Here is an 81,191-nt window from a genome sequence, read left to right on the forward strand (position 1 = left end):
GGCCAGCGATCCCTGCACCGCCAGCATCCCGAGCCGCCCGACCACCACCAGCACCGCCGCGCCGAACAGGAACATCAGCATCATCAGGCGCGTGTGCGCCGTCGCCACCAGCGCATGACGCTGGTTGGCGCTACGCTGCTGCGAGACAGGCCGGGCGACCAAGGCGGTCACCGCCGCTTACGGCTCTCGGAACGGGCGCCGCTCATGATGTCACCCAGCGTCGTATCGGACAGGAGCTTCCGGTCGAGCATCGCCACCGCCTGCGGGCGAACCTTGGCAACGGCTGCCAGACGCTCGGTCTTGGCGGCGCGAACCAACGCAGCCTCGGCGGACCGCGGCGCCGACACCGACGCGCGGATCACGACCGGCTTGAGCGCGGTCGTCGACGCGGCCTGGATCGCGACGTTCATCGCGCGCGGTGCGGTCGCCTGCGCCATCTGCACCGGCGCGAGCTTCACGACGGCAAGCGCGGCGGTCACCGGGACGGTCGGCACGGAGACGGCGGCCCCTGCCCCCGACGGCACCAGCAACGCAGCGGTCTGGACCCCGCCGGTGCCGAGGCTGTTGACGTCGAGCGACGCAAGCGCGGCCTCGCTCATGACGAACTGGCCGGCGGTCGGCGCCGACAGCGCCAGCGTATCGCCGTTCCACCGCTCGAGCTGCGCCAGATTGCCGCGCGTGTCGAACTCGGTTTCCAGCGCGCGGATGTCGCGCTCGGCGGTGCGGATCTGGCCGTTGACCGCCTCCAGCTTCTTGCGCTCGGCGGCGACCTGCAGCGACACGAGGTAGAAACCGAGCACGACGGCCACGCAGCCCCCGAACCAGCCCACACCCTTCATCCGATACGCCGCCGTCATGTCGTCACCTCTTCCGTCCAGGGTTGCGCGGAGGTCCGCCGCGCCGTCCGTAATGTCGCCGAGCGCGCGCGCGGGTTGCGTGCGATCTCGGCCTCGCCGGCGCGAACACCGCGGCCGACATGAGAAAAACTAGGGTCTACCGGGGCTTTCACCTGCGGAAGATGACGGGAACCTGAAGGCGCCCCGCCGGAACGGGTACGAAGGAAGCGCTTCACCATCCGGTCCTCCAGGCTGTGGAACGTCACGATCGCGAGCCGCCCGCCCGGCTTCAGCACACGCTCGGCCGCCAGCAATCCGTCGGCCAGTTCGCCCAGCTCGCGGTTCACATGGATGCGGATCGCCTGGAACGCGCGCGTCGCGGGGTCCTTCTTGTCGTGTGCCTTGTAGCCCAGCGCGCGGCGGACGATGTGCGCCAGCTCGCCGGTCCGCGTCAGCGGGCGCGCCGCGACGATCGCGCGTGCGACGCGGCGCGACTTGGGCTCGTCGCCATATTGATACAGCACGTCGGCGATCTCGTTCTCGTCCGCCTCGTTGACGAAGTCCGCCGCCGACATGCCGGCCTGCGCCATCCGCATGTCGAGCGGCCCGTCCGACTGGAACGAGAATCCGCGCTCGGCCTGGTCGAGCTGCATCGACGACACGCCGATATCCAGCGTCACGCCGTCGACCGGCGCGAGCCCGCGTGCTTCGAGTTCGGACGCCATGGCGGAGAAGTCGGCTGCGATCAGCGTCAGCCCTTCCTCGGCCTCCTCCATCGAGCGCCCGGCGGCGATCGCATCCGGATCGCGGTCGAATGCCACGATCCGAGCACCCGACTTCAACAGCGCCAGCGTATAGCCGCCCGCGCCGAACGTACCGTCGACCATCGTCTCGCCGGGCTCAGGGGAAAGCGCGGCCAGGACTTCGTCGAGCAGGACGGGGATATGCGGCGCGTCGGGCGAACTCATAGCGCCACGCCCTTCTCGGCCATGTAGAAGCGCGCCATCTCCTTGACGACGGGGGGCATGCCGTCGGTGGCGATCAGCGTCGCGGGGTCCCAGATCTCGATATAATCGAGCACGCCATAGAAGAACGCGTGCCCCTTGATGCCCGCATAGAAGCGCGGGAACGCGGGCATGATGAAGCGCCCGGAGCCATCGAACGGCACCGCTTCGCCCGACGCGGCGGCGCGCTTGATGTTGTAATCATATTCGCCGTTCTCGGAGGTGTTCTCGATCTCGCGGCGATCGAGGCGCTCGGCGAGGATGTCGACGTAACCCGGATCATAGGCGACGAGGCAGCGGTTCTTCTGGTGTGCGCCGATGATGATAGTGCCGCCGTCCTTGCCGTTCGCCTTGGGCGCGTTTGCGGAAAGCGTCGTACGGAGCGCCGAAGGGATGGCTACCCGGCCCTTGTCGTCGACAAGGCCGATACCGTCTCCTTGATAGCGACCACGTACCGACACGCCAAAACCCTTCGAAATGGCGCACACGCTTCACCATCTCGGAAAGCGACCATCGTCGCGTCCCGACCGCGCTCTCAAGCTAACGGTGAACGTGCCCCTATTAACTTCTGTCTATCATAGCGACACGGGGACGCAACGGGATTTTTGGGGATTGAACGGATTTCACGCGGGTTTCGACGCTCACTCCGGGGGAATTTACCCCCAGAACGCCCGCAGTGTCGACGTGAAACGCGGCCGGGGGCCGTCCCGGCTGGGGAAATTCGGGGACGCGCGTGAAAATCGCGATCGGCGAATCCGGGCGGTCCGCAAACCTCGATACGGATTCGGGAGCGGTCGGGCTCGGAGTTTGCCGGGGACGTAGGGTACAGCGCGGCAGCTAGAACCGGAGACGCCCCAGTATTGGCAACGTCGGTACCTTATTCTGCAGGCGCCTGTGCGTTGGCACTCGGCGCGACGCCCAGTTCGGCGAGCGGCTCGCCCGCGCCCGCCGCCGCAGTGCTGTTCGTAACGGCCATGTTCGCCACCACGTCGGCCTGCGCGGTACCCGCGGTCGCGACCGGTCGCTCGCGATTCGTCGAACCGATGATCGCGCTCGCCAGACCGATCAGCAGCACGACCGCAGCCAGCCCGATCATCCCGACCTTGATGCGCTGCATGGTCTGCGAGGGTTCGTGTGGTACCTTCATCTTGCCGTGCCCCGATACCCGACCACCGCCCGGCTGTCGATGCCGGGGCGGTTTATCGGGTGGCTGGACGCTCAAGCGAGGCCCTTCGCCTCGCGCCACGCCGGATCGTACAGCGTCGAAAGATAGCGAAATCCGGTGTCGCACAGGATGGTGGCGATCCGCTTGCCCGGTCCCAGATGCCTTGCCAGCGCCACCGCGCCCGCGACGTTGATCCCCGACGACAATCCGAGGCACAGCCCTTCTTCATCGAGCAGGCTGCGGACCCAGGCATACCCCTCCTGGTCCGAAATCCGGAACTGCGTGTCGATCGGCGCGCCCTCCAGATTGGCGGTGATCCGCCCCTGCCCGATCCCTTCGGCGACCGACGATCCCTCGGACTTCAGCTCGCCATGGGCATAGTAATTGTACAGCGCCGCGCCGTGCGGATCGGTGAGCGCGATGCAGACGGTCTCGTCCTTGGCCTTCAGGCCGAGGCCGACGCCGGCGATCGTCCCGCCGGTCCCTGCCGCGCAGGTGAACCCGTCGACCTGCCCGTCCATCTGCGCCCAGATCTCTTCGGCCGTACCGACGATGTGCGCGCGCCGGTTGGCGATATTGTCGAACTGGTTCGCCCAGATCGCCCCCGGCGTCTCCTCGGCGATCCGCCGCGACGTGTGGACGAAATGGCAGGGCGACGAGAAGGCCGCGGCGGGGACCAGTACCAATTCGGCACCTAGCGCGCGCAACGTGTCCATCTTCTCGCGACTCTGCGTCTCGGGCATGACGATGATCGTCTTGTAGCCCTTCGCGTTGGCGACCAGGGCGAGCCCGATCCCGGTGTTGCCAGCGGTCCCTTCGACGATCGTACCGCCGGGCTGGAGCAACCCGCGCTGCTCGGCATCCTCGACGATGAACAGCGCCGCGCGATCCTTCACCGACGCACCGGGGTTGGTGTATTCGCACTTGCCGAAGATATCGCAGCCAGTGGCGTCGCTGGGCCCCTTCAGCCGGACCAGGGGAGTATTGCCGATAAGGGCGAGCGTGTCGGGTGTCGTTTGCATCGTCGATATGTGGCGCCGCGACCCGCTCTGAGCAAGCGAGGGAAAGTTTGCGCCGTTAAACGCGCCGAGCCACCATCCCGGTTCACGCCGAATTTTTTCGATTTCTCTGTACGCATTTGCCGTGATGACATTCTCGACGCGCAAATATACCAGTGGCACTGTCGTAAAACAGCGTGGAACCAGACCTAACCCATGTTAATTTGACAGACTTGATCTTGCTGGTTCGCGTTATGCGAAGCGGCTTTTGTTTGCAGGGAATTTGATGGTGGAAACCTATCTCGAGGCCTTGACGCTGTTGAGGGAAGCGCTGGCGATGATGGAGTCGGTCGGCGATACATTGATCGCCGCGCACATCGCGACTCCGCTGGCCCTGCTCGAGGACCGGGTGGCGGCGCGAAGTGATACTACCGAGCGGGATGGCACGGCCTGATCGCTTCGCTCGCGCCTCGCATGCCCTCAATACCAATCCGGCGCTCGATACCGGTCCGGCCCTCGATACCGATCCGGCCCCTCGACACCGATCCGGTTCGTCATCGGCAGGCACCGGTTCGTCGCTTGAGCATCGCTGGCCGTGGGTGGCGGCGACCATAATCCTTGACGCTCCATGCTGCATGCGCGAAGCGAGGTTCCGTTATGAAGATCCTCCCCATCTCCGCCGTTGCCGCGCTGCTTGCGCTGGCCGCCTGCAACTCCCAGCCCGCCGCGCCCGAGGTGGTGGATACCAATCCCGACCCGATGGCGAACACGCTGGCGAACGCCGCGCCGGTCGAGCTGCCGCCCGCCATCAAGTCCGAGGTGACGCTGCGTTGCAAGGACAACAGCCTGCTCTACGTGACGTTCTTCCAGGGCGACAAGCAGGCCCGGGTCCGCACCAAGAAGGACGGTACCGCAACCACGCTGAAGTCGGACGTGGCCGGCGCGCCGAAGACCGCCGAGGGCGGCTGGTCGATGACCGGTGACGACACCAACGTCACGCTGACCGCGCCCGGCAAGTCGGCACAGACCTGCCACGCATGATTTACGTTTGATCCAGGCGCGATATCGAAAGTTTTGACGGCCGGCGGATCATCCGCCGGCCGTTTTTCTTTGTACCGCACGCTCTTGCCCTCGCCGCCGCGGACCGGCACCGTAGCGGCATGGCAACAGTCGCGATCTACAGCCTCAAGGGCGGCGTCGGAAAGACGACGCTTTCGGTGAACCTGGCCTGGTGCGCCGCAACCCTGTCCGCCCGCCGCACCCTGCTCTGGGACCTCGACCCCCAGGCCGCCTCGACCTGGGTGCTCGGCAGTCCGGGCAAAGTGGACCAGGCGCAGGCGATGTTCTCGAAGGACGTCGCGGTCGCCAGGCAGGCGCGGCCGACCGCCTACCCGCATCTCGACCTGATCGCCGCCGACGCGTCGCTGCGCGGCCTCGATCAGCTGTTCCACGATCTCGACAAGAAAAAGCGCCTCGCCAAGCTGCTGGGCGACCTGAAGACCTATGACCGCGTCATCCTCGATTGCCCGCCCGGCCTGACCGAGACCGCGGACCAGGTCATGCGCGCCGCCGACCTGATCGTCGTTCCCGTCATCCCCTCCCCGCTCTCGACCCGCGCGTACGACGCGGTCGTCCAGCATCTCGGCGGCCGCACGCCGCTCCTCCCCGTCCATGTCATGGTCGACCGGCGCCGCGCGCTCCATGCCGAGGCACTCGCGCGGCACCCCGACTGGCCGGTCATCCCGATGGCCAGCGGGATCGAGTCGATGGCGGTCAGGCGCGCGCCGGTCGGCGTGTTCGCGCCCCGGTCGGCCGCCGCGCAGGCGTTCGCCGATCTGTGGCGCCGGATCGAACACACGCTCGCCGCATGAGCGACATCCTCGATCCACAACTCGTGCTCGGCGCCTATTCGGTCGGCGTGTTCCCGATGGCGGACAGCCGCGACGCCGCCAGCGTCTATTGGGTCGAACCACGCCGCCGCGCCATCCTCCCGCTCGACGGCTTCCAGCTCTCGCGCTCGCTCAGGAAGACGATCGTCGCCGACCGTTTTCAGGTCACCGTCGACACCGCCTTCGAACGAGTCGTGCAATTATGTGCCGAAAGCGTCGAGGGCCGGCCCGAGACATGGATCAACGACGGCATCGAACGCGTCTTCCAGACCCTCCACGCGATGGGCTTCGCGCATTCGGTCGAATGCTGGGACGGCGGCAAGCTGGTCGGCGGGCTCTACGGCCTGTCGCTCGGCCGCGCCTTCTTCGGCGAAAGCATGGTCAGCCGCGCCACCGACGCCTCGAAGGTCGCGCTCGCGCACCTCGTTGCTCGCCTGCGCACCGGCGGTTTCACCCTGCTCGACTGCCAGTTCCAGACCTCGCATCTCGCCTCGCTCGGCGCGATCGAGATCGACCGCGCGGATTACGTGGCGTTGCTGGGTGCCGCGCTCGACGGCGCGCTCGGTCCCGCATCGTCCGACGTCGGCGCAGCCTCGGCCGGCGATTTCCGCGCGCTCGACCGCTTGGCGGGCAAGGCGTCGGCGACCGGTGCGGTATCCGGCCCGGTCGCCGGGAAGGTCATCGCACAGCTCTTGGTCCAGACGTCGTAGATCGGATGCTGCACCGCGTTTAGCGCGGGGCGTTCCTTGTAGAGCCAGCCCGAAAACGTCCGCCGCCAATGCGTGTCGACGCCGCGCACCAGCACCTGGACGAACGCGCCGGTCAGCTGCTCCTGCTCCCACGGCGCGGTCTGTTCGCACGCCCGCAGGCGCAGCACGACATCGCCCATCCGCGTCGCCTGGCCGGGCTTCAGCGTCACCTCACGCGTTTCGCCGTTACGCTTGTTGAGCAGGCCGAGCACCGCCACGCGCTGCGCCATCGGGGTGCCGCCATTGGCAATCGCCGCGGTACCGGTCTCGATCGTCTCGATCGAGGAATTGCCCGACTCGTCCGCGCCCGGCAGGTCCTGCTGGACCGCGACCACCGGCGTCGCCGGCGTGGTGAGCGCGCGGTATCCGAACCAGCCGCCCACCGCCAACGCCACGACCAACACGGCCGCAGCGAGCCAGCGCATGATCACCCTTCGGGCGTCCAGGCTTCGTAGTCGCCCGTCGCGGCGGCGCGCCTGCCGCCCTTTTCGAGCGCCCCCGACGGCCGATAGGCGAGCGCGGTACCGGTCATGTTCGGCACGGCCGGCTTCTGCCAGGTGCGGACCGGCGGCAGCGCGCGATCGGGCACGTCGTCGACCTGGTGATGCAGCCAGCTGAACCACGCCGGCGGCACCCGGCTGGCGTCGGTCGCGCCCTGATAGATCACCCAGCGGCGCGGGTTGCCGGCGGTGTCCTTGCCGCCCTGGTAATAGACGTTGCCGAGCGCGTCCTCACCCATCTTCGCCATGCTGCGCAAGCCGAATTTGGTACCGAGGGTGGCGCCGTTCCACCACGTGAAAGTCGATGCGAGAAAGCCCATGCGCCGCGCTTAACCCGAGTGGGGGCAGGCTTCAACCATGATCATCGGAAGCGGGTCGCGGAGTCCTTAGAAGATCCCCCCGCAAGGGAGCGCGAAGACCCTCCCCCGCCAGGGGGAGGGTCGTGAAATCCGCCGTGGAAACAGCAATCCCGGCGCCAATACCCCCGCTTGGTCTCCCGCGAAGGTGGGAGCCCAGTCTGGGTCGCCGCCGTCACGGGGAAACAATCCTGCTTGCTGGGGACAGCCGACCGGGCCCGTCCTAGAATCTCACAGGTCCGCCAACCGCAACCCGTCTGACAGGACCCTATCACTCCCCCCAACCACCCCGGCGAAGGCCGCGGCCCAATTGGCAAGGTTGCAGTAACAGCGCGCAGCGTCAGCCAGCAACGTCACCCAATCGGGCCGCGGCCTTCGCCGGGGTGGTAGGCTTGCTCGCTAGGCATCCCCGCAGTCTCATCCCCGCAGTTTCATCCCCGCGAGCCGCCGCAAAAAGGAAAGCCCCGCAGTCAGCCCCGCCTATTTCGCGCCCTTGTCCCACGTCACCAGATCACCCTCGGCAATCCCCAGTTCCGCAGCCCTGCCGCCCATCAATTCCAGCACCGCCCCGACCGGCTCCCCCGACGGGATCGGCGTTTCCGAAAACGGCACCGTATTCTCGGCGATCCGCGCGATCGTCCCGTCCGCGCGGATATACAGGATATCCAGCGAACTCGGCGTGTTCTTCATCCAGAAGCTCGCCGCCACCGGCGCGCCACCCGTCGGCGGATAGGGCCAGAACAGCATGCCCCCGTCGGGCGTCAGGTCGGTGCGAAACATCAGCCCGCGCGCCTGCTCGTCCTGCGTCTTGGCGCTCTCGACCCTGAACGTGTGCGTCCCGTTCGTGCTCTTGATCACCAGCGGCACCGTGGCGACGGTCGCCACATCCGCTTTAGTGTCGCTGTTCATGTACGCGACACCCCCGGCGCCGGCGCCCAGCGCCAGCACCCCTGCCAACACGGCCTTGGTAACAAAACTCATCCCGGATCCTCTTCGACCGCAACGGCCAGCGGCCCCTTGCGCCCGTCGACGACGCGCACGCGCAGCGGCTGATCGGGTTCGACCGATTCGATTCCGGCGCGGCGCAGCGTTTCCATATGCACGAAGATGTCGCTGCCATCGGCGGCCCGTATCAGGAAACCATAGCCCTTCAAACGGTTGAACCATTTGACCGACGCCGCTTCATACGGCCCGGCGGCATCGATCATCGCGATCGGATCGATCCGGTCGGGCGATGTCGGCGCGCGAACCGGTTCCTCGACCGCGTTGGTCATGTCGATCGAGACGATCTCCCGCGCCTGGAATCCGCGACCGCGCTGCACCGACAGCGTCTCGACCCGCGCGCCCTCGGGCAGGCTGCGGCGGCCATGCGGTTGCAGGACGGAGAAATGCACGAGGATATCGCCGACGGTCGCGTCGTCCGCGACCGCGAAGCCGAAGCCGCGCGTGACGTCGAACCATTTGATCACGCCGCCGATCGCACGCGCGTCGACGACGGCCGCAGCCGTCCCGGAAACCGGTCGTTCCGCAGCATCCGAAACCGGCCCCGAAACCAGTCCCGCGACCGATCCCGAGATCGACCCCGGAATCCCGAGCATCGCCGATCCGGCCGGTGCCGTCATATCCGCATCCTGCTGCGTCTCATTACGCATTGTTACACCCCTGACCCCCTTGCTAGCACGCTTCGTCGCAACCGCAATGAATCCGATGCGGTCCTTAGTCGAAATCCACCGATTCGGGTGCATCGGACGGCGGTGCAGCAACAATTTTGCGCGCAAGATCGAACCGGTGCCCGGCCCGCATCATCGCCGCGAGCTGTTTTTCCTGCAGCTTCCGGTCCCCGTCGCCATTGCCATACGGCCCGATTCGCTTGCGCCTGGCAAAGGCGAGCGCGGATTCGACGGCGCGATCCGCGATCGCCGGCGCCACCGATTCCGCGTCGCCCTCGTCGATCCCCGCCTCGCGAAACGCCCCCGCGACGCGGCGCGCACCAAGTCCGCGTCGTTGCATCGCAGCAGCCCGCTGTTCGGCGAAGGCGCGGTCGTCGACATAGCCGAGCTCGGCCATCCGCTGCGCCAGTTCGGCGGGCTCGGCCAGCGCCGCGTCGCCCCCCCCGTCCCAGCCGCGCTCGCGGAGCTTGCGCATCAGATAGTCGGTCAACCGCCCCCGGGTCGTCGCGAACCGCTCGACATAGCGAAGCGCCATCCGCTCCAGCGCCGCGGCATCAAGCGGCTTGGGTGGTGCGCGTTCGGTTTTCCGCCCGCTCCCCCGCCCGTCCCCCCGCCCGCCCGCTCGCGTGCTTCCGCGCCCGCCCCCGAGCCCCGACGCGCCCGTCTTGCCACGGCTTTTGGGGCGCTCTGCCGCGCGATCGGGATCGTCATCGTCGGACACGCCATCATTGTGCCACACTGACACCCGAAGTTGAACGGCTAGACTAGAAATAGGTGAGATGCGTTCAGCCGCCATGCCGGGCACGACGCCAGAGACAGGAACTGCGATGACGACCGAGACGCTTCAAAAGGACGGCCAGACCGCGGCGACGATCGTCGCGACGCCGACCGAGGACGCCCTGCCGCGCCGTTTCGCCGATTTCGGCACGCTGGGTGAAGCACTCGATTACGCCGCCAGCGGTAACCGCGGCCTTAACTTTCACGACGCCCGCGGAACGCTGTCGCAGCCCTATCCCTATTCACAGCTCCGCACCGACGCCCGCGCGATGGCCGATCGCCTGATCGCCGCCGGTGTCGGCCCGGCCGACCGCATCGCGCTGGTCGCCGAGACCGGCCCCGAATTCGCGGCGCTGTTCTTCGGCGTCGTCTATGCAGGTGCGTGGCCCGTGCCGCTGCCGCTGCCGACCTCGTTCGGCGGCCGCGATTCGTACATCGAACAGCTCCGCGTCCAGCTTGCGAGCTGCGATCCGAAGATGCTGATCTTCCCGCCCGAACTCGCGCAGATGGCCGGTGAAGCGGCGCGGCTGTCCGGCACGATCGGCATCGACTGGTCGGACTTCGCCGCCAAGGATGCGCCGGTCGCGACGCTGCCCGAGGCGAAGCCCGACGATATCGCGTATCTGCAATACTCCAGCGGCTCGACGCGTTTCCCGCACGGCGTCGTCATCACGCACGCGGCGCTGCTCAACAATCTCGCCGCGCACAGCCACGGCATGGAAGTCTGCGACACCGATCGCTGCGTCTCGTGGCTGCCCTGGTATCACGACATGGGTCTGGTCGGCTGCTTCCTGTCGCCGATCGCCAACCAGGTCTCGACCGATTATCTCAAGACCGAGGATTTCGCGCGCCGGCCGCTCGCGTGGCTCGATCTCATCAGCCGCAATACGGGCACGACGCTCAGCTATTCGCCGACCTTCGGCTACGATATCTGCGCGCGCCGCATGTCGTCGCAAACCAAGGCAAGCGACCGCTTCGACCTGTCGCGCTGGCGGGTCGCCGGCAACGGCGCCGACATGATCCGCCCGGACGTGATGCAGTCGTTCGTCGACGCGTTCGCCGATGCGGGCTTCAAGGCCAGCGCTTTCCTGCCGAGCTATGGCCTCGCCGAAGCCACGCTCGCCGTCTCGCTGATGCCACCGGGCGAAGGCATCAGGGTCGAACTGGTCGAGGAAACCCAGCTCTCGGGCGGCTCGCGCGGCGGTGACCGCCCGCAGCGCTACCGCGCGATCGTCAATTGCGGCAAGCCGGTCCGCGACATGCGGATCGAGATTCGCGAAGAGGACGGCACCCCCCTCCCCGAGCGTGCGATCGGCAAGGTCTGGTGCAAGGGCAAGTCGGTGATGGTCGGCTATTTCCGCGACGACGCCGCGACTGACGCGTGCATGGCGGACGGTTGGCTCGATACCGGCGACATGGGCTATATGTCCGACGGCTATATCTACATCGTCGGCCGCGCCAAGGACATGATCATCGTCAACGGCAAGAACCACTGGCCGCAGGACATCGAGTGGGCGGTGGAACAGCTGCCCGGCTTCAAGGCCGGCGATATCGCCGCATTCGCGATCACGACGCCGGGCGGCGAGGAAACGCCCGCCGTGCTGGTCCAGTGCCGCAGCTCGGACGAAGCCGAACGCCTGCGCCTGCGCGACGAGATTCGCGAGCGCGTCCGCTCGGTGACGGGCATGAACTGCCTGATCGAACTGATCCCGCCGCGCACCCTGCCGCGCACCTCGTCGGGCAAGCTGAGCCGGGCCAAGGCGCGCAATCTTTACCTCAGCGGCGACATCAAACCCTACGACATCGCGGCGTAACATCGCCGTCCCATAAATAAATTTCTGCCGAGAAAGGCCGACCGGGCCGTCACTTAGCCCCGATCTGGCCAGCGATTGCATCCATTATGGTGCCATGCAAACTTTCCGCTAACCACCGTGTCTTAAAACCGACGTCGTGAGTTCCAAATCGCCTTTCCTATCGCGCCGGACCAGCGTCGATGTTCCCACCTTGCTGGGCTTGCGCGATGGCGCGGATCCGGCCGAATGGAGCCGCATTCGCGCTGCGCAGATGTTCGCGGGGCGGCAGATGGCGATGTTCCTGCTGACCGCGAACGTCTTTGCGGCGATGGCGACCGCGGCGTTGCTCGATGGCCTCTCGCCGTTCTGGCAGATCGCGACCTGGTTCGCGTCGGTCGTCGCGATTGCCCTCGCCGTCGCGTTGCGTCGTCTGGCGACGCACCGCCGCGGCGATGGCTATGCGAGCGTCCGCGACGTGCGCAACACCGGCTGGGACGGGTTGGCACTCGCCTTGGCCTGGTCCACGGTGCCGGTGCTGTTCTGTACGCACGCCCCGGCGGGGACGACCGCCGGACTGGGGATCACGCTGGCCGTGCTCATGACGGCGGCGGCGTTCGCGATGGCGCCGCTGGTGCTCGCGACGCTGATTTTCCTCGGCTATCTCGGCGCGGCGATGGTCATCCAGCTCGCGATGGCGGGGTCGGGTGCGGCCGCGGTGGGGATATTCGCCTTCACGGCGATCCTGATGATCGTCTGCGTCAGCCGCGCGCGGGCGCTGGTGCTGATCCGCGCCGGCGAGATCGCGCTGGGCGAACGCGACGAGACCGTCAGCCTGCTGCTTCGCGAATTCGAGGAGACCGATGCCGACTGGCTCTGGGAAACCGATACCGCGCGCCGGGTCGTGCGGGCCTCGGCGCGCTTCGTCCATGCCTGCCGGCTCGATGCGGGCGACGTCGAGGGGATGCCGATCCTCCGGATCCTGGCGGGGCCGACCTGGGAGACGGGGAATTTCTCTGCGGGGCTGCGCACGCTCGCCGAAAAGCTGAAGGCGCGCGAGGGCTTTCGGGATCTGCGCCTGCCGGTACAGATTGACGGGCAGGATCGCTGGTGGGAACTCGCCGCCTCGCCGCGGTTCGGCGACCTCGGCGAATTTATCGGTTTCCTTGGTGTCGCCTCCGACATAACCGAACAACGCGCCTCGGCTGATCGGATAAACCGCATGGCACGGTTCGATACGCTCACCGGACTGCCCAACCGGCTGATGGTCAACGAGACGTTGGTGAAGACAATCGCCGAGGCCGATCGGTCCGGCGGCCGTTACGCCTTCATGATGCTCGATCTCGACCGTTTCAAGGCGGTCAACGATACACTCGGCCACCCGATCGGTGATCGCCTGCTCGGCCGAGTCTCCGAGCGTCTCGATCAACTGATGGGTGAAGCCTATCTGTGCGGTCGTTTGGGTGGCGACGAATTTGCCGTTGTCGTCCGGGATGCCAGCGATACCGTCGCGATTGAACGGCTCGCGCAGCGCATCATCGAGTCGCTCTCGCTTCCGTACGAAATCGATGCCCACACGCTCTACATCGGGGCGAGCATTGGCTTGGCAATTGGCCCTCGCGACGGACGTACCGCCGAAATGCTGGTGCGCTCTGCCGACCTCGCACTTTACCGCGCCAAAGACGCGGGTCGTGGTGTGTTTCGTACCTACGAACCTGAATTGCACGCCCAGGCCGAGGAACGCCGCGTGCTGGAGGCGTCGCTGCGAACCGCAGTCGAAAATGGCGAAATGCATCTCGAATATCAGCCTGTCGTCGATGCAAAAGCGGGACAAATCAGGGGTTTCGAAGCGCTACTGCGGTGGAAAAGTCCGGAATTCGGAACGATTTCGCCGAATAAGTTCATCCCGCTCGCCGAGGACGCGCGACTGATCGCGCCGATTGGCGCCTGGGTCGTGCGCACCGCCTGCGCGGAGGCGGCGAAATGGCCGTCCGATATCCGCGTCGCGGTCAATATATCGGCAAACCAACTCCAGAATCCTGGCTTCCTCACTACCATTGCATCGGCACTGTCGAACGCCGGGCTTGCTCCCGAGCGCCTCGAACTGGAGGTGACCGAAAGCGTGTTCCTTCACGAAGAGCTTGGCGTCGCCCGGGTGCTGGGGCGACTGCTCGATCTTGGCGTGCGTCTGAGCCTCGACGATTTCGGCACCGGCTATTCTTCGCTCGGTTATCTCAGCCGCACGCGGTTCTCTTCGATCAAGATCGATCGCAGTTTCATTCACGACGCGGCCAAGGGCGTTCGCGAAGCCGTCGCGATCGTGCGGGCAGTGATTGCGTTGGCCGAGAGCCTCGACATGGCAACGACGGCGGAGGGCGTCGAAACCTACGTGGAGCACAAGATGGTCCAGCAGTTTGGCTGCACCATGGCCCAAGGCTATTATTTCGGGCGCCCCATGTCGGTCACGGACGCGCGCGCCCTCGTCAATCGCCGGTGGAAAGCCTCGGCTGCTGCCTGACCACGCTTACCTTCGGATCAGGCGGGCAGTTGTCTCTAGGGCGCTCTTACCGCCGTCGCTCCCGTCCTCCGAAACTCACTACGCTTTCGGCGCCATTCGCCGACAGTGCCGAGACTCCGACGAAGTTGTCGTCCACTGGCACCTGCACGAGCAGCGTTTCCGTGCCCTTCACGTCCTGAGTCTCTGCCCAGTCCTGCGCGTCGTTGTGACGCCAGCGTACTCGATATTCTACGGCGCCCGGTACCGCTCTCCACTTGACCGTCGTGTCGCGCGACAGCGCCCCGGCGATCGTCACGTCCTCCGGCGCGGCGGGCGCGTCGGCGATCTGGGTGAGGGTGGCGACGTTTATGGCGGTCACCTGTGAAAGATACACAAAATCCATGCCTTCGATCGTGTCGCCGTAGACGACGCCTTTCTCGGTGCGGAGGTCCTGGTGCTGGCGGTCCCAGTTCTCCGCGGCGACCGAGAAGCGCACGGCGGGATAGCCCAATTTGAGGAAAGGCTCATGATCGCCGCCGCGGCCGAACCGGTCCGGCCGCCGATCGAGCATCACGTCGAGCCCACCGGGGATGTCGCCCGCGATCCCGTCGATCGCCTTGGCCAGCGCACGGCTGGGGCCATCGTCCTCGCCGCCCTCGGCCCGGCGGCCCTGCTGCGCGACCATATCCTCGGAGGCGCGGATGCCTTCCGAGAACACCCGGACCTTATCGGCGACACGCACCCCGCCCTGCCCGACCGTATTGCCGACGATGTCGTTGTTGAGCATCGCCGACACCTTCCAGCCCCGCGCCTTGGCGGTATCGGCGAGCAATTCCGCGCCCCACAGGCCCTGCTCCTCGCCCGAGAACACCGCGTAGACGATGGTCGCATCGAAGCGGCGCTGCGACAGCAACCGCGCCGCCTCGAGCACCAGCGCGACGCCGGACGCGTTGTCGTTCGCGCCCGGCGCGTCGGAGGTGATGTTCATCACGTCGGTCACCCGGCTGTCGATATGCGCGCCGACGATCACCACGCGGTTGGGGTCGCGGCCCTTCTGGATGCCGAGCACGTCCTCGACGACGACCCCGGTGGGCGCACGCGGCCCGGTGAAGGTCCGGGCGATCCGTTCGACCGTGATGCAGCCGCCGCACGTCGCGCCGATCGCGGTGAAGCGCTGCGCCGCCCAGGTTCGCGCAGCACCGATGCCACGCCTGGGATCGGTGGTGGTCGACGCCGTATGACGTGTGCCGAAGCCGACCATCGCGGTGACGTCCGCCTTGAGCCGGGTCGCGGACGGCGCGGGAAGCGGGGCTGGCGCAGGTACCCTGGCAGGCGCAGGTACCCGGGCAGGGGGGGTGGAAATCGGGGCGGCGGCTGCGAGAAGCAGCGGGACTGCAAATATGGGCATGGCCAATCGTGCCCGCATCGGACGCGCGGCTCAAGCCAGGAAATGCAACGCGCCCGACCTGCATCCGCCAAGCACCGTGGATCGTAGCTCCGCACGCAGATCAATATAAGTTCACTTTATAGTTATGCTTTATGTTTCAGATAGCTAAGGCAGAGTAACAAACGCGGCATCGGGTTTTCGGGGAGCCAAGATGATACTGGGTCATTCGGTTTCGACTGCTGCGGGGGTTATCCAAACAATCGACGAATCCGTCGCGACGATATTGCAGCGCACGCAGAAGCAGCTTGTCGGCCTGTCGTATATGTCGATCACGCATCCGGGGGACATCGCCCGCAATCTTGCACAGGTCGCGGCGCTCCAACCCAGCGGGAACTCGGCACGAATACGAAAACGCTATATCGGCGGCGATGGCGCGGTCATCACGCTCGAAGTCCAGGTTTCGCGAATCGGCAGCTGCAGCGACGGACACCTATTCGGCACGTTGTCGACCGTGCCGCCAGCCCTACCCGCGATTGCCGGACTCGCGGCCGAGGACACCAAACCCTATCGGTTGTGGCGTCGGGCAAAGGATCTGCTCGCCGTCATGCGGTCGCGCGATAGCATATTGGGCGGCGAGCTGTTTTCGGACCACGCCTGGGCGAGTTTGCTGATCGTCTACGTCGCAGAGGCCGAGAGCCGGATCGCGACGGTGGAATCGATCGTCGCGCAGCTCAGCCTATCGCGTCCCATGCTTGTGCGCTGGCTCCGCGTGCTCCAGGCGAAATCGCTGATCGAACAGATCGACCACCACCTCGATGCGGTGCAACTCACCCAGACCGGGATCGAGCGTATCGAGCGGTTGCTCACGACCAGGACGCCCGTCCCGGCTGGCTGACGCGGCTCAACTCAGCCGGTCGATCGCCTCGCGAGTCAGCGATCCGGGGATGATCATCACCGGCACCGGCAGCGCTCCCGCATCGGCACCGGTGAAATGCGCGATCAGTTCGCCCGGTGCACCGGTCGCTGCGGCCCCCAGCACCAGCGCCGCGATCTCGGGGTTCGCCTCGATCATCTCGCGGATGATCTTCGGCCCCTCGCCTTCGCGCACCGTGATCGACGGACGCAGCCCGGATTCCTCCAGCAACGTGCCCGCTGCCCCGGCGACAAGCCCCTCGGCGTGGAGGTGCGCCTCCTCCTCGATCGTCGCCTGGACGCCGCCGAACGCGATGAACTCCTGTGGCGGGATCACGGTGAGGATCTCGACGCCGCCGCCGGTCTTCACCGCACGCCGCGCGGCGAAGCGCAGCGCGATGCCGGCTTCGGGACTGTCGTCGATAACCACCAGATAAATGCGCATTTTGGCCCCCGTTATGCGACGTAGGTGGCCCGAAGCCGCGCACGACGCAAGACCGTCCACTTGTGCCGACGGGGTTGACCCGAGCGGGCGAGGGCGCGAGTAGGCATGCCGTTACGTCACGCCCTGGGGAAATCCATGTCGATCGAGATCAAGATGCCTGCCCTGTCCCCGACCATGGAGGAGGGTACCCTCGCCAAATGGTTGATCAAGGAGGGCGACGTCGTGAAATCCGGCGACCTGATGGCCGAGATCGAGACCGACAAGGCGACGATGGAATTCGAAGCGGTCGACGAAGGCACGGTGGTCAAGATCCTCGTCGCCGAGGGTACCGACAATGTGAAGGTCGGCACGGTCATCGCGATCATCGCCGAAGAGGGCGAGGACGCATCGTCGGTCTCGTCGACGCCTGCCAAGAGCGAGACGCCCGAGCCGGCCGCCAAGGAATCCGAAGCCAAGCCCGATCCCAAGGATCCCAACGACACCGGCAGCGAGGCCAAGCCGGTCGAGCGGACCGAAGCGTCGGCCGAGGATCATGGCCGTCCCGACGACGCCGGTGCGGCCAAGCCCGCCGCCAGCGGTGAGCGCGTCAAGGCGAGCCCGCTCGCGCGCCGCCTCGCCGCCGACAAGGGCATCGATCTCGGCGCCGTGTCGGGTTCGGGGCCGAAGGGTCGCATCGTCAAGGCCGACATCGACAGCGCGAAGCCGGGTGCGGCGCCTGCCGCGAAGACCGAAACCGCTGCTCCGACGGCTGCGGCCCCTGCTCCCGCCGCCAAGCCCGCCGCCGTGCCGGACATCCCGCACGAGGCGACCAAGCTCAGCAACGTCCGGAAGACGATCGCGCGTCGCCTGACCGAGTCGAAGCAGACCGTTCCGCACATCTACCTGACCGTGAACATCCGCCTCGATGCGCTGCTCAAGCTGCGCGGCGAGCTGAACAAGAGCCTCGAATCGCGCGGCGTGAAGCTGTCGGTCAACGACCTGCTGATCAAGGCGCAGGCCGTCGCGCTGATGCAGGTTCCGACCTGCAACGTGATGTTCACGCCCGACCAGCTGATCACCTTCCAGCGTGCCGACATCTCGGTCGCGGTGAGCACGCCGTCGGGGCTGATCACGCCGATCATCGTCGGCGCGGACACCGCCTCGCTGTCGTCGATCTCGACGCAGATGAAGGACCTCGCCGCCCGCGCGCGCGACGGCAAGCTCAAGCCCGAGGAATATCAGGGCGGCACCGCCTCGATCAGCAACATGGGCATGTTCGGCATCACGCAGTTCGACGCGGTCATCAACCCGCCCCAGGCGATGATCCTCGCGGTCGGTGCGGGCGAGAAGCGTCCGTACGTCGTCGGCGACGAACTGACCGTGGCGACCGTGATGTCGGCAACCGGCAGCTTCGATCACCGCGCGATCGACGGGGCCGACGGCGCGCAGTTCATGAAGGCGTTCAAGCACCTCGTCGAGAACCCGCTGGGCATGCTGGCGTAATCTGGCCGACATGAACACCGCCTCCCCAGCCCCGTTCGTCCTGAGCGCAGTAGAAGGGCATGAGACTCATGTACCTCGACTTCGCCCGGCACGAACGGTTTAGGGGGGTGTTGGACATGAAGCAGACGAGGATCGAGATCCTGCACATCCTTGCAGGGCTCGTCGTCGCAGTCGCGATAACCTGGGCGGCGGCGTGGTCCTATCCGCTCGGGCAGGACGTGATCTGGGCGTGCGGGGCCGCGGCGATGGTCGCGACCGTGGTGATGGGCATGGGGCCGCTGCGCCGCGCCCGCCGTCTCGACCAACATCCCGCAGGAGTACAGCATGACCGTCCTGCCCCCTAATACAGCACCGACGATTCGCGTCACCGCGATGCCCGCCGATGCCAATCCGTATGGCGACATCTTCGGCGGCTGGCTGATGGGCCAGATGGATCTCGCGGCCGGCTCGGTTGCCTCGCGACGGAGCGGCGGGCGCGCCGTCACGATCGCTGCCGACGCGATGAAGTTTCACATGCCCGTCGTCGTCGGCGACGAAGTGTCGGTCTATGCCGAGCTGAGCGCGGTTGGCCGCACCTCGATGACGATCGAGGTCGAGGCCTGGCGCCGCGCGCGCCACAGCAACGACAGCTGCAAGGTGACCCAGGCGCGCTTCATCTTCGTGGCGGTCGGCGACGACCGCAAACCGCGGCCCGTGCCGCCCGAAACCAACTGATTTTTCAAAGGACGTCTACGTGGCTGACACATACGATCTCGTCATCCTTGGTTCGGGCCCCGGCGGCTATGTCGCCGCGATCCGTGCCTCGCAGCTCGGCCTCAAGGTCGCGATCGTCGAGCGCGAGCGGCTCGGCGGCATCTGCCTCAACTGGGGCTGCATTCCGACCAAGGCGCTGCTGCGCACCTCGGAAATCTATCACTATATGCAGAATGCCGAGAGCTACGGCCTGAAGGCGGACAATGTCGGCTTCGACCTCGCCAAGGTCGTCGACCGCTCGCGCAAGGTTGCCGGCCAGTTGAACGCGGGCGTGAAGGGCCTGATGAAGAAGAACAAGGTGACCGTCGTCGAGGGCGTCGGCACGGTAACGGCCAAGGGCAAGCTGTCGGTCAAGCAGGGCGACAAGACGGTCGATCTCGAAGCCAAGAACATCATCGTCGCGACCGGCGCGCGCGCGCGCGACCTGCCGTTCGCCAAGGCCGACGGGAAGACGATCTGGACCTACCGCCACGCTATGGTGCCGACCGAGATGCCAACCAAGCTGCTGGTCATCGGTTCGGGCGCGATCGGCGTCGAGTTCGCCAGCTTCTACAATGACATGGGCGCCGACGTGACGATCGTCGAGATGCTCCCGCGGATCCTGCCGGTCGAGGACGAGGAGGTGTCTGCGTTCATGGACAAGGCGCTGACCAAGCAGGGTATCAAGCTACTGACCCAGACCGGTCTCGAGGCGCTGGCGCCATCGGCAAACGGCGTCACTGCGAAGATCAAGGGCAAGGACGGCAAGGTCACCGAGGAGACGTTCAGCCACGCGATCGTCGCGATCGGCATCGTCCCGAACACCGAGAATATCGGCCTGGAGGCGCTCGGCGTCGAGACCGACCGCGGGCACATCAAGACCGACGGCTATGGCCGCACCAATGTCGACGGCATCTGGGCGATCGGCGACGTCACCGGCGCGCCGTGGCTCGCGCACAAGGCAAGCCATGAGGGCATCATCGCGGTCGAGAAGATCGCGGGCGGTTCGCCGCACCAGATGGACAAGGCCAACATCCCCGGCTGCACCTATTCGCGGCCGCAGGTGGCGTCGGTCGGCATGACCGAGGCCAAGGCCAAGGAAGCCGGCTACGAGCTGAAGGTCGGCAAATTCCCCTTCATCGGCAACGGCAAGGCGATCGCGCTGGGCGAGGCGGAAGGCTTCGTAAAGACCGTGTTCGACGCGAAGACCGGCGAGCTGCTGGGTGCGCACATGGTCGGCGCGGAAGTGACCGAGCTGATCCAGGGCTATGTGGTGGCGCGCCAGCTCGAGACGACCGAGGCCGAGCTGATGGAAACGGTGTTCGCGCACCCGACGCTCAGCGAGATGATGCACGAGAGCGTCCTCGCCGCTTACGGCCGCGCGATCCACTATTAAGGCGACCTCTCCATCCTCCCCCGCCAGGGGGAGGTGTCAGGCGCTTGCCTGACGGAGGGGGAGGTAAGCGACTCCTTCGGTTGCGTGTCCTCCCCCTCCCCCTCCGTCACCTTCGGTGCCACCTCCCCCTGGCGGGGGAGGATCAGAGCCCGAGCCTCGCCCCCCTTCCCGTCATCCCCCCTTGCCGTCATCCCCCCTTGCCGTCATCCCGACGAACGTCGGGACCCATGGTGCCACCCGCGACGCTTCTGGCGCCGAATCCCGACAATCGTCGGAATCACGTTGAGTGATACGCATCCCATCACCCAGCCCATCGCCCCCGGGTAGCGAACCGTCTCGTTTCGGCCCTACTTCACTTGACCCGCCGCCCGCGCCTCCCGAAAGGCCGCACCAGCCAAACCGGGTACGGGAACTGCCAATGCCGATCGACACTGGGGCGCGCCGTATTTCCTCCCGCAGCATCGGCATCACGGCCGCCGCATTGTGCCTGGCCTCGCTCGCGCTCTTCTGGCCGGGCATCGCGATGTACGACACCGTCGCGCAATATACGCAGGTGCTGTCGCGGGTGTACGACGACTGGCACCCGCCCGCGATGGTCCGGCTGTGGGTCTTGCTCGCCCCGCTCGGCGGCGGCGCCAAGCCGATGCTCGTCCTGCAACTCGCCACCTACTGGCTCGGTCTCGGTCTGATCGCGGCCGCGCTGGCGCGAACCGGGCGGGGCCGCAGCGCCGTCGCGATCCTCGCGGTCGGCCTGTTGCCACCGTTTCTCGGCTGGCAGGGCGTCGTGCTGAAGGACGCGCAACTGACCGGTGCGTTGCTCGCGGCGCTCGGCATCGTCGGCTGGTACAGACTTGCCGGTCGCCCGGTCTCGCGCGCGGCGTTGATCCCGGTCACGCTGCTGCTCGCCTATGCGGTGCTGGTGCGCGCGAACGCCGTGTTCATCGTCGTGCCGCTGGTGGTGGCGCTCGCGCCGCGCCCCGCCGGTCTCGTCGCCAAGACCGTTACCGGCCTGATCGCGGTGGTCGCCGTGCTCGGCATCGCGCCGATCATCAACCACCAGGTCCTCGGCGCGCAACGCAGCGGCGTGGAGTCGACGCAGGCGCTGTTCGACCTGGCCGGGATCGCCGCGCGCGTGCCCGACGGCGACGCGATCGGTCTGACGCCGGCCGAAGCCGCCACCGTGATCGCCCGCCGCTGCGCGAAACCGTTCTTCTGGGATCCGCTCGGCGACGACGCGCATTGCGGGACGACGATGGCGCGGCTGAGAGCGTTGCCGACCGCGACGCTCTACGTCACGCTCGCGTCCGCGGCGCTGCATCACCCGATCGCCTACGCGACGCACCGCTTCGCGCATCTGAACGCGACCGATCGCTGGCTCGTGCCGTTCCACTGGCCGAGCGCCGCGCCGCCGACCGCGTCCGAACCCAATACGCTCGGCCTCGCCGACCCCAACGCCGCCGCCCGCGCCTGGGAAGGCCTGACCGCCGCGGTCGTCGAGACGCCGCTGGGCTGGCCGATCGCGTGGATCGTCGTCGCGATCACCGCGCTGGCGACATGCCTGTCGCGCCGACGCGACGCCACGCGCGACTTCGTCACGGCGCTGCTCGTGTCCGCGCTGGCGCTCGAAGCGAGTTTCGCGGTGCTCAGCATCGCCTCGGACCTGCGCTATCACCTGTGGTCGATGATCGCGACCGCGGTGGCGGTGGTCCTGCTTGCCGATCGGCCTCCGCCGCTGCGGACGCTGAGCGTCGGCGCGGCGGCGCTCGCGATCGTGATCTGCGGCGGGCTAGCTGCGCGCGTTATGCTGCCCCTGCCACCGCAGAGTTACGTCGGCATGCTCGGCTGAACCGGCCTTATCGCCGCCTGACCTTCCGCCGCGGATAGGAGTCGTAATATTCGGTGGTGGTCGTCGTCGTGGTCGTCACCGGCACCGACTGCACGATCACCGTCGTCGAACCTGCCGGATATGCACCGCCGCTGGTCGTCGTGACCGTCGTCGCACCATCGGGCGAAACCCATGTGCCACCGGGCGCCACCGCATAGCCGCGTGGCTGGGCATAGTCTGCGCCGTACGGCGGGGGCGCATAGTCGTCCGCGTAGGCGGGGGCCGGCGATTCATAGTCGCCGGCATAGGCCGGCGGCGGTGCGTAGCCCGCTCCATAGCCCGCCCCCCGTGGCGGTGGGGGTGGAGGCGGCGCAGGACGGCCCCGGTCCTCGGTCTTGTCGATCGCATAGCCTGCCGCCGCGCCGACGCCCGCGCCGATCAGCGTACCGCCCAGGCGATTGCCGCGACCCGCGATGACGTTGCCGGCCACGCCGCCGGCAACCGCGCCGATCGCGGCGCCGCCGAGCCCGGTGTCGCGCCGCGGCGCACCGCGGTCGCCTGGCCCGGCATAAACGGAGTCGTTGGCGGCATAGTCGCGCGGGCTGATCGCGACGTACCCGTTGGAGCCCCCATTGGAATCGTAGCGATCCCAGTCGATGTCGCTCGCCGTGTCGTAGACCGATCCGCGCGCGTCGATCAGCACCGCGTCGTCATAATAGCGCGCCCAGTTATAGCCCTGCGGCGGCTGCGGAAGGCCGTAGGTCGACCAGTCGCCGATATAGAAGCGCGGTGCGTTCCAATAGGTCGGCACGGCCCAGCCGCGGTGCGGGCGACGATATCCGGCCCAGCCGCCGGGCGCGTTGGCGCCACCCCACCAGCGCCCGCCGATCTTGCTGCCCCAGCGCGGCTGGCGGCGCGAGGCGACCGGCGGCGATCCGACCGGTCGCGAGGACGTCTGAACGATCGGCGGACGCGCGGCCATCGGTCCCGGCCGACGGGGGTTGGCCATCGGTGCCTGCATCGTCGCGCCCGGCACGCCGTAGCTGGCGCCGGGGCGTTGCTGCGCCTCCGCTGCACCGCCACCGGCGAGGACAAGCCCTGCGCTCGCGATCAAAAGGCTCCGCATGTCCGTCTCCCTGGTTCCGCCACCCCATCCCGCGCAAACGCCGGATGTCTTAACGGGTTGCTTACCAAAGCCGCAGGCAAGTCACCAGCGAGCGTACCGTCCCGAAACGGATCAGGTGCTCAGAGCCGTTCGCCGAGCAACGCGGCCAACGCTTCGCATCCCGCGGCGTCTTCGGCATCGAACCGCGCGGGTTCGGGGCTGTCGAGATCGAGCACCGCAACCAGCATACCGTCCTTCGTCACCGGCACGACCAGTTCGGAGCGGCTCGCGGCGTCGCAGGCAATGTGGCCGGGGAACGCGTGGACGTCCTCGACCAGCTGCGTCGTCAGCGTCGCGGCGGCGGCACCGCAGACGCCCTTGCCGACCGGGATGCGGATGCACGCGACCTTGCCCTGGAACGGGCCGAGCACGAGTTCGCCGCCCTGTGCTTCGGGCACCAGCCGGTAGAAGCCCGCCCAGTTCAGGTCGGGCAGATATTCCCACACCAGCGCCGCGGCGTTCGCCATGTTGGCGATCGGATCGCGCTCGTCCGCGGTCAGCGCGTCGAGGGCGGCGAGGAGGTCGCGGTAGAGATCGGCCTTGCTGCCGGCTGAGATGTCGAACTGGTACATGGCGTCTTCCTTGGTCGGCTTCGCGCCGGATGATCGCGGAGATAGGGGTTGGGGAACTGGAAAACAGGGCTTGGGGTAATGGAGAGTGTTTTGAGATCGAACACGACGCCTCCGACATCCAACCCACAATACCCAACGGTCACCCGCCCGTGACCATCCTCAACCACCTCCGTCACCCCAGCGAACGCTGGGGTATCATCGAGGCGCGGGCGGCGCACACCACGGGGATACCCCAGCTTTCGCTGGGGTGACGGACTTGGTGGGGGGGGTGACGAAACCGGCGGGGTGACGACCTTGGCGATCTGACGAACTTGGCCGGGATGAGGAGCGTGGCTGAGAACAGCCCGCCCCCCCCCCTCAATCGTCGCGGACCTTGCCGCGCCCGGCTTTCACTCCGCTGCGCACCTTCTTCGTATCGACGCGCCGTGCCTTCGCGGCCTTGGACGGCTTGGTCGCGCGCCGTGCCTTCGGGACGATCGTCGCCTCCTTGATCAGCGCCACCAGCCGTTCGCGGACTTCCTGCCGATTGAGCAGCTGCGACCGCGATCCTTCGCTGCGCAGCACCAGCACGCCGTCGCGCGTCAGGCGCGAGCCCGCCAGCACCGCGATGCGGTTCTTCACCGCCAGCGGCAGCCCCGGCGACAGGCCTACGTCGAACCGCAGGATCACCGCGCTGTCGGTGGTGTTGACGTGCTGGCCGCCCGGGCCGCCCGAGCGGGTCGTGCTTTCGATCAGCTCGCTGTCGTCGATCGAGATCGATCGGGTAATCGGGATCGCGACCATGAGCCCCCTCCCCTCAGCGCTCAGCAGTCGGTGGAGTCGGGCGTCGTCACCGCGTCGGCGATCGGTGCGCCATCGGCGACCGGAGCGGCCTCGTCCGCGAACCCGGCCTTGGCGAAACGCTCGGGCAACGGCGCCTCGGCGAGCACGTCGGGCTTGCCCGGACGCGGTACGATCAGCCGCTGCGCATGGAGCATCATGCCGAGCCCATCCGCCTTGCCGTAGACGCCGTCGCCGACCACCGGCGCGCCGAGGCCACTGGCGGCATGCACGCGGATCTGATGCGTGCGGCCGGTTTCGGGCAGGAACTCGACCAGCGAGCGGCCGTCTTTGATCTCCAGCACGCGCCAATTGGTCCGTGACTTCTTGCCGTCCGGGTCCTCGACCATCCGCCAACCGGTCTCGGCGGTGCTCACCTTGCCGAGCGCCATCTCGATCAGACCCGACGTGCCCTCGACCACGCCGTCGAGCAGCGCGACATAGCGCTTCGAGACGAGACCCTGTTCGAATGCCTGCTGTAACCGGGCATGCGCCTTCGGATTACGCGACAGGAGCAAGCAACCGCTCGTATCCCGGTCCAACCGGTGGACCGCTTTGGGCCAGCGCTGGAAGCCGAACTTCAGGCTTTCGAGATGATTTTCGAGGCTCAGCGAGCCATCGCGGGGCGGATCGACCGGCAACCCTGCGGGTTTGTCGATTACCAGGGCCTCGCCGTCGAGGAAGAGTACGCGTTCACCATGCATGCCGCCGCCCTTGCCATCATTAGCGCCTGCGTGCCAGAGCCGTCGCGATGTTGCACCGTATAGTTGCCCTTGTGCTGGTCCTGGCACCGACCGTCGCCGAGGCACAAATGTGCGAAGGCCAGAGCGCCGCGATCAGCGCCGATGGCCGTGCGTTCGGACATCTTCCCTACGGTGATGCCGCGGAAACCGAACTCGTCACGCTGCCGTCATACTATTCGGTGGGCAACCCGTGCGTCGTCCGCGCGGACATGCTGCCCGACCTGTTGCGCCTGTTCGCGGCGGCGCAGGGCGATCCGTCGGTCATGGGGCAGTTGAAAGCGCTGTCGTGCCAGCGCTCGATCGCCCGGCAGCGCGCGGTATTCTGCCGCGGCGGCGGCAGCGATCCTGCCGACCGCGCAATCTCGGTCGCGCCCCCTGGCTATAGCGAGCACTCGACCGGTTACGCGCTCGACTTCGCGGTCCGCCCGGCGAACGGGTGTCCCGATGCGGAAGCGTGCATGGCGGCAACCCCTGCCGCGCGCTGGCTGCGCAAGAATGCGCCGCGCTTCGGGTTCGAACAGAGCTTCCCGGGTGGTAACAAGCAGCACGTCAAATGGGAGCCGTGGCACTGGCGCTGGGTAGGCGCGACCGCGGATGCGCCGGGCGCGGCCAAGGCGCGCTTCGTGTTCGCGCGGGCCCGATCGCTCTATCCGGCGAACCCAGCGGTGCAGCCGCTCGTCTTGAAGATCATAGCGCAGCCACCGCTACCGACGCCGACCGCGCCCCCGGCCACCACGAAGAAGAAGCGGCGACGCTAGCCGCGATCGGCGAAGTTCTCCCCGATCAGTGCAGCACCAAGCTACCGGCCGGCATCACGCCGTCCTGCAACGCATGATCGTACAGCAGCTTCGTCTCCAGCTTTACCTGCTCCTGCAGCCGGTTCATCATCGACTCGGCCTGGATCCCGAACAGCTTCCAGTCGCCCGGCCCGATCACCGGCAGCCAGCGACCGATGAACGCCTTCCAGTCCGAACGGAGGATATCGAGATCCTCTTCCATCATCGCAATCGTGTCGGACGAGCAGCGCGCCTCCATCGCGACCGCGGTGCGATCGATCACTTCGTCCTCGACCTTGAGGTGGTCGGCCACCGAAACGGCCAGCTCGATAAGCTTGCGCGATGCTAAACCACTCTCGGCGCTAGACTTTTGTGAAAGTGCTGCGAGTATCGCGCATTGATCCGCGATGCGTTCATGGTCGTCGATCAACCGCACCCAGTTTGCCCGATCCTGGTCCGATACTGGTTTCATATCGTTCATTCCGCCCTCAACTGTACCGAACATACGATCGAACTCTCGTGAAGGATGCGCCTAGTGCTATCGACAGTCTCTGATCTATAGTATTTTCGACAGCCTGGATGAGGGATATCGACCCCTTGCGCGGTTTCGATCGGCGCTCGATCGGGACCGGATCGGCGCTCGGCCTACGGGAGCTCCCGTTGACAAGACGCCGCCGCGCACCTAAATCCCCCTCTCACCACAGCATCCGGGAAATGACAGGCCGTCGCGCAGCGTGTCGATCGTATTGGATACCGAGGTTTCATACGCTGGAAGCCGCCGCACCTGATGCGCGCGGCCTTTTTGCGTTAGCGTGCGTCTCGTTTGGGGGTTCCCAGACACGAATTTACGGCCGACGCGTCAGTTTTGTGCTGACCCGTCAGTTTTATAGGGCGAATTAAACCTATGGCTTCCAAGGCGATCAACGAGGGCGCTCCCAAGCAGCGCGGCGAGAGCGGTACGGCAAAGCGCCGCATCCGCAAGGTTTTCGGCAACATCCACGAAGTCGTGCAGATGCCGAACCTGATCGAGGTCCAGCGCGAGAGCTACGAGCAGTTCCTGCGCTCCGACAAGTCGATCGGCCATGTATCGGGTCTCGAGAAGACGCTGCGCAGCGTGTTCCCGATCCAGGATTTCGCCGGCACCGCCTATCTCGATTTCGACGATTACGTCCTTGAGCCGCCGAAGTTCGACGTCGAGGAATGCCGCCAGCGCGGGATCACCTATGCAGCCCCGATGCGCGTCACGCTGCGTCTGACCGCGTTCGAGGTCGATCCCGATACCGAGGCCAAGTCGGTCATCGATATCAAGGAGCAGGACGTGTACATGGGCGACATGCCGCTCATGACCGAGAACGGCACGTTCTTCATCAACGGCACCGAGCGCGTCATCGTCAGCCAGATGCACCGTTCGCCGGGCGTCCTGTTCGATCACGATCGCGGCAAGACGCACGCTTCGGGCAAGTATCTGTTCGCCGCGCGCGTCATTCCGTATCGCGGTTCGTGGCTCGATTTCGAGTTCGACGCCAAGGACATCGTCAACGTCCGCATCGATCGCAAGCGCAAGCTGCCCGTCACGGCGCTGCTCTACGCGCTCGGCATGACGTCGGAAGAGATCCTCAACTATTTCTACAACCGCGTGACGTTCGTCCGCGGCCAGGGTGGCTGGATCGTTCCGTTCCAGGTCGAGAACTGGCGTGGCCAGAAGCCGATGTTCGACATCGTCGATGCGAAGACCGGCGAAGTCGTGTTCCCGAACGGCCAGAAGATCTCCCCACGCGCTGCGAACAAGGCGTTCAAGGACGGTCTCACCGACCTGCTGATCCCGACCGAGGAAATCTTCGGCCGCTATTCGGCATACGACCTGATCGACGAGTCGACCGGCCGCATCTACATCGAAGCCGGTGACGAAGTGACCGCCGAGAACCTCGAACTGCTCGATCAGGCAGGCATCGAGCGTCTCGACCTGCTCGACATCGATCACGTCGCGACCGGACCGTGGATCCGCAACACGCTTAAGGTCGACAAGGCCGAAGAGCGCGAGCAGGCGCTGTCCGACATTTACCGCGTGATGCGCCCTGGTGAGCCGCCGACGCTGGAGACGGCCGAGGCGCTGTTCTCGGGTCTGTTCTTCGATCCGGATCGCTACGACCTGTCGGCCGTCGGTCGCGTGAAGCTGAACATGCGTCTCGACCTCGACGTCGAGGATACCGTGACGACGCTGCGTACCGAGGACATTCTCGAGGTCATCAAGACGCTCGTGAACCTCAAGGACGGCAAGGGCGAGATCGACGATATCGACAACCTTGGTAACCGTCGTGTCCGCTCGGTCGGCGAGCTGCTCGAGAACCAGTACCGTGTCGGTCTGCTCCGCATGGAGCGCGCCGTGAAGGAGCGCATGTCGTCGGTCGACGTCTCGACCGTCATGCCGAACGACCTGATCAACGCGAAGCCTGCGGTTGCCGCGGTCCGCGAATTCTTCGGCTCGTCGCAGCTGTCGCAGTTCATGGATCAGACCAACCCGCTGTCGGAAGTCACCCACAAGCGTCGCGTGTCGGCACTTGGACCAGGTGGTCTGACGCGTGAGCGCGCCGGCTTCGAAGTCCGCGACGTTCACCCGACGCATTACGGCCGCATCTGCCCGATCGAGACGCCGGAAGGCCCGAACATCGGTCTGATCAACTCACTCGCCAGCTTCTCGCGGGTGAACAAGTACGGCTTCATCGAGACTCCGTACCGCAAGGTCGTCGACCACAAGGTGACCGACGACGTCGTGTACCTGTCGGCGATGGAAGAGGCCAAGCACACGATCGCGCAGGCCAACGCCGAGCTCGATTCGTCGAACGGCTTCGTCGAGGAGCTGGTGTCGTCGCGTCAGGCTGGCGAATTCCTGATGGCGCTGCCCGACAACATCACGCTGATGGACGTCAGCCCCAAGCAGCTCGTCTCGGTCGCCGCATCGCTCATTCCGTTCCTGGAAAACGATGACGCCAACCGAGCCCTGATGGGCTCGAACATGCAGCGTCAGGCCGTGCCGCTCGTCCAGGCCGAGGCGCCGTTCGTCGGCACCGGCATGGAAGAGACCGTGGCACGGGATTCCGGCGCTGCGATTTCGGCCAAGCGTGCGGGCATCGTCGACCAGGTCGACGCGGCACGTATCGTGATCCGTGCAACGGGCGAGATCGATGCCGGCAAGTCGGGCGTCGACATCTACACGCTGATGAAGTTCCAGCGCTCGAACCAGTCGACCTGCATCAACCAGCGTCCGCTGGTGAAGGTGGGCGATGCGGTCCGTGCCGGCGACGTGCTCGCCGACGGCCCGTCGACCGAGTTCGGCGAGCTGGCGCTGGGTCGCAACAGCCTCGTCGCGTTCATGCCGTGGAACGGCTACAACTACGAGGATTCGATCCTGATCTCCGAGCGGATCGTGAAGGACGACGTGTTCACGTCGATCCATATCGACGAGTTCGAGGTGATGGCCCGCGACACGAAGCTTGGGCCTGAGGACATCACGCGCGACATCCCGAACGTCGGCGAGGAAGCGCTTCGCAACCTCGACGAAGCGGGCATCGTGTACATCGGTGCAGAGGTCGAGCCGGGCGATATTCTCGCCGGCAAGATCACGCCGAAGGGTGAATCGCCGATGACGCCGGAGGAGAAGCTTCTCCGTGCGATCTTCGGTGAGAAGGCCAGCGACGTGCGCGATACGTCGCTTCGCCTGCCGCCGGGCGTGTCGGGTACGGTCGTCGACGTTCGCGTCTTCAACCGTCACGGCATCGACAAGGACGAGCGCGCGATGGCGATCGAGCGCGAGGAGATCGAGCGCCTGAAGAAGGATTCGGACGACGAGCGTTCGATCCTGAACCGTGCGACCTGGTCGCGTCTCCGCGAGATGCTGCTCGACCAGACGGCCACCTCGGCGCCCAAGGGCGTCAAGAAGGGCGTCGTGATCGACATGGATCTGCTCGACAGCGTCGACCGCCACGAGTGGTGGAAGTTCGCGGTCGCCGAGGACAAGGTCCAGAGCGATCTCGAAGCGGTCAAGATCCAGTATGACGATGCCGCCAAGCTGATCACGGACAAGTTCCACGATCGTCGCGAGAAGCTGGAGCGTGGTGACGAGCTGTCGCCGGGCGTGCTGAAGATGGTCAAGGTGTTCGTCGCGGTGAAGCGCAAGCTGCAGCCGGGCGACAAGATGGCCGGCCGTCACGGGAACAAGGGCGTCATCAGCCGCATCCTGCCGGCGGAGGACATGCCGTTCCTCGCCGACGGTACGCCGGTCGATATCGTGCTCAACCCGCTGGGCGTGCCGTCGCGCATGAACGTCGGACAGATCTTCGAGACGCATCTGGGCTGGGCCGCACGCGGTCTGGGTCAGTCGATCACCGCGGCGCTCGAGACGTGGCGCGAAGAGAACCCCGAGGCCAAGCCCGGCGCGATGCCGGAGGCGGTCCGCGATCGTCTCAAGACGGTATATGGCGAGCAGTATCACGCCGAGATCGACGCCCGTTCGGGTGACGAGATTGTCGAGCTGGCCAAGAACCTGAAGGGCGGCGTGCCGATGGCGACGCCGGTGTTCGACGGTGCCCGCGAAGCCGATGTGTCGGCGATGCTGGCGCTGGCGGGTCTCGACACGTCGGGTCAGTCGGATCTGTTCGACGGTCGCACCGGCGACCAGTTCGATCGCAAGGTGACGGTTGGGTATATCTACATGCTCAAGCTCCACCATCTGGTCGACGACAAGATCCACGCACGGTCGATCGGGCCGTACTCGTTGGTCACGCAGCAGCCGCTGGGTGGTAAGGCGCAGTTCGGTGGCCAGCGCTTCGGCGAGATGGAGGTCTGGGCACTCCAGGCCTACGGCGCGGCGTATACCTTGCAGGAAATGCTGACGGTGAAGTCGGACGACGTGGTCGGACGCACCAAGGTCTACGAGGCGATCGTCAAGGGCGACGACACGTTCGAGGCCGGCATCCCGGAGAGCTTCAACGTGCTCGTCAAGGAAATGCGCTCGCTCGGCCTGAATGTGGACCTGAAGCAGTCGGAGCCCGGCTACGACAGCGACGGCATCCAGATCGCGGCGGAGTAAATTTACGGCTAGTGTGGCGGAAATGGTAGACGCACGACGGAGTGGTCGAGGATGCAGGTTCGAAACCTGCCGCTAGCCAACGTAAATTTCGCAGGAAATTTTCTCCCAAACGGGAACTGAAATATGAACGAAATGACCCCCTTCGCCAATCCGGTCGCCAAGACCGAGACGTTCGACCAGATCCAGATCGGCATCGCGTCCCCGGACAAGATCCGCAGCTGGTCGTTCGGCGAGATCAAGAAGCCCGAGACCATCAACTATCGCACGTTCAAGCCCGAGCGTGACGGCCTGTTCTGCGCGCGCATCTTCGGTCCGATCAAGGATTACGAGTGCCTGTGCGGCAAGTACAAGCGCATGAAGTACAAGGGCATCGTTTGCGAGAAGTGCGGCGTCGAGGTTACCGTCTCGAAGGTCCGCCGTGAGCGGATGGGCCATATCGAGCTCGCCGCCCCGGTCGCGCACATCTGGTTCCTGAAGTCGCTGCCGTCGCGCATCGGCCTGCTGCTCGACATGCAGTTGAAGCAGCTCGAGCGCGTTCTGTACTTCGAGGCGTACATCGTGATCGAGCCGGGCCTGACCCCGCTCGAAAAGTACCAGCTGATGACCGAGGACGAGCTCCTCGACGCGCAGGACCAGTATGGCGAGGACGCGTTCTCGGCCGGTATCGGTGCCGAAGCGGTCCGCATCATGCTCGAATCGCTCGATCTCGTCGGTGAGCGCACCACGCTGCTCGAAGAGCTCGCGGTCACCAAGTCCGAGCTGAAGCCCAAGAAGATCATCAAGCGCCTGAAGGTCGTCGAGAGCTTCATCGATTCGGGCAACCGCCCCGAGTGGATGATCCTCGAGGTCGTGCCGGTCATCCCGCCCGAGCTGCGCCCGCTGGTGCCGCTGGACGGTGGTCGTTTCGCGACATCGGATCTGAACGATCTGTATCGCCGCGTGATCAACCGCAACAACCGCCTGAAGCGCCTGATGGAGCTTCGCGCGCCGGACATCATCGTCCGCAACGAGAAGCGCATGCTGCAGGAGGCCGTCGACGCATTGTTCGATAACGGTCGCCGCGGTCGCACGATCACGGGCGCCAACAAGCGTCCGCTCAAGTCGCTGTCCGACATGCTCAAGGGCAAGCAGGGCCGCTTCCGCCAGAACCTTCTGGGCAAGCGCGTCGACTATTCGGGTCGTTCGGTCATCGTGACCGGGCCTGAGCTGAAGCTGCACCAGTGCGGCCTGCCGAAGAAGATGGCGCTCGAGCTGTTCAAGCCGTTCATCTACGCACGTCTCGATGCCAAGGGTCTGTCGATGACCCTGAAGCAGGCGAAGAAGTGGGTCGAGAAGGAGCGCAAGGAAGTCTGGGATATCCTGGACGAGGTGATCCGCGAGCATCCGGTCATGCTGAACCGTGCGCCGACGCTTCACCGTCTTGGCATCCAGGCGTTCGAGCCGGTACTGATCGAGGGCAAGGCGATCCAGCTTCACCCGCTGGTCTGCTCCGCGTTCAACGCCGATTTCGACGGCGATCAGATGGCCGTGCACGTTCCGCTGAGCCTCGAGGCCCAGCTCGAAGCGCGCGTCCTGATGATGTCGACGAACAACATCCTGTCGCCCGCCAACGGCAAGCCGATCATCGTCCCGTCGCAGGACATGGTCCTGGGTCTCTATTATCTGTCGATGATGAAGGAGAACGAGCCGGGCCAGGGGATGCTGCTCGGTGACATGGCCGAAGTGCACCAGGCGCTGAACGCGCAGGCGGTCACGCTGCACACCAAGGTCATCAGCCGCGTTCCGCAGACCGACGAGAAGGGCAAGCAGTACCTCAAGCGGTACGAGACGACCCCGGGCCGCATGCTGCTGGGCGAGTGCCTGCCGCACAGCCACAAGGTGCCGTTCGACACCGTCAACCGTCTGCTCACGAAGAAGGACGTGGGCGACGTGATCGACGAGGTCTATCGTCACACCGGCCAGAAGGAGACCGTGCTGTTCGCCGATGCGATCATGACGCTCGGCTTCCGCCACGCATTCCGCGCCGGCATCTCGTTCGGCAAGGACGACATGATCATTCCGGACGCCAAGGTGGGTCTGGTCGACGACACCAAGGCACTCGTGAAGGACTTCGAGCAGCAGTATCAGGACGGCCTGATCACGCAGCAGGAGAAGTACAACAAGGTGATCGACGCCTGGAGCCGTTGCGGCGACCAGGTCGCGAACGCCATGATGGACGAGATCCGTGCGGTGAAGGTCGACGAGGACACCGGCCGTGAAAAGCCGATCAACTCGATCTACATGATGGCCCACTCGGGTGCTCGTGGTTCGCAGGCACAGATCAAGCAGCTTGCGGGCATGCGCGGCCTGATGGCCAAGCCGTCGGGCGAGATCATCGAAACGCCGATCATCTCGAACTTCAAGGAAGGCCTGACCGTCCTCGAATACTTCAACTCCACCCACGGTGCTCGTAAGGGCCTCGCGGATACGGCGTTGAAGACCGCGAACTCGGGGTATCTCACGCGTCGTCTGGTCGACGTGTCGCAGGATTGCGTCATCATCGAGCCCGATTGCGGTACCACGCGCGCGCTCGAAATGAAGGCGATCCTTCAGGGTGGTTCGACGATCGCAAGCCTCGGCGAGCGCATCCTCGGTCGTACGACCGCGGAGGACATCATCGATCCGAAGACCGAAAAGGTCGTCATCCCATCGGGCACGCTGCTCGACGAGGCGATGATCACGACGATCGAGGCGCTCGGCACGCAGTCGTGCAAGATCCGCAGCCCGCTGGTCTGCGAATCCAAGATCGGCGTGTGCGGCAAGTGCTACGGGCGCGATCTCGCCCGCGGTACGCCGGTCAACATCGGTGAAGCTGTCGGCGTCATCGCCGCGCAGTCGATCGGTGAGCCGGGCACGCAGCTGACCATGCGTACGTTCCACATCGGTGGTGCAGCGCAGCTCAACGAGACGTCGAACCTCGAGGCGCATGCCGACGGTACGGTGCAGTTCCGCGATCTGCGTATCATCGTCGACCAGCGTGGCCGTCGCGTGGTGCTCAGCCGCTCGGGCGAAATCGCGATCGTCGACATGGACGGCCGCGAGCTCTCGGTCGATCGCATCCCTTACGGTGCGTACGTGCTGTTCGACGATGGCCACATCGTGTCGCGCGGCGACCGGATGGCCGAGTGGGATCCGTTCACCATGCCGGTGATCACGGAGAACCCGGGCACGATCAAGTATGTCGACCTGATCGAGGGCAAGACGCTCACCGAGCAGACCGATGAAGCCACGGGCATCGCCCAGCGCGTCGTGATCGAATATCGTGCGGCGACCAAGTCGAAGGAGGATCTGCGTCCGCGCATGACCCTACTCGACGAGACGTCGGGCGAGACCGGCCGCTACATGCTGGCGATCGGTGCGACCTTGTCGGTCGAGGATGGCGCACAGGTGTTCGGCGGCGACGTCGTGGCCCGCGTCAGCCGCGAGAGCGCCAAGACGCGCGACATCACCGGTGGTCTGCCGCGCGTTGCCGAGCTGTTCGAGGCGCGTATCCCCAAGGACTCGGCGATCATCGCCAAGATCTCGGGCCGCGTGGTATTCGGCAAGGACTACAAGGCGAAGCGCAAGATCGGCATTCAGCCCGAGGATGGCGGCGACGTCGTCGAGTATCTGGTGCCGAAGTCGAAGGTCATCGACGTGCAGGAAGGCGATTACGTCAAGCGCGGCGACAACCTGATCGGCGGTTCGCCCGATCCGCACGACATCCTCGAGACGATGGGTATCGAACCCCTCGCCGAGTATCTCGTGTCGGAAATCCAGGAGGTCTATCGTCTCCAGGGCGTGAAGATCAACGACAAGCACATCGAGACGATCGTTCGTCAGATGCTGCAGAAGGTCGAGATCACCGACGGCGGCGACACCACGCTGCTGAAGGGCGAGCAGGTCGATCGCGAGGAAATGGACGCGACCAACGAGAAGCTGGAGAAGAAGCAGACCCGCGCACAGGGTAAGCCGATTCTGCTCGGTATCACCAAGGCGTCGCTGCAGACCCGCAGCTTCATCTCGGCGGCATCGTTCCAGGAGACCACCCGCGTCCTCACCGAGGCGGCTGTCCAGGGTAAGCAGGACATGCTGATGGGCCTGAAGGAAAACGTCATCGTCGGCCGGCTCATTCCGGCAGGCACCGGCGCAGGCCTCAACCGTCTGCGGGTCGTGGCGAACAGCCGCGATGCGTCGATGCGCGTCGCCCAGCGCAAGATGGCCGAAGCCTCGATCATCGCGCCCAAGGATGCGAAGGAAGAGCATGACGCCGAGCTGGCCCGCTCGGCACGCGACGCAGGCGGCACGGGTGAAGACCCGCTCGCCACGGTCGTGACCTCGGGCACCGGCACCGATGCGGATGCCGGCGAGTATCTGAACACGCCCGAGTAATCGGGCCGGGGGCATCGCACCCTTCAGGTATTGGCGCTGAAAGGCCGCCGTCCGGGATACCGGGCGGCGGCCTTTTCTTTTGCGATGTCGCCGGGCGAACCAGCCCCCCCCACCCCTCCCGGCAGATGAACTCTTGGTCATCAGGTCGCTGGCGTGTTGCGGGGCGGGCGCGGGGAGGCTAGGCGAACGGCCGATGCGGTCGGCGTACCATCCTTCGTCGAGCGAGACGCGCGCTTCCACGCGACGCCGCGGTGCCGCGTTCGTGCTGACGGTGATCGCGCACATCCTGATCATCCTGCTGCTGTTGCGGCTGGCCCCCTCGGCGGTCGTCAAGCCGGAGGAACCGCGCGATCCTGTGACGTTCCAGATGGCGCCCGATCAGAGCACGCCGACCCCGGCCAAGCGGACGCCGTCGCCGACCAAGCAGAAGCGCGCCAGCGGTGGCTCGCCGCAGCGGGCCGCGCCGCGCGCCGCCTCCGCGCAGGCACCCCCTGCCCCGCCGAAGTCTCCGCCCCCGCTGCCGATCAAGATGCTGGGCGGGATGGAGATGTTCGACGCCGCCGATATCTCCAAGATGCCCGCGCATCCCGAAGACCAGCTCGCCGGGGGAGATGGCGGGAGCGGGTCGGGGAAGGGTCAGGACAGCGGTTCGGCCTATGGTCCCGGCGAAGGGCCGGGCGGTCAGCGGCTGTACAATGCCGAATGGTACCGCGAGCCCACCCATGCCGAACTCGCCGAATTCCTGCCCAACGGCGCGCCACCGGGTGGCTGGGCGTTGATCGCCTGCAAGACGATCCCGAACTATCAGGTCGAGAATTGCCGGTCGCTCGGTGAATCCCCGATCGGGTCCGGACTGTCGCGGGCGATGCGGCAGAGCGCGTGGCAGTTCCGCATCCGCCCGCCCCGCGTCGGCGGCAAGCCGATGATCGGCGCCTGGGTCAAGATCCGGATCGACTTCACGCAGGGCGGCGACAAGAAATAAGGGCCCGACACGGACCATTCCGCAGAAATATCGGCGCAACCATGGATATCCGCACCGACTCTGGGCATTTTCATCCCATGACGATCGATCCGAGCGACAAACCGCCCTCGCTTGCCCGTGCAACGCGGACGAGCGTGATGTTGAATGCGGACGTGTTTCGCGTCGACCGCGACGGGGCCAGCCAGCACCGCGTCACCAACATATCGGAAAGCGGCCTCTGCATCGCGCAGGCGGGAGACTTTGCAGCGGGCACCGTCGTGGTCGTCGCCGTGGGATCGATCGCGCCGACCGCCGCCAACGTGGTCTGGGTCAGGAGCGGGCTGGCGGGGCTGGCATTCCGGACGGCGATCGACGTCGCCGTGGCGCGGCGCCGCAGGGCCGCCAGCGACACGCTGCGCCCGCCCGCCGCCGGCTGGCTCGCCGAACTCAACAGCCCCTATAAAAGCTGACCTACCGGGTCCGCGGTATCGTCTCGAACCGCCCGTCCTTGACGCGGATTTCGTTGAACGCCGGCGGACTGCCCCGCGTACGCTTCGACAAGGTGCCCGCGCCGATCATCCGGATCGTCCGCCCTTCGCGTTCGATGGGAATGTCGAACGGATCGTGGACGTGCCCCGACAGCACCGCGTGCGCGCCGGCCTCGGCGAGTGCCGACAGGGCCGCATCGCCGTGACGAGTCTTCGCGGTGCCCGTCGTGCCCCCCTCGATGAGGGGATGATGCGCGCCGATGAAGATCAGATTGTCTTTCGGCGTGTCCGCGATGATCGCCAGCGCGCGCTTGAGCGAACCGGGACTCACCCGCCCCTTCGACCAGTTCCACCGCCATTGCGCCCGCGCGGTCGTCTTCAGCGGCACCACCGTCAGGCCGGGAAGCTCCAAGGGCCGCTCGATCATCTGCTCGACGGCGGCATAGCGTTGATAGGGTGAGAACAACCGCCGGAACGGGTCCCAGTAATAGGGAATGTCGTGGTTGCCGACTTCCAGCGTCACCGGCACGCCGAGCGACCGCAACCAGTCGCCGCCCTGCTGGAACTCGGTCTTGGTCGCGCGCATCGTCAGGTCGCCGGTCATGATGACCGCGTCGGGTTTTTCCTCCGCGACGCGCTCGGAGAACCACGCGATCGCAGCCGGGTCCTCCGCGCCGAAATGGACGTCGCTGACGTGGAACAGCTTCAGTGTATGGGCCCCCGTCGCCATGTCAGGCGAGCTCGGACAGCTTGGTCGGCTGGTGCATCGGGCAGCCGTTGAAATTACCGCGGAAGCTTGCCGACTGCTTGTAGGTATCCTTGCGCACGCGGTTCACCCCGCCGAGCGGCTGGTGCGCGGTGATCCCGTGCCAGATGCTGTACGACAGTGCGTCGTCGGTATGATCGGTGACGCCCTGCTCCCATGAAAGCTGTGTCGGCACGTCGAGCGTGGCGACCGTCACGAACGGGCTCTCCGCCTCGTCCCAGACCACCGACGCGTCCTCGATCGGCATCGTTTCGAGATCGGTGTTCAGCTGCACGCGGAACTCCCATTTGCCGCCATGCTCGACCAGCTCCTCGCGGACGACTTCGCGCAGCGCGTCCGGGCGCGCGGTGATGTCGACCAGATCGCCGGTCAGCCGCGTCAGTTCCGGCGATACCGGGAACAGCGCGACCTTCGCGATATAGTCGCCGAAACGGAACGGCGTCTGCGAATAATAGGTCTCGCCGAGCGGATGGACGGGCTTGGCGCCACCGAGCGTGGTCAGCGTCGCCGACTTGCCGCCGACCGCTTCGAGCGCGGACTCGACGACACGGAAGGTGGCCGACATCGCCTTCTTCACGCCCTCGAACCGATCGGTCGTCTTCGCCAGCAGCTTCAGGTTCTTGGCAAAGGCCTTGGGGTCCGCCGCGGAGAAGGCCGGGCCGTTGACCATGATGAAGTCCTGCGTCGTGTCGCCCTCGGATCCCGGCAGGCGAGCGCCCTCGACGTCGAGAATCTTCAGCGCGAGGCCGCGCGGCAGGCTGATGCTGTCGTCAAGGATATCGCCGGCGTTGGTCGAGATCCGGATGATCGCTTCATGCTGGCCCGGCGTTGCGAAGATACCCTGCGCGAGTTCGGGCGGCAGGCCATCGGCGACGGTGAAAGTGCCGCGCGCGATGCCGTGCGCCTTGGCGTGGACCGACCGGACCGCATGGCCGTAATCCTCCGAGGTGGTCTCCAGTATCTCCTGGAACGAGTCCTTCATGCTCTGCAGCGTCTCCTGCTCGTCGGGTGCGATCGTTTCGACCGACGGATCGAACCGCACGGGGTTGGTGCTGGGCATTGGGGTATCTCCGGTTAGTGCCTAGCCGTAACCCGTCGACCCGACAGACGTTCCGGGTCGGTTGCCTCGGCCGATCGTTGCAATGCCGGCGTCCCACGTCGATGTAGTCGGGCAAAGGAGCCACCATGCACATTCCCACGATCACCGCCCCGACCGTCGCCATCGCCGGCTCGACCGATCGCTTCCCGGTCCGCCGGATTTTCTGCGTCGGCCAGAATTATGCCGATCACGCGCGCGAGATGGGCTCCGACCCCGACCGGCAGGAACCGTTCTTCTTCTCGAAGCCTGCCGACGCGGTCGTGGAGAATGGCAGCGCCCTGCCCTTCCCGCCGCAGACCGAAGACCTGCATCACGAAGTCGAACTGGTCGTCGCGCTCGGCAACGGCGGCAAGGACGTCGCGGTCGAGGATGCGGCGGCGATGATCTTCGGCGCGGGCGTCGGCATCGACCTGACCCGGCGCGACCTCCAGGCGGCGGCGAAGAAGGCCGGGCGGCCGTGGGACATGGCGAAGGGCTTCGATCGCTCCGCGCCGGTCGCCGCGCTGACGCCGGGCGTCCCCGCCGCCGCCGGCAGCATCGCGCTCGCGATCGACGGCGAGACGCGCCAGTCGGGCGACCTGTCGATGATGATCTGGAGCGTGCCCGAAATCATCGCGACGCTGTCGACCTTCGTCGAGCTGGCCCCCGGCGATCTGATCTTCACCGGCACCCCTGCCGGCGTCGGGCCGATCCGGCGCGGACAAGCCGTGCGGGCGACGGTCGACGGGTTCGAACCGCTCGAGGTGACATTCACCGCCTGATCGGCCATCGTCCCCGAATATAAGCGGATAAACGGGGACGGCATGGCTGACACGGGCGAGTATGGTGAACGGGACGCGGGCGCGGACGGCTTTCTCAGCCGGGCGCGCACGGTTGCCGGACCGGGTTTCAACCGCTGGCTGGTGCCGCCCTGCGCGCTCGCGATCCACCTGTGCATCGGCATGGCGTACGGGTTCAGCGTGTTCTGGCTGCCCTTGTCGCGCGCGATCGGGATTTCCGATCCGGTCGTCTGCGCCAATCTCTCGCTCGTCGGCGCACTGACCACGACGACCTGCGACTGGCGGGTGAGCGATCTCGTCTGGACGTACACGCTGTTCTTCGTCGTGCTCGGCGCAGCCGCCGCGATCTGGGGCGGCTGGCTAGAACGCGCGGGGCCCCGGAAAGCCGGCGTCGTCGCCGCGTTCTGCTGGTGCGGCGGCATGGGTATCGCCGCGATCGGCGTGTCGATGCACCAGCTCTGGCTGATCTGGATCGGCTCGGGCGTGATCGGCGGGATCGGGCTGGGGCTCGGCTACATCTCGCCCGTCTCGACGCTGATCAAATGGTTTCCCGATCGACGCGGCATGGCGACCGGCATGGCGATCATGGGCTTTGGCGGCGGCGCGATGATCGGCGGACCGCTTGCCGACCTGCTGATGAAGCATTTCGCCAGCCCCACCGGCGTCGGCGTGTGGCAGACGTTCCTGGTCCTCGCGAGCGTCTATTTCGTATTTATGATGGCCGGCGCGATCGGCTACCGCGTGCCTGCCGAAGGTTGGGCACCGGCGGGCTGGACCCCACCGACATCGGCCAAGGCGTCGATCAGCCGCTTCAACGTCGCCTTGTCGAACGCGCACCGCACGCCGCAATTCTGGCTGGTGTGGCTGGTGCTGTTCTTCAACGTCTCCGCCTCGATCGGGATCATCGGCATCGCCTCGCCGATGTTGCAGGAGCTGTTCGGCGGCCGCCTGATCGACGCGCCCGGCGTGTTGTTCACCGCGTTCGACGACGACCAGAAAAAGGCGGCAGCGGCGGTCGGCGCAGGGTTCGTCGGCGCGATCAGCCTGTTCAACATCGGCGGACGGTTCTTCTGGGCATGGCTGTCCGACCGGATCGGGCGCAAGCCGATGTTCGCGACCATCCTCGTCGCGGGCGCACTGCTCTACGGTCTCGCGGCACCGGCACTGGCGGGCACGACGCTCGGCCTGTTCATCCTCGTCTTCTGCATCCTCGCCTCGATGTACGGCGGCGGGTTCGCGACCGCGCCGGCATATCTCGCCGACCTTTTCGGGACGAAATATGTCGGCGCGATCCATGGCCGGTTGCTGACCGCGTGGTCGACCGCGGGCGTGGTCGGGCCGTTGCTCGTCGCGAACATGCGGGACCGCGCGATCGCGGCGGGCGTGCCGCGTGGCGATATCTATCCGCCGATCTTCTGGGTGCTGGCGGCGATGCTGGTCGCCGGGTTCGTCGCGAACCTGTTCGTCCGGCCGGTCGCGGCGAAATTCCACATGCCCGCGGACGACAGGCCGGTCGCGGTCGAGACAGTGGCGGGCGGTGGGACGGTCGCGGCGGAAGGCAGCACCTCGCCGGTGGTCGTGTTCGCTTGGCTCGCGGTCGGGCTGCCGATCCTCTGGGGGATCTACATGACGCTGTCGAAGGCGTTGATCCTGCTCAAGTAACGCGCAACCGGGTCGGTCGGCCATCGGTTGCCCCTGCTTACCCCAGACAGGAGCACCCCATGGCCGACCGGCTCACGATGCAGGATCCGCGCACGCAATATCCGCAGCCCCCCTTTCCGCAACAGCCGCAGGAAGCACCGGGGATCGCGTCGAAGATGGACCCGAAGCCCGATCACGGCGAGACGAGCTACACCGGCTCGGGCAAACTGGGCGGGCGCAAGGCGCTCATCACCGGCGGCGACAGCGGCATCGGTCGCGCCGCCGCGATCGCCTATGCCCGCGAAGGCGCCGACGTCGCCATCGTCTATCTTCCCGCCGAGGAAGCCGATGCGAAGGAAGTCGTCGCGCTGATCGAGGCGGAAGGGCGCAAGGCGCTCGCGCTGCCCGGCGATGTGAAGGACGAATCATTCTGTCGTGCGGCCGTGCAGCAGACGGTCGACGCGTTCGGCGGGCTCGACGTGCTGGTGGTCAATGCCGGCCGCCAGCAGACCCGGCCGACCGTCGCCGATATCTCGACCGACGATTTCGACCAGACGATGAAGACCAACGTCTATGCGCTGCACTGGTTCGTGAAGGCCGCCGCGCCGCATCTGCCGGCGGGCGCGGCGGTGATCACGACCGCGTCGGTGCAAGGCTATGATCCGTCGGACAATCTGCTCGACTATGCGACCACCAAGGCGGCGATCGTCGCGTACACCAAGGGTCTCGCCAAGCAGCTGATCGAGAAGGGTATCCGGGCGAACGTCGTCGCGCCGGGACCGTTCTGGACGGTGCTCCAGCCGAGCGGTGGCCAGCCGCAGGACATGGTCGAGACGTTCGGGTCGAAGAGCCATTTCGGGCGTCCCGGCCAGCCGGTCGAGATCGCCCCGGTGTATGTGCTGCTCGCGTCGCAGGAGGGGAGTTATATCACCGGTGAGGTCTACGGCGTGACGGGCGGCGCGGGCGTAGCCTGACCTCGTATCCTCCCCCGCAGGGGGGAGGTGGCACCGCAGGTGACGGAGGGGGAGGACACGCGACAGAGATTACCCTTCCCTCCCCCTCCGTCTGGCAAGCGCCAGCCACCTCCCCCTGGCGGGGGAGGATCGGTTGAACGAACACCAGCTCCACATCGCTATTGCACATCGTTATCAAATCTGTACCTGTGTCCCGGTGACCCGCACGCAGCGCCTTTCCCCTGATCTGCCCGTGTCCCGCGCATGACCCGCGGCACGATCAAGACCTGGTACCTCGTCCACAAATGGACGAGCCTGATCTGCACCGCGTTCCTGCTGATGCTCTGCGTGACCGGCCTGCCGCTGATCTTCGAGGAGGAGATCGACGGCTGGATCAACCCGCCCGCGCCGATGGCGACGTTGCCCGCCGGCACGCCGTCGCTCTCGCTCGACACCATTCTCGCCCGCGCGGCGACGGTATCCCCCGGCGAAGTCCCGCTCTACGTCAGCTTCGACGAAGAACGCCCGATCGTCTACGTCACCACCGGCCCGACCCCCGACGCGGCCCCCGCGGCGATGCATTTCCATGCCTTCGACGCGCGCACCGGTGCCAAGATGCCGCCCTATGTGCCGGGCGTGATGGCGTTCATCCTCGAACTCCACACCGACATGCTGCTCGGGTTCTGGGCGGAGATATTCCTCGGCGTGATGGGCCTGCTCTTCTTCGCGGCGATCGTCTCGGGCGTGGTGCTCTACGCGCCGTTCATGGCGAAGCTCGACTTCGGCACGTTGCGACGCGGACGCAGCAAGCGGCTCGGCTGGCTCGATCGTCACAATCTGCTCGGCATCGTCACGCTGGTGTGGGCGAGCGTCGTCGGCGTGACGGGCACGATCAACACCTTCGTCGTGCCGATCACCGCCATCTGGAAGGCGAACGGCCTTGCCGAGATCATCGCTAGCGAGACGCGCACGCCGCTCGGGCCCCAGCGCGCCTCGGTGCAGGCCGCGCTCGACGCGGTGCAGCGCCAGGCACCCGAGATGGAACCGCAGTTCATCGCCTTCCCCGGCGTCGTCTTCAGCAGCCAGCATCACTACGCCGTGTTCCTGAAGGGCGCGACGCCGCTGACGTCGAAGCTGCTGCTCCCCGGCTTCGTCGATGCGGCGACCGGGCGGCTCGACGCGGTCGTGCCGATGCCCTGGTACATGCAGGCTATGCTGCTCGCGCAGCCGCTGCATTTCGGGAATTACGGCGGCTTGGCGATGAAGATCGTCTGGGCGATCTTCGACATATTGACGATCATCGTGCTCGGCAGCGGACTGTATCTTTGGCTGCGGCGTCGCGGCGGTCCGAGCGACCAGCGCGTCCGCGAAGTCGTGATGGCGGGAGAAATCGCATGACCCACAAGACCAACCGCCAGATCTTCGCGCTGCCGATCCTGCTGGGCGCGTCGACCGTCGCGGGATTGGGTGCGGGATTGATCGGCGACGGGGTCTGGGACGTCGGCGCGGGCCTTCTGCTGGCGTTGCCGCTGGCCGTCACCGCCCGCTACTGGGTCCGCCAACCCGCCACGCAGGCCCGCCAGGCCGCCGCCCCGCGAGTCGCGTCGATCGCCCGCTAAATTATTCCTCCCCCGCCAGGGGGAGGTGGCAGGCGTCAGCCTGACGGAGGGGGAGGCAAGGAACAACCGCTGTTCCGTGTCCTCCCCCTCCGTCACCTTCGGCGCCACCTCCCCCCGCCAGGGGGAGGATCGGACGTTCGGCGCGGGGATAAGCGCGGTTCCAATGCTGTCCCGAACGAAGGATGGAGCCGGCGTCACCGGCTCCATCCTGGTCACGTCGCTGGCGTAGCCTGCGGGGTTGGCACACTCGTCGGAGCACCCGGTGCTGGCGCCGCACCCGCAGTCATCGGCGGCGGTGGAGGCGCCATGCCGGCTGGGGGCGGAGGCGCACCCGGGCCGCCGGGGCCACCAGGACCATCACGCCCCGGTCCACCCGGTCCACCCGGTCCACCCGGTCCACCCGGTCCGCCCGGTCCACCCGGTCCACCCGGTCCGCCCGGTCCGCCCGGACCACGCGGCGGGCCGCCGATGGGGCCGAGCGCAGTCACCTTGCCGCCGGCGCCGACCAGGAACGAGGCATGGACGAAGCCATTCTCGAACCGGCCCTGGATCGTCACCGGCTGGCCGGCGGTGACCAGCGTCCCGTCCTCGCCTTCGCGACCCAGGTCGACCAGCGCGCGGCCGGTCGGGTCGGCCATCACGAACTTGTTGCCGTAGATTTCGGCGACGGTGCCGCGGATCGTGACGATGCCGTCCGACCGGCCGTCCGACTGGAGCGAGCGGATCGCGACCGGCGTGGCGGGCGCCATCGTCACGCTGGGGCGGGTGGCGGCGACCGTGACGGCACCGGCGGCGCCACCGACGGCGAGCAATCCGGCGGCGGCGAGCGCCAGGCGGTTGCCGCGGAAATTGAAGCCCTTCTTCGGGGCGCTGTAGGAATGTTCGGTCACTTGCGTCTTTCCTCTCGGTGCTTGACGACTCACCGTCTAGGCGCGCGCGGCCGACGCCCGCTGAACCAAGCCGTTCAGATTCCGTTGGGGTCTCGGACATAGGGACGATCGCATGCGGGTATTATTGGTCGAGGACGATGCGGCGATCGCCGACGGGCTGGCGCGGGCGCTGCGCGCGGAGCATTTCGCGGTCGACGTCGCGAGCAATGGCGAGGACGGCGGCCATCTCGGCGCGACCGAACTGTACGACGCGGCAGTGCTCGACCTCGGCCTCCCCAAGCGCGACGGGCTGTCGGTGCTCCGCGACTGGCGTGCAGCCGGTCGCGACCTCCCCGTGCTGATCCTCACCGCGCGCGACGGCTGGTCGGAAAAGGTCGAGGGGTTCAAGGCTGGCGCCGACGATTATGTCGTGAAGCCGTTCCGCGTCGAGGAGGTGGTTATGCGCCTGCGCGCGCTGGTCCGCCGCGCCGCCGGCCACGCTGCGTCGCGCGTGACGTGCGGGCCGCTGGCCTTCGACGCGCAACTCGGCACGTTCGAGCTCGACGGTTTGCCGCTGAAGCTCACCGCGTTCGAATGGCGCGTCCTGTCCGCGCTGATGCTCCGCCGCGAAGTGGTGATCGAACGCGCCGACCTGATCGAGCGGGTCTACGAGGGCGATGCGGACGTGGACTCGAACTCGATCGAGGTGATCATCGGCCGGTTGCGGCGGAAGATCGGCGCGCAGATGATCGAGACGGTGCGCGGGCGTGGGTATCGGCTGACGGCGGATGGGGCGTGATGATCCCTAAAACTATGCGCTACAAGGGCTCCTCCACCCCGGCGAAGGCCGGGGCCCAATTGGGGAAGATCGGTACTGGAGCGTCGTCCAACATAATCGAAACCTCTCCAATTGGGCCCCGGCCTTCGCCGGGGTGGAGCATAACGGACGATCCGTACCCCTCGATCGGCTGCCTGAAGTGAAGAAGCCCCTCGGCCTCATCCCGAGATCACTCTTCGGGCGGATGCTCGTCATTGCAGGCCTGTCGACCGGGCTCGCGCTGCTATTCGCCGGGATCACGATCGGCAATGTCCTCGAGCGCTTCGTCATGCGCGGGCTCGACGAGCGGCTCGATGCGCAGGTGGCGGTGCTGGCGCGCGCGGTTCGCCCCGATGCGACGCTCGACCGGACGCGCGCGGTCGACCTGCCCGAATTCGACGTGCCCGGATCGGACTGGTCGTGGCAGGTCGAAGGCCCCGCCGGTCGGGTCGACAGCGGCACGACCCGACCCCTGCGCCAGATCGAGGCCCCGATCACGCCCCCTGCCCCCAGGCCGGCGCCGCCAACCCCGCGGCCCGATCTTGGGCGCGCGCCTCCCCCCGGCCCCGGCGGCCCGGATGATCGCAAACTCCAACCCGGCGACACGCGCGACCGTGGCGGCGAGCGGCTTCACTCGCGCACCCTGGACGTCGCCACGCCGCGTGGCACCGTGACGATCACCGCGATCGGTCCCCGCCGGATCGTCGAGGAGCCACTGCGCGAGGCGATGATCCCGCTGCTCGGTTCGCTCGCGCTGCTCGGCGGCGGGCTCGCACTGGCGACGCTGCTTCAACTTCGGTTCGGCCTGCGTCCGCTGCGCGATCTCCGCACGTCGCTCGCCGCCGTCCGCGTCGGTACGCAACGTCACGTCCCCGACGACCAGCCCGGCGAGCTGCAACCGCTGGTCACCGAACTCAACGCGCTCATCGACCAGAACGCCGCCGGGCTGGCGCACGCCCGCCAGCATGTCGCCAACCTCGCCCACGGCCTGAAAACCCCGCTCGCCGCGCTATCGCTCAAGCTCGCCGAGGCGAACGCCGACGACGATGTCCGCGACATGGTCGACCAGATCGACCGCCGCGTTCGCCATCACCTCGGCCGTGCCCGCGCCGACGCGACCGGTGGCGCCCGCACCCGGACTCCGATCGCCCCCGCCGTCGACGATCTGGTCGCGGTGTTGCGCCGCATCCACGCCGATCGCCCGATCGCGCTCGCCATCGACTTCCCCGCGGATCTCGCGGTCGCGATCGACCCGCAGGACCTCGACGAGATGATCGGCAACCTCCTCGACAACGCCTGGCACCATGCGCGCGGCGCGGTCGCGATCGGCGCGGCGGCAGACGGCCCGCTCGTCTCGCTCTCGATCGCGGACGACGGCCCCGGTATCGGGGATGCCGCGATCGCGCAGGCGATGCTGCCCGGTCGGCGCCTCGACGAGCAGGGCGATGGCCACGGCTTCGGCCTGTCGATCACGCGCGAACTCGCCGAACTGAACGGCGGCACGGTCACGCTCGGTCGCTCGCCTGACCTGGGCGGCCTGCTCACCCGCCTGGATCTGCCGCAACACCGCTAGTCCGGGTGCCACCGCCGCGCGCCAATCGACCGGGCCATGGATCGGCGGCCCGCGACGATGGTTGAGATGCCATGCCGGCTATCCTCCCCCACTCGCTGTCCTCCTGGTCCGAAGCGCCGCGCGTCCGCGCGCTGAACGCCCGCGATGTCCGGCCCGACGGCCGCTACGTCCTGTGCTGGCTGCAACAAGCACTCCGCGCGCGCGACAATCCCGTGATCGACGCCGCGATCCACCTCGGCAATGCGCTCGGCCTGCCCGTCATCGTGTATCACGGGTTGCGCGAGGATTACCCCTACGCGTCCGATCGCCTGCACCGCTTCATCCTCGGCGCGAGCCGCGATCTCGCGCGGGAATGTCGCCAGCGCGGGCTCGCCTGCGTCCAGTATGTCGACCGTGCCGATGCGCGTGAGAAAGGCCTCGTCTACCGCCTCGCGGCGGACAGCGCCGCCGTGCTGGTCGAGGACCAGCCGACTTTCGTCGCGCGCTGGCAGTCGGAGCGGTTCGCGGCGCGCATCGAGCGTGCGGTCTTCGCGGTCAACGCCGCCTGCCTCGTCCCACCGGCCGTGCTCGGCGACGGTATCGGCTCGACCACCGCGTTTCGACGCCGCCATCAGCCGGTACGGAGCGACTGGCAGGAGACGACCGACGCCGCGCCGGCGGTAGCGCCGTATGACGGACCGCTGCCGTACACGCCGGACCGCCTGGAGGCGTGTTCGGATACCGATCTCGACCACCTCGTGGCGACCGCCGCGATCGACCACACGCTGCCGGTCAGCACGATGTTCCCCGCCGGTCGCGAAGGCGCGCTGGTACATCTCGAGCGGTTGATGGACACGGTGCTGCCGACCTATGCCGCCACGCGCAACGATGCGACCAACCCGGTCGGCGCCAGCATGCTGTCGCCCTATCTCCATTTCGGCGTGATCGGCCCGCGCGACGTGATGGCAACGGTCGAGGCCGCCGATGCGCCGGCCGCCAGCAAGGAGAAGTTCGCCGACGAACTGCTGACGTGGCGCGAATGGTTCCATTATCAGGCCCGCACACTGCCAGCGCCAGAACGGTATGATCGGATTGCGGAATGGGCGCAGGAGACGCTCGAAGCGCATGCCGTCGATCCGCGCCCGGATATCGAGACGCTCGCCGCGCTGCTCCACGGTGAGACCCGTGACGAGACGTGGAACGCCTGCCAGCGCCAGTTCCTGATCGACGGCTGGATGCACAACAACCTGCGCATGTATTGGGGCAAGCGGATCATCGCGATGACTCCCGATCCGCAAACCGCCTGGGCCACCGCCTGCTATCTGAACGACCGCCTGAGCCTGGATGGCCGCGATCCGTCGACCTATGGCAACATCGCGGCGACGTTCGGCGGCGGTTCGCCCGGTCGCGAGGGACCGTCCGTCTACGGCAAGGTACCGACCCGATCGGACGGCTCGACGCGCCATCGGCCAGGCGGCCCCGCATGGCTGCACGCGGCTGCGACCCGATCGCGTCCCGATCCGGCGGTGCCGAGCGACCTGCCGACCGACCTTTATCTGGCGGGCAAGTCGCCCTTGTGATCGGTCGCCTTCGCCGGCGTCCAACCGAAGGCCATCGATACGCCTAGCCGCAACAGCGTTTGGATTTCTTGCCCGACCCGCATCGGCAGGGATCGTTCCTGCCGACCTTGACGGGGGCAACGCCGATCGAGGCCACCGACGATCCGCCCTCTCGGCGCGATCGCGCCGCATGCAGGCGCTGGACGGCATCGACGAGATCGATCTTGGCCCGATCCTCGAACGCGTTGATCTCCACGCTGTCGAGCGGGCTTTCGTTGCGCGCGATGGCGATCAGCATCGACAGGCGCTCGATCGCATCGGCGGCGTCCGGGTCGTCGCCGTTCGCCACCGCATCCCAGCCGTCCGGCCGCAACGCCATCGCCTCGGCGAACCCGTCGATCCACAATTCCCACAGCACGTCGCCATTACGCTCGTCGACGTCGAAGATCGGTCGCAGCTTGCCGCGGGCGAGGTCGCGCGCGATTTCCGCGTGGCGGGCCATGACCGCGTCGACGAACCACTGGACGTCGAGCGGATCGTCGAATGCCGCGACGCCGCTGTCGTCGGAGCCCCAGACGCTCTGCAACCATTCGGCCTGCAGGATGGCTTCGGGGCAGACCAGGATGCCGGTGAGAAACCCGTCAAGCTCGGTCAGCAGCATCGGTTCATCGAGCGGCAGATCGGCGAGCGCGTCGTCGAGGCGACGCAGTCGGGACGCGAGCTGTTTCATGGCATCACCGCGTGATCGGCGGGGCAACGCACCGGGGCACCCGTCACAGGCTCAAGCTGCGCTTGGTCATCTCGGCGCCGGCCATCGCCTTGATTGTCCCCGACGTCTCTTGCGCGAAGATATCCGCGAGATCGAGCAGATCCTCGTCGTTCAGGGCGGCGATCGACGCGTGGATGGCCGCAAGCTGGGCGACCGCCTGAGCGCCCTCGACCGTGCGGCGCTTGATCCGTGATTTGAGCATCACCCGCCGATAGCAGCACTTGGCCGAAAATGGCAAAGTCGGAACGCGTGCAACTAGGCCCCGCAGTCAGGCCCCGCCAGCGGCAGCGCCGATCACGCGACGTCGTCCCGCGTTTCGGGAACGCGCAGCATCGCGAGCGCGGCCAGCGCCATGACGACCGCGGCGAAGGCCATCGTCCAGATCGGTTCGGTCGGGAAGAACGCCTTCAGCACCGATCCCATCAACGTCGCGACCAGCAATTGCGGGAGGACGATGAAGATGTTGAACAGGCCCATATAGATGCCGAGCTTGGCCTGCGGCAGGCTGGAGGCGAGGATCGCATAGGGCATGGCGAGGATCGACGCCCAGGCGATGCCGATGCCGACTTCGCTGACGATCAGCAGCGTCGGATCGCGCACCACGAGAAAGCTCGCAAATCCCGCGGCGCCGCACAGGAGGCATGCGATGTGGGTCTTCACGCGGCCGATCCGCTTCGCCAGCCGGGGCAGGATCAGCAAAGCGACCAGCGCCGCGACCGCATTGTAGACCGCGAACAGCACGCCGACCCAGTCGCTGCCCGCGTTGTAGGCGGCACTCGTCGCGTCGCTCGATCCGTACATATATTGCGCCACGACGGGTGTGCTGAAGATCCACATGATGAACAGCGCGGACCAGCTGAAGAACTGGACGAGCGCGAGACGTTTCATCACGTCGGGCATGTCACCGAAATCGCCGACGATCTGGCTCAGCGCAATGTCGGTGTTGCCGCCGCGCGCGAGGACGATCGCTGCAAGGCTCGCGACGCCGAACGCGACGAGGAGCCCGCCGAGCAGGTATACTTCCTTCTGCAGGGCGAGTTCGGGAACCGCGACGATCACCGCGATGCCCGCGACGATCCAGGCGAAGCTGGCCGCGAAGCCGCGACTGGCGAGCGCGCGGGCCGGCGCGGGCAGCGCCTCGTCCGCATCACGCTCGGCGAACGACGCCATCTGGTCGGGGCTGTATTCGCGCGTGTTGCCGACCGTCCAGAGCACCGCCAGCAGCAAGGCGGCACCGCCGAACCAGAAGCTGTAGCGCACCGTGTCGGGCACCCCCGCGAGCGCATCGCCCGACACGCCGAGATGCGCGAGGACGAACGGAAAGATCGATCCAACCACCGCGCCCATGCCGATGAACGCGGTCTGGAGTGCATAGCCGGCGGTGTGCTGGTCCTTGCGCAGCATGTCGCCGACGAACGCGCGGAACGGCTCCATCGAGACGTTCACTGAGGCGTCGAGCACCCACAAGGTCAGCGCGGCGAGCCACAGCATCTTCGCCTCGGGCATCACGAACAATGCAAGCGCGGCGAGCACGGCTCCGGCGAAGAAATAGGGGCGGCGGCGGCCGAAGCGGGTCCAGGTGCGATCGCTGTAATGGCCGATGATCGGCTGGACGAGCAGCCCGGTCAGCGGCGCCGCAACCCAGAGATAGGAGAGATCGTCGAGCGATCCGCCGAGCGTCTGGAAGATCCGGCTCATATTGGCGTTCTGCAGCGCGAAGCCGATCTGGATGCCGAAAAAGCCGAAGCTGATATTCCAAAGTCCGGCAAAGCCCTGGACTGGTTTCTCGGTCAAAACGCGGCTCCCCTTGGTCGTCGCTTGTCGGCGCGACGATCCTGCGGATGCGGCTTGACGCCAAGCGGGGGTCGAAACAACCATGCATACGAATACCTTGCCGGACCGCGTGGCCGGGCTGCATGAAGGCCGGGATGACCGATACGCCGAAAACCACGCTGCATCGTCTGGGTCGGGAGCAGCGTCCGCTGATCGCGATCGACGATTTCTGGCCCGATCCGGATGCGCTGCGCGAGGATGCGGCGAGCTTGCGGATGACCGCGATCGGCCCGCATTATCCCGGTGTCCGTGCCGAGGTGCCGCCTCGCCTCGCAGAGACGATGCGCCGGAGGATCGCGCCGTTGCTGGCGGAGCATTTCGGTCTCGATCCGGCGCCGGCGGTGTCCGAGGCCTATTATTCGCTGGTCACGACCGCGCCCTCCGATCTGGCACCGATCCAGCGCCTGCCGCATTTCGACGGCGTCGAGCCGCGGCGGATCGCGGTGTTGCTGTTCCTGGGAGAGGGCGAGCAAGGCGGCACCGCCTTTTACCGGCAGCGGTCGACGGGGTTCGAAAGCATCGATGCGTCACGGCTCGATCCGTTCAGGACGGCGCTGGACGCGGACGTGCAGGCGCATGGCATGCCGGACGCGTCCTACATCGCTGGCGACACTGCGCTGTACGCGTGTGTCGCGGTCCAGCCGGCACGCTTCAACCGTGCGCTCGTCTATGCGGGCAATACGCTGCACTGCGCGTATCTTCCGCCCGAGGTGGTGCTGAGCTCGGACCCGCTGGCGGGGCGGCTGACGTTGAACCTCTTCCTGTTCGACGACTGAGCGGCCGCCCGTACACGCGATCCTCCCCCGCCAGGGGGAGGTGGCGCCGAAGGTGACGGAGGGGGAGGTTACGCAACAGCGGTTGCTCATGCCGCCCCCTCCGTCAGGCTGACGCCTGCCACCTCCCCCCTGGCGGGGGAGGATTGTGGTTCGCTACGTCCCGCTGCTCGCGCGGATTACCAGTCGGGTCGGCAGGGGGGCGTCTTCGGACACTTCGCCGCGTAGTCTTGCCAGCAGCGTTCGTACGAGTGCCTCCCCTGCCCGACGCGCGTCCTGGGTCACGGTCGTCAGCGGCGGGTTGGTGAGTTGCGCGGAGGCGATGTCGTCGAAGCCGACGATCGCCACGTCGTCCGGGATCGATCGCCCCGCCGCTGCCAGCGCGCGGATCGCGCCGATCGCGATGCTGTCGCTGGCGGCGAAGATCGCATCAAACTCGGCACCGCGCCGCGCGAGTTCGGCGACCGCGTCCTGTCCGGCATCCTCGGTGGTGATCGCATCGACCTGCAACGCGTCGTCCACCGTCAGCCCGGCCGCCGCCAGCGCATCGCGATATCCGCGGTGGCGATCCTCGAGTTCGGGATACCGTCCGTCGGCCGTGCCGAGGAACGCGATCCGGCGCCGCCCTTGCGCGATCAGGTGCGCGGTCGCCGCTTCGCCACCGCCGCGGTTGTCCGAACCGACCGTGATCCCCGCCGGCCCGGTGCCGACCGCGCCCCAGCGCACCACCTTGGTCCCCTGTTCGGTGAGATGATCGAGCCGGGCGCGATAGGCTTCGTAATCGCCATAGCCGAGCAGGATGATGCCATCGGCCTTGCGGCTGTCCTGGTAATCGACGTGCCAGTCGCCGGATAATTGCTGGAACGAGATCAGCAGATCGTAGCCGGCCCGTGCGCAGGCGTGCGTGATCGAGCCGAGCATCGACAGGAAGAAAGGGTTGATGGTGGAATCGTCTTCGGCAGGCTCTTCGAAAAACAGCAGCGCCAGCGTGTTCGCGGACTGGCTCCGCAGCGAGGATGCGTGCTTGTCGACGGCATAATGCAGGCTTCGCGCGATCGCTTCGATCCGCTGGCGGGTCTGCGGATTGACCGATTTCGATCCCCGCAGCGCGCGCGACACCGTCGGCTGCGAGACGCCCGCCAGTTGCGCGATGTCGAACGAGGTCGGACGGCGCCCCATCACCAGCGCCTTTGCCGGGGCCGATGTCGGCACCAACCCCGGGGAGCGTGGTCGAGAAGAGACACGGTCTGCATGAAACAGTGAATACGTATGCCCGTCCCTTTTGCAACGACCCCGGCCGAAATATAGCCGCCCTGCGACAATCGACGCGAAAGCACGACGTCGAGGCTACCGACACAAGTCATTGAGGATGCGCGGGATCGTTCCCGCCAAAGGGGTATTCATGAGCAATTTTGCACCGTGCCGCACGCGCGCCGCGATCGGCGTTTCCACGCATAGCCGCCTCGCGCTCTGCGTCAGCGCCACCGCGCTCGCCGCCGCGCTGATCCTGCCGGGCCAGGCCGCGTTCGCGCAGGTTGCCCCCGGTGTTCCCAACGCCAATTCGACCGCCCCGGCGCAGGTCGATGCCGTAACGACCGCCGCAGAGCCGACGCCCCAGCCGGCCGGTGCCGTGCCGGCCGCGCCGCAGGACACCGCAGCAGCGACCCCGGCGGACGACGGCGGCGACGATATCGTCGTCACCGGCATCCGCGCCGGCCTCGAATCCTCGGCCAAGATCAAGCGCCAGTCGGTCCTGATCGTCGACTCGATCTCCGCCGAAGACGTCGGCAAGCTGCCCGACGTGTCGATCGCGGATTCGCTCGCGCGCTTGCCGGGCGTGACGGCGCAGCGGCTCGAAGGGCGCGACCAGCGTCTGTCGATCCGCGGCCTCGGCCCCGATTTCTCGACCACGCTGCTGAACGGTCGCGAACAGGTGACGACCGGCGACAATCGCGGCGTCGAGTTCGACCAGTATCCGTCGGAATTCTTCAAGAACGTCAACGTCTACAAATCAGCCGACGCATCGCTGATCGCCGCGGGCATCGCCGGCACGGTCGACCTGCGCATGCTGCGTCCGCTCGACCAGCCCAACCGGATCGTCGCGATCAGTGCGCGCGGCCAGATGAACGGGATCGACAAGCTCAATCCCGACGGCACGCGCTACGGCTATCGCGCGTCGGCGACCTATGTCGACAAGTTCGCCGACAACACGCTGGGCATCGCAATCGGCGTGTCCGCGACGCAGACGCCGTCGCAGAACGAGCGCTACAATGCCTGGGGCTATAGCGGCACCGGCACCACGGCCGATCCGTTCCTCGTCAACGGCGCCAAGCCCTATGTCCAGTCGAACGAACTGAAGCGCTACGGCGGCGTCGCGACGATCGAGTGGCAGCCGTCCGATACTTTCCATTCGACCTTCGACGCACTGTATTCGCATTTCGAGGAAACGCAGATCCTGCGCGGCATCGAATTCCCGCTCGCGGGGCAGCTGGCCAGCGCCGGTACGGTCGGCGGCACGACAGTTTCGGGCGTGACGAGCAGCGATGGCTTCGCCACCGACGCGACGTTCGGCAACGTCTTCGGCGTACAGCGCAACGACTATAACCAGCGCAAGGCGGACAATTACTCGTTCGGCTGGAACAACGATCTGAAGCTGACCGACACGATCCACCTGAACGTCGACGCCAGCTGGAGCCATGCGGATCGCACCGACTTCCTGCTGGAAACCAACACCGGCACCGGGTTCGCCAAGAGCGGCGCGGCCGATACCGTCACGGTCAAGCAGAACGGCAACGGCACCTACACCTTCTCGCCGACGCTCGATTACACCGACACCAACGTCTTCAAGCTGACCGATCCGCAAGGGTGGGGCAACAACGGCAACCAGCAGGTCGTGCAGACCGGCTTCCTCAACCGGCCGAGCTTCAAGGACGACCTGAAGTCGCTCCGCGCGAGCCTGAACGGCGAGTTCTCGAACAGCGTCGTCAAGGGCTGGGAAGCCGGCGGCAACTATAGCCAGCGCAAGAAGACCAGCGCCTACACGTCCTACTTCCTGTGCCCGCCGGGCGGCGGCGTGAACTGCACGGTCGCCAGCGGTACGCCGCTCAGCAGCACCGTGCCGAGCGAAGCGTTGCTCGGCTCCAACGTGGCGCTCGATTATCTCGGCATCCCGCAGATGCTGACGCTCGATCCGCTGTATCTCTACAACAATACGCTGCAGTCCGCGTTCGACGGCCGGCCATCCGCGCTGGTGCGCGACAATGTCGTGCTCGAGAAGGTGTGGACCGGTTACGCCAAGGTCACGATCGACGGGCTGGTCGGGGACAAGCCGCTCAAGGGCTCGATCGGCGCGCAGGTCGTGCATTCGGACCAGAGCTCGACCGGGCAGATCGCCAGCGTCGTCGGCGGCGCGGTGACGATCGCACCGGTGACGGAATCGGTGAAATACACCAACTTCCTGCCCTCGGCGACGATGTCGGTCGAACTGATACCGCTGGGCTTCGTCAAGGTCGGCGCTTCGCAGACGATGGTTCGTCCGCGCCTCGACCAGGAGCGCGTGACGCAGGACGTGGCGATCAACCTGACCAACATCGGCCAGACGCCCGCCGGCCTGTTCCCGGTGTTCACCTCGACCGGCGGCAACGTCAATCTGAAGCCATACCAGTCGACCAACATCGACCTGTCGTTCGAGAAGTATTTCAGCGGTGGCGGCTATGTCGCGCTGTCGAGCTACTTCAAGCACCTGACCGACTTCGTCGATCCGAACAATTCGCTGCCCTACGACTTCTCGGCGCTGTTGCCGGCGCTGACCGCGGCGCAGCAGGCGCAGGTGATCGCCGCTGGCCAGACGATCGGCAACATCTCGACGCCCGACAATACCGGTCGCGGCGAAGTGCTGGGCGTCGAGGCGACCCTATCGCTGCCGTTCAAGGCGATCACGTCGGCGCTCGACGGGTTCGGCATGTTCGCCAGCGGCAACTACACGCAGTCGACGATCAAGTACGGCAGCAACCCGACCGAGGCGATCACCCTGCCCGGCCTGTCCAAATGGACCGGCAGCGGCACGATCTACTTCGAGAAATCGGGCTTCCAGGCGCGCGCGAACTATCGCTATCGGTCGAGCTTCCTGGCCGAGGTTGCGGGTCTGTCCGCCAACCCGACCTATCGCACCGCCCGGGCGGAAGCGATCCTGGATGCGCAGATCGGCTATGAGTTCCAGTCCGGCCCGCTGCGCAACTTCGCGATCCTCGCGCAGGCGAAGAACCTCACCGACCGGCCGTTCGTGACGTACCAGAACGACGATCCGCGCCAGGTGATCGACTACCAGCGCTATGGCCGTGATTACTATGTGGGCATCACGTACAAGTTCTGACCGGGGGGCGGGGCGGTGGATGCCGCCCCGCGAGACCCTGCCGACGGGCACCTGACGGTTTGAAAACGGGACGCAGACTATGGCCGACCACCCCTTGCGCATCGTCATTGCCGGTGGCGGTACCGCCGGCTGGATGGCCGCCGCAACCTTCGCGCGGTTCCTGGAAACGGGCTACGAGATCGACCTGATCGAGTCCGATGCGATCGGCACGGTCGGGGTCGGCGAGGCGACGATTCCGCAGATCCACCTGTTCAACGACGCGCTCGGACTCGACGAGGACGCGTTCCTGCGGGCAACCGGCGGTACGTTCAAGCTCGGCATCGAGTTCGTCGACTGGTTCAAGCCGGGCCATCGCTACATGCACGCGTTCGGCGATGTCGGGCGCGACGTCGGACTGCTGCCCTTCCATCAATATTGGCTGCGTGCGCGGTCGCTCGGGCTGGCCGGCGATCTCGGCGCCTATTCGCTCAACACACACGCGGCTCTTGCCGAGCGGATGCAGCGTGGTGCTGCCCGTACCGCGCGCACGCTGCCGTCGATGCCCTACGCGTATCATTTCGATGCCGGCCTCTACGCGCGCTACCTGCGACGCTATTCGGAAACGCGCGGCGTCAACCGGATCGAGGGCGAGATCGTCCGCGTCACGCGCGACGGCGAGAGCGGCGACGTCTCCGGGCTGGTGCTGGAGAACGGCACGACCGTCGCCGCCGACCTGTATATCGACTGCACCGGCTTTCGCGGGCTGCTGATCGAGGAGGCGTTGGGCACCGGATACGAGGACTGGACGCACTGGTTGCCGTGCGACCGGGCGATCGCGGTACCGTCGGCGCGCAGCGAGGCCTTCACGCCGTACACGCGCTCGACCGCACATACCGCCGGCTGGCAGTGGCGGATCCCGTTGCAGCACCGCACCGGCAACGGCGTCGTGTTCTCCCGCGCCCACATGAGTGAGGACGAAGCGACCGCGACGTTGCTCGCCGGGCTCGACACGCCCGCAATGGCCGATCCGCGGACGATCGCGTTCCGCACCGGCAAGCGCAACCGGATGTGGAACCGCAACGTCGTCGCGCTCGGGCTGGCGGCAGGGTTCATGGAGCCACTGGAATCGACCAGCATCCACCTGATCCAGTCGGCGATCTCGCGGTTGCTGAAGCTGTTGCCGGGGCGCGTCATCGCCGACGCCGACCGGACCGAGTTCAACCGCCAGAGCGACTTCGAATACGAGCGCATCCGCGACTTCATCATCCTGCACTACAAGGCGACCGCGCGCGACGACACGCCGTTCTGGCGCGAGTGCCGCGACATGGCGGTCCCCGACACGCTCGCCGCGAAGATCGAGCTTTGGCGCGGCAACGGCCACATCGTCCGCGAGCATGAGGAGCTGTTCACCGAAGTCGGCTGGCTTCAGGTGCTGGCGGGGCAAGGCATCATACCGGCGGGCCACCATCCATTGGCGGACGCGATTTCCACAAACGATCTGGGCGAATTCATGGACACGATCGACAAGCTGAACGCGCGCGAAGTGGTGCAGATGCAGGACCATGCCGCGTTCGTCGCGCAGCATTGCGCGGCGCCCGCGGGGCTCGGCGCATGAGCATCGCCGCCGCCATCCTGCTCGCCCTGACCGGCCCGGCGACCGTGCCGCTCGCCGATGTCCGCGCGCGCCTGCCGCAGGACGAGGTGATCTATTTCGTCCTGCCCGACCGGTTCGAGAATGCCGACCCGACCAACGATCGCGGCGGGATCGCCGGCGATCGGCTCAAGACCGGCTATGATCCGACCGCCAAGGGTTTCTATCACGGCGGCGACCTGAAGGGCCTGACCAAGCGGCTCGACTATATCCAGCACCTTGGCGCAACCGCGATCTGGCTCGGGCCGATCTTCAAGAACAAGGCTGTGCAGGGCTCGCCGGGCCACGAGTCCGCCGGCTATCACGGCTATTGGATCACCGACTTCACGCAGGTCGATCCGCATCTCGGCACCAATGCCGACATGACCGCCTTCGTCGACGCGGCGCACGCGCGCGGGATGAAGGTGTATATGGACATCATCATCAACCACACCGCAGACGTGATCCAGTACCGCGAATGCTCGGTCGGCATGCCGTGCCCGTATCGCGACCGTGCGGCGTATCCGTACCAGCGCAAGGGCGGCGTCGGTGGCAAGGCGATCAATGGCGGGTTCGTAGGGGACGACGTGCAGACCGCGGCGAACTTCGCCAAGCTGACCGATACGACCTATGCCTACACGCCCTTCGTGCCCGCTGCCGAGCGTACCGTGAAGGTACCGGCGTGGCTGAACGACCCGATCTATTATCATAATCGCGGCGACACGACGTTCATGAACGAGAGCTCGACGATGGGCGATTTCTCGGGACTCGACGATGTGATGACGGAGAACCCGCGCGTCGTGAGCGGCATGATCGACATCTTCGGATCGTGGATCGACCGGTTCAAGGTCGACGGCTTCCGCATCGATACCGCGCGGCACGTGAACCCCGAATTCTGGACGCAGTTCGTGCCGGCGATGCTGACGCGCGCGCAGGCTAACGGCATCCCGAACTTCCACATCTTCGGCGAAGTCTCGGATCACGAGGTTCGCCCCGCCGTGCTCGCCCAGCACACGATCGTCGACAAGCTGCCCGCGGTGCTCGATTTTGCGTTCCGCCAGGCGGTGGTCGAGACGGTCGCGGGTACGCGCGGCACCGATGCGTTCGAAGCGTTGTTCGACGGCGACGTGCTGTATGCGAAGGGCGTCGACACCGCGGCGATCCTGCCGACCTTCACCGGCAACCACGACGATGGCCGCTTCGCGACGTTCGTGCGGAAGGCGTTCCCGCAGGCGTCCGACGAGGAAGTGCTGAAGCGCGTTCTGCTGTCGAACGCGATGCTGCTGACCTTGCGCGGCGTGCCGACGATCTACTCGGGCGACGAGCAGGGCTTCGTCGGCGACGGCAATGATCAGGATGCGCGCGAGGACATGTTCGCGTCGAAGGTCGCGATCTACAACGACAACCGGCTGCTCGGCACGACCAAGACGACCGCGACCGAGAGCTTCGGCGAGACCAATCCGCTGTTCCGCCAGATTGCCGAACTCGCGAAGATCCGCGTTGCGCATCCGGCGCTCACGCGGGGACGTACGCTCCTCCGCAGCCGCAGCGAGACGCCGGGTCTGCTTGCCGTGTCGCGCTTCGATCCGACGACGGGTGCGGAAATCCTGATGGCGTTCAACACCTCCGCCAAGCCGCTCACGCAGGCGGTGCAGGTCGAGATCGGCTCCGCGCGGTTCGCCACGCTTGCCGGTAAATGTGCGCCCCGCGCTGCCGCGCCCGGCAGTGTCACCCTAACCCTGCCCGCGTTCGGCTATGCCGTCTGCGCCGCGGAGACCCGTTGATGCCTCCACGATTGCCTGATGCCGCCGCCAATAGCCCGTGGTGGAAGGGCGCGACGATCTACCAGATCTATCCGCGCAGCTTCGCCGATTCAAACGGCGACGGCATCGGTGACCTGAACGGCATTACCGCGCACCTCGACTATGTCGCGTCGCTCGGCGTCGACGCGGTGTGGCTATCGCCGTTCTTCACCTCGCCGATGAAGGATTTCGGCTATGACGTGTCGGATTACCGCGACGTCGATCCGATCTTCGGCACGCTCGCCGATTTCGACGCGCTGATCGCCCGCGCGCATGCGCTGGGGCTCAAGATCATCATCGACCAGGTCTATTCGCACACCTCGGAAGAGCATGACTGGTTCCGCCAGAGCCGGGCGTCGCGCAGCGGCGACAAGGCGGACTGGTACGTCTGGGCGGATGCCAAGCCCGACGGCACGCCGCCGTCGAACTGGCAGTCGGTGTTCGGCGGCCCGGCCTGGACCTGGGATGCGCGACGCGGCCAATATTACATGCACAATTTCCTGAGGGAGCAGCCGCAGCTCAACGGGCACAACCCCGCGGTGCAGGACGCGCTGATCGCGACAGCGAAATTCTGGCTAGATCGCGGCGTCGACGGCTTCCGGCTCGATGCGATCAACTTTGCGATGCACGACCCCGCGCTGACCGACAATCCGCCCGCGCCCGCAACCAACCGCGCGCGCACGCGGTCGTTCGATTTCCAGATGAAGCTGCACAACCAGAGCCATCCGGACATCGTCGGCTTCATCGAGCGGATTCGGGTACTGCTCGACGACTATGGCGCAGGCTTTACCGTCGCCGAAGTCGGCGGCGACGACAGCGACCGCGAGATGAAGCTGTTCACCGGCGGCAACGGCCGGCTGAACAGCGCGTACGGCTTCGACTTCCTCTACGCCGATCGCCTGACGCCGGAGCTGATCGTCGACGCGGTCGGCAACTGGCCCGATACGCCGGGTGTCGGCTGGCCGAGCTGGGCGTTCGAGAACCACGACGCGCCGCGCGCGATCTCGCGCTGGACGACGCCAGACCAGCGCGATGCGTTCGCGCGGATGAAGATCCTGCTGCTGGTCGCGCTGCGCGGCAACATCTTCCTGTACCAGGGCGAGGAGCTGGGGCTGACGCAGGTCGACATCGCGTTTGACGATCTGCTCGATCCCGAGGCGATCGCCAACTGGCCGCTGACGCTGTCCCGAGACGGCGCGCGCACGCCGATGCCGTGGGTTGGTACGGCGCCCGATCTCGGGTTCGGCAGCACCCGGCCCTGGCTCCCGTTCGGCGAGGATCACCGCGCGATCGCGGTCGATGTGCAGCAGGCGGATGCGACGTCGCTGCTGCACTGGACGCGGACGCTCATCGCCGCGCGGAAAGCGCACCCTGCGCTGCGGCTGGGGAATCTGCGGATCGTGCATAGCGACGACGCGGTGATCGCGTTCGAACGGACGGCTGACGACGGGACGCTGCTCTGCATGTTCAATCTCGGCGACGAACCGCGCGCTTGGCCCGTCGGCATCGCAACCTACGGCGAAACGCTGTTCGCCACCGACGGCGCCGACACGATCATGCTGCCGCCACTGTCCGGTCTGGTCCTGCGGCGGTGATCGACGGGCTCGGCCAGCACATCGTCATCCTCGGCGGCGGCACCGCCGGCTGGATGACTGCGTGCCTGGTCGCGCATCGGTGGAGCGCGCGCGGCGTTCGCGTCACGCTGGTAGAAAGCCCCGAGATCGGCATCGTCGGCGTCGGCGAAGGATCGACGCCGCAGCTGAAGCACTTCTTCGACACGCTCGGCATCGCCGAAGCGGACTGGATGCCGGCGTGCGACGCGACCTACAAGCTGGGGATCGGCTTCGAAGGCTGGTCCGATCGTGCCGGGCATGAGCGCTATTTCCACCCCTTCCCGACTGCGCTCGACGGTCACACCGCACCGCAATTCTTCTACAATGCGCGGGCAAGGCGGACCGGGCGCGACGTCGAGGCGCATCCCGACCGGTTCCTCCTGCCAGCCCGCCTCGCCGCCGAGAGCTGCGCGCCGCAGCCTGCCGCGAACTTCCCGTTCGAGGTCAGCTACGGCTATCATTTCGACGCGTACAAGGTCGGCGCATTCCTGGCCTCGCACGCGACCGGAACGCTGGGCGTCGTCCACCTCCAGCGCCGGATCGCCAGCGTCGAACGTATACCGGCCGGCGAAGTCGTCGCGCTGATCGATACCGCCGGCGATCGCATCGCGGGCGATGTCTTCATCGACGCCAGCGGGTTTCGCAGCACGATCTTCGCAGCGCTGGACGTGCCGTTCGTCAGCTATGCCGACGCGCTGTTCAACGACCGCGCGGTGGTGATGCCGATCGCACATACGCCCGGTGCGCCGATTCCCAGCCAGACGCGCGCGACCGCGCTGTCGGCCGGCTGGGCGTGGCACATCCCGCTCACCAGCCGCATCGGCAACGGCTATGTCTATTCCAGTCGTCACCTGACCGAAGCGCAGGCCGAAGCCGAACTCCGCGCGCATATCGGCGCCGACGCCGGCGAAGCCCGCCACCTCGCTATGCGCGTCGGCCGCGTTCGCGACAGCTGGTCGCACAACGCGCTGGCCGTCGGGCTGGCGCAAGGCTTTCTCGAACCGCTCGAGGCTACCGCGCTGCACCTCGTCATCGCCACCGTCGAGGCGTTCCTCGACGGGGTAGATACGGGCGGCGCGACCGACACGGTCCGCACCGCGTTCAACACGCGCATCGCCGCGCGCTACGACGGCGTCCGCGACTACATCGTCGCGCATTACCGGCTGAACCAGCGCCACGACGACCCGACCGGCTATTGGGCGGAATCGCGTGGCGTCGAGGTGCTGTCGGACGACCTGAAGTTGCTCATGTCCACCTGGTTCACGGGTGGCGACATGGTCGCGGCGATCGATCGCGCCGGGCTCGCCCGCTATTATTCCGCGATCAGCTGGCACTGCCTGTTCGCCGGCTACGGCACTTTCCCCGACGCCGCGCGGTTCCCCCCGCCCGGTGCCGATATCGATCCGGTCGACATACCGAAGATCGCCGATTTCCTAACCCGTTGCGCATCGAATTTCGGGTCGCACGCCTCCCGCCTCCACCAGCTGGCGGACCACAAGGATTACGTATGAAACGCATCGCCCTCCTGCTCGCGGCGACCGCCGCCATCTGCGTCACGCCTGCCTTGGCCCAGACCAGCGTCGTCGCAGCGCCCAAACTGGTCCCGAGCCGCGATGGCGTCGAGGTCCAGGTCGGATCGACGGTTACGCGGATCACCGCGATGACCGACGGGCTCGTGCGCGTCCGCGTCGCCAAGAACGGCGTGTTCCCCGAGGATGCCAGTTGGGCCGTTCCCGCCGCGATCCGCCGCCAGAAGATCGCCGTGACCGCGGCCCCCGACGGCTTCGCCACCGCCAGCGTCCGCGTTCGCGTGGGTGAAGGCGGCGCGATCACCTTCGAGACGCTCGACGGCAAGATCATCTCCGCCGACGCCGCCCCCGTCGCGACAGACGGCAAGGCGTTCGCGATCGCCAAGACGCTGCCGATCAGCGAGCATTTCTACGGCCTCGGCGACAAGACGCAGGGGCTCGACCGCCGCGGCCACGGTTTCGTCGACTGGAACACCGACGCATTCGGGTTCAGCAGCGCGGACGACCCGATCTACAAGTCGATCCCGTTCTTCATCGGTAGCGGTGGCGCGGGCGGCAGCTACGGCATCCTGCTCGACAACACGTATCGCACTTGGTTCGACTTCGGTCACCGCGACGCCGAGACGCTGTCGTTCGGCGGCCCGGACGGCCCGATCGACTATTATTTCCTCGCCGGGCCGTCGATGGCGGAGGTCACGCGGCGCTATGCCGACCTGACCGGCCACGCGCCGCTCGCGCCGAAATGGGCGCTCGGCTATCAGCAGTCGCGCTACAGCTATGGCAGCGCGGACGAGGTTCGCCAGATCGCCGCGCGGCTGCGTAGCGACCGCGTGCCGACCGACGTGATCTGGCTCGACATCGGCTATCAGGATCGCAACCGACCGTTCACCACCGACGCCAAGACCTTCCCCGATCTGCCCAAGCTGGCGACCGAGATGAAGGCGGACGGGATCAAGCTGGTCGCGATCACCGACCTGCACATCGCCGCGGTCGAACAGGGCTATGCGCCGTACAAGAGCGGCATGAAGGCGGATGCGTTCATCTAGAATGCCGATGGGACGCCCTATGTCGCGCCGGTCTGGCCCGGCCCGTCGGTGTTCCCCGATTTCACCAAGACCGCGGCGCGAACCTGGTGGGGCGAACAGTATAAGGGCTTTCTCGACGCCGGGATCGCAGGCTTCTGGAACGACATGAACGAGCCGGCGATCTTCGAGACGCCGACCAAGACGATGCCGCTCGACACGCGCCACCGGATCGACAGCGACGATTTCGCCGCCCGCGTGACGGATCACCGCGAGGCGCACAACGTCTACGGCATGCTCAACACGCGCGCCACGTTCGACGGGCTGCTTAAACTGCGCCCCGACGAGCGGCCGTTCGTGATGACGCGCGCGAGCTATGCCGGTGGACAGCGTTATGCGGTCACCTGGACCGGCGACAACAGCGCGACCTGGGATCATCTCAAGCTGTCGGTGCACCAGATCATCAACCTCGGCCTGTCGGGCTTCGGCTATAGCGCCGCCGACGTCAGCGGGTTTGCGGGTGGGCCGAGCCCCGACCTGCTCACGCGCTGGACCGAGATCGGCGCGTTCACGCCGGTGTTCCGCAACCATTCGGCGACCGGCACGCCGCGCGTCGAGCCCTGGGTCGACGGCCCCGACCATCTCGCGATCCGCCGCCGCTTCATCGAGGAGCGCTATCGGCTGATGCCGTATTTCTACGCGCTGGCGGACCAGAATGCGCGGTTCGGCGATCCGATCATGCGCCCGGTATTTTACGATTACCCGGCCGCCGCGACCGCGTCGTGCGACCAGTCGATGGCGTTCACGCTCGGCAAGTCGCTGCTGATCGCACCGCCGCCCAAGCCGGAATCACCGCAGACCTATGACGTCTGCCTGCCCGCGGGTGGCTGGTATGATTACTGGACAGGACAGCGCGTCGGCACGCCCGAGCCTGCCGCCGCCGGTCCGATCCAGTCGGCGACGCAGGCGGTACCGACCGCGCGCTCGCTCGGCGACCGCGTGACCGAAACGCCGCGGCTCGATCACCTGCCCGTGTTCGTTCGCGCCGGCACGATCCTGCCTCGCCAGCCGCTGGTCCAGAGCACCAGCGAAACGCCGAACGGTCCGCTGCGCCTCGACGTCTATCCCGGCGCGGATTGCATGGGGACGCTCTACGAGGATGACGGCCGTACGCTGGCGTACACCCGCCGCGGCTATTTTCGCCAGACGGTGCGCTGCACGATCACGCCGACCGGCCTGTCGATCGACTTCGCCAAGCCCGAGGGTGGCTTCAAGCCCTGGTGGAAGTCGATCACCGTCACGGTCCACAACTGGACCGGCACCGGTGCGGCGACGGTAAGGGGCAAGCGCGTTGCGGCCATGCAGGATGGCGCGGCAGGCTCGGCGACGATCGCCGTTCCCGCGCAGAACGCCGCTGGCACGATCGTTGTCGAGGGGCGTCAATCGACTGCGGGATAGGCGCGCCAAGGGGGTCAGCCACGGATCCGATCTCGACTGGATCCGTGGCGTGCGGCGTCCGTATCGGCATCGGGCAGACCGGACGCATTTCGCCTTGCAGCGCGTTCGTGCCGGCGGCACATCACGATCCTCAAACCGCGCGATGAGCGATTATGCGCGTCGGCAGGAGTTCACCGGACTCGGTTGAAGACTTTGCGCCGGCCCCGTGGCATTCCGCCGGGAATGGGCGACCGACAGTCATGACAATGCAGAGCATCACCCGGCAGCGTATCGGCAACGAGGCGGAACCGCTGATCGTCATCGACGGCTTCGCCAGTGACCCAGACGCGTTGCGCGGCGCAGCGGCACAAGTCCCGTTTGGACCCGCGGGCGCACATTATCCCGGGATGTGCGCTCAAATTCCGGAGTCCTATCTGCAGGACCAGCTTCCCGTCGTCGCACGCGGCCTGGGACGAGAATTCGGGTCGTGCCGCCGTATCCGCGTCGTCGATGCGCAATTCTCGATCGTGACGATCTCTCCCGGCGCGCTCGAGATTCGGCAGCGCGTGCCGCACGTCGATGCCTATGGCCGCGACCGGATCGCGCTCATCCACTATCTTTCGCCCACCCACCGCGATGGCACCGCGTTCTTCCGGCATCGCGCAACCGGGTTCGAGACGATCGACGAAACACGCGCGCCAGAATTCTTCGCGCGGCTCGGCAGCGAAGTCGAGGCGATGCCACCCGAGGGATACATCGCCGAAGATAGCGCGCTGTTCGAACGCACAGCGCTGGTCGAAGCGGACTATAATCGCGCCTTGCTCTATCGAAGCTACGTCCTGCACAGCGGCGCCATCGCGCGGGACGCGATACTCTCGGCGGACCCGGCGCTGGGGCGACTGACGGTAACCGCGTTCCTCGCGATCGAATGAGGCGGTTGAGGTCAGGGTGCACCTGACGTACTCCGGTCGAGCTACCGGATCGGGTCCGCACCGCGCGGCGACGGTTCCGGAGTAGGTGTCGGGGAGGCCGGGTTTGAACCATACGCGTCGGGCGGTGCTCGAAGGACTCGGCGGAACGGGTCTCGCAGCCGCGTTGTCGATGTCCTTCGCAACGGCAGCCAGAGCCGAAGCGACACCGGATTTCGGCCCCAACGTCTTCATCGTCGATCCCGATATGCCCGCCGCCACCGTACAGGCCCGCGTCAATGCCATCTTCGGCGAACAGGAACGCGCGCACTTTACCGACGCGCGCCACGCGATCCTGTTCATGCCGGGCCGGCACGCGGTCGACGTCAACGTCGGGTTCTTCACGCAGGTCGCCGGGCTCGGCCGCTTGCCGGGCGACGTGGTCATCGATGGCCATGTCCATGCCGAAGCCGACTGGGCGAACGGCATGGCGCTGGTCAATTTCTGGCGCGGCGTCGAGAACCTGTCGATACGCCCCGCCGATGGTGCGGACCGCTGGGCGGTATCTCAGGCCGCGCCCTATCGCCGCGTGCATCTGCGCGGCGATCTCGCGCTCGACGATGGTGGCTGGTCGAGCGGTGGCTTCATGGCGGATTGCCGGATCGACGGCACGGTGCGCTCGGGCACGCAGCAGCAATGGTTCACGCGCAACAGCCGCATCGACGGCTGGCAGGGCGCGAACTGGAACATGATGTTCACCGGCGTCGCGGGCGCACCGAAGACCAGCTTTCCCCGACCGCCCTATACAAGCCTGCCAACCGTGCCCGTGATCCGCGAGAAGCCGTTCCTCCACGTCACCCGCGCCGGCAAATGGGCGGTTTTCGTGCCCGCCGTCCGTCACGACGCACGCGGGACGAGTTGGGCCGAGGGCGCGCCCGCGGGCAGATCCATTGCCCTGTCACGGTTCCTGATCGCTCACCCCGATACCCCGATCGCCGCGATCAATGCGGCTCTGGCGCTCGGGAAGCATCTTTTGCTTACGCCGGGCATCTACCGGATCCGCGAGCCATTACGGATCGCGCATGCGGACACCGTGGTACTCGGCCTGGGCCTTGCGACTCTTCTTGCCGAGCAGGGCTCCGCTGCGATCGTCGTCGCGGACGTCTCGGGTGTCACGATCGCCGGTCTCCTGATCGACGCCGGGCCGGTCGAAACGCCCGTACTCGTCCAGATCGGCCCCCGAGATTCGAAGCGCGATCACAGCCGCAACCCGACCCTGCTCGCCGACCTGTTCTTCCGGGTCGGCGGCGCGACCATCGGCAAGACGCAGACCTGCCTGGAGATCAACAGCCACCATGCGATCGGCGATCATCTGTGGATCTGGCGCGCCGATCACGGCGATAAAGAGGCCGGCGATCGAGGGGGGGGCCGCGTGCATGTCGGCTGGACCGAGAGCACGGCCGACCAGGGCCTGATCGTCAACGGCGACGACGTGACAATCCACGGCCTGTTCGTCGAACATTTCCAGAAATACCAGGTCATCTGGAACGGCGAACGCGGCCGCACCTATTTCTACCAGTGCGAACTCCCCTACGATCCGCCAAGCCAGGCGGCCTATATGGCAGGAGCGACGCGAGGCTGGGCTGCGTACAAGGTCGCGGATACCGTTACGACCCACGAGGCGACCGGCCTCGGCATCTACGCCAACTTCACCGCCGACCCCTCGATCGTGCTGGAAAGTGCGATCGAGGCACCACGGCGACCGGGCGTTCGCTTTGCCAGCATCACGACGATCTCGCTCGGCACCGGCAAGGGTACGATCGCGCATCTGGTCAACGGAGTGGGCGCCGCCGCACGACCGGGTGCCGTTCGCCAGACCCAGACACGCTATCCATGACAAGGCCGATCCGATGATCCTGCTGATACTCGCCGCACAAGCCGCAACATTGGGCGCGACCAACTATAGCGTCGACGCACCCATGCCCGCGCCAAAGGACGAACCGAGCTTTGCCGACGAGTTCGACGGCAAGGCGATCGACCAAGCCAAATGGCGCTTCGACGTGTCGCGCAATGCCGAGGGCTGGTATAATGACGAACGGCAATATTACGCGAAGGACCGCGCCGAGAATGCGCGGATCGAGGACGGCGCGCTGGTGATCGAGGCGCGGCGCGAGAGGTTGGACAAGACGCGGTTCGCCGATTGGGGCGGTCAGGCCTATACCTCCGCCAAGCTCGTCTCGCGCGAGCCGCGGGGATATGGCTTTTACGAGGTCCGGGCGAAATTGCCGTGCGGGCGCGGCAGTTGGCCGGCGATCTGGCTGCTACCTTCGGGCGGAAAATGGCCCGACGAAGGCGAGATCGATATCATGGAGATGGTCGGGTGGAACCCGGGAACGGTCCACGCGACGCTGCATACCGGCGCGTTCAATCATGCCAAGGGCACGCAGCGCGGCGCCGAGACCCGCGTTGCGACGGCGTGCACGGCGTATCATCGCTATCAGCTGGACTGGCGCGCCGATACGATCACCATCGGCGTCGATGGCCGCGCGATCATGCGCGTCGCCAACGACCAGCCCGGCGGCAAGGCTGCATGGCCGTTCACGCGGCCCTACAACCTGATCCTCAACCTCGCGGTGGGCGGCGATTGGGGCGGCCAGAAGGGGATCGACGACGCCGCATTCCCGCAGCGCATGGCGGTCGATTACGTGCGCTACTGGCGGCCGCGCTAACGCCGACCGCGTGCGGCCAGGATGATCCCCCCGCCGCACAGCGTCAGCGCAGCCAGTACCAGCATCACCGCATCGAAATCGGTCGGCGTCGCGAGCGCCCACGTCAGCGTCGGCCCGAGCAGGCCCGGCAGCGTGTTGGTCAGGTTCAGCAACCCCAGGTCGCGCCCCCGGTGGAGAGGGTTCGGCAGCAACTGCATCGCGAACGACGCGTGCAGCGCGAGAAACACCGACGCGCCCGTCGTGTAGATGCAGAACGCGACGGCGCCGCCCTCGAAACTCTGCGCGACGGCCATTCCAACAAGGCCTGCCGCCGCGACGATCGTGGCTGCGAAAAGCAACGGCTTGGTGCGCCCAGACCGATCCGCGAACCGGCCGATCACCACCGCGATCGGCAGCGGCAGCGTGTACGCAACGAGCATTACCGTTCCCATCCGCGCCGCGATCGTGACCGGCGCCAGCGTCGGCGCGACGCTTTCCAGATAGTAGAAGAGGTAGACGAACAGCGCGCTGCCCGCGACCTGGACGAACAGGCGCGCGGTCCAAGCGAGCGCAAGGTCGCGGCGGAGTACGGCCTTCATCGGCGAGGTCGGATCGATCCGCGCCACCGGCCGCGGCGTGGTCAGCAATAACGGCACGATGCCGCAGGCCATTACGAGCGGCACGATGGTCAGGCGCGCCGTTTCACCCAGGCCGGTCGCCGCGAGCAACACCGCCGTCAGCGCCGACGCCACGGGGTTCGCCATCGCCAGCAATCCGCCGGCCACGCCCTTTTGCGCATCGGGCACTTCGTCGGCCATGATCGCGAGCAGGGGCGCCAGCACCGCGTTCACCGCGACCTGGAACGCGACCACCGCGAGGATCAGTTCGGCCGGCGTCGCGGCAATGGCCATCGCCGCATAGGCTATCGCGGTGGCGATCACACCACCGCCCAACCATCCCCGGCGCCCCCTGCCCCGTTCGACGGCGCGATCGCTGAGCCATCCGAACGCGATGTTCGACACGCTTGCCGCTACTGCCCCTGCAACGACGATCGCGGTGAGGGTGCCCAGCCGGTCTGTGCCCGCGACCATGTCGACCTTGATCGGCAGCAGCAGTGTCAGCAACGGGAGATAGCCGACGACTCCGCCAGCATAGGCGAGCGCGAAGATCAGCAGGAAGACGGTCGAGCGACGGTCGGAGCTGCGCGCGGAAAAGCGGGAAGCGGGAGGGCGCGCCATGTCTATCTCTAAGCCGCCCGAGCCGGGACAGGCAACTGCCCCGCGGGGGCAATGCGGCTGTTGCGTCATAGCCACTATCGACAGCCAAATTTTGAGAACGTTCACAACTGTAGCGCTACCGCGCTTGACACAGTGTTACGAAATGCGAAGTGAACGTTCACGGGAAGGCGCAGGTCATAGCGCCGTCACAGGGGAGGATTACCATGCGTGGCTTCGCAGCTCGCTCGCTTTCGCGGTTTGTCATCGGCACTTCGGCACTGGCGCTCGTCGGTCTGCCGGGTATCGCCTGGGCGCAGGACGCCGCCGCCACGGTCGGCAATCCCGGCCCGTCGGACATCGCCCCGCAGGCCACCCCCGCCGATCCGAACGAGACCACCGACGACATCGTCGTGACCGGCATCCGCGCATCGCTGCGCGAGGCGATCGATATCAAGCGCAACGGCCAGGGCGTCGTCGACGCGATTTCGTCGGAAGATATCGGCAAGTTCCCCGACACCAACCTCGCCGAGTCGTTGCAGCGCATCACCGGCGTGTCGATCGACCGCTCGAACGGCGAAGGCTCGACCGTCACCGTCCGCGGCTTCGGTCCCGAATATAACCTCGTCACGCTGAACGGTCGCCAGATGCCGACCTCGACGCTTGGCGACGGCGCCAGCGCACCCGCCTCGCGCTCGTTCGACTTCGCCAACCTCGCCTCCGAAGGCGTCGCCGCGGTCGAGGTCTACAAGACCGGCCGCGCTGCAGTCCCGTCGGGCGGCATCGGCTCGTCGATCAACATCCGCACCCCCCGCCCGCTCGACAAGCCGGGCACGCGCGGCAGCATCGCCGCCAAGGGCGTGCTCGACAGCTCGCGCAACGGCAAGGACCCGATCACGCCGGAAGTGTCGGGCATCCTGTCCACCACCTTCGCCGATGACCGGATCGGCGTGCTGTTCAGCGGCTCTTACCAGCGTCGCAAGGCGAGCAACAATTCCTCGGGTGTCGGCTTCCGCGACGGGTTCCTCGGCGCCGAGAACAACTGGGGCACGCTCGCACAGCCGGGTACGCCGGGCGCCGCGAACATCACCAATCGCCCCGGCCCGACCGACGTCTACGAGATCCCGCAGAGCGCGAACTACAACGTCGTCGACATCGACCGCGAGCGCATCAACGGCCAGCTCGTGTTGCAGGCCAAGCCGACCGACACGCTGACCGCGACGCTCGACTTCACCTATTCGAGCAACAAGGTCGAGGTGCGCGACAGCAGCGTCGGGATCTGGTTCAACTTCGGCGATACGCGCAGCGCGTGGACCGACGGCCCCTCGGCCGGCCCGCTTTTCTACGCGGAGAATTTCGCGCCCGGCAAGGATCTGTCGTACAGCAGCGCGCTCAGCGCCAACAAGTCCGAGAACAAGTCGCTCGGCGGCAACCTGACTTGGGAAGCGCCCGGCAACGTCACGATGTCGCTCGACGCGCACCACTCGACCGCCGTCTCCAAGCCGACCAACGATTACGGCAGCAGCACGTCGATCGGTGGCGCGATCTTCGGCGTGCAATCACAGACGCTCAATTTCGAGAACGACCTGCCGATCATCTCGTACCAGATGTATCCGGGTATCGACCCGCTCAACGCGTCGCTGATCACGCCGACCGGCAACGCCTTCCGCAACGCCTTTTTCAAGGACGAGATCAACCAGCTGCAGCTGAAGGGTCATTACGATCACGACGGCGACTTCCTGAGCAGCATCGACTGGGGCTTCTCCTATGTCGATAACAAGGTGCGCTCGGCCTACGGCTTCATCCAGAACGAGACCTGGGGTGGCATCGACCCGCGCGGCGCGTCGTTCGGCGCGGCCGCAGTACCCGACGATTTCTTCACGCTCACCAGCCTGCCCGACAAGTTCAAGGGCGTAGCCGGTTCGAACGACCCTGCGCTGCCGCCATCGATCTACACGTTCAAGTTCGAGCAGGTGGCCGAGCTGCTGCGCTCGCAATATGGTATCTGCAGCGCCCCGCAGACGGGTGTCGCGGCCCCCGGCACCTGCCTCGCCAACTACACCAACGATCGCCGCATCCGCGAACAGACGATCTCGCCGTACATCCAGTTCAACACGAAATTCACCGTGTTCGACATGTCGGCGCACATCATCGGCGGCGTCCGCTACGACGAAACGCAGGTGAACTCGTCGGCGCTGGTGCCGATCCCGAACGGCACGCGCTGGACGGGCGCGAACGAATTCGCGCTCACCTACGGGGCCAATTCGTTCACCTCGCTGAAGGGCAAATATAACAACTGGTTGCCCGCGGTCGATTTCGACATCGAACCGCTCCGCAACGTCAAGCTGCGCGCCTCGTACAGCCATACCATCACGCGCGCGGATTACGGCAGCCTGCAGGGCGGCCTGAACATCGACTCCAACCCGCGCATCGGCGGCGGCACCGGCAGCCAGGGCAACCCGAACCTGCTGCCCTTCAAGTCGAAGAACATCGATCTGTCGGCAGAATGGTATTACGGCCCCGAAAGCTACATTTCGGCCGGGTACTTCAACAAGGACGTGAAGAACTTCATCGGCACGAACCAGCTGAACACGCCCGCATTCAACCTCCGCAACCCGGGCTCGGGCCCACGCTATCGCCAGGCGGTGGCAGCACTCGGCACGACCGACAATCTGCAGGTGCGCGATTACATCCTGCGCAACTTCCCGACCTCGTCGCAGGTCACTGGCACCAGCGATTCCGGCCTGCTGAACGGCAACATCTTCGGCCTGCCCGAAGACGATTTGTTCAACTTCCAGCTCAGCCAGCCGTTCAACAGCGACCAGACGGCAAACATCAACGGCTGGGAATTCGCGATCCAGCACCGGCTGTGGGAAACCGGGCTCGGCGTCATCCTGAACTACACGATCGTCAATGGCGACGCCAAATACGACAACACGGTCGATCCGAATGTCGGCCAGTTCGCACTGACCGGGCTGAGCGACAGCGCCAACGCGGTCGCTTATTACGACAAGAACGGACTCCAGGCGCGTGTCGCGTACAACTGGCGCGGCGAGTTCTATGCGGGTGGTGCGTTCGACCCGACCTATGTCGAGGCGTACGGTCAGATCGATGCGAGCGCGAGCGCGGAGCTGAAGAAGGGGCTGGCGGTGTTCGTCGAGGCGATCAACCTCACCGGCCAAGGTCGCCGCGGTCATCGTCGCTCGGACAATTTCGTCACCTTCGCGCAGCCCGGCTTTGCGCGCTACTCGGCGGGCATGCGCTTCACCTTCTGAGAAGGCATATCTTCCCCCGCCAAGGGGGGGTGGCAGGCGCCAGCCTGACGGAGGGGGAGGAAATGATAACGATCGTTCCGTGTCCGCCCCCTCCGTCGCCTAAGGCGCCACCTCCCCCTGGCGGGGGAGGATCGGGTGTCTTGAGGCGCCGCTCTAGCGTCATCCTGACTTTCATCAGGATGACGGGTTAAGCTACGGTCAGTGCACGCGTTTAAGGAAACAGGCAGCAGACGATGGACGAGCCGATCGCCAACATCGTGATCGTCGGCGGCGGCACCGCCGGCTGGCTCGCCGCCTGCCTGATCGCCGCGCGGGCCGATCCCGGCGCCGCCCGACCGATCCGCGTCACGCTGGTGGAATCCCCCGACGTCGCGACCATCGGAGTCGGCGAAGGCACCTGGCCGACGATGCGCCGGACGCTCGAACGGATCGGCATCACCGAGACCGACTTCCTGCTGGCCTGCGACGCCGCGTTCAAACAGGGCTCGCGCTTCGATGGCTGGCGGACGGGCTCGACCGACGACAGCTATTTCCACCCCTTCACCGCGCCGGTCGAGGGCGACCCGCGCGACATCGTCGCGGCCTGGGCCGAGCACGGCGACCGGTTCGCTGACTCGGTCGGTGCGCAGGCCGAACTCTGCCGCCAGCACCTCGCACCCCGGCAACGCGTGATGCCCGATTATGCCGGCACGCAGAATTACGCGTACCATCTGGATGCCGGAAAGCTCGCCGCGCTGCTCATGCGCCATGCGACCGAGCGGCTGGGCGTGCGCCATGTCCGCGATCACGTCATCGGGATCGATGCGACCGAGGACGGCGACATCGCCGCGGTCCGCACGCGCGCGTCGGGCGCGATTCCCGGCGACCTGTTCCTCGACTGCACCGGCCACGCCGGGCTGCTGATCGGCGCGCATTACGGCGTCGCGACCGTCGATCGCGGCGGCGAACTGTTCAACGACCGTGCGCTGGCGGTGCAGATGCCGGTCGCGCCCGACAGCGCGATCGCCTCGCAGACCAACGCCGCCGCGCATGCAGCGGGCTGGATCTGGGACATCGGCCTGCCGACCCGGCGCGGCATCGGCTGCGTCTATTCATCCGCACATCTGAGTGACGATGCGGCGGCAGACACGCTGACCCGCTACCTGCGCGCCACCGCGCCGGACGCGCCAACGCCGTCGTTCCGCCAACTCCAGTTCCGATCGCGCCACCGCGAACGCTTCTGGCACCGCAATTGCCTAGCGGTCGGGCTCTCCGCCGGCTTCCTCGAACCGCTCGAAGCGTCGGCGATCGTGCTGATCGAACTGTCGCTCGACGCGCTGCTCGACAACTTCCCCGCCACCCGCGGCACGATGGATATCCACGCCGACCGCTTCAACACGCTGTTCCGCTATCGCTGGGACCGGATCGTCGAGTTCCTGAAGCTGCATTACGTACTGAGCGAACGCGACGAACCCTATTGGCGCGACCACCGCGATCGGGCGTCGATCCCGCCGCGGCTGGCCGACTTGCTGCAACTCTGGCGCCACCAGCCGCCGTCGCGCGCCGATTTTCCGATGATCGACGAGGTCTTTCCCGCCGCCAGCTATCAGTATGTCCTGTACGGGATGGGGTTCCCCGCCCCGCCCCGCGGACCGATCGCCACCGCCGACCGGTCGCGCACGAACGGCTTGCTGGCGAAGGTCGATCAGCGCAGGCGTATGCTGACCGCTGGCCTGCCGACCAATCGCGCCTATCTCGATGCCCTGCGGCATGCCACCCTGCCCGCCATGGAACCGATATCCTGATGCCCGACCACGCCATCCTCACCGCCGACGACCACCGCGACCTGCGGATCCGCACCGACCGCGCGCCCGAACTGGGCGACGGACTCATGGCGTGCATCACCGTCCCGAGCGAGTTCCGCCGCGTCCAGACCGACTATCCCATCCTGTTCCAGCGCGATCCGGCGCAGGGCAGCGTCACCGCCGTCGCGCTGTTCGGGTTCGAGGAAGGCGAGAATCTGTTCCTCGCCGATGGCCGCTGGGACGCGCGCTATCGCCCGCTCGCGATCGACAGCCAGCCCTTCCTCGTCGGCCGCGGCGCCGACGGCTCGGACGTGCGGCAAGTGCATATCGACATGGCCAGCCCGCGGATCGCCGGGGACAGCGGCGAAGGCATGCGGGTGTTCGACGATACCGGCCGCCCGACGCCGTATCTCGAACGGATTGCCGACCAGCTCCGCGCGCTCGACACCGACTTCGTGGCCTCCGCCGATTTCTTCGCGGCGTTGCAGCGGTATGATCTGCTCGAACCGCTGACGCTGGACGTCACGCTCGACGACGGCGCAAAGAACCGGCTGGTCGGATTCCACGTGATCGACGAGGATCGGCTGGTCGCGCTCGACGACGCTGCGGTCGCGGACCTGCATGCGGGCGGCCATCTGATGCCGATCTTCATGGCGCTCGCCGCGCTCGGCAACATCGGCGCGCTGATCGCGCGCAAGAACCGCCGGATCGCACATGGCTGAGGCCAGACCTGGCATCTTCGCGCAGATGGCAGACGTTCGCGAAGTCACGGTCGACGGCCCCGCCGAGCTCGACGTCCGACTGCGCGAGGCGACGACGCCGTTCGTCGTGCGCGGGCTGATCGCCGACTGGCCGATGGTGCAGGCCGGGCGCCGATCGTCACGGGCGGCGCGCGACTATATCCAGCGCCATGCGCGCGACCTGCCCTTCGCAGTCTCGGTCGGCACGCCGGACAGCGGCGGGCGGCTGTTCTACGACGACGCGCACGCGATGAACTTCCAGATGCTGCGCGCGAAATTGCCCGAGATCTTCGCGCGGATCGACGCGAACGAAGGCGCGGCAGACGCGCACGCGATCTATCTCGCCTCGATCGATATGCATCAGTTCTTCACCGGGCTGCACGAGGCGAACCATGTCGATCTGGGCGCGCGGACGCCGCTCGCCAGCATCTGGATGGGCACGCCGACACGCATCGCGGCGCATAACGACGTGCCCGACAATCTGGCCTGCGTCGCGGTCGGCCGACGGCGCTTCACGGTGTTTCCGCGCGACCAGTTCAGCAACCTGTATCTCGGGCCGGTCGACAACACGCCGGCAGGCCGCGCGGTCAGCATGGTCGATTTCCACGATCCGGATTACGCCACACACCCGCGGTTCCGCGAGGCGCTGGCGCATGCGCAGGTCGCCGAGCTCGAGGCGGGCGATGCGCTCTACATCCCGGCGATGTGGTGGCATCATGTCGAGGGGCTGTCCGACTTCAACGTGCTGGTGAATTACTGGTGGCGCGAAAGCCCGCGCTGGCTCGGCCAGCCGCAGGATGCGCTCAACCACGCGATGCTGGCGATCCGCGACCTGCCCGCCGACGAGAAGCAGCATTGGCGCGAGATGTTCGACCATTATGTCTTTTCGAACGGCCCCGAGGTCGTCGCGCACATTCCCGAATCTGCGCGTGGCGTGCTCGCACCGTTGACCCCCGACAGCGCCGGCCGCCTCCGCGCCTTCCTCCTGAGAGCCCTCAGCCGATGACAGACAACCGTATCCGCCGCGTCGTGATCGCGGGCGGCGGCACCGCCGGCTGGATGGCCGCCGCCGCGATCGCCCGCACGATGGGGAGCTTGATCGACCTCACGCTTGTGGAGTCCGACGCGATCGGCACCGTCGGCGTCGGGGAATCGACGATCCCACCGATGATCACCTTCAACCGCCTGCTCGGCATCAACGAAGCCGAGTTCATGCGCGAGACGCAGGCGACGTTCAAACTCGGCATCCTGTTCGACGACTGGAAAGTCCGCGGCGAGCGCTATTTCCACTCGTTCGGGATCACCGGCAAGGACCACTGGTCCGCCGGCTTCCAGCATTTCTGGCTCCACGGCCTGACCAAGGGCCATGACCAGCCGTACGACGATTACTGCCTCGAACTGCGCGCCGCGTTGCAGGGCAAGTTCGCGCATCTGCCCGACGACCGTATGAACTATGCGTATCAGCTCGATTCGACGCGCTACGCGAAATATCTGCGCGGGATGGCCGAAGCCGACGGCACGCGCCGTCTCGAGGGCAAGATCGCACAGGTCGAACTGGACAGCGAGAGCGGCGACATCGCCGCGCTGGTGCTCGAGTCCGGCGCGCGGATCGAGGGCGACCTGTTCCTCGACTGCACCGGCTTTCGCGCGCTGCTGATCGAGGGCGCGCTGCATGCCGGGTTCGACGACTGGACGCATTATTTGCCGTGCGATTCCGCGATCGCGATCCAGACCGAGAGCGTGCGCCCGGCGCTCCCCTACACCCGCGCGATGGCGCATGATGCGGGGTGGCAGTGGCGCATTCCGCTCCAGCATCGCACCGGCAACGGTCTGGTCTATTGCAGCCGCTATCTCGACCGCGATGCCGCGCTAGACCGGCTGCTCGGCAATATCGAGGGCAAGACGCTCACCGAGCCGAACATGATCCGTTTCGTCACGGGCGCGCGGCGCCAGCAATGGCATCGCAACTGCATCGCGATCGGCCTGTCGGGCGGGTTCATGGAGCCGCTCGAATCGACCAGCATCCACCTGATCCAGCGCGCCGTGCTGCGGTTGCTGCGGCTGTTCCCGTCGGGTGCGGTCAGTCCGCGCGATGTCGCCGAGTTCAACGACCAGCAGCATACCGACATGCTGCAGATCCGCGATTTCCTGATCCTGCACTACAAGGCGACCGAGCGCCGCGACAGCGCGTTCTGGCGGCACTGCGCGGCGATGCCGATCCCGGAGTCGCTCGAACAGAAGATCGAGCTGTTCCGCGAGACGGGCCGCGTGTTCCGCAAGAACGAGGAGCTGTTCGCGGAGAATAGCTGGGTGCAGGTGATGCTCGGCCAGGGGATCGTGCCGCAAAGCTATCATCCGATCGCGACCAAGCTGCGCGACGAAGAACTGGCGAGGCTGCTGGGGGGCCTGCGCGAGAATACCAACGCGACCGTCGCCGGGCTGCCCGAGCATGCCGCCTATGTATCGCGCTACTGCGCACCAGCCCGCCCAGTTCCTGCCCACTCGGCCGCAGCCTGAGCTGATCAGGATGGCAAGACGACGTCAGGCGGTGACGATCAAGCATGTCGCGGCGGATGCGGGCGTTTCGCTCCAGACCGTCAGCCGCGTGGTGAACAAGGAAACAGGCGTCCGGCCCGAGATGATGGCCCGCGTCCAGGCGTCGATCGACAAGCTCGGCTATGTCCCGTCGATCGCGGCGCAGCGCATGGGCGGCTCGCGCTCCTACCTGATCCTCGCGCTCAACGACCGCGAGCGGACCATCGCCGACTGGCGCGCGCGGCAGGGCACCGACTGGTTCGACCAGATGATGCTGGGCGGAATGCTGACCTGCGCCGAGCATGGCTATCGGCTGATCGTCGAGCTGGTCGATACGCATAGCGACCATATCGAGCGCGAGCTGATGGCGGCGATCGCCGCGTTGCAGCCCGACGGCGTGATCCTGACGCCGCCGCATTCGGGCAATCCGCTGATCATCAACCTGCTCGAGGCGCAGGGGATCAGCTTCGCACGGATCGGCTCGCTGACCGAAGGGCCCGGCATCCGGTTGATCATGGACGACACGCGGGCCGCACGGATCGCCACCGAGCATCTGCTCGAACTCGGTCACACGCGGATCGGCTTCATCGCCGGCCCCGCGGAGTATGAACTGAGCGCGTGGCGGGTCGATGGCTGGCGCGCGGCGATGGCCTCGGCGGGATTGGCGGCGGACGACCTGCTCGCGGTCGGCGATTTCAGCCACGCCTCCGGCCGCGCCGCCGCTGCGCATCTATTGGCATTGCGCGACCCGCCGACCGCGATCATCGCGAGCAATGATCAGATGACGCTAGCGACGCTCGAACTGGCGCGCGAGTGGGGCCTCGCCGTCCCCGACGACCTGTCGCTGATCAGCTTCGACGACACCCCGATCATCCGCCTGGCGCATCCGTCGCTCACCGCCATCGTCCAGCCGATCGCCGAAGTCACCGCGCAGGCCGTCAATCTGATCATCGCCGACCTCGGCGCGCGTCTGACGAACGCTACCCCCATCACGGTGCCGGCGATGCTCACGCTTCGCAACTCAACTTCGCCGTCGCGATAGCGTTGTGACGTGACCCCAGTCTTTCATCCAGCGGCAACCAGAGACCGACCGGTGTTTGAGGGTCCCCGGATTTCTCATCCAACCTGGGGTGGGTTTCCGGCGTTCATTCGGCCGCCTTGGCGGCCGCTGCAGCAGCATATTCGACCGGCGTTATCCAGCCAAGCGATGTGGGAGGACGGCTCTCGTTATCGTCCCGCCGCCAGGCCTCGACCGTGGCTCGGGCGTCGGTGATGGACAGGAACCAGTGGGGCGTTCAGGCACCCATCGCGAAGCCGACCGTTGAACGATTCCACGAAGGCATTGTCGGTGGGCCCTTCGACAAGCTCAGGAGAGCCTTGCCCGGTCGGCTGAAGTCCAGCGTCACGCCGTTCTCATACGCCCAGCGGTCGAGTGCCTTCGAAATGAACTCCGGACCATTGTCCACGCGAATGGTCTTGGGCGCGCCGTGGATCGACGAGATCCGTGCCATCGCTTCGCCGCCCCGCTCGCCCTTGATGCCCTGGTCGACGTCGATCGCCAGCGCTTCGCGGGTGAAGGTGTCGACCACGGTCAGCGCTCGTAACCGCCGGCCGTCGAACAAGCCTGTCCTGAGCTTGTCGAAGGGGCGTCCGAGACGAAATCCAGCGACCACGTCTCGTTCGCGGCCAGTGCCGCAGGTTGGCGTTCGCGGTTGGTAGCGCTGACGTTGCGTCTTGGCGTCTTGAGCCGAAGGCTCAGTCCATCATTCCGATAGAGCCGGTAGACGCGTTTATGGTTCACGTCCCACCCTTCCCGGCGCAGCAGGATGTAGATCCGGAAATAGCCATAGCGCGTCCGTGTTGCCGCCAAATCACGGATGCGCATCACCCGCGGTATTTCCAGCTCTTTGCCCGAAGGCTTCACAAGGCCGGAAAACTCTCGCTCAAAATGGACTAAAAACAGGGGGGACGTCACGGGATATGGCTGGCTAGCCATCAATAAGTGCTGTCGAATGCCGCCGCCGGAACGCATAAAGTCCCCGGAGCTGTTGCTACGGGGTTTTGCGGTTGTGGTGATGTATTGGAGCTGGTTGCGGGGACAGGATTTGAACCTGTGACCTTCAGGTTATGAGCCTGACGAGCTACCGGGCTGCTCCACCCCGCGACGGTCCGGCTGTGCGGACG

Annotated in this window: 66 protein-coding genes, 2 tRNA genes and 3 pseudogenes (1 of these 71 running past the window's edge); 43 read left to right on the forward strand and 28 right to left on the reverse strand. The window is 66.6% G+C overall.

Going from position 1 to position 81,191, the window contains the following annotated elements; genetic code table 11:
• The 6 genes from EQZ23_RS05905 to EQZ23_RS05930 all read right to left on the reverse strand — a co-directional run.
• On the reverse strand, positions 1 to 171 hold the 5' end (the start) of the coding sequence (locus EQZ23_RS05905; protein ID WP_128453431.1) for a penicillin-binding protein 2. Its footprint begins 1,548 nt before the window's first position; the window shows 171 of its 1,719 coding nt (coding positions 1–171); the start codon lies at positions 169 to 171; its stop codon lies beyond the left edge, outside the window.
• Entirely contained in the window at positions 168 to 857 is a 690-nt protein-coding gene (locus EQZ23_RS05910) for a hypothetical protein (protein ID WP_128453432.1), read from the reverse strand. The genes EQZ23_RS05905 and EQZ23_RS05910 overlap by 4 nt, the downstream gene beginning before the upstream one ends.
• On the reverse strand, positions 854 to 1,804 hold the full coding sequence (gene rsmH / locus EQZ23_RS05915; protein WP_128453433.1) for a 16S rRNA (cytosine(1402)-N(4))-methyltransferase RsmH: 951 nt from the start codon (positions 1,802 to 1,804) through the stop codon (positions 854 to 856). Before rsmH ends, EQZ23_RS05910 begins: the two co-directional genes overlap by 4 nt.
• A complete protein-coding gene (locus tag EQZ23_RS05920; protein WP_240663298.1) occupies positions 1,801 to 2,328 on the reverse strand; it encodes a division/cell wall cluster transcriptional repressor MraZ in 528 nt (175 codons plus the stop codon). The genes rsmH and EQZ23_RS05920 overlap by 4 nt, the downstream gene beginning before the upstream one ends.
• Positions 2,329 to 2,717: 389 nt before the next feature.
• Positions 2,718 to 2,987 carry a hypothetical protein gene (locus EQZ23_RS05925; protein ID WP_240663300.1) on the reverse strand — a complete coding sequence of 90 codons (270 nt, stop codon included), beginning with the start codon at positions 2,985 to 2,987 and terminating at the stop codon, positions 2,718 to 2,720.
• Between the two features lie 71 nt (positions 2,988 to 3,058).
• Entirely contained in the window at positions 3,059 to 4,027 is a 969-nt protein-coding gene (locus tag EQZ23_RS05930; RefSeq protein ID WP_128453434.1) for a cysteine synthase A, read from the reverse strand.
• A 262-nt stretch (positions 4,028 to 4,289) separates the two neighbouring features.
• Between EQZ23_RS05930 and EQZ23_RS19750 the strand changes: the two genes are divergently transcribed.
• The 4 genes from EQZ23_RS19750 to aat all read left to right on the forward strand — a co-directional run bounded on the left by EQZ23_RS19750 (position 4,290) and on the right by aat (position 6,602).
• The gene (locus EQZ23_RS19750; RefSeq protein WP_164913387.1) at positions 4,290 to 4,457 is read left to right on the forward strand and encodes a hypothetical protein; all 168 of its coding nucleotides are present in this window, start codon (positions 4,290 to 4,292) and stop codon (positions 4,455 to 4,457) included.
• A 203-nt stretch (positions 4,458 to 4,660) separates the two neighbouring features.
• A complete protein-coding gene (locus EQZ23_RS05935; protein ID WP_128453435.1) occupies positions 4,661 to 5,044 on the forward strand; it encodes a hypothetical protein in 384 nt (127 codons plus the stop codon).
• A gap of 119 nt (positions 5,045 to 5,163) precedes the next feature.
• Entirely contained in the window at positions 5,164 to 5,874 is a 711-nt protein-coding gene (locus EQZ23_RS05940) for a ParA family protein (RefSeq protein ID WP_128453436.1), read from the forward strand.
• Positions 5,871 to 6,602, forward strand: coding sequence for a leucyl/phenylalanyl-tRNA--protein transferase (aat, locus tag EQZ23_RS05945; protein WP_128453437.1), 732 nt, complete (start codon positions 5,871 to 5,873; stop codon positions 6,600 to 6,602). The genes EQZ23_RS05940 and aat overlap by 4 nt, the downstream gene beginning before the upstream one ends.
• Positions 6,603 to 6,637: 35 nt before the next feature.
• Here the strand turns inward: aat and EQZ23_RS20540 are convergent.
• From EQZ23_RS20540 to EQZ23_RS05970, 5 genes and pseudogenes are all read right to left on the reverse strand, one after another.
• A pseudogene (locus tag EQZ23_RS20540) lies at positions 6,638 to 7,066 on the reverse strand (DUF2155 domain-containing protein); the annotation flags it as partial.
• 2 nt (positions 7,067 to 7,068) lie between these two features.
• Complete coding sequence (locus EQZ23_RS05955; RefSeq protein ID WP_128453438.1) at positions 7,069 to 7,461, reverse strand: NADH:ubiquinone oxidoreductase subunit NDUFA12; 393 nt, start codon at positions 7,459 to 7,461, stop codon at positions 7,069 to 7,071.
• A 516-nt stretch (positions 7,462 to 7,977) separates the two neighbouring features.
• Complete coding sequence (locus EQZ23_RS05960) at positions 7,978 to 8,478, reverse strand: DUF192 domain-containing protein (protein WP_128453439.1); 501 nt, start codon at positions 8,476 to 8,478, stop codon at positions 7,978 to 7,980.
• Positions 8,475 to 9,149, reverse strand: coding sequence for a cold shock domain-containing protein (locus EQZ23_RS05965; RefSeq protein ID WP_240663301.1), 675 nt, complete (start codon positions 9,147 to 9,149; stop codon positions 8,475 to 8,477). The genes EQZ23_RS05960 and EQZ23_RS05965 overlap by 4 nt, the downstream gene beginning before the upstream one ends.
• A gap of 64 nt (positions 9,150 to 9,213) precedes the next feature.
• The gene (locus tag EQZ23_RS05970; protein ID WP_346427809.1) at positions 9,214 to 9,888 is read right to left on the reverse strand and encodes a RecX family transcriptional regulator; all 675 of its coding nucleotides are present in this window, start codon (positions 9,886 to 9,888) and stop codon (positions 9,214 to 9,216) included.
• 106 nt (positions 9,889 to 9,994) lie between these two features.
• Between EQZ23_RS05970 and EQZ23_RS05975 the strand changes: the two genes are divergently transcribed.
• Entirely contained in the window at positions 9,995 to 11,758 is a 1,764-nt protein-coding gene (locus EQZ23_RS05975) for a fatty acyl-AMP ligase (protein ID WP_128453440.1), read from the forward strand.
• A gap of 250 nt (positions 11,759 to 12,008) precedes the next feature.
• The gene (locus EQZ23_RS05980) at positions 12,009 to 14,252 is read left to right on the forward strand and encodes an EAL domain-containing protein (protein WP_128453637.1); all 2,244 of its coding nucleotides are present in this window, start codon (positions 12,009 to 12,011) and stop codon (positions 14,250 to 14,252) included.
• Between the two features lie 46 nt (positions 14,253 to 14,298).
• Here EQZ23_RS05980 and EQZ23_RS05985 read toward each other — a convergent pair whose 3' ends face one another.
• Positions 14,299 to 15,639 (reverse strand): M20/M25/M40 family metallo-hydrolase, encoded by a 1,341-nt coding sequence (locus EQZ23_RS05985; protein ID WP_128453441.1) that lies wholly within the window; start codon positions 15,637 to 15,639, stop codon positions 14,299 to 14,301.
• Positions 15,640 to 15,829: 190 nt separating this feature from the next.
• Here EQZ23_RS05985 and EQZ23_RS05990 point away from each other — a divergent pair, with 190 nt between their 5' ends.
• Complete coding sequence (locus EQZ23_RS05990; RefSeq protein WP_128453442.1) at positions 15,830 to 16,513, forward strand: PAS domain-containing protein; 684 nt, start codon at positions 15,830 to 15,832, stop codon at positions 16,511 to 16,513.
• A 6-nt stretch (positions 16,514 to 16,519) separates the two neighbouring features.
• Here the strand turns inward: EQZ23_RS05990 and EQZ23_RS05995 are convergent, their stop codons facing one another.
• Positions 16,520 to 16,975, reverse strand: a complete 456-nt coding sequence (locus EQZ23_RS05995) for a universal stress protein (protein WP_128453443.1) — start codon at positions 16,973 to 16,975, stop codon at positions 16,520 to 16,522.
• Between the two features lie 135 nt (positions 16,976 to 17,110).
• Between EQZ23_RS05995 and EQZ23_RS06000 the strand changes: the two genes are divergently transcribed.
• The 5 genes from EQZ23_RS06000 to EQZ23_RS06020 all read left to right on the forward strand — a co-directional run bounded on the left by EQZ23_RS06000 (position 17,111) and on the right by EQZ23_RS06020 (position 22,431).
• Positions 17,111 to 18,457, forward strand: coding sequence for a pyruvate dehydrogenase complex dihydrolipoamide acetyltransferase (locus EQZ23_RS06000; RefSeq protein ID WP_128453444.1), 1,347 nt, complete (start codon positions 17,111 to 17,113; stop codon positions 18,455 to 18,457).
• A gap of 116 nt (positions 18,458 to 18,573) precedes the next feature.
• The gene (locus EQZ23_RS06005; protein WP_128453445.1) at positions 18,574 to 18,801 is read left to right on the forward strand and encodes a hypothetical protein; all 228 of its coding nucleotides are present in this window, start codon (positions 18,574 to 18,576) and stop codon (positions 18,799 to 18,801) included.
• Positions 18,782 to 19,171, forward strand: coding sequence for an acyl-CoA thioesterase (locus tag EQZ23_RS06010; protein WP_128453446.1), 390 nt, complete (start codon positions 18,782 to 18,784; stop codon positions 19,169 to 19,171). The genes EQZ23_RS06005 and EQZ23_RS06010 overlap by 20 nt, the downstream gene beginning before the upstream one ends.
• Positions 19,172 to 19,190: 19 nt before the next feature.
• Positions 19,191 to 20,585, forward strand: a complete 1,395-nt coding sequence (gene lpdA, locus EQZ23_RS06015) for a dihydrolipoyl dehydrogenase (protein WP_128453447.1) — start codon at positions 19,191 to 19,193, stop codon at positions 20,583 to 20,585.
• A 418-nt stretch (positions 20,586 to 21,003) separates the two neighbouring features.
• Positions 21,004 to 22,431: a hypothetical protein gene (locus EQZ23_RS06020; RefSeq protein WP_240663303.1), complete on the forward strand. Its 1,428-nt coding sequence runs from the start codon at positions 21,004 to 21,006 to the stop codon at positions 22,429 to 22,431.
• 7 nt (positions 22,432 to 22,438) lie between these two features.
• Here the strand turns inward: EQZ23_RS06020 and EQZ23_RS06025 are convergent, their stop codons facing one another.
• The 4 genes from EQZ23_RS06025 to EQZ23_RS06040 form a co-directional block, all read right to left on the reverse strand.
• Positions 22,439 to 23,536, reverse strand: a complete 1,098-nt coding sequence (locus EQZ23_RS06025; RefSeq protein WP_128453448.1) for an RcnB family protein — start codon at positions 23,534 to 23,536, stop codon at positions 22,439 to 22,441.
• A 119-nt stretch (positions 23,537 to 23,655) separates the two neighbouring features.
• Complete coding sequence (locus tag EQZ23_RS06030) at positions 23,656 to 24,147, reverse strand: GAF domain-containing protein (RefSeq protein ID WP_128453449.1); 492 nt, start codon at positions 24,145 to 24,147, stop codon at positions 23,656 to 23,658.
• 357 nt (positions 24,148 to 24,504) lie between these two features.
• The gene (gene arfB / locus EQZ23_RS06035) at positions 24,505 to 24,957 is read right to left on the reverse strand and encodes an alternative ribosome rescue aminoacyl-tRNA hydrolase ArfB (protein ID WP_346427810.1); all 453 of its coding nucleotides are present in this window, start codon (positions 24,955 to 24,957) and stop codon (positions 24,505 to 24,507) included.
• Positions 24,951 to 25,670, reverse strand: coding sequence for an RNA pseudouridine synthase (locus tag EQZ23_RS06040; RefSeq protein ID WP_128453450.1), 720 nt, complete (start codon positions 25,668 to 25,670; stop codon positions 24,951 to 24,953). Before EQZ23_RS06040 ends, arfB begins: the two co-directional genes overlap by 7 nt.
• A gap of 71 nt (positions 25,671 to 25,741) precedes the next feature.
• On the opposite strand from EQZ23_RS06040, the gene EQZ23_RS06045 reads away from it, so the two are divergent.
• Entirely contained in the window at positions 25,742 to 26,467 is a 726-nt protein-coding gene (locus EQZ23_RS06045) for a M15 family metallopeptidase (RefSeq protein WP_240663305.1), read from the forward strand.
• Positions 26,468 to 26,492: 25 nt separating this feature from the next.
• On the opposite strand, the gene EQZ23_RS06050 is transcribed toward EQZ23_RS06045, so the two are convergent.
• On the reverse strand, positions 26,493 to 26,957 hold the full coding sequence (locus tag EQZ23_RS06050) for a hemerythrin domain-containing protein (RefSeq protein ID WP_164913388.1): 465 nt from the start codon (positions 26,955 to 26,957) through the stop codon (positions 26,493 to 26,495).
• Positions 26,958 to 27,389: 432 nt separating this feature from the next.
• On the opposite strand from EQZ23_RS06050, the gene rpoB reads away from it, so the two are divergent.
• The 5 genes from rpoB to EQZ23_RS06070 all read left to right on the forward strand — a co-directional run bounded on the left by rpoB (position 27,390) and on the right by EQZ23_RS06070 (position 37,412).
• Entirely contained in the window at positions 27,390 to 31,571 is a 4,182-nt protein-coding gene (rpoB, locus tag EQZ23_RS06055; RefSeq protein ID WP_128453453.1) for a DNA-directed RNA polymerase subunit beta, read from the forward strand.
• 7 nt (positions 31,572 to 31,578) lie between these two features.
• A tRNA-OTHER gene (locus EQZ23_RS19755) sits at positions 31,579 to 31,649 on the forward strand.
• A gap of 45 nt (positions 31,650 to 31,694) precedes the next feature.
• Complete coding sequence (gene rpoC, locus EQZ23_RS06060; RefSeq protein WP_128453454.1) at positions 31,695 to 35,981, forward strand: DNA-directed RNA polymerase subunit beta'; 4,287 nt, start codon at positions 31,695 to 31,697, stop codon at positions 35,979 to 35,981.
• A gap of 193 nt (positions 35,982 to 36,174) precedes the next feature.
• Positions 36,175 to 36,963 carry a hypothetical protein gene (locus EQZ23_RS06065; protein ID WP_240663307.1) on the forward strand — a complete coding sequence of 263 codons (789 nt, stop codon included), beginning with the start codon at positions 36,175 to 36,177 and terminating at the stop codon, positions 36,961 to 36,963.
• A 41-nt stretch (positions 36,964 to 37,004) separates the two neighbouring features.
• Positions 37,005 to 37,412: a PilZ domain-containing protein gene (locus EQZ23_RS06070; RefSeq protein WP_128453455.1), complete on the forward strand. Its 408-nt coding sequence runs from the start codon at positions 37,005 to 37,007 to the stop codon at positions 37,410 to 37,412.
• Position 37,413: 1 nt separating this feature from the next.
• Here the strand turns inward: EQZ23_RS06070 and EQZ23_RS06075 are convergent, their stop codons facing one another.
• Complete coding sequence (locus EQZ23_RS06075; RefSeq protein WP_128453456.1) at positions 37,414 to 38,160, reverse strand: metallophosphoesterase; 747 nt, start codon at positions 38,158 to 38,160, stop codon at positions 37,414 to 37,416.
• 1 nt (position 38,161) lies between these two features.
• Positions 38,162 to 39,256, reverse strand: a complete 1,095-nt coding sequence (locus EQZ23_RS06080; protein ID WP_128453457.1) for a catalase family protein — start codon at positions 39,254 to 39,256, stop codon at positions 38,162 to 38,164.
• Between the two features lie 125 nt (positions 39,257 to 39,381).
• On the opposite strand from EQZ23_RS06080, the gene EQZ23_RS06085 reads away from it, so the two are divergent.
• From EQZ23_RS06085 to EQZ23_RS06105, 5 genes are all read left to right on the forward strand, one after another.
• Entirely contained in the window at positions 39,382 to 40,056 is a 675-nt protein-coding gene (locus EQZ23_RS06085) for a fumarylacetoacetate hydrolase family protein (RefSeq protein ID WP_128453458.1), read from the forward strand.
• Between the two features lie 42 nt (positions 40,057 to 40,098).
• Positions 40,099 to 41,736 carry an OFA family MFS transporter gene (locus EQZ23_RS06090; RefSeq protein WP_128453459.1) on the forward strand — a complete coding sequence of 546 codons (1,638 nt, stop codon included), beginning with the start codon at positions 40,099 to 40,101 and terminating at the stop codon, positions 41,734 to 41,736.
• A 59-nt stretch (positions 41,737 to 41,795) separates the two neighbouring features.
• Positions 41,796 to 42,689: an SDR family oxidoreductase gene (locus tag EQZ23_RS06095; protein WP_128453460.1), complete on the forward strand. Its 894-nt coding sequence runs from the start codon at positions 41,796 to 41,798 to the stop codon at positions 42,687 to 42,689.
• 243 nt (positions 42,690 to 42,932) lie between these two features.
• Positions 42,933 to 44,066 carry a PepSY-associated TM helix domain-containing protein gene (locus EQZ23_RS06100; RefSeq protein WP_128453461.1) on the forward strand — a complete coding sequence of 378 codons (1,134 nt, stop codon included), beginning with the start codon at positions 42,933 to 42,935 and terminating at the stop codon, positions 44,064 to 44,066.
• Positions 44,063 to 44,287: a hypothetical protein gene (locus EQZ23_RS06105; protein ID WP_128453462.1), complete on the forward strand. Its 225-nt coding sequence runs from the start codon at positions 44,063 to 44,065 to the stop codon at positions 44,285 to 44,287. Before EQZ23_RS06100 ends, EQZ23_RS06105 begins: the two co-directional genes overlap by 4 nt.
• 212 nt (positions 44,288 to 44,499) lie before the next feature.
• Here EQZ23_RS06105 and EQZ23_RS19760 read toward each other — a convergent pair whose 3' ends face one another.
• Complete coding sequence (locus EQZ23_RS19760; RefSeq protein WP_164913389.1) at positions 44,500 to 45,177, reverse strand: hypothetical protein; 678 nt, start codon at positions 45,175 to 45,177, stop codon at positions 44,500 to 44,502.
• Positions 45,178 to 45,289: 112 nt separating this feature from the next.
• Here EQZ23_RS19760 and EQZ23_RS06120 point away from each other — a divergent pair, with 112 nt between their 5' ends.
• From EQZ23_RS06120 to EQZ23_RS06130, 3 genes are all read left to right on the forward strand, one after another.
• On the forward strand, positions 45,290 to 45,955 hold the full coding sequence (locus EQZ23_RS06120; RefSeq protein WP_128453465.1) for a response regulator transcription factor: 666 nt from the start codon (positions 45,290 to 45,292) through the stop codon (positions 45,953 to 45,955).
• 178 nt (positions 45,956 to 46,133) lie between these two features.
• On the forward strand, positions 46,134 to 47,546 hold the full coding sequence (locus EQZ23_RS06125) for a HAMP domain-containing sensor histidine kinase (RefSeq protein WP_240663308.1): 1,413 nt from the start codon (positions 46,134 to 46,136) through the stop codon (positions 47,544 to 47,546).
• A 71-nt stretch (positions 47,547 to 47,617) separates the two neighbouring features.
• Positions 47,618 to 49,105, forward strand: coding sequence for a deoxyribodipyrimidine photo-lyase (locus tag EQZ23_RS06130; protein WP_128453466.1), 1,488 nt, complete (start codon positions 47,618 to 47,620; stop codon positions 49,103 to 49,105).
• A 43-nt stretch (positions 49,106 to 49,148) separates the two neighbouring features.
• Here EQZ23_RS06130 and EQZ23_RS06135 read toward each other — a convergent pair whose 3' ends face one another.
• The 3 genes from EQZ23_RS06135 to EQZ23_RS06145 all read right to left on the reverse strand — a co-directional run bounded on the left by EQZ23_RS06135 (position 49,149) and on the right by EQZ23_RS06145 (position 51,647).
• Positions 49,149 to 49,814 carry a UPF0149 family protein gene (locus EQZ23_RS06135; protein ID WP_128453467.1) on the reverse strand — a complete coding sequence of 222 codons (666 nt, stop codon included), beginning with the start codon at positions 49,812 to 49,814 and terminating at the stop codon, positions 49,149 to 49,151.
• Between the two features lie 43 nt (positions 49,815 to 49,857).
• On the reverse strand, positions 49,858 to 50,055 hold the full coding sequence (locus EQZ23_RS06140) for a hypothetical protein (protein ID WP_128453468.1): 198 nt from the start codon (positions 50,053 to 50,055) through the stop codon (positions 49,858 to 49,860).
• A 92-nt stretch (positions 50,056 to 50,147) separates the two neighbouring features.
• The gene (locus EQZ23_RS06145; RefSeq protein ID WP_240663309.1) at positions 50,148 to 51,647 is read right to left on the reverse strand and encodes an MFS transporter; all 1,500 of its coding nucleotides are present in this window, start codon (positions 51,645 to 51,647) and stop codon (positions 50,148 to 50,150) included.
• A gap of 134 nt (positions 51,648 to 51,781) precedes the next feature.
• On the opposite strand from EQZ23_RS06145, the gene EQZ23_RS06150 reads away from it, so the two are divergent.
• Complete coding sequence (locus EQZ23_RS06150; RefSeq protein WP_128453470.1) at positions 51,782 to 52,462, forward strand: DUF6445 family protein; 681 nt, start codon at positions 51,782 to 51,784, stop codon at positions 52,460 to 52,462.
• Positions 52,463 to 52,615: 153 nt separating this feature from the next.
• On the opposite strand, the gene EQZ23_RS06155 is transcribed toward EQZ23_RS06150, so the two are convergent.
• The gene (locus tag EQZ23_RS06155) at positions 52,616 to 53,638 is read right to left on the reverse strand and encodes a LacI family DNA-binding transcriptional regulator (protein WP_206364163.1); all 1,023 of its coding nucleotides are present in this window, start codon (positions 53,636 to 53,638) and stop codon (positions 52,616 to 52,618) included.
• A gap of 223 nt (positions 53,639 to 53,861) precedes the next feature.
• On the opposite strand from EQZ23_RS06155, the gene EQZ23_RS06160 reads away from it, so the two are divergent.
• The 10 genes and pseudogenes from EQZ23_RS06160 (at position 53,862) to EQZ23_RS06200 (ending at position 69,480) form a co-directional block, all read left to right on the forward strand.
• Positions 53,862 to 56,831, forward strand: coding sequence for a TonB-dependent receptor (locus EQZ23_RS06160; protein ID WP_240663310.1), 2,970 nt, complete (start codon positions 53,862 to 53,864; stop codon positions 56,829 to 56,831).
• Between the two features lie 79 nt (positions 56,832 to 56,910).
• Positions 56,911 to 58,425 (forward strand): tryptophan halogenase family protein, encoded by a 1,515-nt coding sequence (locus EQZ23_RS06165; RefSeq protein WP_128453471.1) that lies wholly within the window; start codon positions 56,911 to 56,913, stop codon positions 58,423 to 58,425.
• The gene (locus EQZ23_RS06170) at positions 58,422 to 60,224 is read left to right on the forward strand and encodes an alpha-amylase family glycosyl hydrolase (protein ID WP_128453472.1); all 1,803 of its coding nucleotides are present in this window, start codon (positions 58,422 to 58,424) and stop codon (positions 60,222 to 60,224) included. The genes EQZ23_RS06165 and EQZ23_RS06170 overlap by 4 nt, the downstream gene beginning before the upstream one ends.
• Complete coding sequence (locus tag EQZ23_RS06175) at positions 60,224 to 61,837, forward strand: alpha-amylase family glycosyl hydrolase (protein ID WP_128453473.1); 1,614 nt, start codon at positions 60,224 to 60,226, stop codon at positions 61,835 to 61,837. Before EQZ23_RS06170 ends, EQZ23_RS06175 begins: the two co-directional genes overlap by 1 nt.
• Entirely contained in the window at positions 61,834 to 63,366 is a 1,533-nt protein-coding gene (locus EQZ23_RS06180) for a tryptophan halogenase family protein (protein WP_240663311.1), read from the forward strand. Before EQZ23_RS06175 ends, EQZ23_RS06180 begins: the two co-directional genes overlap by 4 nt.
• Positions 63,367 to 63,515: 149 nt before the next feature.
• Positions 63,516 to 65,099 (forward strand): annotated as a pseudogene (locus EQZ23_RS06185) (TIM-barrel domain-containing protein); the annotation flags it as partial.
• A 45-nt stretch (positions 65,100 to 65,144) separates the two neighbouring features.
• Entirely contained in the window at positions 65,145 to 65,864 is a 720-nt protein-coding gene (locus EQZ23_RS20545; protein WP_346427811.1) for a DUF5110 domain-containing protein, read from the forward strand.
• Between the two features lie 245 nt (positions 65,865 to 66,109).
• The gene (locus EQZ23_RS06190; RefSeq protein ID WP_240663312.1) at positions 66,110 to 66,775 is read left to right on the forward strand and encodes a DUF6445 family protein; all 666 of its coding nucleotides are present in this window, start codon (positions 66,110 to 66,112) and stop codon (positions 66,773 to 66,775) included.
• Between the two features lie 103 nt (positions 66,776 to 66,878).
• Positions 66,879 to 68,648, forward strand: coding sequence for an adenylyl cyclase (locus EQZ23_RS06195; protein WP_240663313.1), 1,770 nt, complete (start codon positions 66,879 to 66,881; stop codon positions 68,646 to 68,648).
• 13 nt (positions 68,649 to 68,661) lie between these two features.
• Positions 68,662 to 69,480 carry a glycoside hydrolase family 16 protein gene (locus tag EQZ23_RS06200; protein WP_128453476.1) on the forward strand — a complete coding sequence of 273 codons (819 nt, stop codon included), beginning with the start codon at positions 68,662 to 68,664 and terminating at the stop codon, positions 69,478 to 69,480.
• Here EQZ23_RS06200 and EQZ23_RS06205 read toward each other — a convergent pair.
• Positions 69,477 to 70,697 carry an MFS transporter gene (locus EQZ23_RS06205; RefSeq protein ID WP_128453477.1) on the reverse strand — a complete coding sequence of 407 codons (1,221 nt, stop codon included), beginning with the start codon at positions 70,695 to 70,697 and terminating at the stop codon, positions 69,477 to 69,479. The genes EQZ23_RS06200 and EQZ23_RS06205 overlap by 4 nt on opposite strands.
• A 203-nt stretch (positions 70,698 to 70,900) precedes the next feature.
• On the opposite strand from EQZ23_RS06205, the gene EQZ23_RS06210 reads away from it, so the two are divergent.
• The 6 genes from EQZ23_RS06210 (at position 70,901) to EQZ23_RS06235 (ending at position 80,049) form a co-directional block, all read left to right on the forward strand.
• A complete protein-coding gene (locus tag EQZ23_RS06210; RefSeq protein WP_128453478.1) occupies positions 70,901 to 73,948 on the forward strand; it encodes a TonB-dependent receptor in 3,048 nt (1,015 codons plus the stop codon).
• A 233-nt stretch (positions 73,949 to 74,181) separates the two neighbouring features.
• Entirely contained in the window at positions 74,182 to 75,732 is a 1,551-nt protein-coding gene (locus EQZ23_RS06215; protein ID WP_128453479.1) for a tryptophan halogenase family protein, read from the forward strand.
• A complete protein-coding gene (locus EQZ23_RS06220; protein WP_164913390.1) occupies positions 75,732 to 76,454 on the forward strand; it encodes a SapC family protein in 723 nt (240 codons plus the stop codon). The genes EQZ23_RS06215 and EQZ23_RS06220 overlap by 1 nt, the downstream gene beginning before the upstream one ends.
• Positions 76,447 to 77,478 carry a cupin-like domain-containing protein gene (locus EQZ23_RS06225; RefSeq protein ID WP_128453480.1) on the forward strand — a complete coding sequence of 344 codons (1,032 nt, stop codon included), beginning with the start codon at positions 76,447 to 76,449 and terminating at the stop codon, positions 77,476 to 77,478. Before EQZ23_RS06220 ends, EQZ23_RS06225 begins: the two co-directional genes overlap by 8 nt.
• Entirely contained in the window at positions 77,475 to 78,989 is a 1,515-nt protein-coding gene (locus EQZ23_RS06230; protein WP_128453481.1) for a tryptophan halogenase family protein, read from the forward strand. Before EQZ23_RS06225 ends, EQZ23_RS06230 begins: the two co-directional genes overlap by 4 nt.
• A gap of 10 nt (positions 78,990 to 78,999) precedes the next feature.
• A complete protein-coding gene (locus EQZ23_RS06235; protein ID WP_128453482.1) occupies positions 79,000 to 80,049 on the forward strand; it encodes a substrate-binding domain-containing protein in 1,050 nt (349 codons plus the stop codon).
• A gap of 103 nt (positions 80,050 to 80,152) precedes the next feature.
• On the opposite strand, the pseudogene EQZ23_RS06240 reads toward EQZ23_RS06235, so the two are convergent.
• Positions 80,153 to 80,892, reverse strand: a pseudogene (locus tag EQZ23_RS06240) (IS3 family transposase); the annotation flags it as partial.
• Between the two features lie 202 nt (positions 80,893 to 81,094).
• Positions 81,095 to 81,171, reverse strand: a tRNA-Met gene (locus EQZ23_RS06245).
• Positions 81,172 to 81,191 lie beyond the last annotated feature (20 nt).

The sequence above is a fragment of the Sphingomonas sp. UV9 genome (genome assembly GCF_004101245.1).
Lineage (GTDB): Bacteria > Pseudomonadota > Alphaproteobacteria > Sphingomonadales > Sphingomonadaceae > Sphingomonas.

Bases quoted from the DNA above. Each gene is read 5' to 3' on its own strand.
- EQZ23_RS06220 (WP_164913390.1), top strand. From the start codon at position 75,732: ATGCCCGACCACGCCATCCTCACCGCCGACGACCACCGCGACCTGCGG.
- EQZ23_RS05935 (WP_128453435.1), top strand. From the start codon at position 4,661: ATGAAGATCCTCCCCATCTCCGCCGTTGCCGCGCTGCTTGCGCTGGCC.
- EQZ23_RS19750 (WP_164913387.1), top strand. From the start codon at position 4,290: ATGGTGGAAACCTATCTCGAGGCCTTGACGCTGTTGAGGGAAGCGCTG.
- EQZ23_RS06170 (WP_128453472.1), top strand. From the start codon at position 58,422: ATGAGCATCGCCGCCGCCATCCTGCTCGCCCTGACCGGCCCGGCGACC.
- EQZ23_RS05985 (WP_128453441.1), bottom strand. From the start codon at position 15,639: ATGCCCATATTTGCAGTCCCGCTGCTTCTCGCAGCCGCCGCCCCGATT.
- EQZ23_RS06155 (WP_206364163.1), bottom strand. From the start codon at position 53,638: ATGGGGCGCCGTCCGACCTCGTTCGACATCGCGCAACTGGCGGGCGTC.
- EQZ23_RS05980 (WP_128453637.1), top strand. From the start codon at position 12,009: ATGTTCGCGGGGCGGCAGATGGCGATGTTCCTGCTGACCGCGAACGTC.
- EQZ23_RS06130 (WP_128453466.1), top strand. From the start codon at position 47,618: ATGCCGGCTATCCTCCCCCACTCGCTGTCCTCCTGGTCCGAAGCGCCG.
- EQZ23_RS06095 (WP_128453460.1), top strand. From the start codon at position 41,796: ATGGCCGACCGGCTCACGATGCAGGATCCGCGCACGCAATATCCGCAG.
- EQZ23_RS06080 (WP_128453457.1), bottom strand. From the start codon at position 39,256: ATGCCCAGCACCAACCCCGTGCGGTTCGATCCGTCGGTCGAAACGATC.
- EQZ23_RS05955 (WP_128453438.1), bottom strand. From the start codon at position 7,461: ATGGGCTTTCTCGCATCGACTTTCACGTGGTGGAACGGCGCCACCCTC.
- EQZ23_RS06065 (WP_240663307.1), top strand. From the start codon at position 36,175: ATGCGGTCGGCGTACCATCCTTCGTCGAGCGAGACGCGCGCTTCCACG.
- EQZ23_RS05990 (WP_128453442.1), top strand. From the start codon at position 15,830: ATGATACTGGGTCATTCGGTTTCGACTGCTGCGGGGGTTATCCAAACA.
- EQZ23_RS06200 (WP_128453476.1), top strand. From the start codon at position 68,662: ATGATCCTGCTGATACTCGCCGCACAAGCCGCAACATTGGGCGCGACC.
- EQZ23_RS06230 (WP_128453481.1), top strand. From the start codon at position 77,475: ATGACAGACAACCGTATCCGCCGCGTCGTGATCGCGGGCGGCGGCACC.
- EQZ23_RS06160 (WP_240663310.1), top strand. From the start codon at position 53,862: ATGAGCAATTTTGCACCGTGCCGCACGCGCGCCGCGATCGGCGTTTCC.
- EQZ23_RS06000 (WP_128453444.1), top strand. From the start codon at position 17,111: ATGTCGATCGAGATCAAGATGCCTGCCCTGTCCCCGACCATGGAGGAG.
- EQZ23_RS06085 (WP_128453458.1), top strand. From the start codon at position 39,382: ATGCACATTCCCACGATCACCGCCCCGACCGTCGCCATCGCCGGCTCG.
- EQZ23_RS06140 (WP_128453468.1), bottom strand. From the start codon at position 50,055: ATGCTCAAATCACGGATCAAGCGCCGCACGGTCGAGGGCGCTCAGGCG.
- EQZ23_RS05910 (WP_128453432.1), bottom strand. From the start codon at position 857: ATGACGGCGGCGTATCGGATGAAGGGTGTGGGCTGGTTCGGGGGCTGC.
- EQZ23_RS06025 (WP_128453448.1), bottom strand. From the start codon at position 23,536: ATGCGGAGCCTTTTGATCGCGAGCGCAGGGCTTGTCCTCGCCGGTGGC.
- EQZ23_RS06210 (WP_128453478.1), top strand. From the start codon at position 70,901: ATGCGTGGCTTCGCAGCTCGCTCGCTTTCGCGGTTTGTCATCGGCACT.
- EQZ23_RS05960 (WP_128453439.1), bottom strand. From the start codon at position 8,478: ATGAGTTTTGTTACCAAGGCCGTGTTGGCAGGGGTGCTGGCGCTGGGC.
- rpoB (WP_128453453.1), top strand. From the start codon at position 27,390: ATGGCTTCCAAGGCGATCAACGAGGGCGCTCCCAAGCAGCGCGGCGAG.
- EQZ23_RS05940 (WP_128453436.1), top strand. From the start codon at position 5,164: ATGGCAACAGTCGCGATCTACAGCCTCAAGGGCGGCGTCGGAAAGACG.
- EQZ23_RS06100 (WP_128453461.1), top strand. From the start codon at position 42,933: ATGACCCGCGGCACGATCAAGACCTGGTACCTCGTCCACAAATGGACG.
- EQZ23_RS06120 (WP_128453465.1), top strand. From the start codon at position 45,290: ATGCGGGTATTATTGGTCGAGGACGATGCGGCGATCGCCGACGGGCTG.
- rsmH (WP_128453433.1), bottom strand. From the start codon at position 1,804: ATGAGTTCGCCCGACGCGCCGCATATCCCCGTCCTGCTCGACGAAGTC.
- EQZ23_RS05925 (WP_240663300.1), bottom strand. From the start codon at position 2,987: ATGAAGGTACCACACGAACCCTCGCAGACCATGCAGCGCATCAAGGTC.
- EQZ23_RS06040 (WP_128453450.1), bottom strand. From the start codon at position 25,670: ATGCATGGTGAACGCGTACTCTTCCTCGACGGCGAGGCCCTGGTAATC.
- aat (WP_128453437.1), top strand. From the start codon at position 5,871: ATGAGCGACATCCTCGATCCACAACTCGTGCTCGGCGCCTATTCGGTC.
- EQZ23_RS05930 (WP_128453434.1), bottom strand. From the start codon at position 4,027: ATGCAAACGACACCCGACACGCTCGCCCTTATCGGCAATACTCCCCTG.
- EQZ23_RS06150 (WP_128453470.1), top strand. From the start codon at position 51,782: ATGACCGATACGCCGAAAACCACGCTGCATCGTCTGGGTCGGGAGCAG.
- EQZ23_RS06010 (WP_128453446.1), top strand. From the start codon at position 18,782: ATGACCGTCCTGCCCCCTAATACAGCACCGACGATTCGCGTCACCGCG.
- EQZ23_RS06165 (WP_128453471.1), top strand. From the start codon at position 56,911: ATGGCCGACCACCCCTTGCGCATCGTCATTGCCGGTGGCGGTACCGCC.
- EQZ23_RS06070 (WP_128453455.1), top strand. From the start codon at position 37,005: ATGGATATCCGCACCGACTCTGGGCATTTTCATCCCATGACGATCGAT.
- EQZ23_RS06190 (WP_240663312.1), top strand. From the start codon at position 66,110: ATGCAGAGCATCACCCGGCAGCGTATCGGCAACGAGGCGGAACCGCTG.
- EQZ23_RS06030 (WP_128453449.1), bottom strand. From the start codon at position 24,147: ATGTACCAGTTCGACATCTCAGCCGGCAGCAAGGCCGATCTCTACCGC.
- EQZ23_RS05975 (WP_128453440.1), top strand. From the start codon at position 9,995: ATGACGACCGAGACGCTTCAAAAGGACGGCCAGACCGCGGCGACGATC.
- EQZ23_RS05995 (WP_128453443.1), bottom strand. From the start codon at position 16,975: ATGCGCATTTATCTGGTGGTTATCGACGACAGTCCCGAAGCCGGCATC.
- rpoC (WP_128453454.1), top strand. From the start codon at position 31,695: ATGAACGAAATGACCCCCTTCGCCAATCCGGTCGCCAAGACCGAGACG.
- EQZ23_RS06175 (WP_128453473.1), top strand. From the start codon at position 60,224: ATGCCTCCACGATTGCCTGATGCCGCCGCCAATAGCCCGTGGTGGAAG.
- EQZ23_RS06090 (WP_128453459.1), top strand. From the start codon at position 40,099: ATGGCTGACACGGGCGAGTATGGTGAACGGGACGCGGGCGCGGACGGC.
- EQZ23_RS06050 (WP_164913388.1), bottom strand. From the start codon at position 26,957: ATGAAACCAGTATCGGACCAGGATCGGGCAAACTGGGTGCGGTTGATC.
- EQZ23_RS06225 (WP_128453480.1), top strand. From the start codon at position 76,447: ATGGCTGAGGCCAGACCTGGCATCTTCGCGCAGATGGCAGACGTTCGC.
- EQZ23_RS06105 (WP_128453462.1), top strand. From the start codon at position 44,063: ATGACCCACAAGACCAACCGCCAGATCTTCGCGCTGCCGATCCTGCTG.
- EQZ23_RS20545 (WP_346427811.1), top strand. From the start codon at position 65,145: ATGCGCCCGGTATTTTACGATTACCCGGCCGCCGCGACCGCGTCGTGC.
- EQZ23_RS06215 (WP_128453479.1), top strand. From the start codon at position 74,182: ATGGACGAGCCGATCGCCAACATCGTGATCGTCGGCGGCGGCACCGCC.
- EQZ23_RS06005 (WP_128453445.1), top strand. From the start codon at position 18,574: ATGAAGCAGACGAGGATCGAGATCCTGCACATCCTTGCAGGGCTCGTC.
- EQZ23_RS06075 (WP_128453456.1), bottom strand. From the start codon at position 38,160: ATGGCGACGGGGGCCCATACACTGAAGCTGTTCCACGTCAGCGACGTC.
- EQZ23_RS06020 (WP_240663303.1), top strand. From the start codon at position 21,004: ATGCCGATCGACACTGGGGCGCGCCGTATTTCCTCCCGCAGCATCGGC.
- EQZ23_RS05965 (WP_240663301.1), bottom strand. From the start codon at position 9,149: ATGCGTAATGAGACGCAGCAGGATGCGGATATGACGGCACCGGCCGGA.
- EQZ23_RS06135 (WP_128453467.1), bottom strand. From the start codon at position 49,814: ATGAAACAGCTCGCGTCCCGACTGCGTCGCCTCGACGACGCGCTCGCC.
- EQZ23_RS06235 (WP_128453482.1), top strand. From the start codon at position 79,000: ATGGCAAGACGACGTCAGGCGGTGACGATCAAGCATGTCGCGGCGGAT.
- EQZ23_RS06205 (WP_128453477.1), bottom strand. From the start codon at position 70,697: ATGGCGCGCCCTCCCGCTTCCCGCTTTTCCGCGCGCAGCTCCGACCGT.